Annotated in this window: 93 protein-coding genes, 5 tRNA genes and 6 rRNA genes (2 of these 104 running past the window's edge); 44 read left to right on the top strand and 60 right to left on the bottom strand. The window is 61.1% G+C overall.

What is annotated here, in order from left to right:
* The 3 genes in view from modB to AC3IQ7_RS01200 are tightly spaced (at most 34 nt apart) and all read left to right on the top strand, a layout consistent with a single transcriptional unit that may run on beyond the window.
* Window positions 1-157 carry the final stretch of a molybdate ABC transporter permease subunit gene (modB, locus tag AC3IQ7_RS01210; RefSeq protein ID WP_099377639.1) on the top strand. Its footprint begins 515 nt before the window's first position, so the window shows 157 of its 672 coding nt (coding positions 516-672); its start codon lies beyond the left edge, outside the window; it ends in the stop codon at window positions 155-157.
* Window positions 158-174: 17 nt separating this feature from the next.
* Entirely contained in the window at window positions 175-876 is a 702-nt protein-coding gene (locus AC3IQ7_RS01205; protein ID WP_489208136.1) for a sulfate/molybdate ABC transporter ATP-binding protein, read from the top strand.
* A 34-nt stretch (window positions 877-910) separates the two neighbouring features.
* Window positions 911-1,678, top strand: coding sequence for a TOBE domain-containing protein (locus tag AC3IQ7_RS01200; RefSeq protein WP_322429097.1), 768 nt, complete (start codon window positions 911-913; stop codon window positions 1,676-1,678).
* Between the two features lie 126 nt (window positions 1,679-1,804).
* Here AC3IQ7_RS01200 and AC3IQ7_RS01195 read toward each other — a convergent pair whose 3' ends face one another.
* Window positions 1,805-4,897, bottom strand: coding sequence for a hybrid sensor histidine kinase/response regulator (locus tag AC3IQ7_RS01195; protein WP_489208135.1), 3,093 nt, complete (start codon window positions 4,895-4,897; stop codon window positions 1,805-1,807).
* A 249-nt stretch (window positions 4,898-5,146) separates the two neighbouring features.
* On the opposite strand from AC3IQ7_RS01195, the gene fnr reads away from it, so the two are divergent.
* Window positions 5,147-5,905 carry a fumarate/nitrate reduction transcriptional regulator Fnr gene (fnr, locus tag AC3IQ7_RS01190; protein WP_070257924.1) on the top strand — a complete coding sequence of 253 codons (759 nt, stop codon included), beginning with the start codon at window positions 5,147-5,149 and terminating at the stop codon, window positions 5,903-5,905.
* 3 nt (window positions 5,906-5,908) lie between these two features.
* On the opposite strand, the gene AC3IQ7_RS01185 is transcribed toward fnr, so the two are convergent.
* The 14 genes from AC3IQ7_RS01185 to AC3IQ7_RS01120 all read right to left on the bottom strand — a co-directional run bounded on the left by AC3IQ7_RS01185 (window position 5,909) and on the right by AC3IQ7_RS01120 (window position 21,699).
* Window positions 5,909-6,433: a FixH family protein gene (locus tag AC3IQ7_RS01185; RefSeq protein ID WP_322429051.1), complete on the bottom strand. Its 525-nt coding sequence runs from the start codon at window positions 6,431-6,433 to the stop codon at window positions 5,909-5,911.
* Window positions 6,434-6,535: 102 nt separating this feature from the next.
* On the bottom strand, window positions 6,536-7,918 hold the full coding sequence (ccoG, locus tag AC3IQ7_RS01180) for a cytochrome c oxidase accessory protein CcoG (protein WP_489208134.1): 1,383 nt from the start codon (window positions 7,916-7,918) through the stop codon (window positions 6,536-6,538).
* Between the two features lie 2 nt (window positions 7,919-7,920).
* Window positions 7,921-8,841, bottom strand: a complete 921-nt coding sequence (gene ccoP, locus AC3IQ7_RS01175; protein ID WP_219309924.1) for a cytochrome-c oxidase, cbb3-type subunit III — start codon at window positions 8,839-8,841, stop codon at window positions 7,921-7,923.
* A complete protein-coding gene (locus tag AC3IQ7_RS01170) occupies window positions 8,834-9,037 on the bottom strand; it encodes a cbb3-type cytochrome oxidase subunit 3 (protein ID WP_035823305.1) in 204 nt (67 codons plus the stop codon). The genes ccoP and AC3IQ7_RS01170 overlap by 8 nt, the downstream gene beginning before the upstream one ends.
* A 1-nt stretch (window position 9,038) precedes the next feature.
* Complete coding sequence (gene ccoO / locus AC3IQ7_RS01165; protein ID WP_035823296.1) at window positions 9,039-9,653, bottom strand: cytochrome-c oxidase, cbb3-type subunit II; 615 nt, start codon at window positions 9,651-9,653, stop codon at window positions 9,039-9,041.
* A 15-nt stretch (window positions 9,654-9,668) separates the two neighbouring features.
* On the bottom strand, window positions 9,669-11,096 hold the full coding sequence (gene ccoN, locus AC3IQ7_RS01160) for a cytochrome-c oxidase, cbb3-type subunit I (protein ID WP_035823294.1): 1,428 nt from the start codon (window positions 11,094-11,096) through the stop codon (window positions 9,669-9,671).
* A 241-nt stretch (window positions 11,097-11,337) separates the two neighbouring features.
* Window positions 11,338-11,517: a cbb3-type cytochrome oxidase assembly protein CcoS gene (ccoS, locus tag AC3IQ7_RS01155; RefSeq protein WP_322429047.1), complete on the bottom strand. Its 180-nt coding sequence runs from the start codon at window positions 11,515-11,517 to the stop codon at window positions 11,338-11,340.
* Entirely contained in the window at window positions 11,517-13,943 is a 2,427-nt protein-coding gene (locus AC3IQ7_RS01150) for a heavy metal translocating P-type ATPase (RefSeq protein ID WP_489208133.1), read from the bottom strand. Before AC3IQ7_RS01150 ends, ccoS begins: the two co-directional genes overlap by 1 nt.
* Before the next feature lie 22 nt (window positions 13,944-13,965).
* A complete protein-coding gene (locus AC3IQ7_RS01145) occupies window positions 13,966-14,736 on the bottom strand; it encodes a sulfite exporter TauE/SafE family protein (protein ID WP_489208132.1) in 771 nt (256 codons plus the stop codon).
* Between the two features lie 9 nt (window positions 14,737-14,745).
* Window positions 14,746-16,194 carry an oxygen-independent coproporphyrinogen III oxidase gene (gene hemN, locus AC3IQ7_RS01140; RefSeq protein WP_099377630.1) on the bottom strand — a complete coding sequence of 483 codons (1,449 nt, stop codon included), beginning with the start codon at window positions 16,192-16,194 and terminating at the stop codon, window positions 14,746-14,748.
* Between the two features lie 24 nt (window positions 16,195-16,218).
* Entirely contained in the window at window positions 16,219-17,886 is a 1,668-nt protein-coding gene (locus tag AC3IQ7_RS01135) for a methyl-accepting chemotaxis protein (RefSeq protein WP_099377629.1), read from the bottom strand.
* A 195-nt stretch (window positions 17,887-18,081) separates the two neighbouring features.
* Window positions 18,082-20,190: an EAL domain-containing protein gene (locus AC3IQ7_RS01130; RefSeq protein WP_489208131.1), complete on the bottom strand. Its 2,109-nt coding sequence runs from the start codon at window positions 20,188-20,190 to the stop codon at window positions 18,082-18,084.
* A gap of 45 nt (window positions 20,191-20,235) precedes the next feature.
* Window positions 20,236-20,667: an inner membrane protein YiaA gene (gene yiaA, locus AC3IQ7_RS01125; RefSeq protein WP_322429044.1), complete on the bottom strand. Its 432-nt coding sequence runs from the start codon at window positions 20,665-20,667 to the stop codon at window positions 20,236-20,238.
* A gap of 84 nt (window positions 20,668-20,751) precedes the next feature.
* The gene (locus AC3IQ7_RS01120) at window positions 20,752-21,699 is read right to left on the bottom strand and encodes a DUF808 domain-containing protein (RefSeq protein WP_099377626.1); all 948 of its coding nucleotides are present in this window, start codon (window positions 21,697-21,699) and stop codon (window positions 20,752-20,754) included.
* Between the two features lie 193 nt (window positions 21,700-21,892).
* On the opposite strand from AC3IQ7_RS01120, the gene AC3IQ7_RS01115 reads away from it, so the two are divergent.
* The 3 genes from AC3IQ7_RS01115 (at window position 21,893) to AC3IQ7_RS01105 (ending at window position 24,914) form a co-directional block, all read left to right on the top strand.
* Window positions 21,893-22,534 carry a LysE family transporter gene (locus AC3IQ7_RS01115; RefSeq protein ID WP_489208129.1) on the top strand — a complete coding sequence of 214 codons (642 nt, stop codon included), beginning with the start codon at window positions 21,893-21,895 and terminating at the stop codon, window positions 22,532-22,534.
* Window positions 22,535-22,636: 102 nt separating this feature from the next.
* A complete protein-coding gene (locus AC3IQ7_RS01110; protein ID WP_489208128.1) occupies window positions 22,637-24,301 on the top strand; it encodes a DUF6600 domain-containing protein in 1,665 nt (554 codons plus the stop codon).
* Window positions 24,302-24,617: 316 nt separating this feature from the next.
* A complete protein-coding gene (locus tag AC3IQ7_RS01105) occupies window positions 24,618-24,914 on the top strand; it encodes a DUF493 family protein (RefSeq protein ID WP_099377623.1) in 297 nt (98 codons plus the stop codon).
* On the opposite strand, the gene AC3IQ7_RS01100 is transcribed toward AC3IQ7_RS01105, so the two are convergent.
* Window positions 24,907-26,112, bottom strand: coding sequence for a multidrug effflux MFS transporter (locus tag AC3IQ7_RS01100; protein ID WP_489208127.1), 1,206 nt, complete (start codon window positions 26,110-26,112; stop codon window positions 24,907-24,909). The two genes, AC3IQ7_RS01105 and AC3IQ7_RS01100, sit on opposite strands and share 8 nt — an antisense overlap.
* Window positions 26,113-26,227: 115 nt before the next feature.
* On the opposite strand from AC3IQ7_RS01100, the gene pdxR reads away from it, so the two are divergent.
* The 6 genes from pdxR (at window position 26,228) to AC3IQ7_RS01070 (ending at window position 30,973) form a co-directional block, all read left to right on the top strand.
* Window positions 26,228-27,700, top strand: coding sequence for a MocR-like pyridoxine biosynthesis transcription factor PdxR (pdxR, locus tag AC3IQ7_RS01095; protein ID WP_489208126.1), 1,473 nt, complete (start codon window positions 26,228-26,230; stop codon window positions 27,698-27,700).
* 75 nt (window positions 27,701-27,775) lie between these two features.
* Window positions 27,776-28,480, top strand: coding sequence for a lipoyl(octanoyl) transferase LipB (lipB, locus tag AC3IQ7_RS01090; RefSeq protein WP_035823263.1), 705 nt, complete (start codon window positions 27,776-27,778; stop codon window positions 28,478-28,480).
* A 37-nt stretch (window positions 28,481-28,517) separates the two neighbouring features.
* A complete protein-coding gene (gene lipA / locus AC3IQ7_RS01085; protein WP_034782748.1) occupies window positions 28,518-29,534 on the top strand; it encodes a lipoyl synthase in 1,017 nt (338 codons plus the stop codon).
* A gap of 121 nt (window positions 29,535-29,655) precedes the next feature.
* Entirely contained in the window at window positions 29,656-29,928 is a 273-nt protein-coding gene (locus AC3IQ7_RS01080) for a type II toxin-antitoxin system Phd/YefM family antitoxin (protein ID WP_099377620.1), read from the top strand.
* The gene (locus AC3IQ7_RS01075; RefSeq protein WP_489208124.1) at window positions 29,909-30,214 is read left to right on the top strand and encodes a Txe/YoeB family addiction module toxin; all 306 of its coding nucleotides are present in this window, start codon (window positions 29,909-29,911) and stop codon (window positions 30,212-30,214) included. The genes AC3IQ7_RS01080 and AC3IQ7_RS01075 overlap by 20 nt, the downstream gene beginning before the upstream one ends.
* A gap of 90 nt (window positions 30,215-30,304) precedes the next feature.
* The gene (locus tag AC3IQ7_RS01070) at window positions 30,305-30,973 is read left to right on the top strand and encodes a uracil-DNA glycosylase (RefSeq protein WP_489208123.1); all 669 of its coding nucleotides are present in this window, start codon (window positions 30,305-30,307) and stop codon (window positions 30,971-30,973) included.
* A 61-nt stretch (window positions 30,974-31,034) separates the two neighbouring features.
* On the opposite strand, the gene AC3IQ7_RS01065 is transcribed toward AC3IQ7_RS01070, so the two are convergent.
* The 4 genes from AC3IQ7_RS01065 to AC3IQ7_RS01050 form a co-directional block, all read right to left on the bottom strand.
* Window positions 31,035-33,191, bottom strand: coding sequence for a TonB-dependent receptor (locus AC3IQ7_RS01065; protein ID WP_489208122.1), 2,157 nt, complete (start codon window positions 33,189-33,191; stop codon window positions 31,035-31,037).
* Window positions 33,192-33,281: 90 nt separating this feature from the next.
* Complete coding sequence (locus AC3IQ7_RS01060; RefSeq protein ID WP_489208121.1) at window positions 33,282-33,548, bottom strand: hypothetical protein; 267 nt, start codon at window positions 33,546-33,548, stop codon at window positions 33,282-33,284.
* A 147-nt stretch (window positions 33,549-33,695) separates the two neighbouring features.
* Window positions 33,696-34,517, bottom strand: a complete 822-nt coding sequence (locus AC3IQ7_RS01055; protein WP_489208120.1) for a helix-turn-helix transcriptional regulator — start codon at window positions 34,515-34,517, stop codon at window positions 33,696-33,698.
* Window positions 34,507-35,052, bottom strand: coding sequence for a YbhB/YbcL family Raf kinase inhibitor-like protein (locus tag AC3IQ7_RS01050; protein ID WP_489208119.1), 546 nt, complete (start codon window positions 35,050-35,052; stop codon window positions 34,507-34,509). The genes AC3IQ7_RS01055 and AC3IQ7_RS01050 overlap by 11 nt, the downstream gene beginning before the upstream one ends.
* A gap of 215 nt (window positions 35,053-35,267) precedes the next feature.
* Here AC3IQ7_RS01050 and AC3IQ7_RS01045 point away from each other — a divergent pair, with 215 nt between their 5' ends.
* Together AC3IQ7_RS01045 and AC3IQ7_RS01040 are read left to right on the top strand one after the other, a co-directional pair.
* Window positions 35,268-36,425, top strand: coding sequence for a PepSY-associated TM helix domain-containing protein (locus AC3IQ7_RS01045; RefSeq protein ID WP_489208118.1), 1,158 nt, complete (start codon window positions 35,268-35,270; stop codon window positions 36,423-36,425).
* 84 nt (window positions 36,426-36,509) lie between these two features.
* Window positions 36,510-36,938, top strand: coding sequence for a PaaI family thioesterase (locus tag AC3IQ7_RS01040; protein WP_099377613.1), 429 nt, complete (start codon window positions 36,510-36,512; stop codon window positions 36,936-36,938).
* Here the strand turns inward: AC3IQ7_RS01040 and AC3IQ7_RS01035 are convergent.
* From AC3IQ7_RS01035 to AC3IQ7_RS01005, 7 genes are all read right to left on the bottom strand, one after another.
* On the bottom strand, window positions 36,935-37,630 hold the full coding sequence (locus tag AC3IQ7_RS01035; RefSeq protein ID WP_489208116.1) for an anti-sigma factor: 696 nt from the start codon (window positions 37,628-37,630) through the stop codon (window positions 36,935-36,937). The two genes, AC3IQ7_RS01040 and AC3IQ7_RS01035, sit on opposite strands and share 4 nt — an antisense overlap.
* A complete protein-coding gene (locus AC3IQ7_RS01030; protein ID WP_035823247.1) occupies window positions 37,627-38,217 on the bottom strand; it encodes a sigma-70 family RNA polymerase sigma factor in 591 nt (196 codons plus the stop codon). The genes AC3IQ7_RS01035 and AC3IQ7_RS01030 overlap by 4 nt, the downstream gene beginning before the upstream one ends.
* Window positions 38,218-38,302: 85 nt before the next feature.
* Window positions 38,303-38,824 (bottom strand): peroxiredoxin family protein, encoded by a 522-nt coding sequence (locus AC3IQ7_RS01025; protein WP_489208115.1) that lies wholly within the window; start codon window positions 38,822-38,824, stop codon window positions 38,303-38,305.
* Between the two features lie 82 nt (window positions 38,825-38,906).
* Window positions 38,907-39,593 (bottom strand): BON domain-containing protein, encoded by a 687-nt coding sequence (locus AC3IQ7_RS01020; RefSeq protein WP_051959223.1) that lies wholly within the window; start codon window positions 39,591-39,593, stop codon window positions 38,907-38,909.
* A complete protein-coding gene (locus tag AC3IQ7_RS01015; RefSeq protein WP_034752465.1) occupies window positions 39,586-40,182 on the bottom strand; it encodes a phosphoheptose isomerase in 597 nt (198 codons plus the stop codon). The genes AC3IQ7_RS01020 and AC3IQ7_RS01015 overlap by 8 nt, the downstream gene beginning before the upstream one ends.
* A 57-nt stretch (window positions 40,183-40,239) precedes the next feature.
* A complete protein-coding gene (locus tag AC3IQ7_RS01010) occupies window positions 40,240-40,599 on the bottom strand; it encodes a YraN family protein (protein WP_099377609.1) in 360 nt (119 codons plus the stop codon).
* 9 nt (window positions 40,600-40,608) lie between these two features.
* Window positions 40,609-41,820: a penicillin-binding protein activator gene (locus AC3IQ7_RS01005; RefSeq protein WP_099377608.1), complete on the bottom strand. Its 1,212-nt coding sequence runs from the start codon at window positions 41,818-41,820 to the stop codon at window positions 40,609-40,611.
* 165 nt (window positions 41,821-41,985) lie between these two features.
* Here AC3IQ7_RS01005 and rsmI point away from each other — a divergent pair, with 165 nt between their 5' ends.
* Window positions 41,986-42,894 carry a 16S rRNA (cytidine(1402)-2'-O)-methyltransferase gene (gene rsmI / locus AC3IQ7_RS01000; protein ID WP_034782777.1) on the top strand — a complete coding sequence of 303 codons (909 nt, stop codon included), beginning with the start codon at window positions 41,986-41,988 and terminating at the stop codon, window positions 42,892-42,894.
* Window positions 42,895-42,935: 41 nt separating this feature from the next.
* Here the strand turns inward: rsmI and AC3IQ7_RS00995 are convergent, their stop codons facing one another.
* Window positions 42,936-43,538: a hypothetical protein gene (locus tag AC3IQ7_RS00995; protein ID WP_489208114.1), complete on the bottom strand. Its 603-nt coding sequence runs from the start codon at window positions 43,536-43,538 to the stop codon at window positions 42,936-42,938.
* A gap of 205 nt (window positions 43,539-43,743) precedes the next feature.
* Here AC3IQ7_RS00995 and AC3IQ7_RS00990 point away from each other — a divergent pair.
* Window positions 43,744-43,820: transfer RNA gene (locus AC3IQ7_RS00990), tRNA-Pro, on the top strand.
* 145 nt (window positions 43,821-43,965) lie between these two features.
* Here the strand turns inward: AC3IQ7_RS00990 and AC3IQ7_RS00985 are convergent.
* From AC3IQ7_RS00985 to AC3IQ7_RS00920, 14 genes are all read right to left on the bottom strand, one after another.
* A complete protein-coding gene (locus AC3IQ7_RS00985) occupies window positions 43,966-46,014 on the bottom strand; it encodes an acyltransferase family protein (RefSeq protein WP_489208113.1) in 2,049 nt (682 codons plus the stop codon).
* A 14-nt stretch (window positions 46,015-46,028) separates the two neighbouring features.
* Window positions 46,029-47,108: an SGNH/GDSL hydrolase family protein gene (locus AC3IQ7_RS00980; protein ID WP_489208112.1), complete on the bottom strand. Its 1,080-nt coding sequence runs from the start codon at window positions 47,106-47,108 to the stop codon at window positions 46,029-46,031.
* Window positions 47,109-47,448: 340 nt separating this feature from the next.
* The gene (locus tag AC3IQ7_RS00975) at window positions 47,449-48,369 is read right to left on the bottom strand and encodes a hydroxymethylglutaryl-CoA lyase (RefSeq protein ID WP_099377606.1); all 921 of its coding nucleotides are present in this window, start codon (window positions 48,367-48,369) and stop codon (window positions 47,449-47,451) included.
* A 1-nt stretch (window position 48,370) separates the two neighbouring features.
* Complete coding sequence (locus tag AC3IQ7_RS00970; RefSeq protein WP_489208111.1) at window positions 48,371-49,303, bottom strand: 2-hydroxyacid dehydrogenase; 933 nt, start codon at window positions 49,301-49,303, stop codon at window positions 48,371-48,373.
* 10 nt (window positions 49,304-49,313) lie between these two features.
* Window positions 49,314-51,341 carry an acetyl/propionyl/methylcrotonyl-CoA carboxylase subunit alpha gene (locus AC3IQ7_RS00965; protein ID WP_489208110.1) on the bottom strand — a complete coding sequence of 676 codons (2,028 nt, stop codon included), beginning with the start codon at window positions 51,339-51,341 and terminating at the stop codon, window positions 49,314-49,316.
* Between the two features lie 94 nt (window positions 51,342-51,435).
* Window positions 51,436-52,482, bottom strand: coding sequence for a biotin synthase BioB (gene bioB / locus AC3IQ7_RS00960; RefSeq protein ID WP_489208109.1), 1,047 nt, complete (start codon window positions 52,480-52,482; stop codon window positions 51,436-51,438).
* A gap of 32 nt (window positions 52,483-52,514) precedes the next feature.
* Entirely contained in the window at window positions 52,515-53,306 is a 792-nt protein-coding gene (gene bioD / locus AC3IQ7_RS00955) for a dethiobiotin synthase (RefSeq protein WP_489208108.1), read from the bottom strand.
* A complete protein-coding gene (gene bioF / locus AC3IQ7_RS00950; RefSeq protein ID WP_489208107.1) occupies window positions 53,296-54,492 on the bottom strand; it encodes an 8-amino-7-oxononanoate synthase in 1,197 nt (398 codons plus the stop codon). Before bioF ends, bioD begins: the two co-directional genes overlap by 11 nt.
* Before the next feature lies 1 nt (window position 54,493).
* The gene (gene bioA, locus AC3IQ7_RS00945) at window positions 54,494-55,822 is read right to left on the bottom strand and encodes an adenosylmethionine--8-amino-7-oxononanoate transaminase (RefSeq protein WP_489208106.1); all 1,329 of its coding nucleotides are present in this window, start codon (window positions 55,820-55,822) and stop codon (window positions 54,494-54,496) included.
* A 19-nt stretch (window positions 55,823-55,841) separates the two neighbouring features.
* Window positions 55,842-56,630, bottom strand: coding sequence for an enoyl-CoA hydratase/isomerase family protein (locus AC3IQ7_RS00940; RefSeq protein ID WP_489208105.1), 789 nt, complete (start codon window positions 56,628-56,630; stop codon window positions 55,842-55,844).
* A gap of 13 nt (window positions 56,631-56,643) precedes the next feature.
* On the bottom strand, window positions 56,644-58,266 hold the full coding sequence (locus tag AC3IQ7_RS00935; RefSeq protein WP_489208104.1) for a carboxyl transferase domain-containing protein: 1,623 nt from the start codon (window positions 58,264-58,266) through the stop codon (window positions 56,644-56,646).
* Between the two features lie 40 nt (window positions 58,267-58,306).
* On the bottom strand, window positions 58,307-58,750 hold the full coding sequence (locus AC3IQ7_RS00930) for a YchJ family protein (protein WP_322429020.1): 444 nt from the start codon (window positions 58,748-58,750) through the stop codon (window positions 58,307-58,309).
* An 80-nt stretch (window positions 58,751-58,830) separates the two neighbouring features.
* Window positions 58,831-60,117, bottom strand: coding sequence for a D-amino acid dehydrogenase (locus AC3IQ7_RS00925; protein ID WP_489208103.1), 1,287 nt, complete (start codon window positions 60,115-60,117; stop codon window positions 58,831-58,833).
* Between the two features lie 81 nt (window positions 60,118-60,198).
* Complete coding sequence (locus AC3IQ7_RS00920; RefSeq protein WP_489208102.1) at window positions 60,199-61,515, bottom strand: serine hydrolase domain-containing protein; 1,317 nt, start codon at window positions 61,513-61,515, stop codon at window positions 60,199-60,201.
* Between the two features lie 239 nt (window positions 61,516-61,754).
* On the opposite strand from AC3IQ7_RS00920, the gene AC3IQ7_RS00915 reads away from it, so the two are divergent.
* On the top strand, window positions 61,755-62,495 hold the full coding sequence (locus AC3IQ7_RS00915; protein ID WP_099377594.1) for a GntR family transcriptional regulator: 741 nt from the start codon (window positions 61,755-61,757) through the stop codon (window positions 62,493-62,495).
* Window positions 62,496-62,497: 2 nt separating this feature from the next.
* Here AC3IQ7_RS00915 and AC3IQ7_RS00910 read toward each other — a convergent pair whose 3' ends face one another.
* Together AC3IQ7_RS00910 and AC3IQ7_RS00905 are read right to left on the bottom strand one after the other, a co-directional pair.
* Window positions 62,498-63,631 (bottom strand): nuclear transport factor 2 family protein, encoded by a 1,134-nt coding sequence (locus AC3IQ7_RS00910; protein WP_489208101.1) that lies wholly within the window; start codon window positions 63,629-63,631, stop codon window positions 62,498-62,500.
* A 142-nt stretch (window positions 63,632-63,773) separates the two neighbouring features.
* Window positions 63,774-64,832 carry a helix-turn-helix transcriptional regulator gene (locus AC3IQ7_RS00905; protein ID WP_489208100.1) on the bottom strand — a complete coding sequence of 353 codons (1,059 nt, stop codon included), beginning with the start codon at window positions 64,830-64,832 and terminating at the stop codon, window positions 63,774-63,776.
* 187 nt (window positions 64,833-65,019) lie between these two features.
* On the opposite strand from AC3IQ7_RS00905, the gene AC3IQ7_RS00900 reads away from it, so the two are divergent.
* The 7 genes from AC3IQ7_RS00900 to AC3IQ7_RS00870 all read left to right on the top strand — a co-directional run bounded on the left by AC3IQ7_RS00900 (window position 65,020) and on the right by AC3IQ7_RS00870 (window position 72,479).
* A complete protein-coding gene (locus AC3IQ7_RS00900) occupies window positions 65,020-65,901 on the top strand; it encodes an N-acetylmuramic acid 6-phosphate etherase (protein ID WP_489208098.1) in 882 nt (293 codons plus the stop codon).
* A 45-nt stretch (window positions 65,902-65,946) separates the two neighbouring features.
* Window positions 65,947-67,245 (top strand): MFS transporter, encoded by a 1,299-nt coding sequence (locus AC3IQ7_RS00895; RefSeq protein WP_322429014.1) that lies wholly within the window; start codon window positions 65,947-65,949, stop codon window positions 67,243-67,245.
* A gap of 91 nt (window positions 67,246-67,336) precedes the next feature.
* On the top strand, window positions 67,337-68,998 hold the full coding sequence (locus AC3IQ7_RS00890; protein ID WP_489208097.1) for a glycoside hydrolase family 10-like protein: 1,662 nt from the start codon (window positions 67,337-67,339) through the stop codon (window positions 68,996-68,998).
* A gap of 93 nt (window positions 68,999-69,091) precedes the next feature.
* Entirely contained in the window at window positions 69,092-70,039 is a 948-nt protein-coding gene (locus AC3IQ7_RS00885; RefSeq protein WP_489208096.1) for an N-acetylglucosamine kinase, read from the top strand.
* Window positions 70,040-70,069: 30 nt separating this feature from the next.
* Window positions 70,070-70,879 carry an N-acetylmuramoyl-L-alanine amidase gene (locus AC3IQ7_RS00880; RefSeq protein ID WP_489208095.1) on the top strand — a complete coding sequence of 270 codons (810 nt, stop codon included), beginning with the start codon at window positions 70,070-70,072 and terminating at the stop codon, window positions 70,877-70,879.
* 83 nt (window positions 70,880-70,962) lie between these two features.
* On the top strand, window positions 70,963-71,865 hold the full coding sequence (locus tag AC3IQ7_RS00875; protein WP_099377586.1) for a LysR family transcriptional regulator: 903 nt from the start codon (window positions 70,963-70,965) through the stop codon (window positions 71,863-71,865).
* Window positions 71,865-72,479 carry a M15 family metallopeptidase gene (locus AC3IQ7_RS00870; RefSeq protein ID WP_322429010.1) on the top strand — a complete coding sequence of 205 codons (615 nt, stop codon included), beginning with the start codon at window positions 71,865-71,867 and terminating at the stop codon, window positions 72,477-72,479. Before AC3IQ7_RS00875 ends, AC3IQ7_RS00870 begins: the two co-directional genes overlap by 1 nt.
* Here AC3IQ7_RS00870 and AC3IQ7_RS00865 read toward each other — a convergent pair whose 3' ends face one another.
* Window positions 72,480-73,859 (bottom strand): sodium-dependent transporter, encoded by a 1,380-nt coding sequence (locus AC3IQ7_RS00865; RefSeq protein WP_489208094.1) that lies wholly within the window; start codon window positions 73,857-73,859, stop codon window positions 72,480-72,482.
* Window positions 73,860-74,344: 485 nt separating this feature from the next.
* Here AC3IQ7_RS00865 and AC3IQ7_RS00860 point away from each other — a divergent pair.
* From AC3IQ7_RS00860 to rrf (AC3IQ7_RS00815), 10 genes are all read left to right on the top strand, one after another.
* Window positions 74,345-75,875: ribosomal RNA gene (locus tag AC3IQ7_RS00860) — 16S ribosomal RNA — on the top strand.
* Between the two features lie 79 nt (window positions 75,876-75,954).
* Window positions 75,955-76,031: transfer RNA gene (locus AC3IQ7_RS00855), tRNA-Ile, on the top strand.
* Between the two features lie 26 nt (window positions 76,032-76,057).
* Window positions 76,058-76,133 (top strand) — tRNA-Ala (locus tag AC3IQ7_RS00850).
* Window positions 76,134-76,376: 243 nt separating this feature from the next.
* Window positions 76,377-79,266: ribosomal RNA gene (locus AC3IQ7_RS00845) — 23S ribosomal RNA — on the top strand.
* A 138-nt stretch (window positions 79,267-79,404) separates the two neighbouring features.
* Window positions 79,405-79,517: ribosomal RNA gene (gene rrf, locus AC3IQ7_RS00840) — 5S ribosomal RNA — on the top strand.
* A 669-nt stretch (window positions 79,518-80,186) separates the two neighbouring features.
* A 16S ribosomal RNA gene (locus AC3IQ7_RS00835) occupies window positions 80,187-81,717 on the top strand.
* 98 nt (window positions 81,718-81,815) lie between these two features.
* A tRNA-Ile gene (locus AC3IQ7_RS00830) sits at window positions 81,816-81,892 on the top strand.
* A gap of 19 nt (window positions 81,893-81,911) precedes the next feature.
* Window positions 81,912-81,987 (top strand) — tRNA-Ala (locus AC3IQ7_RS00825).
* Between the two features lie 250 nt (window positions 81,988-82,237).
* Window positions 82,238-85,127 (top strand): 23S ribosomal RNA (locus AC3IQ7_RS00820).
* Window positions 85,128-85,264: 137 nt separating this feature from the next.
* A 5S ribosomal RNA gene (gene rrf, locus AC3IQ7_RS00815) occupies window positions 85,265-85,377 on the top strand.
* The 16S, 23S and 5S rRNA genes sit together here with 4 tRNA genes alongside, the layout of an rRNA operon.
* Before the next feature lie 130 nt (window positions 85,378-85,507).
* On the opposite strand, the gene dacB is transcribed toward rrf (AC3IQ7_RS00815), so the two are convergent.
* Together dacB and AC3IQ7_RS00805 are read right to left on the bottom strand one after the other, a co-directional pair.
* Window positions 85,508-87,010 (bottom strand): D-alanyl-D-alanine carboxypeptidase/D-alanyl-D-alanine endopeptidase, encoded by a 1,503-nt coding sequence (gene dacB / locus AC3IQ7_RS00810; protein WP_489208093.1) that lies wholly within the window; start codon window positions 87,008-87,010, stop codon window positions 85,508-85,510.
* A gap of 8 nt (window positions 87,011-87,018) precedes the next feature.
* Window positions 87,019-88,257 carry a nucleoside recognition domain-containing protein gene (locus tag AC3IQ7_RS00805; protein WP_035823177.1) on the bottom strand — a complete coding sequence of 413 codons (1,239 nt, stop codon included), beginning with the start codon at window positions 88,255-88,257 and terminating at the stop codon, window positions 87,019-87,021.
* 217 nt (window positions 88,258-88,474) lie between these two features.
* Here AC3IQ7_RS00805 and AC3IQ7_RS00800 point away from each other — a divergent pair, with 217 nt between their 5' ends.
* The 4 genes from AC3IQ7_RS00800 to AC3IQ7_RS00785 all read left to right on the top strand — a co-directional run bounded on the left by AC3IQ7_RS00800 (window position 88,475) and on the right by AC3IQ7_RS00785 (window position 95,438).
* Window positions 88,475-90,277, top strand: coding sequence for an ABC transporter substrate-binding protein (locus tag AC3IQ7_RS00800; protein ID WP_489210566.1), 1,803 nt, complete (start codon window positions 88,475-88,477; stop codon window positions 90,275-90,277).
* 220 nt (window positions 90,278-90,497) lie between these two features.
* Complete coding sequence (locus AC3IQ7_RS00795; RefSeq protein WP_489208092.1) at window positions 90,498-93,290, top strand: TonB-dependent receptor; 2,793 nt, start codon at window positions 90,498-90,500, stop codon at window positions 93,288-93,290.
* 89 nt (window positions 93,291-93,379) lie between these two features.
* On the top strand, window positions 93,380-94,459 hold the full coding sequence (locus AC3IQ7_RS00790) for a S66 peptidase family protein (RefSeq protein ID WP_322429310.1): 1,080 nt from the start codon (window positions 93,380-93,382) through the stop codon (window positions 94,457-94,459).
* Window positions 94,460-94,544: 85 nt separating this feature from the next.
* Window positions 94,545-95,438 (top strand): YihY/virulence factor BrkB family protein, encoded by an 894-nt coding sequence (locus AC3IQ7_RS00785; protein WP_489210565.1) that lies wholly within the window; start codon window positions 94,545-94,547, stop codon window positions 95,436-95,438.
* Window positions 95,439-95,832: 394 nt separating this feature from the next.
* Here the strand turns inward: AC3IQ7_RS00785 and AC3IQ7_RS00780 are convergent, their stop codons facing one another.
* The 7 genes from AC3IQ7_RS00780 to AC3IQ7_RS00750 form a co-directional block, all read right to left on the bottom strand.
* Window positions 95,833-96,960, bottom strand: coding sequence for an acyl-CoA dehydrogenase family protein (locus tag AC3IQ7_RS00780; RefSeq protein ID WP_489208090.1), 1,128 nt, complete (start codon window positions 96,958-96,960; stop codon window positions 95,833-95,835).
* Between the two features lie 38 nt (window positions 96,961-96,998).
* Window positions 96,999-97,667 carry an SDR family oxidoreductase gene (locus tag AC3IQ7_RS00775; protein WP_489208089.1) on the bottom strand — a complete coding sequence of 223 codons (669 nt, stop codon included), beginning with the start codon at window positions 97,665-97,667 and terminating at the stop codon, window positions 96,999-97,001.
* Between the two features lie 83 nt (window positions 97,668-97,750).
* The gene (locus tag AC3IQ7_RS00770) at window positions 97,751-98,947 is read right to left on the bottom strand and encodes an acetyl-CoA C-acyltransferase (protein ID WP_489208088.1); all 1,197 of its coding nucleotides are present in this window, start codon (window positions 98,945-98,947) and stop codon (window positions 97,751-97,753) included.
* On the bottom strand, window positions 98,944-100,743 hold the full coding sequence (gene aceK / locus AC3IQ7_RS00765; RefSeq protein WP_489208087.1) for a bifunctional isocitrate dehydrogenase kinase/phosphatase: 1,800 nt from the start codon (window positions 100,741-100,743) through the stop codon (window positions 98,944-98,946). Before aceK ends, AC3IQ7_RS00770 begins: the two co-directional genes overlap by 4 nt.
* Before the next feature lie 53 nt (window positions 100,744-100,796).
* Entirely contained in the window at window positions 100,797-101,981 is a 1,185-nt protein-coding gene (locus tag AC3IQ7_RS00760) for an isovaleryl-CoA dehydrogenase (RefSeq protein WP_070260712.1), read from the bottom strand.
* Between the two features lie 124 nt (window positions 101,982-102,105).
* Entirely contained in the window at window positions 102,106-102,510 is a 405-nt protein-coding gene (locus AC3IQ7_RS00755) for a MerR family transcriptional regulator (RefSeq protein ID WP_099379188.1), read from the bottom strand.
* 174 nt (window positions 102,511-102,684) lie between these two features.
* Window positions 102,685-102,978: a hypothetical protein gene (locus AC3IQ7_RS00750; RefSeq protein ID WP_158301276.1), complete on the bottom strand. Its 294-nt coding sequence runs from the start codon at window positions 102,976-102,978 to the stop codon at window positions 102,685-102,687.
* A gap of 244 nt (window positions 102,979-103,222) precedes the next feature.
* Here AC3IQ7_RS00750 and AC3IQ7_RS00745 point away from each other — a divergent pair, with 244 nt between their 5' ends.
* Complete coding sequence (locus AC3IQ7_RS00745) at window positions 103,223-103,630, top strand: hypothetical protein (protein ID WP_034753756.1); 408 nt, start codon at window positions 103,223-103,225, stop codon at window positions 103,628-103,630.
* A 62-nt stretch (window positions 103,631-103,692) separates the two neighbouring features.
* On the opposite strand, the gene AC3IQ7_RS00740 is transcribed toward AC3IQ7_RS00745, so the two are convergent.
* The 6 genes from AC3IQ7_RS00740 to AC3IQ7_RS00715 form a co-directional block, all read right to left on the bottom strand.
* Window positions 103,693-104,100 carry a hypothetical protein gene (locus AC3IQ7_RS00740; protein ID WP_489210572.1) on the bottom strand — a complete coding sequence of 136 codons (408 nt, stop codon included), beginning with the start codon at window positions 104,098-104,100 and terminating at the stop codon, window positions 103,693-103,695.
* 124 nt (window positions 104,101-104,224) lie between these two features.
* The gene (locus tag AC3IQ7_RS00735; RefSeq protein ID WP_099379189.1) at window positions 104,225-104,839 is read right to left on the bottom strand and encodes a UbiX family flavin prenyltransferase; all 615 of its coding nucleotides are present in this window, start codon (window positions 104,837-104,839) and stop codon (window positions 104,225-104,227) included.
* On the bottom strand, window positions 104,832-105,143 hold the full coding sequence (gene grxD / locus AC3IQ7_RS00730; RefSeq protein ID WP_010402157.1) for a Grx4 family monothiol glutaredoxin: 312 nt from the start codon (window positions 105,141-105,143) through the stop codon (window positions 104,832-104,834). The genes AC3IQ7_RS00735 and grxD overlap by 8 nt, the downstream gene beginning before the upstream one ends.
* Window positions 105,144-105,248: 105 nt before the next feature.
* Window positions 105,249-105,725 (bottom strand): GNAT family N-acetyltransferase, encoded by a 477-nt coding sequence (locus tag AC3IQ7_RS00725; protein WP_489208086.1) that lies wholly within the window; start codon window positions 105,723-105,725, stop codon window positions 105,249-105,251.
* Window positions 105,726-105,729: 4 nt separating this feature from the next.
* Entirely contained in the window at window positions 105,730-108,078 is a 2,349-nt protein-coding gene (locus AC3IQ7_RS00720) for a Tex family protein (protein WP_489208085.1), read from the bottom strand.
* Window positions 108,079-108,172: 94 nt separating this feature from the next.
* On the bottom strand, window positions 108,173-108,538 hold the full coding sequence (locus AC3IQ7_RS00715; RefSeq protein ID WP_158301277.1) for a hypothetical protein: 366 nt from the start codon (window positions 108,536-108,538) through the stop codon (window positions 108,173-108,175).
* Between the two features lie 260 nt (window positions 108,539-108,798).
* Here AC3IQ7_RS00715 and AC3IQ7_RS00710 point away from each other — a divergent pair, with 260 nt between their 5' ends.
* The 4 genes from AC3IQ7_RS00710 to AC3IQ7_RS00695 all read left to right on the top strand — a co-directional run.
* A complete protein-coding gene (locus AC3IQ7_RS00710) occupies window positions 108,799-109,461 on the top strand; it encodes a secretin and TonB N-terminal domain-containing protein (protein ID WP_489208084.1) in 663 nt (220 codons plus the stop codon).
* A gap of 2 nt (window positions 109,462-109,463) precedes the next feature.
* The gene (locus AC3IQ7_RS00705) at window positions 109,464-110,021 is read left to right on the top strand and encodes an RNA polymerase sigma factor (protein ID WP_035823145.1); all 558 of its coding nucleotides are present in this window, start codon (window positions 109,464-109,466) and stop codon (window positions 110,019-110,021) included.
* Window positions 110,014-110,961: a FecR family protein gene (locus tag AC3IQ7_RS00700; protein ID WP_489208083.1), complete on the top strand. Its 948-nt coding sequence runs from the start codon at window positions 110,014-110,016 to the stop codon at window positions 110,959-110,961. The genes AC3IQ7_RS00705 and AC3IQ7_RS00700 overlap by 8 nt, the downstream gene beginning before the upstream one ends.
* A gap of 187 nt (window positions 110,962-111,148) precedes the next feature.
* On the top strand, window positions 111,149-114,644 hold the beginning of the coding sequence (locus AC3IQ7_RS00695; protein WP_489208082.1) for a filamentous hemagglutinin family protein. It continues 10,169 nt past the right edge of the window; only the first 3,496 of its 13,665 coding nucleotides appear in the window; its start codon is at window positions 111,149-111,151; its stop codon lies off the right edge, out of view.

The raw sequence follows: 114,644 nt of genomic DNA, 5'->3' as shown, positions 1-114,644 counted from the left end.
CGGCAAGACGCAGACCCTGTCGGTGGCCGTGTTTGAAGCCGTGCAGGCGGGTCAGGATGAAGTGGCCAATACGCTGGTCCTGATTATCTCTGTTGTCTGCATCGTGGTGCTGTTGTCGGCTGGCCGCCTGGCACCCGGGCGCATCGCGCACAAATGACGCCTATGATGATGCCTATGCAACTCGACCTTGACCTCCGCGCCACCTTGCGCTCCGGCAAACGCCGCTTCGACCTGCAGGTGCAATGCACCTCCAGCAGCCAGCGCATCGCCATGTATGGCCCGTCCGGCGCCGGCAAGAGCATGACCCTGAAAGCCATTGCCGGACTGTTTACACCGGATGCAGGACATATCCGCCTGAACGGGCGCACCCTGTTCGACTCCGCCGCCGGCATCAATTTGCCGCCGCAGCAGCGCAATGTCGCCTATCTGTTCCAGGATTACGCGCTGTTCCCGCACCTGACGGTGCGCCAGAACGTGGGCTTTGGCCTGAGCCGCGGCTGGTTCAATCCGCGCGCGCGCGAAAAATTGCAGAAGGTCGAGCATTGGCTGGACGCATTCCACTTGCAGGAACTGGCGCAGCAGTTCCCCGACGAGTTGTCCGGTGGCCAGCGCCAAAGGGTGGCGCTGGCGAGGGCGCTCGTGGCCGAGCCGGCTGCGCTGCTGCTCGACGAGCCGTTTGCCGCCCTCGATCCGGCCCTGCGTGTCAAAATGCGGCTGGAACTGAGCCAGTGGCAGCAGCGCCTGGACGTACCCATGATCCTGATCACACATGATCCGGAAGATGCGCGCATCCTGGGCGAGCATGTGCTGTACTTGCGCGACGGGCAGATCGATAACAGGGAAGAACACATGACATTGGGTGAACGCATTGGATAAATCAGCGGCCATTGGCCTGCAAGGCTCGGTATGGATGACGGTGGGCGGAGAAAACCTGGGCGGCGCCGGCCGGGTGGAATTGCTGGGTGCCATCGCCGAATGCGGCTCCATCACGCAGGCGGCCAAGCTTGTGAAGATGAGCTACAAGGCGGCCTGGGATGCCATCGACGCGATGAACAACCTGGCTGGCGAACCGCTGGTCGAGCGCCTGACGGGCGGCAAGGGCGGCGGCGGCACGCGGCTGACGCCACGGGGACGCCAGCTGGTCGACAATTTCCGCATCATCGAGCGCGAGCATGCCCGTTACCTGCGCCAGCTGGGCAGCCAGGCGGAAGGCATCGCCGACGACCTTTTACTCATACGGAGAATGGCCATGAAAACCACGGCACGCAATCAATTCCTGGGCAAGGTGGCCGAACTGAAACAGGGCGCCGTCAACGATGAAGTCACGCTGGAATTGCCGGGCGGCCAGCACATCGTGGCCATCGTCACGCAGGGCAGCAGCGCCAGCCTGGGCCTGGTGCCGGGCGCGGAAGCGTTCGCGCTGATCAAGGCTTCGTCGATCATCCTCGTGACGGACAGCCATGGCGCGCGCTTTTCCGCGCGCAACCAGCTGGCCGGGGTGGTGACGCGCGTGCAGACGGGCGCCGTCAACACGGAAGTGGTGCTGGACCTGCCGCGCGGCGGCACGATCGCCGCCATCATCACGAATCAAAGCAGCACCGATCTGGGCATCGAACCGGGCAGCAATGTGACGGCGATGTTCAAGGCGTCCAGCGTGATTCTGGGCGTGCCCGCATAAAACGCCAAAGCAAATCTACTGCGCGTCGCGATTTGCGGCCTGCGATGCTCACCGTGCTCTAGCACGGTTGCGCTTCTTAGGCACAACTCACTGCCGCTCGCTACGGTTTTCTTAGGCGTTTGGGTGCTAATCCTTCAGCCTGGACAACCAATCCGCTGCCGCCGCCAGCGCCAGTTCCAGTTCCTGCGCCGTGTGCGCCAGCAGCGCCGGCACCTCGTCCAGACGGCCCGCATCGATGGCTTCCTCGGTGGCGAAGGCGGCGCGGATCAGGCGTTTCGTGCCCAGGGTGCCGACGGAGCCGCGCACGCTGTGCAGGATGCGCGCCACGTCGCTGTGGCGGCCTGCCTGCAACGCTGTTTCGGCGTCGCGCACGGGTGTCATGCCCTTGTTCAGCGCGTCCTCCACCATGCGCCGCAGCACGCCGCGCCCCTTCGCATCGCGCCCCATCACGCGCATCAGCGGCGCCATGGAAAACACTTCCTCATCGTCGACGCGTGCCGGCTCGGCCGTCTGCACTTGCGGGCGCTTGGGCAGGTGGCGCAGGATGACTTCCATCATCTCTTCCACCACCACGGGCTTGGCGATGAAGTCGCTGATGCCGGCCGTCATGCAGCGCTCGCGCTCGGACGCCAGCACGCCGGCCGTCATGGCGATCACGGGCAGGTTCAGGCGCAGTTCCGTGCGGATGATGTGGGTGGCGCTGAAACCGTCCATGACGGGCATCTGCATGTCCATCAGCACGATGTCGTAGCGCAACGCTTCCGTGCGCAGCCGTTCCACGGCTTGCAAGCCGTCGCCCACCACGTCCAGGGTGGCGCCCATGTGTTCGAGGATGCCGCGCGCCACGGCCTGGTTCAAATGATTGTCTTCCACCAGCAGGAAATGCACGCCGGCCAGTTCCGTGCCCAGCGGCTGGTGCAGCATGCGTGGCTCGCCGCCGTCGTTCTTGGTAATCAGTGCCTGGTGCAGGGCATCGAACAGGCTGGAGCCCGTGATCGGCTTCATCAGCACAACGTCGGCCTCGGCCGCGCTGGAAATTTCCTCCAGGTGGTTGCGGGCGAAGGCGTTGACCATCACCACGATGGGCTGGCGCTGGCCGCTGGCCGCCTGGCGGATGGCCTTGGCTGTGGCCAGGCCGTCCATGACGGGCATGTGCCAGTCGGCCAGCACCACGTCGTATGGTTGCTGCTGCGCCAGGCGTTCGCGGTACAGTTCGATGGCGGCAAAGCCGGAGTCCACTTCGTCGGCCAGCCAGCCCCACGCCTCGATCAGCTTGACGATCAGTTCGCGCGTGGTGCGGTTGTCGTCGGCCACCAGCAGGCGCAGCTGGCCCAGCGCCGGCGTGCGCCGCGTTTCGGCCGGTTGCGCCAGCATCTCGAAGGGCACGCTGAACCAGAAACGGCTGCCCTTGCCTTCGCTGCTGGCGACGGCGATGTCGCCGCCCATCATGTGGATCAGCTGCTTGCTGATGGCCAGGCCCAGGCCCGTGCCGCCGAAGCGCCGCGTGATGCTCTGGTCGCCCTGGGAAAACGCGGAAAACAGCTGTTGTTGCTGCAGTTCCGTCATGCCGATGCCCGTGTCGCGCACTTCGAAGCGCAGCCAGGCGCGGCCGCTCTCGCTCTTGCTCTCGCTCTTGCTCTCGGCCAGGCTGACGGCCACCACCACTTCGCCGCTCTCCGTGAACTTGATGGCGTTGCCGGCGAGGTTGACGAGGATTTGCTGCAGGCGCTGAGCGTCGCCGACGAGGCGCCGCGGTACGTCGGGTTCGACGGCGATGGCCAGTTCCAGTTCCTTTTCGCCCGCATTCATCGTCATCGTCGTGGCCAGGGTATTCATGACTTCGTCGAGGTCGAATTCGACAGGCGACAATTCCATGCGGCGCGCCTCGATCTTCGAATAGTCGAGCACGTCGTTGAGGATACCCAGCAGCGACTGGCCCGCCACGCGCACCATGGTCAGATACTTGCGCTGTTCCGTGTCGAGCCTGGTATTGCCCAGCAAATACACCATGCCCAGCACGGCATTGAGGGGCGTGCGGATTTCATGGCTCATGTTGGCCACGAAATCGCTCTTCGCGCGGTTGGCCGCTTCGGCGCGGTCGCGTTCCTGTTCCAGCTCCGCCGCGCGCGCTTCGAGTTCCTGCTGCAGGCGGTCGCGTTCGCTCATCAGGCCGTTGAACGCTTCCGTCAGTTCGCCGATCTCGTCGCGCTGCCGTACCGGCACGGGGGTGAAGCGGCTGCCGCTGGTGCGCAGGGCCAGCAAGGTGTTGCGCAGGCGCACCAGCGGCGACAGCAGGCGCACGGTGACCCAGCCCAGAACGGCAGCGGCCAGCAGCGAAGCGAGGATGCTCCACAGCACCAGCCGGTACAGCACGCCATCGAACGGTTCGAAGGCATCCTCGACGGGCAGCGAGGCGGCCAGCAGCCAGTTCACGGATTTCAGGCGCTTGAAGCTGTTGACGGCCGTGATGCCCCGGCTGTTGGTGCTGACCATGCTGCCTTCGCCATCTTCCTTCAGCAACTGGGTCGTCGTCAGGTTGGCGTTCGGCTTGCGCGGTTGCAGCAAGCGGCTCGTATCGGGGTGCAGCACATAGCGCGGCACGGCGCCGCGCGTGAGGATGAAATAATAGCCGCTCTTGCCGATCTTTTCCGAGCGCAGGCGGCCCAGCAGGTTGTCCTTGTACAGGCGCAGCACGCCGATCACCACGCCGGCCACCCGGCCATCGGCGGCCAGCACGGGCGCCACCATCTGCACGATGGGCATGCCGCTCGATTTACCAAGCATCGGTTCGGTGATCATGGGCTGGCGCGTGCGCAGGACGGTCTGGAAATACTCGCGCTCGGCAACGTTGATGCCGGCGCGCCCCGCCACTTCCGGCATGTCGGCCACGATGGCGCCCTGCGCGTCGAGCACCAGCACGTCATCGAACAGCACCAGCATCGAGCGGCGCGAATAGTATTCGCGCAATTGGACGGGCCGGGCGATCAATTCCGGCGGCTGTTGCCGGGCCGTCAGGGTGACGATCTGCAGCAGCATGCCCAGCTTGTCGTCGAGCTCGGCAGCGGTGCGGGTGATCAGGGACGATTGCTGGCTCAGCAGTACTCGGGTGAAGTCGTCGCGCATGTGCTGCACCTGGATCATGGTGACCAGCGCGATCATGGCGATCGAGGTCAGGCTGGTGGCCAGCGCGACTTTTGCTTTGATGCCGAGAGGCTTCATGATTTCCTTTTCAGTACCGGGCGGCACAGGCGGCAGATAATGCTGTCAGGAATTTTCCTATCAATACACCAGCTTGGCAAGCGCCACCGCGCAAATTGCCCGCCCCGTACGGGCTTTTGACGATGTTGCCATATAATTAAAGGCTGGACGTCGTTTATTCGCCGAAATTACGGTGAAATTGGCATACGGCAACCCTGTATGCAGCTGTATGCAGTAAACTTGTTGTTGCATTTTCTAAAAGGTACCGACATGACTGAAGCGCTACTCACTCCCACCTTGCCCACCGTGAACGTGGAGGCGTTGCGTGCGCGATGCTCGACCTGCAGCATGCATCAATTGTGCCTGCCGATGGGCCTCGATGTGGGCGACATGGACAGGCTGGACCAGATCATCGGCCGCCGCCGCAAGATCGTGCGCGGCGCCTCGCTGTTCCGCATCGGTGACTCGTTCCAGAACCTGTATGCGATCCGCCTGGGGCACTTCAAGACGTACCAGATCAATCCCGGTGGCGAAGAGCAGGTGACGGGTTTTCAGATGGCGGGCGAACTGCTGGGCATGGATGCCATCAGCGCCGACCGCCACCACTGTAATGCAGTGGCGCTGGAAGACAGCGAAGTGTGTGAAATCCCGTTTTCCAGCCTGGAACAATTGCTGGGCAATATGCCGACCCTGCTGCGCCATTTCCACCGCATGATGAGCCAGGAAATCACGCGCGAGCAAAGCGTGATGCTGTTGCTGGGCAATATGCAGGCGACGCAGCGGTTTGCCGCCTTCATCGTCAACCTGGCGTCGCGCTATGAAGCGCGCGGCTATTCGGGCAGCAATTTCCAGCTGCGCATGTCGCGCGAGGAAATCGGCAACTACCTGGGCCTGACCATCGAGAGCGTCAGCCGCCTGCTATCCAAATTCAAGAAGGAAGGCTGGCTGCGCGTGTCGAACCGCGAGATCGAGATATTGCAGCCGGCCAAGCTGAAGGCCATTACGGCCGGAACCGACATCTGCAAATAAGGCTTACAGCTCTTCGTCCGCATGCAGCGCGATGCTGCGTTGCAGCGGCCAGGTCCAGATGCCGGACAGGCGCCACTCGCGTTTGTCGTTTTCCACCAGCACTTGCCAGCGGCTGCGCTCGAGCATCGGCAGCGCCACGGAAAAATTGCCGGCCGCATCGGGCTGCACCAGCACCTTGATATCCTTTTCCGGCAGGGTCGCATGCGCCAGGTGCAGCTGCAGCGGACCCTGGTAAGCCTTGCCGAAGCTGTGCACGGAACCGGTCAGGCGTGCTTGCGCCACGTCATACGACAGGCTCGTATCCATGGCCAGGTCGCTGGCGATCGTGTCGCGCTTCAAATCCTGGTTGATCGCCTTGCCCTGCTTGTAATAATCGCCCACCACCAGCGCATCGGGCTGCGTAAACGCGATATAGCCCATGAAGCTGCCGACGACCACGGACAGGCCGGGGCCGATCATCAGCAGCCATGGCCAGCGATGCTTGTACCACGGTGCAACGGGGGCTTGCAGTTTCAGACTGTCGGACATGATATTTCTCCTGTTTAATCAGCCAGTCCCCGCATGGGGACCGGCCTTCCTGCAACTTCGTGGCGGCGGCGAGGGCACCCGGTCCCCGTCCGCCTTTCCTTGTTAACGTGGCACGATGAATACCGCGCTTTCACGCACATGCAGCGACGGGTCGTCCAGCGAGTGCAATTCGATCGCAATCTTGTTCGAACCCTTCTCTCCCACGCCGTGCGGCACGCGCAGACGGATCGGCCAACCCAGCGTTTCCGTCGGCTGCAAGGTCACTTCTTCGCGCGTCAGCAAGGTCAGGCCCGGCAAGCCGGAAGCGCTGATCTTGAAATGCTGGGTTTGCTCCGACGTGTTCATGATCTGCAGACGGTAGACGTTTTCAATCATGCCGTCTTCCACTTCGCGTCCCATCGAACCGCGGTCGCGGATCACGTCCATTTTCAGGGGCGTGCGCAGGGCCAGCGACGTACATACGGCGATGATGATCAGGGCCAGGATGGAAGTGTAGATCAGGACGCGCGGGCGCATGGCGCGCTGGCGTATCTGCTTCGAATTGAAGTTGTTTTCCATCGCATGGTCGGTACTGTAGCGTACCAGTCCCCGTGGCCGGTCAACCTTGTCCATCACGCTGTTGCAGGCATCGACGCAAGCGGCGCAACCGATGCATTCATACTGCAGGCCGTTGCGGATATCGATACCGGTCGGACACACCTGCACGCACAGGGTACAGTCGATGCAATCGCCCAGCTTGTCGTTGTTGCCGGCCTTCTTGCTCATGGCGCCGCGTGGTTCGCCGCGCTTGGCATCATAGGTGATGATCAGGGTGTCCTGGTCGAACATGGCGCTCTGGAAGCGCGCGTAGGGGCACATGTATTTGCACACCTGCTCGCGCAGCCAGCCCGCGTTGCCGTAGGTTGCCAGGCTGTAGAACAAGACCCAGAACCATTCCCAGGGACCGAAGTTCAGGGTGGTCACCGACTGCGCCAGTTCCTTGATCGGCGTGAAGTAGCCGACAAAGGTAAAGCCCGTCCACAGGGCGATGGCGCCCCATGTCAGGTGCTTGGCCGTCTTCTTGAACGCCTTGCGCACGGAGGGGCCCTGCTTGTCGAGGGCCATGCGCGCGCTGCGCGTGCCCTCGATGTGGCGTTCGACCCACAGGAAAATTTCCGTGTATACCGTTTGCGGGCAAGAGAACCCGCACCACACCCGCCCGGCAATGGCCGTGACGAGGAACAACAAATACGCACAGATGATCAGCAGGGCCGCCAGATAGATGAAATCCTGGGGCCACAGCACGACGCCGAAAATGTAGAACTTGCGCGTGGTCAAATCGAACAGCAGGGCTTGCCTGCCATTCCAGGTCAACCACGGCAAGCCGTAGAACGCCAGCTGGGTAAGCCATACGCATACCCATCGCCAGGTAGCGTAGCGTCCTTTGGCCTCGCGAGGGTAGATCTGCTCGCGGGCCGCATACATCTTGATGACTTGAGGTTCCATTTTTACTTGGCGGGTGCCTGCGGATTCGACAGGCTCCAGACATACGCCGACAGCACGTGTACCTTGGATTCGCCGAGGAAATCGCTGAAGGCCGGCATGGTGTTGCTGCGTCCCTTGCGTACGGTTTCCATGATGGTGTCGGCGCTGCCGCCGTACAGCCAGGTCTTGTCCGTCAGGTTCGGCGCGCCGAGCATCTGGTTACCCTTGGCATCGGCACCATGACAGGCCATGCAGGCGCCAAACTTGGCCTTGCCCAGCACCGACTTGACGGGATCCGAGGTCGAACCGGACAGGCTCAGCACATAATGGGCCACGTTCTCGACATCCTTTTCGGAGCCCAGGGCGGCGCCCATCGGTGGCATCTGCCCATTGCGGCCGTGCAGGATGGTGGTCTTGATGATGTCGGGTTCGCCGCCATACAGCCAGTCCTTGTCCGTCAGGTTGGGGAAGCCCTTGTTGCCGCGCGCATCCGAACCGTGGCATTGCGCGCAGTAGGTCAGGAACAAACGCTGGCCGATGGCTTGCGCCTGCGGATCGGCGGCCACCGTCTTCAAGTCCTGGCTCAGGTACTTGTTGAACAGGGGACCGTAGTCGGCTTCCGCCTTCTTCAGCTCTTCCTCGTACTGGCCCGTCGATTTCCAGCCCAGGCTGCCGGCATAGGTGCCCAGGCCTGGATACAGGAACAGGTAGGCCAGGGCGAAGACGATGGTGATGTAGAACAACCACATCCACCAGCGCGGCATCGGCGTGTTGAGTTCCTTCAAGTCCTCGTCCCAGACGTGGCCCGTGGTGCCGTCGGCAGGGGCGCCCTCGACCACTTTGATTTTCGACTGCGAGTACAGCAGCACGCCGCAGCCGATGATGCCCAGCAGGGACAGCACGACGATGTAGATATTCCAGAAGCCATTGGTAAAGTCAGCCATGGTGATGCTCCTTCGCCAGGTTCATCTCGGCCTCGGCCGGATAGTCGAGCGCGTCATCGGCGAACGGCAGGCGTGCCGCCGCGTCGAAGTCGCTGTTGCTGCGGCTGAACGTCCACCACAGGATGCCCACGAACGTCGTAAAGGAAACCACCGTCATGACGCTGCTGGCGCTGTCAAACAGGTTTTCGATTGCCATGCTAATTCCTTGTTTTGATTAATGTACCGAGGCCTTGCAGATAGGCGACCAGGGCGTCTTCTTCCGTCTTGTCCTGCAGCTGCGCGGGGCCGGCGGCGATCTCTTCATCGCTGTACGGCTGGCCCAGGCGTTTCAGGGCGCGCATCTTCGGCATGATTTCGTCAGGCACCAGCTTGGTCTTCGCCAGCCAGGGGTAGGACGGCATGTTCGACTCGGGCACCACGTCGCGCGGGTTGTTCAAGTGCGTGCGGTGCCATTCGTCGCTGTAGCGCGCGCCCACGCGGGCCAGGTCGGGCCCCGTGCGCTTGGAACCCCACTGGAACGGATGGTCGTAGACGAATTCGCCAGCGACCGAATAGTGGCCATAGCGTTCCGTTTCCGCGCGCAGCGGACGCACCATCTGCGAGTGGCAGTTGTAGCAGCCTTCGCGCACGTAAATGTCGCGGCCCGCCAGGCGCAGCGGCGAATACGGCTTCAGGCCGGCGACCGGCTCCGTCGTGCTCTTCTGGAAGAACAGGGGAACGATCTCGACGGCGCCGCCGATGCTGATCACTACCGTGACCAGGGCGATCAGCAGCCAGGGGTTTCTCTCAATCCATGCATGTGAAAATTTCATTTGCTTATGCTCCTATCAGGCGTGCGCCGCGTTCAGTTCCGGAATGCGGGCGACGGGGAGTTTGCTGCCGCGCAAGGTCATCCAGGTGTTGTAGCCCATGATGCACATACCCGACAGGTACAGCAGGCCACCGGCCACGCGCACCACGTAGTACGGATACGTCGCTTTCACGCTCTCGACAAAGGTGTAGGTCAGGGTGCCGTCCGGATTGACCGCGCGCCACATCAGACCCTGCATCACGCCGGCGATCCACATGGCGGCGATGTACAGCACGATGCCGATGGTGGCCACCCAGAAGTGCACGTCGACCAGGCGCGTGCTGTGCATCTGCGTGCGGCCCGCCAGGCGTGGCAGCAGATAGTAGATCGAACCCATGGTGATGAAGCCCACCCAGCCCAGAGCGCCCGCATGCACGTGGGCAACGGTCCAGTCGGTGTAGTGCGACAGCGAGTTGATGGTCTTGATCGACATCATCGGACCTTCGAAGGTGGCGATGCCGTAGAACGACAGCGAGACGATCATGAATTTCAGGATCGGATCGGTGCGCAGCTTGTGCCAGGCGCCCGACAGGGTCATGATGCCGTTGATCATGCCGCCCCAGCTTGGTGCCAGCAGGACCAGCGAGAAGACCATGCCGATCGATTGCGTCCAGTCAGGCAATGCCGTGTAGTGCAGGTGATGCGGGCCCGCCCACATGTAGGTGAAGATCAGCGCCCAGAAGTGGACGATCGACAAACGGTACGAGTACACGGGGCGCTCGGCCTGTTTCGGGATGAAGTAGTAAACCATGCCCAGGTAGCCGGCGGTCAGGATGAAACCCACCGCATTATGGCCGTACCACCACTGGATCATGGCGTCCTGCACGCCCGCATACGCGGAATACGACTTGGTGAACGAGGCTGGCATGACGGCGCCATTGACCACGTGCAAAATCGTCACGGCCAGGATGTAGGCACCGAAGAACCAGTTGGCCACGTAGATGTGTTTTACCTTGCGCTTGATCAGGGTGCCGAAGAACACGATGGCGTAGGCGATCCAGACGATGGCGATGAGGATGGCGATAGGCCATTCCAGTTCCGCGTATTCCTTGCCGCGTGTCATGCCCATGGGCAGGGTGACGACGGCGCACAGGATCACCGCTTGCCAGCCCCAGAAGGTGAAGGCGGCCAGTTTGTCGGAAAACAGGCGCACCTGGCAGGTGCGTTGGACAACGTAGTACGAGGTAGCGAACAGGCCGCAGATGCCGAAGGCGAAAATCACCGCATTCGTGTGCAGCGGACGCAAGCGTCCGTATGTCAGCCATGGTATATCGAGGTTCAGGGCAGGCCAGGCCAGCTGAGCGGCGATGATAACGCCAACCAGCATGCCGATGATGCCCCATACCACAGTAGCGACCGCGAATTGCTTCACGATCTTGTAGTTATAGTTCAGCGATTGATCCACAAAGACTCTCCCTGGAATTACTATTTATGATGGTGGCCAGAGAGTAAGTGTTTGACCGCGAAAAAACTTTGATGTGGATCAAAATTCCCCGGATGAAATAAGCGTAGCGAACTGGCATCGAAATAAAGTGATATCTCGATCAAATTCCCGTCAAAAAAGCCATGCAAGATCCCTGCAATCAGGAGGGATGAGGGGCAGACGCGCCGGCATGGCGTGCGGGACGCCAGCCGGGCTGGTGGGGTCAGGGATGCGGTTCGCCGGGCGTCGGCGGCTTGGCCATCGTATCGTCGTCCTGCAACACGCGCAGGCCCGGTCCGACGAGGTCGTCGAACTGGCCGCTGTCGGACGCCGTGAAATACACCCACAGGGCGATGAAGACGACCACGACGCTCAAGGGGATCAGGAGGTAAAGAGCTTCCATTAGACTTTCCGCAGGCGCAGGGCGTTGGCGATGACGACGGCCGAGCTGGCAGCCATGCCGACGCCGGACAGCCAGGGGTTCAAAAAACCCAGCGCGGCGGCCGGGATGGCCGTCAGATTGTACAGGGTTGCCCAAGCGAGGTTTTCGCGGATGATGCGCATGCTGCGCGCCGCCGTTTTCGCCGTGTCGAGCACGGAAACCAGTTGGCTTGACAGCAGCACCGTGTCCGCATGGGCCTGCGCCAGCGCGGCGCCGGAACCCATGGCGAAGGACACGTCGGCGCCGCTCAGCACGGCGGCGTCGTTGATGCCGTCGCCCACCATCGCCACCACGGCGCCCGTGGCCTGCAGTTGCTGCACGAAATCGAGCTTTTCATCGGGCAGGCATTCGCCGCAGGCCGTGTTGATGCCCAGTTCCGTCGCCACGCTTTGCGTCAGCGCTTCCTGGTCGCCACTGAGCAGCACGACTTGCTTGCCGCGCCGGTGGAAATACGCGACCACTTCGCGCGCTTCCGGGCGCAGTGCGTCACTGAGCAGGAAGCGCGTCAGCCAGCGCCCCTGCGTGCCCAGGTACAGCGGCGTCATGCCCTGCATGCCGACGGCCGTATCGCCCAGCGGCGGGCCGGCGATGGCGGCGACAAAGGCCGCATTGCCCAGGCGGTAGCGCACACCATCGACGCTGCCTTCGAGGCCCTGGCCCTGTACTTCCTGCAACTGTTCCGCGTGCGTGCGTGGCTGTTCCTTGGCTGCTGCCAGTATCGCCTGCGCCAGCGGATGGGCGCTGCCCGCTTCCAGCGCGGCGGCCACCTGCAGGCACGCGTCCTCGCCCATGCTGCCGAGTCCCTCGATTTGCCGCAGCACGGGCCGGCCCAGGGTCAGGGTGCCCGTCTTGTCGAAGACGATGTGGGTGGCGCGGTGCAAGGTTTCCAGTACGTGTGGCTGGACGATCAGCACGCCGCGCCGCAACAGGCTGTCGGTGGCGGCCGCCAGCGCCGTCGGTGTGGCCAGAGAAAGCGCACACGGGCACGACACGACCAGCACGGCAATGGCCACGGGCCAGGCTTGGGCTGGGTCATGCCAGCTCCAGAAGGCGAACACGGCGATGGCAAACAGCAGCAGGCCCAGCACGAACCAGGCGGCGACCTTGTCGGCCCACTGCGCGATCTGCGGCTTGCCGCTGCCGGCCCGCTCGATCAGTTTCAATAAATCGGACAGGGTGCTTTCGCGCGCCGGTTTCAATACGCGCAAGATGAGCGCCGCACTGGCGTTGATCGCCCCGCCCGGCACCTGTTCGCCCATTTTCCTGCGCTGCGCCGCGCTTTCGCCCGTCAGCAGCGACAGGTCCAGCGCACTGCTCCCCTCGACGATGACGCTGTCGGCGGCGATCGCCTCGCCCGGTTTCACCAGGATGATGTCACCGACGGCCAGGCTGCCGGCCGGCACCAGGGTGGTGGCGCGGTGGTCCGGGAAGCCCGCCATCAGCGAGGCCGAGGCGGGCAAGGCGTGCTGCAGGCGCTCAAGGGCCGAGGCGGCCTTGCGTCGCGCCTGCAGCTCGAAATAGCGGCTGCACAGCAGCAGGAAGATAAACATCGTGGCCGAGTCGTAATACACCTCGCCGCGGCCCGTAAAGGTCGCCACCACGCTACCGAAGAAGGCTGCCAGGATGCCCAGCGCCACGGGCACGTCCATGCCCAGGGTGTGCGCGCGCAAGCTGGCCCAGGCGCCCTGGAAAAACGGCATGGCGGAGTAGCAGATGGCGGGCAAGGTGAGCAGCAAACTGGCCCAGCGCATCAGGCTGGCCATATTGTCATCCAGGGTGCCATCCTCGGCCAGGTAGGCGGGCGCCACGTACATCATGACCTGCATCATCGACAGACCGGCCACGAACAGCTGGCGGCCCAGGGTCTTGCTGGCCTTTTGCAGGCGCTCGCCATGGCGCACGGCATCATACGGATAGGCCGTGTAGCCGACTTGCCGCACGGCTTGCAGGATGTCGCCCGGTTCGCATTCGGCGCGGCTCCAGCGCACGTACAGGCGCTCCGTGGCGACGTTCAGGCTGGCCGCCTGTACGCCGGGCAGACGCGTCAGCTGGCGCTCGATCAGCCAGACGCAAGCGGCGCAGCGGATGCCTTCGACGGACAGGGTCGCTTCGCAGCTGCTGGCGTCGCGCGCGAATTGCGCGTCATCATTGCTGTACAGGCGCAGCTCGGGCGGCACCATGGTCGCATCAGCCGCGTTGACGGCATATTCGTCGCGGTCGCGGTAGTACGCGCTCTGGCCGATGTCGACGATGGTTTGCGCCACAGCTTCGCAGCCGGGGCAGCACATGGCGCGCGGCACGTCGTCGATGGTGACGTTCCAGCTGGAACCGCTCGGGACGGGCAAGCCGCAATGGAAGCAGGCGGAGGGTTGTAAAACAGCATTCATAGGTTTGTTTTCATGCGTCTTTTCATGGATGGCCCGTGACGCACAGGGCGTCGAGCCAGCCCAGCGACACGCCATGCGCGGCGCGCAGCAGGCCCAGCAGGCCAAAGCCCAGCACCAGCAAGCCGCTGGCGATGCGCACGGGACGGCGCTGCATCTGCGCGCGCAGCCGCGTACCCAGCAAGCCCATGCCCAGCAGGGTGGGCAGGGTGCCCAGGCCGAAGGCGGCCATCGTGGCCGCGCCGTTCAGCGCCGAGCCTTGCAGCATGGCCATCAGCAGCGCGCTGTAGACCATGCCGCACGGCACCCAGCCCCACAGCCCGCCCACGGCCAGCGCTTTTAACGGCGTATCCATCGGCATCAGCGGTTTCAACAGGGGCCGCACGCGGCGCCAGACGACGTTGCCGGCCGCTTCCAGATGCGCCAGGCCGCGCCAGGCATCCATCAGGTACAGGCCCAGGGCGACGAGCATCAGGTTGGCCAGCCAGTAGCCGGCCACTTGCAGTGACGCCAGGTGCAGCATGCCCGCGCCCGCCAGGCTGCCGGCCATGGCGCCGGCCAGCATGTAGCTGAGTATGCGCCCGCCGTTGTAGGCCAGCACGCGCAGCACATTCGTCTGCAAGCTTGTCTGCAATGCCGGGCGCGCCACGGCGATGGCGATCACGGGACGCGTGGGCGCCGCCGCTGCGCCGCCGCCCAGCGACAGGGCGCCGACGATGCCGCCGCACATGCCGATGCAGTGCACGCTGCCGGCCAGACCGACCAGGAACATGGGCACGAGGCTGAGGGCATTCATCGCGCTGCGCTACACCGTTTTCGAGTAGCGCAGCGGCTGCACCGCGTCCGGCGCCGTGTTGGCGCGCGCCAGGGTCAGGTAGCGGTCGAAGACCATGCAGATATTGCGGATCAACAAGCGCCCTTTCGGCGTCACCGTCAGCCAGTCTTCCTCGATGACGAGCAAACCGTCGCGCGCCAGTTCGCGCAGCTTGTCCAGTTCGGCGGCGAAATAGCTGCGGAATTTCACGGGGTGCGCTTGCTCGATGGTGGCGATCGACAATTCGAAATTGCACATCAGCATCTGGATGATGATACGGCGCAATAAATCGTCCGTATCGAGCTTGATGCCGCGCGCGATCGGCAGCACGCCTTCGTCGAGTTTTTCGTAGTATGCGTCCAGCGTCTTTTCATTCTGGCTGTAGACGGCGCCGACGGAACTGATGGCCGATACGCCGCAGGCGATCAGGTCCGCTTCCGCGCGCGTCGAATAGCCCTGGAAGTTGCGGTGCAAGCGTCCCTGGCGCTGCGCCACGGCCAGGTCGTCCGTCGGCTTGGCGAAATGGTCCATGCCGATGTAGACATAGCCGGCGGCCGTCAGGCGCGCGATGCACAGGCCCAGCATGGCCAGCTTGGTGGCGCTGTCGGGCATGTCGGCGTCGAGGATGCGGCGCTGCGGCTTGAACAAATGCGGCATGTGCGCGTAGTGGTACAGGGCGATGCGGTCGGGGCTGGCGTTGATCACCTTGCGCAGGGTTTCCGTCATCGTTTCCAGGTTCTGTTTCGGCAAGCCATAGATCAGGTCGATGCTGATCGAGCGGAAACCCGCGTCGCGCGCCGCCTGCATGATGGCCACCGTTTCCGCTTCCGGCTGGATGCGGTTGACGGCCTTTTGCACGTCGGCATCGAAATCCTGCACGCCCAGGCTGATGCGATTAAAACCTTGCGCGCGCAGCGAAAACACGCGCTCGCGCGAGACGGTGCGCGGGTCGATCTCGATCGAATATTCGCCGTCTTCATCGGAAGCAAACTCGAAATGCTGGCGCAAATGCGCCATCAGTTCATCCATCTGCTTTTCGCTCAGGTAAGTCGGTGTGCCGCCGCCGAAGTGCAATTGCTCGATTTGGTTCATGCCGGCAAACAGCTTGCCCTGCATGGCGATTTCCTGTTTTAAATAGCTGAGATAGGTGGCCGCCTTGCTGCGGTCTTTCGTGATGATCTTGTTGCAGGCGCAGTAGTAGCACAGGGTGTCGCAGAACGGCACGTGCACGTACAGCGACAGCGGACGGCGGCCGCCGCGCATGCGCAGGGCGGCCAGCGCTTCGAGGAAGTTGCCGTAGCCAAATTCCGCATTGAAACGGTCGGCGGTCGGGTAGGACGTGTAGCGGGGGCCGGACTGGCTCATCTTGCCGATGATGACCGGGTCGAATTCGACGACGGCGTCCAGGTCGGCGGAAGCACTGCTGAGTAGTGTAGGCATGATGTGTGTAAAGTCTTGAAAGGTTTAGGCGGCCAGGCGTTTCATGGCGGGTTTGCCGGCGTTCGCGGCGCCTGCAGCGCCCGACTTGCCGCCAGGCATGGCGACGCGGCGCGGTGGCGGCATCTTGCCGAAATTGAACAGGCTTACGGCTTGCGACAGGCTGGCAGCTTCTTCCGCCAGGCGCGTGGCGGCCGCGGCGGCTTCTTCCACCAGGGCCGCGTTCTGCTGCGTCACCTGGTCCATGTGGGCGATGGCCTGGTTGACCTGGTCGACGCCGATGCTCTGTTCGCGCGAAGCGATGGAAATTTCCTGCATGATGGCCGTCACCTGCTTGACGGAGCTGACCACCTGCTCCATGGTGGCGCCGGCGCGGTTCACCTGCAGCATGCCGGCGCCCACTTTGCCGACGGAAATTTCAATGAGTTGCTTGATATCCTTGGCTGCCACGGACGAGCGCTGCGCCAGGTTGCGCACTTCGCCTGCCACGACGGCGAAGCCCCTGCCCTGCTCGCCGGCGCGCGCCGCTTCCACGGCCGCATTCAGGGCCAGGATGTTGGTCTGGAAGGCGATGCCTTCGATCAAGGCGATGATGTCGACGATTTTCTTCGACGAGGTGTTGATCTCGTCCATGGTGGTGATCACTTCGGCAACGATCTCGCCGCCCTGCACGGCCACTTTCGAGGCGGCCACGGCCAGTTCATTTGCTTGCACCGAGTTGTCCGCATTCTGTTTCACGGTCGACGAGAATTCCTCGATGCTCGAGGCCGTCTCTTCCAGGCTGGCGGCCTGCGATTCCGTGCGGCCCGACAGGTCCATATTGCCGACGGCGATTTGCTTGGTGGCCACGGCCATGGTTTCCACGTTGATGCGCACGTCGCGGATGGTGGCGATCAGGTTGCTGTTCATCTGTTGCAGCGCGCGCAGCAATTGCCCCACTTCATCCGTGCTTTCCGTTTCAAAACTGCCCGACAGGTCGCCGGCGGCGATGGCGCGTGCGCCGTTCAGGGCCTTGCCCAGCGGCTTGAGCACGGACATGCGCAAGGTGTACCAGAGGAAAACGTTGATCAGGAAGCCGAACAGGGTGGCGCCGAAGATGGCGTAATTGGTGATCTTGCCGCCGCTGGCGAACAGGCTGATGACGCACACCAGCAATTGCAAACAGTTGACGATGGAGGTGGCGGCCCAGATGCGCAGGTTGAGCGACATGTGCGTCAGGTTATGCAGCAGGTGTGCCAGACCAGGGCGCACGATTTGCCCGTTCTTGATGACGATGTTGCCGCCTTCCTTGTTGCGGATGGCCGCATAGGCTTCTTCGGCTGCCTTGACCTGGTCCTTGTCCGCTTTCACGCGCACGGACATGTAGCCGATGGTCTTGCCCGCTTCGCGGATGGGCGTGACGTTGGCGCGCACCCAGTAAAAATCGCCGTTCTTGCAGCGGTTCTTGACCAGGCCCGTCCATGGCGTGCCGGCCTGGATCGAGGTCCACAGGTCGGCAAACGCTTCGGCCGGCATGTCCGGGTGGCGCACGATGTTCTGGGGCGAACCGAGCAGCTCGGCCTCGCTGAAGCCGCTGACCTGGCTGAAGTAGGGGTTCACATAGACGATATTGCCGTTCATATCCGTTTTCGACACGATGGCCTGATCGTCCAGGACGAGGACTTCACGGTTAGTCACTGGCAAATTTTGTCGCATGGTCGCGGCTTCCTGATCAGTTAAATAGGCAATTGGTGAGTAAGACTTGCACGATTGCAAGAATGGAGATCAGTGTAAGGAGTCGCCTGCGCAAATTTATTGATGTAGATCAAAATCCTCAAGATTGGTCGTGCTTGCACGCATTTAGCGATAGCAATGCGGCATTGCTTTAAAGATACTGATTGCCGCTGGCGGCTAATCCACGCCCGCCGTCAGCGGCCGCAGGTTGCCCACGGCGTAGCCTTGCGCGTAGTCGATGCCCAGTTCGCGGATGACGGCCAGGGTGGCCGCGTCTTCCACGTATTCGGCCACCGTTTTGAGGCCCATCACGTGCCCCACTTCATTGATGGCCTTGACCATGGCGCGGTTGATGGCGTTGGTGGCGATGTCGCGCACGAAAACGCCGTCGATCTTGAGATAGTCGACGGGCAGCGCTTTCAGGTAGCCGAACGAGGAAAAGCCGCTGCCAAAGTCATCGAGCGAGAAGCGGCAGCCCAGGGCCTTGAGCTGGCGCATGAACACTTGCGCCTTGGGCAGGTTGGCGATGACGGCCGTTTCCGTAATTTCAAAGCAGATCTGCTCGGGCGCGATGGCGAACTGCACGAACTGCTCGGTGATGTAATCGTGCAAGCCGGCATCGGCCAGCGACATGCCCGACAGGTTGACGGAATACAGGGCCGGTGCGCGGCGCCGGCTTTCCGCCAGCGCGGCCAAAGGCGGCAGGCTGTCGCGCACGCTCTCGATATGTGCGCAGACGGCACGGATGACCCAGCGGTCGATGGACAGCATCATGTCGTAGCGTTCTGCAGCCGGGATGAAGGCGCCGGGCAGTATCAAATCGCCCTTGCTGTTGCGGATGCGGATCAGCACTTCGTCGTGGTGTTCCTGGCTGTCGTGCAGGTGCACGATGGGCATGGCGTACAGGCGGAAATAATCGTGGGCGAACGCTTCGTTCAGGCGCGAGATCCACAGCATTTCGCCATGCCGCTGGGCCAGCATGACGTCGGACTCCTGGTAGACGTGGATGCGGTTGCGGCCCTGCTCCTTGGCCAGGTAGCAAGCCTGGTCGGCCGCGCTCAGCAGCTCGCTCATGGACTTGCTGTCCTGGCTGATTTCCACCATGCCGATGCTCACGCCCAGCTCGAAGCTGCGGCTATCCCAGGCGAAACGGAAATCGCGGATGGACTGGCGCAGCTGTTCGCCGATGACGCGCGCGTGGTCGAGCGGACAGTGCGGCAGCAGCACGCCCAGTTCGTCGCCGCCCAGGCGCGCCAGGATGTCGCTGTCGCGCATTTGTGCCTGCAGCATCTTCGCCAGCAGCTGCAGCAACACGTCGCCGGCGCCATGGCCGCAGGTATCGTTGATGACCTTGAACTGGTCCAGGTCCAGGTACAGCAGCGCATGCACGTGGCCATCCTGCTTGGCCGTGTGCAGGGCGCCAGCCACCAGGTGCTCGAATTCGCGCCGGTTGATCAGGCCTGTCAGGGTGTCGTGCGTGGCGTGCCACGACAATTGCTGGCTCAGCTTGCGCTCGTGGCTGACGTCGCGGAACACGACGACGGCGCCGAGGATGTCGCCATTGCGCGACCAGATGGGCGCGGCGGACTCTTCCACAGCGATGCGCCGCCCGTCGCGCGTGACCAGCTGCGCGTGCGTGGAAATGCCGATGGCCTGGCGCTGGCGCAAGCATTTGATGGCCACGTGTTCGAGCGGCTCTCCCGTGTGTTCATCGACGAGGTTCAGGGTTTCCCAGATATCCAGGCCCTGGGCCAGCTCGTTGCTCCAGCCCGTCAATTGCTCGGCCACCCGGTTCAGGTAGCGCGTCTTGCCGAACGGATCGGTGGTGATGACGCCATCGCCGATGGAACTGAGCGTCACTTCGGCCAGTTCCTTGCGTTCGGCGATCATCAGTTCGCGCGCCATGTGCTCGGTGATATCCCAAATGATGCCCAGGGTGCGTTCGGGCTGGCCGCCGGCATCCATGAAGATGTGCGCCTTGGCCGCCAGCCAGTGTTCGCTGCCATCGGGCCAGACGACGCGGTATTGCAGGGCGTAGCCGCCGCGCCGGCGCACGCCGTCCTGCAGCACTTTGATCACCTTGTCGCGGTCGCCGGCGTGCACGCAGTCGAGAAATCTGCGGAATGGCTGCGTCAGCGCCCGCTCTTCCAGGCCCAGCAAGGTGGCGCCCTTGGCCGACCAGCTGACCGTGCCGTCGATGACCTCGCCAGCGACGATGCGCGAATCCCAGATCGCCATGTGCGCCGCCTCCAGTGCCATTTGCAAACGTTTCTGCTGGTCGCTCATCATCCTCTCCCGACATGGATACAGGAATAGATGCCCCGCTGGTGTTTAAGTTCCCGGCGCCTCGGCAGAGGTGGCTGGCGCGGCCCGTGCCACGTCGCGCACATTCTTTTGCACTGCCACGGCTGCAAACAGGCTCAGCAGGAATGCCATCGCATAAAACCCTTTCTCGCTATTTTGCAGATTAGCGTTCCACAGGCCCACAGTCAATAACAGCAAGGCCAGCAGCACGGAAATCCAGCACAGGCCAAAGTATATCCCCGTCACGGCGATGCCTTCGTTACGGTCGCGCACGGATTTTTGCAGCGAGATGGCGGCGAACAGGCCATACATGAGGATGGTGAAGTAATAGCCCTTCTCGTTGAGGGCCATGCCGGCGTTCCACAGGCCGGACAGGTAGGTGACGATGCCGATCAGCAATGCCGCCCAGGAGGCGCCGATAAAGGCGCTGCTGGGGCGTGGGGCGGGGGAAGCATGCATAGGGTCTCCATGGGCAGCGGGCGCCGCCGGCATGGCCGGGGCGGCAGGCACGGATGCGCCTGCCGCCCCATCAGACCAGAAAGTCTATTTGCTTGGCTTGATCATGCGCAACAAAGCCGACACGGCCGTGACGCCGGCCAGCACCAGGCCACCGGCGATGAGGCCTGCCACCGCATTGATCAGGCTGGGCGTGACGGCGGCCAGCACGGGGCCGATGCCGGCCACGCCGCCGACGGCGGCTTCCACATGGTGCAGCATGCCGCTGGCCCATGGCCAGCCGTGCGTCAGGATGCCGCCGCCGACCATGAACATGGCCAGGGTGCCCACCACGGACAGAAATTTCATCAGTTTCGGCGCCGCTGACACGAGCATGCGGCCAAAGCCGCGCACGCCATCCATCAGCGCGCCCGCGCCCTTGCGCGCGGCCAGGTAAAAGCCCGCATCATCGAGCTTGACGATACCGGCGACCAGGCCATACACGCCCACCGTCATGAGCAGGGCGATGCCGACGACGACGGCCACCTGCTCGGCGAAGGTGGCCGCGGCCACCGTGCCCAGGGCGATGACGATGATTTCCGCCGACAAGATGAAATCGGTGCGGATGGCGCCCTTGATCTTGTCTTTTTCCAGCGCGACGAGGTCGACCTGCGGGTCGCGCAGCGCCTGCGCCAGCTCGGCCTTGTGGCTGTCGTCCGGGTGCAAATACTTATGCGCGATCTTCTCAAAACCCTCGAAGCACAGGTAGGCGCCTCCTACCATCAAGAGCGGCGTGATGGCCCACGGCGCAAACGCGCTGATGGCCAGCGCGGCGGGCACGAGGATGGCCTTGTTCTTCAGCGAACCGACGGCGACGGCCCACACCACGGGCAGTTCGCGCTCGGCGCGCACGCCGGCCACTTGCTGCGCGTTCAGGGCCAGGTCGTCACCGAGCACGCCGGCCGTCTTCTTGGCGGCCACCTTGGTCATCAGGGAAACGTCATCGAGGATGCTGGCGATGTCGTCGAGCAGGGCCAGCAGGCTGGAGCCGGCCATCTCAGCGCGCTCCCACGGTGGTGGCAGGGAATATTGGAGCGAGGAAAGTGTTGTTTTTCATGATGTTATTCTTGGTTGTACGGCAAGGAACGATGTGGCTAAGGTGTGACTGCGATCTTACCCCAGGGATGGCCGGCAAGGCCGCACTGAGCGGGTTAAAATTGCTCATCACCATCATTTTTATGGAAACCGCATGTCCTTTGCCACCTGGATCACCTTTGTCATCGCCGCCTCCATCATCGCCGTCTCGCCCGGCTCGGGCGCCGTGCTGTCGATGTCGCACGGCCTGTCGTACGGGGTGAAGAAGGCCAGCGCCACGATTCTCGGCCTGCAGCTGGGGCTGCTGGTGGTGCTGGGCATCGCCGGCGCCGGCGTGGGCTCCTTGCTGCTGGCTTCCGAAGTGGCGTTCAATATCGTCAAGACGGTGGGCGCCCTGTACCTGATCTACCTGGGCCTGTCGCAGTGGCGCGCCAAGGTGGCGGTGGCGGGTGAGCTGCACGCCGACGCCGTGGTGCCGCCCACGGGCCGGCGCGTGCTGACGGGCTTTCTCACCAATGTGACGAATCCGAAGGGCATCATTTTCATGGTGGCGGTATTGCCGCAATTCATCAGTCCAACTTCGCCCCTGCTGCCGCAATTGCTGATCCTGGCCGTCACCATGTGCACGATCGACCAGATCGTCATGCACAGTTACGCCTTCCTGGCTTCCTCGATGCAGCGTTTTTTCCGCGATGCCAAGGCCGTGAAAAAGCAGAACCGCTTCTTTGGCGGCTTGCTGATGGCCGTCGGCACGGCATTGTTCTTCGTCAAGCGCGGTGGCCAGGCGGCGTCCTGAGGCAGAGCAAGTTGCAAACATTTGTAAGCCCGCTTGCGATGCCCGCCCAATGCGGATGTAATCGGGCATGTCATCCTTGTAAGTCCTGCCTGGAGCGCTGCCATGCGTCCGATCCTGTCTTTCCCCTTCCTCAATACCGTGTGCGCCGTGTTGCTGTCGTCGGCGTGCTCCCTGGCCCTGGCCGAAGATCCGCCTGCCCGCGTGGGCCGCATTTCCACCGTCGAAGGGCAGGTGCTGGTGCGCGCCGGCGATGGCGAGGCGCAAAATGCCCTGCTGAACTGGCCCGTCACGACGGATAACCGCTTGAGCACCATGCGCGGCGCGCTGGCGGAATTGCGCGTGGGCGCGGCCGCCGTGCGCCTCGATGGCGATTCCGAGCTGGAAGTGAGCGAACTCGATGACGACAGTTTCAAATTGCACCTCAGCTATGGCACGGTCAGCGTGCGCGTGCGCAATCCCGACGCGCTGCGCGGCTTCGAGCTGACCACGGCCCAGGCCCGCGTGATCCTGACCCAGCCGGGCTGGGTGCGCATCGAGGCGGGGCGCCAGCCCGGCACCAGCGTCGTCAGCGTGCTCGACGGGGCGGCCGACGTGGATGGCGCGACGGGCAGCGTGACCTTGCGTGCAGGCAAGCGCGCCGAACTGACGGACGAAGAATTGCGCACGGGCGCCTTGCAGCGGATCGCCTTCGACAATTGGCCCGAAGCCTTGCCCGCCGCCGCGCCGGCCTTGCGCTATGTCACGGACGATACGACAGGGTATGAAGAGCTGGACCGCTACGGCGCCTGGCAGGACGATGCGGAATACGGCCCCCTGTGGCTGCCCAGCACGGTGCCGGCCGGCTGGGCGCCGTACAGCGACGGGCGCTGGACGTGGATCGCGCCATGGGGCTGGACCTGGGTCGACAATGCACCCTGGGGCTATGCGCCCTCGCATTACGGCCGCTGGGTACTGCTGGGCCAGCGCTGGGGCTGGGCGCCGGGCCGCGAGCGCGGCCGCGTGCCTTGGGCGCCGGCCCTGGTGGGCTGGGTTGGCGGCAATCACGGGATGAACCGCGGCCAGCGTCCCGACGTGGGCTGGTTTCCCCTGTCGCCGCACGACCGTTACGTGCCCGGCTACCGCGCCAGCGCGGAGTATGAACGCCGCCTCAACCGCGTGGCCGAGGGGCGCCGTCCCGTGGCTGGTGAGCGCGAACACCGCAACCGCACCATCATGCCGGCGCCCGTGCTGCAAAGCATGCCCTTGAGCACGCCGGCTGCGCCGGCGGGCAACTGGCAGCGCCCTTCCGATGCGTCGCGCGGCGACAGGGAGTTCCGGCGCGATTGGGTCAACCGCCCCGGTCGCCTGCAGACAGACGATGGCCAGACGCACCTGGCGCCGCGTCCCATGCAGCCGAACCGGCCACCCGTGCCGGCACAGCCGCAACAGCCCCTGATGCCGGCGATGCCGGCCTTGCCACCCGTGCAAGACCAGGTGGCGCATCCCGCTTGGCGTGGCGAGCACCGGCCCCGCGCCGAGCGTCCCTTTGATGCGCCGCGCCCGGATCGCGCAGAACGTGGCCCCCGCCGCGAAGTGCTGCAAACGGCACCGCCGCCGTCCATGCCTGCCCCGCCGCCCGTGGCCCAGCCGCGGCCCGCAGCGCCGCCGATGCCGGCTCCAGCCGCGCGCGCCAGGAATCAAGAAAGGGTCAATGACAGGGCCAACGACAGGGCCAATGAGCGCGGCGCTCCCGGCCGCGGTGGCCGGATGCAGGAAATGGAACGCTGAACGGGCCGCTGGCGCTGGCCGCCTGTCCGTCCGGTCATGGATTATCGACGTTCAAGCCGCCAAACCGACAGTTCGTCACATTTCAGCGGTCAAGCCGCGGTGTTTTGTCTACAGTGACGTCATTGCAAGACAGCGCAATGCCTTCACGGCTGACAGCACCGATTTTCCGGCTATTTTGTCCAAACGAAATAGTTTCGCCAGCTTACAAAGCTGGCTTTTTTTTTCCGCGCCCCTGGCGCCATGGCAGCGGGCGCAGGCGCTGCCAAAGTTGGCTACAATACGCCTTTGGCACTGACCGGCACTGATTGGAATTCCCATGCAAACCATCCCTCCCAGCGAACACATCATTCCTCCCAGCGAATCGCTGATCGAATACCCGAGCGACTTTCCCATCAAGATCATGGGCCCGACGCATGTCGACTTCGCGCCGACCATGCTGGAGCTGGTGATCAGCCACGATCCGACCTTCCACGCAGGCCGTATGGAAGAGCGTCCTTCGGGCAAGGGTAATTACACGGGCCTGACCGTCACCGTGCGCGCCATCAGCCGCGAGCAGCTCGACGCCCTGTACATGGCGCTGTCGGGCCACCCGATGGTGAAGATCGTCATGTAAGGCTGGCTGCCGCCACGCTGGCCCGGCTCTTCGTGAGCAGCCAGACGGCGGCAAAGGCGCTACTCGCCACCGCCGTCACCCACAGCAGCGGCTTTTCGCTGCCGTCCGTGATGGCGGCGATGACGGCGCCGCAGGCGGCCGTAATGGCCATCTGCACGAAGAAGAACAGGCCCGAGGCGCTGCCCGCCTGGTCGCCATACGGCTGCAGCACGGCCAGCTGGCAGGCGGGAATGGCCATGCCCACCGACACCATCACCAGCAGCATGGGCGCCACCAGCGACGCCACGTGCTGCGGCGCCAACGTACCGGCCAGCAACAGGCTGGCCGCGCCCGTTACATTCAGCAGCACCGCCACGCCCAGCATATGATCGGCGCCCAGGCGCGGCCCCAGTGCGCGAAACAGGCTCGATCCCGCGATATAGCCGCTGACCGTCAGCGCGAACACCAGCGCATACGCATGCGGCGACAGGTGCATGCCCCTTTGCAGCAGCACGGATGATTCCGCGATGAAGGGGAAATACGTGCAATACACGCAGCCGATGGCCAGCGCATAGCGCAGGAAATACGCGTCGCCCAGCAGGCGGCGGTACAGCGCCAAAGTATTACCTTGTGGCACGACGCTGGCCGGCTTGGTTTCCGGCACCCAGGCGGCGATCAACCCCAGCGAAAGCGCGCCCAGCGCACACAGCACGCCAAACACGGCGCGCCAGCCGAACGCCGCGTCGAGCACGCTGCCGGCCAGCGGCGCCAGGATCGGCGACAAACCCATCACCATCGATATTTTCCCCAGCATGCGTGCCTGCGTGGCGGGATCGAAGCGGTCGCGCACCATGACCCGGCCGATGATGGTGCCGCTGCAGCCGCCGAACGCCTGCAGCACGCGTGCGGCGATCAGCACGTGCACGTCGGAAGTCACGCTGCAAACGATGCTGGCGAGTACATAAATGGCCGTGCCGGCCAGCAGCACGGGACGGCGTCCGTAGCGGTCGGCCAGCGGCCCGCAAGCGAGCATCGAGGCGGCCGAGCCGGCCATGAACAGGCTCAGGGTCAGTTGCAACTGGGCATCGCTGGCATGCAGGGCATCGGCCATGGCCGGCAGCGACGGCAGATAAATGTCGATGCTGATGCGCGACAGGCAGACCAGCAGCAGCACGATGCCGCCCCAGGCCCACAGGGGAAGTGTTGTTCGTTGATTCATGTTTTTCGATATGCAAGAAATGGCAGACGCACCAGAACGGTGAGAGTAGGATGTTTGTGGTGTAATGCGAAGTGCCAGTCATCAGAAAATTCATTGGACCACTTGGACGATTATTATGCCGCGAGGAAAATCACCGCACGCCCTGGACTTGCCTCGTCCCACCAGCTGGCTCGACAAGGAGGGCGTCAACAAGCAGGATGGCGCGTATGAAGCGCTGCGCTCGGCCATCCTGACGAAGATGCTGCCGGCGGGCAGCCGCTTGCCATCCAGCCGCACCCTGGCGGAACGGTGGGAGTTGTCACGCGGCACCATCGAAACCGTGTTCGACCGCCTGCACGCGGAAGCCTACGTGACGCGCGTGCCCGGTTCCGGCACGCGCGTGTGCGCCGTCGTGCCGGAACGCTTCTTGATGGCAGGATTGGCAGATGCCACCCCGGCCGGGCCATTTTCCGAGCCCGTTCCCGTGTCCGATACGGGCGTGCGCGACGGCTTGCCGTTTGTTGCGCGGCGCGCCGACGCCAGCCTGTTTCCCATGGCGGCCTGGTCCAAGTGCGCCACGCGGGCGCTGGCCGCCGCCACGCCGGAGCAGCTGTGCAGCGCCGATCCGGCCGGCCTGCCCCAGCTGCGTCAGCAGATCGCCGATTTCCTCGCCAAGTACCGCGGCATCCGCTGCGACCCGCAAGATATCGTCGTCACGACCGGCATCCGCCACGCAATCGACTTGCTGGCGCGCAGCATTGTGCGCGATGGCGATAAAGTCTGCCTGGAAGAACCCGGCTATCCGGCCGCGCGCGCCCTGTTCGCCCTCGCTGGCGCCGTGCCGGTCGACATTGCCGTTGATGCCGAGGGCATCGATTGCGCCGCCCTGGCCGCGCACGCGGATGCCCGCCTCGCGTATGTGACGCCGGCGCACCAGTCGCCGCTGGGTGTGACCATGTCCGTCACGCGCCGCCTGGCGTTATTGGAGTGGGCGAATGACAGCGGCGCCTGGGTGGTGGAAGACGATTACGACAGCGAATTCAATTACCAGAGCGCGCCGCTGGCGGCCCTGAAGGCGCTGGACCAGTACCAGCGCGTGATTTACTGTGGCAGTTTCAACAAGACGCTGTTTGCCGGCCTGCGCGTGGGTTTCATGGTGCTGCCACCCGCCTTGCGCCCGCCGTTGCTGCGCATGCTGCAGTTGACGGGCAGGTCCGTCGGGGTGACGGAGCAACTGGCGCTGGCCGCCTGGATGGAGGATGGCGCCTTCGTGCGCCATTTGCGTCAGGCGCGGCTGGCCTACAAGGAGCGGCGCGACCTGCTGCTGGCCTGCCTCGAGCAGACGGCCCCCGGCCGCTACACCATTTCCGGCCAGCAGGCGGGCTTTCATTGCGTGCTGTGGCTGCCGCCGGACAGCGACGAGCGGGCGTTTTGCGCGCGCGCCGCGCAAGAGGGGCTGGCGCTGCAGCCGCTCGGTGATTTTTGTCACAGCGCAAAATTGGCGCCGGCCGTGCTGCTCGGCTATACGGCCCTGAATGGGGCCCAGATACGCCATGCTGCACAAAAATTGGGCAGATTGCTGTGGTTGCCAGAGTCCGGCCCGGAATGAAATGGCGGCCTGGCTTATAATCACGGCTTCGCCGCAGCGTCCCCAGGGCGCCGGCAGCTGATTACAGAATCTGTCATGACCACCACCCGCACCGAAACGGCGCTGATCCGCGAGCTGGGCCGCGTCGATTACGAGCCGACCTTTGCCGCCATGCGCGCCTTTACCGACGCGCGCACGACCGACACGCGCGACGAACTGTGGATCGTCGAGCATCCGCCCGTATTTACTTTGGGCCTGGCGGCCGACCGCGGCCATTTGCTGGCCGGCGCCGAGAATGTTCCCGTGGTGCAGACGGACCGGGGCGGCGAAGTGACGTTCCACGGTCCCGGCCAGGTGGTGATTTACCTGCTGATGGACTTGCGCCGCAACAAGCCGGGCGGCAAGCTGTATGCGCGCCAGTTCGTGCATAAAATCGAGCAAGCCATCATCAACGTGCTGGCGGCGTATAATCTCGCTGGCGAGCGCATCGATGGCGCGCCTGGCATCTATATTGCCGGCGGACCAAGCAAGGGTGCGAAGATCGCCGCGCTGGGCTTGAAAGTGCGCGGCAACGGCTGCACCTACCATGGCGTGTCGCTCAACGTGGCGATGGACCTGGCGCCGTTTTCCTGGATTAACCCTTGCGGCTATTCCGGTCTGAAGACGGTGGACATGCGCAGCATGGGCGTTTCGGCGCCGCTGGCAGAAGTGCAGCGGGCCCTGGCCCAGGAATTGACCGTATTACTCGATGTAAGCGAAGTAAACAGCGCCGCAGGCGCGCCTCAGGCAGCGGATGCCTGAGCAAACAAACCAACATGCCCGTCAAGGGCTTGCAGCCATGACTTCTGAGACCATTTCCAGCACCGCCCCCGCCGCTACTGCCGCTCCAGCGTACAACCCGAGCGAAAAGCAAAAAGGCGCCAGCAAGACCTCGCGCATTCCGATCAAGATCATTCCGATCGAGCAAGTCGAGCGCCTGAAAAAGCCGGACTGGATCCGCGTCAAGGCCGCCTCGGCTTCGACCCGTTTCTATGAAATCAAGGACATCCTGCGCGAAAACAAGCTCGTGACCGTGTGCGAGGAAGCCAGCTGCCCGAACATCGGCGAATGCTTCGGCAAGGGCACGGCCACCTTCATGATCATGGGTGACAAGTGCACGCGCCGCTGCCCGTTCTGCGACGTCGGCCATGGCCGTCCTGATCCGCTGGACAAGGAAGAGCCGGCCAACTTGTCGAAAACCATCGCCAAGCTGCGTTTGAACTACGTCGTCATCACCTCCGTCGACCGCGATGACTTGCGCGACGGCGGCGCCGGCCATTTCGTCGAGTGCATCCAGCAAACGCGCGCCCTGTCGCCGAACACCCGCATCGAAGTGCTGGTGCCCGACTTCCGTGGCCGCCTGGAAAAAGCCCTGAACCTGTTCAAGGATGGCTTGCCTGACGTCATGAACCACAACCTGGAAACGGCGCCGCGCCTGTACAAGGAAGCCCGTCCCGGCTCCGACTACATGCACTCGCTGAAACTGCTGAAAGATTTCAAGGCCATGTACCCGGACGTGAAGACCAAGTCCGGCATCATGGTGGGCCTGGGCGAGACGGACGAGGAAATCCTGCAAGTGATGCGCGACATGCGCGAGCATGATATCGACATGCTGACCATCGGCCAATACCTGGCGCCATCGAACAGCCACCTGCCCGTGCGCCGTTACGTGCACCCGGACGTCTTCAAAATGTTCGAGGAAGAAGCGTACAAAATGGGCTTCACCCACGCCGCCGTGGGCGCCATGGTGCGCAGCTCGTACCACGCGGATGAACAGGCGCACAGCGCCGGCGTGGAATCGGCGCTGAATTTCTAAGCACTTGAGTTGTATCAAAAACCGTCCGCTTTAGCCGGGCGGTTTTTTTTGCCTAATTGAGGTGATGTACAACATCCTGTACAATTATTGGCATGTACTTTCAAGGGAGCGGTGGCACGGCATGAATATCCTGACTTTCAGCGAGGCGCGCGCGGGCCTGAAAAGCGTGATGGACGACGTCTGCAATGACCATACCCCCACGGTGATCACGCGCGTGAATGGCGAGCACGTGGTGATGCTGTCCTTGTCGGACTACAACAGTATCGAGGAAACCCTGTATTTGCTGGGCACGGCCAAGAATGCCAGTCGCCTGATGGCGTCCGTGGCGCAGATCAAGGCGGGCAAGGCGCAGCCACGAGAATTATTGGCGCAGCATGAAAAACAGGAAGACTGAGAACAAGCAGCAGGCGCGCAGCGCCGTGCTGGCCTGGACCGATCATGCCTGGGAAGATTATCTGTTCTGGCAAGAGAGCGATCTGAAAATCCTGCAAAAAATCAATGACTTGCTCGATGAATGCCTGGCCGACCCCTTCAAGGGCACGGGCAAGCCGGAACCGCTGAAAGGCGATCTGACGGGTTTCTGGTCGCGCCGCATCGACCGCCAGCACCGGCTCGTGTACCTGCCCGACGCGGGCTGCATCTATGTGGCCGCGTGCCATTATCACTACGACGATAAATAAATTTTGCCTAGCCGTACCGTAACGCGGTACCGGACGTGACGCCGCTATACTGATCGATGATGCTTTAAAAACATGATTGACGGAGGAGCCATGGACGTACGCATCGACGCATCGTGGAAGGCGCGGCTGGAGGGCGAGTTTGCCCAGCCCTACTGGGAACGCCTGGCCGCCTTCGTGAAGCAAGAGTATGCGGCGGGACCGTGTTGTCCTCCCGGTAAACTCATTTTCCGGGCATTCGACCTGACGCCGTTCGGGCAGGTGAAAGTCGTGATCCTGGGGCAAGACCCGTATCACACGCCCGGTGCGGCCATGGGGCTGTGCTTTTCGATTCCCGAAGGCACGCCACCGCAGCCTAGCTTGCAGAACATCTTCAAGGAATTACGCAGCGACGTGGGTATCGAGCGCACGCGCACGGATTTGTCCGATTGGGCCGGGCAAGGCGTGTTCCTGCTCAACAGCGTGCTGACGGTGCGCGCCGGGGCGGCCGGTTCGCACGCGGCCAAGGGATGGGAGAAATTGACGGACAGCGCCATCGGTCACCTGTCCGCCGAGCGAGAACACCTCGTGTTCATCCTGTGGGGCGGCTACGCGCAAGCCAAGCGCACCCTGATCGATCCCGGCAAGCACCTGGTGCTGGCGGCGCCGCACCCGTCTCCCTTGTCGGCCAGCAAAGGTTTCTTTGGCAGCAAGCCATTCAGCCAGGCGAATGCGTATCTGCAGGCGCATGGCCAGGCGCCCATCGCCTGGGGTGATGGTTGATTCCTGACGGCAACCGACAGCGGCAGGCGTTGCTCCCTGCCGCTGTCTTCGCGCGTAACGGTTAAAAGCTGGTTGAGAGGCCTGCATAGAAGCTGCGGCGGGCGCCATACTGCGGTGCCCCCACGCCCACGCCGGAACCGTCGCGCAGCAGGTACGACTTGTCGAACAGGTTGATCAGGGCCAGCCGTCCCTCGACCTTGCCGACCGGCGTGTTTTTCCACGTGTGCGTGAGCGCCGTGTTGACGGTGAAGTAGCCGGGCAAATGGCCGGAATTCGGTGCGCCGCCATCCGGTGTCAAGCGCAAGCCGCTGCCGTAGAGGAAGTCAGCGCTTACTTGCGAATCGCCAAAGTGATAATGGCCGCCGCCCGACAGCGTGTATTTCTGGTCATGATCGAGGTAGACATAGTTCTTGCTGATGTAGTTCAACTCATCGGCGCCAAACAGGGCTTGCCCCGAGTTGATGTTGCGGCCCTGCGCCTTTTGCGTGCTGGCGTTGAGGAACAGGCCCCAGTTTTTCTCACTGTAGATGGCGGACAATTCCAGGCCCTTGGCGTAGCCATCCGCGTAGTTGAACGGCGTCAAGATCAACGCCTGGCCGAACTGGCCTTCATCCAGCAGGTTGTTGATCTTTTTATAGTACACATCGGCCGTCACGGTCAGTTTCGCATTCACCTGGTGGCTGATGCCGACGTCATAGTAGTGCGTGCGCTCGGCCTTGACGTTGTCGGACTGGCCGATTTCCGGCGCATTCGTCGTGTTCGCGTACAGGTCGATGCTGCCTTGCGCGGCCAGTTCCTGCGGCGGCGGCGTGAAGTAGCGTGAATAGCCCGCGTGGAGGGCCGTGCCCGGCGCCAGCTGGTACGCCAGGTTGACGCGCGGGCTCCATTGTTGCTCGCTCGTGTAGGCCGAGACCTTGTCGAAGCGGGCGCCATAGTTCAGGGTCAAAGGCTTGCTGATATGCCATTCATCCTGCAGGTAAACACTGGCCAGGGTGCCCGTCTTGCCGCTGTTGTCCAGCACCGTGATCGGCGTGGTGGAGGTTTGCGCCCCGTCAATACTCGGGAAGACGGCCACCGTGTTGTCGCTCGTCGTCTTCTGGCGCGTGTAGGCCAGGCCCGCGCGCACGGTGTGGTCCGGGTGCAGCTTGTAGCTGATATCGAACTGGGCGCCGGAAGCGCTGTTGGCGCGGCGCGAGTCCGAGGCGACGCCGTTGTAGATCAGGTCGCCGATGGCGTCGGGCGTGAAATGCAGTTCCGAGTACTGGTGGAAGGCCGACACCTGGTAATTGACGTCGCCCAGGCTTTTTTGCAGCGACAGCACGAGGAAGCGATTCACTTCGCGCTGGTTTTCATTCAGCAGCGACGACGGTAACGTGGACGTGCCCGCCTGCGCATCGCTGTGGCCATTCAGGCTGAAAGCGGGCGCCTGGTCCGGATTGTTCGGGATCTGGAAGCGGCCGTTATACGTGCCGAACATGGCGCCCAGGCGGGTGTTGTCATCAAGGAAATACGACAGGCTGCCGAACGATTTGTTCTGGCGCGTCTTGTCGTGCAGGGCGCTGCGCGTGTCTTGCGGGTTTTCCACACCCAGCGAATTGCCCAGGTAGCTGCCGGACAGGTAGTAATTGAATTTGCCGACGCTGCCGAAAAATTCGGCACTCGGCTCCACGTGGTCGTGGCTGCCGACCATGATGCCGATGCGCCCGCCAGGCGTCATGCCGCCCTCTTTCGTTTCAATATCGACGATGCCCGCCGTGCGCAGGCCGAACTGGGCCGGCAAGGCGCCCGTCATGAAATCCGTCTTGTCGATCAGGCGCGTGTCGATCGACTGGCCGAAGCCGGTGATGCTTTCTGGCAATTGCACGCCATTGATGCGGTATTGCACATTGGCATGGTCGTCGCGCACGTGCAGGGCGCCGGAACCCTTCGAATCCTGCGACACGCCCGGCAGGCGCAGCAGCACTTCATTGAACGGCGTGTTGTCGCCTTGGCCCAGCATGTCGACCATGTGGCTGTCGATGCTGTAGATGGTGGTGCCGACTTTCGGCGACAGCTCGATGCGTGCGCTTTTCAGATGGGCGGACGTGACTTCGACCTTTTGCATGTCTTGCGGGGCAGCATCAGTACTGGCTTCGGCAGGCTCGGCGGCGTGGGCGGAAAAACTGAACAGGCTGGCAAGGGCGAGCGACAGCGCGCTCAGGCGTGGTGTGTGTTGCATGATAAACCTCAAAGTGTCAACGCCAGGCGGCCCGGCGCGCATCAATATGCGGCAAGGGGCAGCCTGAAAAGGATAAAAACAGCGTGGGAACTACAGTGAGGCGGCAGGCGGGCCGCGCACGGGCGGCAAAACGAGGGCGGCGACGGGCGCCAGGGGTGCGGGCGCGATGGCCAGCAGGCGGTACGGCAGTAACTGGGCGGGCGGCTCGACGATGGCCGGCGGCACGGCGAGATCGGCCACCTTGTCGATGACGGTGGCGCACAGCGCGCACTCTTCCGCGTCGAGGGTCGTCTTGTGCAGATGCGAGGCGGCCGTCGACAGCAGGAACACGAGGGCCAGCGCAGTGAACAGTGCCACGCACAGCCGCCACGGCGTGCGCGCGAGGGCGGAGGCACCGTGATGAGCAAGCTTGCGGGTGGGCTGGCGGGAAGACATGGGCGCATAGTAGCAAGAAAATCGCTCCGCTGTCAGCGCTTGTTGCAATTCATTTGCGCTAGAGCGAGCTTACAGGGTGGCGCGCAGCTCGCGCGGCGACAAGCCGTAGTGCTGGCGGAAACGGGCCGCGAAGCGCGAGGGCGAGGCGTAGCCGCAGGCGGCCGCGATGTCGCCGATGGGTAAGATGCCGGATTGCAATTCCTGCAAGGCCAGTCCCAGGCGCACGTCTTCCAGGATGGTGCGGAAATGGCGTTGTTCCAGGGCCAGCTGGCGGCGCAGGGTGGACGCGCCCACATGCAGCTGGGCAGCCACCTTGGCCACGCTCCAGTCGGCGGCCGGGTCCAGCAACAGCACTTGCTGCACGCGCGCGGCCAGTGGATCGCGGCGGTCCAGCAGCAAGGGGCCGCAATGGCCGCCCAGGGCCAGGGCCAGCAGCAAGCCTTCCGCCTGGTGCGCCAGCAGCGCGGGCGGTGCGCTACTCGCCAGGCTGGCCATCAGCTGGTCCCAGGCCAGTGCCGCGTGCATGTCGAGCGGCACGCACAGGCTGGCCGTGGCCGCCTGGCGCAGCTGGGCATCGACGAGGCTGCCATGGCGCGCGCGGAAACGGGCGATCAGGGCCGGTGAAAAACTCAGCACTTCAGCCCGGTAGCCTTGCGCGCCGGGTAGGTTGGCCACGCCCAGTTCCTGTCCCGCCGGCATCAGCACCACGTCATGCGCGCCGGCGCGCGCCTGGCGGGCGCCCCATTCCAGCAGCTTGGTGCCCTGCCGCACGCGGCACAGCGCGCTCTGGAAGACGGGCACGCGGCGCAGGGTTTGCGCGCGGCGCGCCTCGATGGTGCCGCGGGCGATGCGCAGCTCGCTCAGGGCCACCGCGTCCATCTCATCGGCCATACAGTCCCGTCAGCTGTGCCTTGCCCAGCGCGTTGGCGTTGAGCATGTAGCCGAGCATGGCGCCGCTGGCGTGCTGGTCCAGTGGCAGCTTGTCCGTTTTCAGCGCCCAGATCGTGATCTGGTAGCGGTGCGCCTTGTCGCCTGGTGGTGGGCAGGCGCCGCCGTAGGCGCTGTCGCCGTAATCGTTGCGTCCTTGCATGGCGCCTGTGGGCAAGGTGGCCGCCGTCGTTCCCGCAGGCAAGGACGTGGTGGACACTGGCAAGTTAAACACGCTCCAGTGCCACCAGCCGCTGCCCGTGGGCGCGTCCGGGTCGTACAGGGTGACGGCGTAGCTGTTGGTGCCGGCCGGGGCATTGCTCCACGACAATTGCGGCGACAGGTTGCCGCCCGTGCAGCCGAAGCCCTGGAACACTTGCGCGGGCGCCAGGGTCTGGCCAGGAGCGATATCGCTGCTCGATACCGTGAAATCGGCGGCCTGGGCGCCCAGGTGCAGAGCGAGACCCAAGGTGGCGGCGAGGAGGCGGGAAGTGGTCATGGTTTTCCTTTCGATCAGTATAGGGGAAAGTGTATGCCGTGCAACAGTTACCCGCGATGCCGATGCGCTCGCTGATGGTGCCGAAACGCTCGTTTTTACCTCATTCCAACGCTGCCATGAGCGTGTTGCTTGGTTTCCCGCTTTCTGACCACGCATGATTTTCACTGCCGGGCTTTCATGCTATCGTTTCGCAGCCCAAATTTCCCAAAGTGTCCATGTCCCCACGCCCGATCCCATGGTTGTTCACCAAGTTGCACCTGTATGCGGGCCTGTGGTTTGGCGCTCTGTTTGTTTTGCTGGGCTTGACGGGGTCCGCCATCGCCTGGATGCCGGAGCTCGACGCGTATCTGAATCCGACCTTGTTGCAGGCGAGCACGCCTGCGCCCGGTCAGGTATTTGAGGTGACGCCGCGCACGGTGCAAGCGGTGGTGGACGCTCTCGCGGCCGATCCCGCCTACGGCAAGCCCTCGCAGCTCAATCCGCCCGCCGATGCGCGCGACGTGTACGTGGCCTCGTACCGCCAGGCTGGCAAACCGTCGGCCTTCAGCCAGGCCATCGTGCGCCAGGTGATGGTCGACCCCTACACCTTGCAAGTCAAAGGCGAGCGCGACTGGGGGCGTTTCGGCCTCACGCGCCCGCTGTTGATGTCGGGCATGTTTCATTTGCACCGCTATCTATTGTCCGGCGAAGTGGGCAAGACCATTACCGGTATCTCGGGCGTGATGCTGCTGCTGATGGCCTTGAGCGGCATCTATCTGTGGTGGCCGCGCCTGCAGTGGACGGCGGTCAAGCGCGCCCTGACGGTGTCGCATGGCGGTTCCTGGCCCCGTTTTCATTACACGTTTCACAAGGCGGCCGGCTTCTTTGCCGCACCGGTGCTGGCCGTGCTTGCCTTTTCCGGCATCTATTTCAATTTGCCGCAATTGATCGTGCCGCTGGTGGAACTCGTGTCGACGGTGCCGGATACGGCAAAATTGAAAAATGTGGGCCAGGATGGCGCCGTGCTTGATGCGGGCCAGGCCATGGCAGCCGCGCAGCTGCTGTATCCGCAGGCGCGCGTGTCGCGCATCGTGCTGCCGGCGAAAACGGATCAGCCGTATGACGTGCGCGTGCGCCAGCCTGGCGAGATCGCCCACGGCGACGGCGCCACGCGCATCACCCTGGACGCGCGCAGCGGCTTGCCCCTGCGCATACGCGATCCCTTGCGGGCGCCGGCCGGCGATGTATTCCTGGGCTGGCAATTCCCCCTGCATTCGGGCCAGGCGTTTGGCGTGGCCGGGCGCGCCTTCATTACCGTCTTCGGTTTGATGCCCTTGCTGTTCCTGCTGACGGGCAGTTTGGTGTGGTGGAAACGGCGGCGTCGCCGGAAATAAGCGGCCGCCAAACCGATGCGGGGAAAGTTGCTATCATCATAGTATTTTCCGGCGTATCCCGGATTCACCCGCACAAGGACCAGCATGAGCAATCCCGAGATTACCGTAGCAATGTTGAATGAACGCGGCACCGGCCGCCTGCCCGGCCACTTGGGCATCGTCATCACGGAAGTGGGCGACGGCCAGCTGACGGCGGAATTGCCCGTGCTGCCGCACTTGCTGGCGCCGAATGGCTACCTGCACGCGGGCAGCGTGGTGACCCTGGCCGACACGGCGTCCGGCTATGGCTGCATCGTCAACCTGCCCGAAGGCGCCAGCAATTTTACGACCATCGAATTGAAATCGAACCACCTGGGCACGGCCCGCGAAGGCACGCTTACCTGCACGGCCAAGGTCGAGCACAAGGGCCGCAACACGCAAGTGTGGGATGCCGTGGTGAAAAGCAAGGAAACGGGCAAGACGATTGCCCTGTTCCGCTGCACGCAGATGATTTTGTATCCCAAACAAGCTTAAATCTTCACCCAGTTACCCTTGTAGAGAATCGGTCCCGTCGGTCCGTTCGGATCCGGCGAACCGCCTTTCGGTTCCAGGGTAACGGCCAGCAAGGCCACGTCGCTGCCGATGGCGCGCTGGGACAGGGCCAGTTTCACATTGCCCTTGTCGGCGAGCAAGCCGAGGGAGCGCGGGTTGCCGCTCTTCGGCACGGCCCACAATTCCAGGTCGCGGTCAGCAGGCACGGGCGCGTTGCCCACCATGCGCACCTCGAGCGCGCCGTGGCGGCTGTCGGCCGTCAGCAGCAGGGCCGTTTGCGCCTTCTCGTCCGTCAGGCTGGCCACATAGCTGATCTGCGGCGCGTCCATCACGCGCGTGGCCACGACGATCACCAGCAGCGCGGCGATGGCGCTCGACGCCATGCCCAGACCACGCCAGAACGACAGCGAATCGCGGAACACAGACCAGCCGCCCTGCGGCTTCAGGTGCAGGCGCTGCTCGATCTGCTGCCACACGCGCTTGGGCGGGGCCACGGGTGTGGCGAATTCGGCCATCGGTTCCAGGCGCTGGCGCCATTCGGCCGTGATATTGCGCAAATCGGCGTCATTGTGCAGCCAGCCTTCGAAACGCCGCCGCGCGCCCCCTTTCAGCGTGCCCAGCACGTATTCGGACGCCAGTTTCTGGCGCAGCACGTCATTGCCGCGGATATTCATGATGCCTCCCGTTTCGCCAGGCACGTGCGCAGCCGTTCCAGGCTGCGGCGTATCCACGTCTTCACGGTGCCGATCGGCAGCGACATCTGCTGCGCCACTTCGCTGTGCGACAGGTCATGATAGAAGGCCAGGGCGACCACCTGCCGGTGCAGCCCTTCCAGGGCCGACATGCAAAACGCCAGCGCCTTGGCGTCACCGCTCAGTTGCAGTGACTCGATCGGCGTGGCCTGGGGGTCTCGGAGTGCATTCATGACTTCGCTATCAAACTGTTCGGCATCGATTTCCACGGTATCGTCGCTGCGCCGCAGCACATCGAACGCCTTGTTGCGCACGATGGTGGCCATCCAGGTCATCGGCGCCGCCAGATGGCTCTGGTAAGTGGCGGCGTTGTTCCAGATGGCGACGAACCCCTCTTGCAAGGCTTCTTCAGCGAGCTCTTGCTTATGCAATATACGCAGCGCGAAGCCAAACAGTTTCGATGAGGTGGAGTTATATAGCTGACGGAACGCGGTGGCGTCCTTGTTGCCGGCGGCGAGCAGCCAGGTTTTGAGTTGCTGCGGGTCGAGCGATTGAGCGGCTAGGGACACGGCTGGCCTTCACAAGGTGAACGGGATCACGCAAGGGAAGGTTATAACAGATTGACAACGCTTGGCAACAGGGTTTTGTACCGTGCTATCCCGCGATGGCCGATTCCAGCAGCTTGTGCAGTTCGGCGAATTCCGGCTTGCCCACGTAGCGCTTGAGGATCTTGCCCTGCTTGTCGAGCACGAAGGTGGTGGGCGTGAGGGCCACGTCGCCGTAGGCCTTGGCCGCTTCGCCCGTCACGTCGAGCGCCACCTTGAACGGCAGCTGGCGCGTTTCGGCGAAGTTCAGCACGTAGTTGGCCGGATCGTACTTCATGGCCACGGCCACGAATTCCAGTCCCTGCCCCTTGTACTTGTTGTAGGTATCGACCATCTCCGGCATTTCCGCCACGCAGGTGGTGCACGAGGTGGCCCAGAAATTGACCATCACGACCTTGCCGCGCAAGCTGGCCGACGTGATTTTCTCGCCATGGATGCCGTGGAAGGTCACGTCCGGCGCGCTTTGCTTGTCATTCAGCGACAGATAGCCGGCTGCCGCCACGCCCGCCACGAAGACGGCGATCAGGGCTGGCTTGACCCAGGACTTGCTTGCGGATGGCGTAGTTGACATGGTTTTCATTTGAAAAGCGCGACGATGCGGCCATTATATCCGTATCGCCGCATCAAAGCCGTAGGTCAAACGGAGGAGGCGCTTACTGCTGCACCGTGTCGCTGACGGTGTTCGTCGTGCGCTGCTGCGGCGGGTCGGGCTGCAATTGCTTCAGTTCCGCTTCCGAAATGTAGTCGAACAGCTTGACCACTTTCTGCACGCCGCCCACGCCGCGCGCCACGTCGGCCGCGACCGTGCCTTCGCGCTGGGTGACTCTGCCCATCAGGAAGACGGTGGCGTTTTCCGTGACGACCTTGAACGAGGCCGCCGAGATGGTTTTCATGTCGACCAGGCTGGCCTTGACCTTGGTGGTGATCAGCGCGTCGTTCGAGCGCGAGGTGTAGCTGGCCGGACCGGCGATGATCAATTCATTGGCCACCGATTCCACGCCCTCGATATTGCGCACTTCGCGCTCGACGGCATTTTTCATCGCTTCGTCGCGCACTTCGCCCGTCAGCAGGACGCGGCGGTTGAAGCTGGTGACGTTGACGTGGCCCACGTCGCCGGTGATGGAGGGGATGCGCGACTCGCCTTTCAGGGCGATCGACTTGTCTTCGGTCTGGGCGCCCAGGGTGCGGCGGTCCGCTGCGGCAACGCCGCCCATCACCGCGCCGCCGACCATCAGTTCGATGCAGCCGGTGAGCGAGGTGAGCATGGCGCCGCACAGCAGTGCGGTGGCCAGCGGGCGTTGTACGCGTTTCCAGCCTGGGCCAGTACCGAATTTAGTCATTCACGTCTCCTCCGAATAGAGCGACATCGATGCCGTCGCAGATGCAATGTATGGTGGTCAGGTGGACTTCCTGGATGCGCGCCGTGCGCTCGGCCGGTACGCAGATATGCACGTCGGCGTCCGTCAGCATCTTGCCGATGGCGCCGCCGTCCTTGCCCGTCAGCGCCACGACGCGCATTTCGCGCTCGAGCGCCGCTTCCACGGCTGCCATCACGTTGGCCGAATTGCCCGACGTGGAGATGGCCAGCAGGATGTCGCCGGCCTGGCCGAAGGCCTGCACCTGCTTCGAGAAAATCTCGCGGTAGCTGTAGTCGTTCGCCACGGCCGTCAGGATCGACGTATCCGTCGTCAGCGCCAGGGCCGGCAGCGGAAAGCGCTCGCGTTCGAAGCGCCCGACCAGCTCGGCTGCGAAATGCTGGCAGTCGGCGGCGGAACCGCCGTTGCCGCAGGCGAGGATCTTGTTGCCGTTGGACAATGCATAAAACATCAGGTCGATCGCCTGCGCAATCGGTTGCGCCAGTACGGTGGCGGCCTGGATCTTGAGTTCGGCACTTTCGTGGAAGTGCGAGAGGATGCGTTGATTATTCATAGTCTGCCGATTATAGTGCAGGCGCGCGGCATGGCGGACAAGCACTGTTAAAAATGCTTACATATCGAGGATGTTCTTCAGCCAGCTGATGCGTCCGCCATCGATGGCCAGCGCGTCGAAGCGGCATGGCGGCAGCGTTTTCTGCCCCAGCAGCCAGGTTTGCGCGGCCACCACCATGCGCCGCTGCTTGGCTGGCGTGATGCTGGCCAGGGCGCCGCCGAAGGTTGTACTGCTGCGTAGCCGTACTTCGACGAAGACGACCGAAGCGCCATCGCGCATGATCAGGTCGAGTTCCCCACCCTTGCACAAATAGTTGCGTTGCAGCAGTACCAAGCCTTGCAGCAGCAGATACGCGAGCGCATCGTCTTCCCCTTGCCGTCCCCGTGCCTGTTTATTCTGGAAAGGCAGGGGTGGCATGGCATGTCCTTATTGGGCCGGCGGCACAGAGACAGGCGTGGGCGCGGCCGGCGGCCAGGTGCCCAGCACGCCCTGCTGGTAGGTGGCGGCTTGCTCCGTGCGTTCGAACACGCTTTGATTCTCCTCAAAGCGCACGGCCAGGCGGCCCGTCACGCCATCGAGGGTAAATGGCGCGTTCGGCCGCAGCGCCACTTCGCGCGCCACGCGGAAGGCATCGATGCCCAGCGCGTACAGGCGTTCCATGTCGGCCGTCAGCCGGCGTTCGGCTGGCTGCTCGGGCTGTGGATACACCATCACTTGCGGATGGTCGCGCTGGACTTGCCATGGCAAGTCCAGCAGGCGCGCACCGTCGAGCTCGGGGCCGCTGGCGCCGCGTCCCGTGCCGGGATTCAAGGATGAGGTGCCATACAGGGGCAAATCGCTGCCGATGGCCACGCGCAGCTGGCGCGCCTGGTCGGCGTCGAGCGCGGCAAACAGCAGGCCCGGCGGCGTGGCGGCCAGGCGCGCGCGCAGCTGCACCAGCTCGGCATCGCTCAGGTAGCCATTCGTTGCCGTCAAGTCCATCGTTTCGATCTTGCCGCCCTGGCGCAGCCATTCCTGCTTGAAGGCGGCGCTGATGCGGCGCTGCGAGGGCGAACCGGCCGACAGGACCAGCGCACTGGCGCCAGGCTGTTCGCTGGCGGCCCAGGCGGCGACCTGGCGCGCTTCCGCCTCGATCGACAGGCCCATCACCAGCAACTTGGCCGGCAGGCGCGCTTCGCCGCGGTTGTCCGGGTGGTTCAGGGCGATCGTGGGTTTACGCACCAGATCGCTGTTCGCCACGGCCGTCACGGCCGAGCGCGACAAAGGTCCCACGACGATGTCCTGTTCTTCTTGCGCTTGCGCAAACTTGTTCAGGACGTCGCTGCTGCCGTCGCCCGTATCGATCACCGTCACTTCAAAGCCGCTGCGGTCGCGCTCGTACGCGGCCATGAAGCCGGCGCGCAGCAGTTCGGCGGCCGGTCCCAGCGAAGCCGAGCGCAGCGGCAGCAGCAGGCCGATGTGGTGGACATTGCCGTCGGACGGCGCCGGCGCCGTAGCGGCCGGCATGTCCTGCGGCGTGCCCGTCGCTGGCTTGCTTGTGATGGGCGCCAGCGGCGCGCCGCTGCCGTCGTACGCGGTAATATCGGGCACGGCCACGGCAAACGTCACCGGTTCGGGCGCGGGCGGCTTGGGCGGCACGAGCGGTGGCAGCGGCTTCGGTGGCGGCAGCGCCCTTGTGTTAGATTCAATAGGCGCGCACAATTGCCCGGGCGCGTCGCAAGGCGTGCTGCAAGCGCTCAGCATGCCGGTCGCGGCACAAACAAGCAGTAACTTCACACTATTAGCAAGCATTTAACCTCCAAAATGACCGTACAAGAAATCAGTTCCATCGCCAGCCTGCCCATCATGACAGAGGCGGCGCATCAGGTCTATCCTATCGCAACATTGTATATAGTGGCCACGCCGATCGGCAATGTGACCGATATCAGCCTGCGCGCGCTGCATCTGCTGAGCCTTGCCGATGCCGTCGCCTGTGAAGATACGCGCAACACGGCGCACCTGCTGACGCGCTTTGGCCTGAACAAGCCTTTGATTGCGGCGCATCAACATAATGAACGCGAAGTGGCGCAGACCCTGATCGCCCGCCTGCACGCCGGCGAGCGCATTGCGCTGGTGTCCGACGCCGGCACGCCTGCCGTTTCCGACCCCGGCGCGCGCATCGTCGACGCCGTGCGCGCGGCCGGCTTGCGCGTGCTGCCCCTGCCCGGCCCGTCGGCGGCGATCACCGCCATTTCCGCCAGCGGCTTGTTGAATGACCAGTTTTACTTTGTCGGTTTCCTGCCAGCCAAGGCCAAGCAGCGCGAAAACATGCTGCACAGCTTGCGCGGCGTGACGGCGACGATGGTGTTTTATGAAGCGCCGCACCGCATCCTCGATTGCGCCACGGCCCTGGTGGAAGCGTTCGAGCCGACGCGCCAGGTGGTGTTCGCGCGCGAACTGACGAAACTGTTCGAAGAAATCCACCGCTGTCCCCTGTCCGAGGCGGAGGCGTGGATACGCGCCGATGCACACCGCGAAAAGGGCGAATTTGTCGTCCTGCTGGAAGGCGCGACGGAAGCGCAGGACGCGGAAGACGTGGAAGCCGAGCGCATCTTGAACATCTTGCTGGCCGAATGCAGCGTCAAGCAGGCGGCGAACTTGACGGCGCAAATCACGGGGCGCAAGAAAAACGCCCTGTATGAGCGGGCGTTGCAGTTGAAGGGGCAGGAATAATTTGATTGCGGCCTGTCCCAAATAGGTCGGTTGTTAAATTGTCACCACTTGCAGCCGCTATCCTTCTTGTCGAGCAACATCAGCACGGGCGCCAGCAAGCCCGCGCCTGAATAGGCGGTGCGGCAATCGCCGCGCTTGCCTTGTGCGATATCGCGCGCCAGCTGGGTTTGCGTTTGCAGCGGCTTGTCGGGGATTTGCCCCACGGCCGTGCCCGCCTTGGCGGGATCGCGCTCGCCCGCCATCTTGCGCGCCGTCTTCCTGGCCGCGTCCATGTCGAATTTCGGTGTTTCCGGGGTTTCTTGCCTGAATGTATCGGCACTGGCCACCGGCGTGCCCGGTGATGCCGGGACGACCGTGATGGCTTGCGGGCTGGATGCTGGCGGTGTGGTCGCCGCCGGTGTTTCCCGGGCAGTGGCGAGTTTTGGCTTGCTGATGGGCTTGGGTTCGCGTTTCGGTTTGACGACTTCGACGGGCGGCGGGGGAGGTTTGGCGGCAAGCGGACGTATCCACACGGCGATCGATTCCACGCGCGGGGCCGTGTCCATCCGCGCGGCCGGCTGCACATGGCGCCACAGAGTGATCAAGGCGCCATGCAGCAGCAAGGACACGGCGATGCCCAGCACGATACCGCGGCGGCTCGGCATGGGCCGGCCGCCGTCGCTTCTTTCTATCCTGAACTCCATTGCCGTCGTCGCCTTCATGTCTGATCGGGAAAACTTGCCAAGCCAGTGTCGCACACTTCAATCGTTTTGAAAAATACATGGGTTCCAGTGCCGCCCGTAAATAATTTACATAGAGTTTCACCTGACCCTTGACCGAAGTCGATACGGCCTGTATTATCTTGGTCTTCGGAGTGTGGCGCAGCCCGGTAGCGCACCTGGTTTGGGACCAGGGGGTCCAAGGTTCGAATCCTTGTACTCCGACCAAATTTGTAGAAAAAAACCCAAGAGTTCAGGCTCTTGGGTTTTTTTTCGTCTGTACGCATCGACTTGAAACAGGGGGCATGCAGTCTGCCCTGCGTGTGGAAATTGCATGGCCCTCCCCTTGAGGCAGGGCCATGCAGCAGGTGGTTTATTTCTTCAGTATTCCCGGCGCGTTGTGCTCCGCCCACGCAGCAAATATTTTCCCGAGTTCCCCACTACCAAAAATCGAGAGGTGATGATATTCGTCTCGATAAAGCGGCATGCCATCCTTAATCATCGAACATTTCTTTCCATCGCAGAAAAGCTGGTTCTGGTCGAAAAATTTGACGGCGGGATGCTTGGCCGTTATCGCTGCAATCAGCGGCGCAAAAGACGTGCGAAGTTTTTCAGCTGCTTCCACAGGCATTTCGCAATTCTTTTGTGGCGCCTTCAGTGGACGTGCAAAACACGCCTTGATATCGTAATCGAGCCTGAAATGCGGGTGGAAGATGATGATTTTCTTATTGTGGGACTCATACGTGGAAACAAGTTTTTCCAGATTGGCAATATATTCCTCATTCGGCGTATAGCTCAAACCGTCAATAATGACATATTCGATGGACTCATTTTTGCTGACAATTCTCTCGATGAGTTCAAGTTGGCGTGCCGGACCATCACCGATGCATGGCGTTTTATTTCCCGGAATCGCTGGTCCTTCAGATCCGCGTGCGAGATCACAATCGCCAATGGAGAGGATGCTATTTTTATTCAGGACGGGATGGTCGACAAAGCCAGAATAAATTTGATTTGCATAGCTGTTCCCGATCAGCAGGACTGTCGGTGCTGCTTCACTGCTTGCCATGCAGAACCAGTAGCTGTAGTTGTCCGCATCTTTGAACGGATATTTGTCCAGGCAGATTTTATTCTGCGTATATTTCCATATAGGCCCGACGAACTGGGAGTTGATACGTTCGGCAGAGCGGATATTGGGGCGAAATGACAGGCCGTCACGATGATAGGTGACATACCCTGCGATGCCGACGAGCGCCATCAGTACAAGCAGAATGGGTGTTTTGAATGCATTGTCGCCACTGCGCAAAGGGCGTTCAATTACGCGGTATGTCAGCCATGCGAGAACGACCGAGACAGCAACTGCTGCAATGCGGATCTGCGGTGCGGGTTCCTGACTTTCGATAATGCGCGCAAAGGTGAGCAATGGCCAATGCCAGAGATACAATGGAAAACTGATTAGTCCAATCCAGACGAACAGACGGCTTGCCAAAATAGTACGGTTGAACCATGCGGCCGATCCGGCCGAAATGATCAGCACTGCACCAGTGGTGGGGAGCAGTGCCCACCAGCCAGGAAAGGCGCTTTTGCTCGTAGTAAAGCAGAAACCTGCCAGCAACAGCATGGCTCCAAGAATGGACTGGACATCGCGTAAGGTGGTGCCAGGAGGCGTGACGCTTGGTGCGTAGATGATTTTCCCGAGCAGTGGCTGCAAGTGACGCGTCAGCTTTGTCGGCCATTTGCCTGGGTGGAGGGTTACATAGGCCAGTATGCAGCCGGCAAGTAGCTCCCAGGAGCGAGCGGCTGGAAGATAAAAAGTGGAGACTGGATCGCTGGCGATATGTTCGATATTCCAGACCAATGAGACGGAGAAAAACAGTATGGTAAGCGTGAGCAAGTTCAGGCGAACTTTCCAGGCTGCCCATAAGATCAGTGGCCAGAAGATATAGAATTGTTCTTCAATGCCCAAGGACCAAAGATGCAGCAACGGTTTGATTTCTGCTGTGGTATCGAAATAGCCACTTTCATCCCATAATAAGAAATTACTGATGAACCCCGCACCTCCTGCGATATGTTTGCCAAGTTGCTTGTACTCGTCGGCAAATAATATATACCAGCCTGCCACGTAGCTGCTGATCAGAACTAATAATAAGGCAGGAAATATTCGCTTCACGCGGCGTGCGTAAAATTCAGTGAAGCTGAATCGGTTATTTTCCAAATTGGAAATAATGATTGTTGAAATCAAGAATCCGGATATGACAAAGAAAATGTCGACGCCGACGAATCCACCCCTGATCAGTGACGGAAACGCGTGATACAGCACCACCGATAAAACGGCAATTGCACGTAGTCCATCAATATCTGGGCGGTATTTTGGATGAGTAAGGTGTAACTCTGCAGGAGATACTTGTTCAGTATTTTTTTTCATTATTTCAGTGATAATTATCTGCCTCGAATTACATCGGCAACAACTTGAGCGTATGCCACATGCATCCAGTCACCCGGATGATTCACACCATTGCTGGTAATATCGTAGTAGTTCTTCTTTGATAAAATATCTTTGCTTAGCGTGGTCATATCCGCCAGTGCTACATTCTTTGTATTCCTGGTTATCCGGATCATGGCTTTTCGATAGTCAAAAAGAAGAGACGTGTTCATGGGTTTCCAATCCGGATTACCCAGGAAACTGGAAACCAGGATGAATTCTGTTTTTGGATTTTTTTCACGAATCGACTTGATCATCATACGCAGAAAGAATTCGAATTTTTCTGGTGGGACGTTTCCGGTGGCATCGTTCATCCCATAGGCAAGAACCACCAGATCACTTGCGCTGGTATTGATCTTGGTTTCGACATTGTCGATGCCATTTTGCGACGACCAACCGCCGACGGATTTGTTGCGCCAATAGAATTTTCCATCACCATCGTTGGACAGCATTGCACCGACGAGGTCGACCCAGCCCGGTTGAAATGGCGCTTCATTGGTGGTGCCTGTTGCATTGGAGCCATCGGTAATGCTATCGCCGTAAAAGGTAACAAACTGTGGTTTTCGCAAAGAGACGCGTTCTGCGGATGCCGGCACCGAGCCGATTTTTTTAGGTTTTTTGCCAAGTACGCCAGCCAGGTAAGTCACGGCAATCTGGTGACGTTGATAGGTCTGGTCTATGCGTAGCGGCTGCCCGTTCTTCGTAACGGATTGAAATATTTCCGGAACATTCGGCAACTTGGCAAATTGGTAGTTCTGGTGACTTGCTATCTTGGAACCCTCAGGAATAATCAAATCCCCATCCTGTGCATGGAAGTCAGTGCCTCGTGTAAAAGCCTGGTTTGTTTGACGATTGCTGACCACCAAAATAGCGTCAGGTTGACGCCAAAGTTTGATTGGTTTGCCATCGACTAGCACAGGTTCGTCAAATACAACGGCGCTATCCCATACGGGTTGATTTAAATGAAAGGCAGTTACCATTTCTGTAGAGCAAGCGGTAGTGGTGCAATTTTGAAACTGTGAAAGATCGATGGGCATATGCGTTCTGGAATATAGTTGCTATTTTGTAAGTTGTCGGATTATTGCAGGTGGGGGTAGGACGGTCAATTAAAAACGGACGTCGTGGCGGCGATAGGCGCGGTATTCTGCACAGTGTTTTTCCGTGTTAAATTTTCTGTGCGCGTCACCCTCACTCCCCTGAATTTCAGGCAGGAGCGAGGATTTTCAGCCATTGACTTGCTAAGCGGAATCGTCAACCAGATGCTGGCTGTCCGATGGTATTTCCAGGAACCGGTAGATACCACTGCGCATGGAAATACGGGGGATAAGGGGACGCATTCCCTTGCTGCAATGTGGTGCCGTCAGGCCATGCAGATGATCAGCCGGCGCGTTTCGCCGCGATGGCATTGCCCGCTCGGCTAGATCCCTTGCGTCCCAGCTGCTGCGAGATGAACTGCCCCGCGTCCACCACCAGGTCCAGGTCGATGCCGGTGGCAATCCCCAGCCCTTGCATCATGTACAGCACGTCTTCGGTGGCCACGTTGCCGGTGGCGCCCTTGGCGTAGGGGCAGCCGCCCAGGCCCGAGACGGACGAGTGATAGATTGCGATGCCCGTTTCCAGGCTGGCGTAGATATTCGCCAGCGCCTGGCCGTAGGTGTCGTGGAAGTGGCCGGACAGGCCGCCCACGTGGAAAGCCGCGATGGCGCGCTGCATCACCGCTTGCGTCTTGCGCGGCGTGGCCACGCCGATGGTGTCGGCGATGTCGATTTCGTCGCAACCGAGGTCGCGCATGCGGCCCACCACGTCGGCCACGGCGTCCAGCGGCACGTCGCCCTGGTAGGGGCAGCCGAAGGCGCAGCTGATGCTGCCGCGCAGGCGCAGGCCGTGTTCCTTGGCCGCCTTGGCCACGCCTTCGAAGCGGGCGATTGATTCGGCGATTGAGCAGTTGATGTTCTTTTGCGAGAATGCCTCCGACGCGGAGCCGAAGATCACCACTTCATCGGCCTTCGCCGCCAGCGCGGCATCGAAACCCTGCATGTTCGGCGTCAGTGCCGAATAAATCGTGCCAGCGCGGCGCGCGATTTTGTCCATCACTTCCGCGCTGGTGGCCATCTGCGGCACCCATTTCGGCGACACGAACGACGCCGCCTCGATGTTGGCGAAGCCGGCCAGGGTCAGGCGGTCGACCAGCTCGATCTTGACGGCGGCGCTGATGGTTTCCTTCTCGTTTTGCAGGCCGTCGCGCGGACCCACTTCGACGATCTTGACCTGCTTGGGCAAACTGGCTTGAGCATTCATTTCAATATCCTTGCAAACGGTTGACGATGCCGGCGACAGAGTCTCCGGCTTGCAGGCGGCGCATCTTGGCGGCGATCTGCGCCACGCTTTCGCGGCGCAGGGTGGCGGCCGAAATATGCGGCGTGATGGTGATGCGGGGTTCTTGCCAGAACGGGTGCTGCTGCGGCAGCGGCTCGTTGCGGAACACGTCGAGGGTCGCCCCGGCGATATGCCCGGAACGGATCAGGGTCAATAAATCCGGTTCGGCCAGATGCGCGCCGCGCGCCACGTTGATGACGTAGGCACCCGGCAGCAGCATCGACAGGCGCGCGCGGTCGAGCAGGTTATGCGTGTCCGGCGTGAGCGGCAGCATGCACACCAGCACGCGCGTGCCGCGCAAGAATGCTTCCAGCCCCTCCTCGCCCGCAAAGCATTCGACGCCATCGACGTGCTTGTGGCTGCGGCTCCAGCCGCGCAGCGGGAATTCAAATTGCGCCAGCGCTTGCAGCACGCGGGTGCCCAGCACCCCGATGCCCAGCACACCGACGGGGAAATCCGCCTTGTCGAAGGCAGGCAGCGGCTGCCAGGTGCCGGCGCGGCCCTGCGCCTCGTAGTCGTCGAAGCGGCGGAAGTGGCGCAGCACGGCGTGGCTCACATATTCGGCCATCTGCACGCCCATGCCCGCGTCGTCCAGACGCACCAGCGGCACCTGGGCGGGCAGCGCCTCGCCGAATTTCAACAGAGCGTCGACGCCGGCGCCCGTGTTGAAGATGGCCTTGACGTTGGCCAGCTCGGGCAGCATGGCCGCCGGCGGCTGCCATACGACGGCGTAGTCGCATGGCGCGAGCGCTTCGCCTTCGCGCCAGAAGATAATGTCGGCCTCGGGCAGCAAGTCGCGGAAGTCGCTGATCCACGCTGCTTCCTTGCCATCCGCACGTTGTAAAAGGATGCGCATCGTGGCTGCCTTATGCGGCAGCCTTGAAGGCCAGCAGCGGCGCGCCGTCGGCCACCTGGTCGCCGACGGCATACAGCACGTCTTCCACCAGGCCGTCGTGCGGCGCGGCGATCGTGTGCTCCATCTTCATCGCTTCCATGATGACCAACGGCTCGCCCTTCTTGACGTCCTGGCCTTTGTTCACCAGCACGGCGACGACCTTGCCCGGCATCGGCGCCGTAAGGCGGCCGCCTTCTGCTTCCACTTCGCCTGCATGCGCCATCGGGTCGCTGTAATGCAGGGTATGGTGCAAGCCGCTGGTAAACACGTGGAACTGTTCGCCGTCGCGCAGCACCGTGCCGTGCACGGCACGTTCACCGAGTTTGATGTGCAGCTCGTTGCCTTGGTGCGCCGTCAGGCTCAAGGGCTGGCCGTTGAACAGCCAGCCATCCGTCTTGTAGGCAACGCGCGCGGTATAGGCCTTGCTGTCGCTGGCCAGCGTGAATTCGTCGGCAAATGCCAGGCTGCGTCCCAGGGTGCTGTTCAAGCGCCAACCCAGGGCATTGCCCCACGGGTCGGCGCGCTGCAGCGATTGCGCTTCGGCGGCCGCTTTTTCTTCCAGCAGCAGGGCGACGGACGCCAGCGCCAGGGCTGTGTCGGGCGCCGCCTGCAGGGCGGGGAACAGCGTGTCGTGATTGCGCTCGATCAAACCCGTATCGAGGTCGGCGCTGGCAAACGCCTGGCCTTCGACCAGGCGTTTCAAAAAGGCGATATTGCTGGCCAGTCCCACGATCTGGTAGTCGGCCAGCGCCTGCGCCATGCGTGCCAGCGCTTCGCGGCGGTCCGCGCCCCAGACGATCAGCTTGGCGATCATCGGGTCGTAGAATGGTGAAATCGCATCGCCCTCGCGCACGCCCGAATCGATGCGCACGGCGGCCGGAACCAGCGTGCCACCCAGTTCGAACGTGACGGCCGATGGCGACTGCATGTGGCGCAGGGTGCCGATCGACGGCAGGAAGCCCTTCTCCGGATTTTCCGCATAGATGCGCGCCTCGATGGCGTGGCCGTGGATCGCCAGGTCGCTCTGTTTTTTCGGCAGCGGCTCGCCAAAGGCGACGCGCAACTGCCATTCCACCAGGTCGGTGCCAGTGATCATTTCCGTCACCGGATGCTCGACCTGCAGGCGCGTATTCATTTCCATGAAGTAGAACGAACCATCCTGGTTGGCGATGAATTCGACCGTGCCCGCACCGACATAGCCAACAGCCTTGGCAGCGGCGACGGCCGCTTCGCCCATGGCCGCGCGGCGGTCAAGCGGCATACCCGGTGCCGGCGCTTCTTCCAGCACCTTTTGATGGCGGCGCTGCACCGAGCAGTCGCGCTCGAACAGGTAGATGCAGTTGCCCAGGGTGTCGGCGAACACCTGGATTTCGATATGCCGCGGACGCGACAGGTATTTTTCGGCCAGCACCTTGTCGTCGCCGAAAGAGCTGATCGCTTCGCGCTTGCACGAGGCCAGTGCCGCCTTGAAGTCGGCGCTGTTGTCGATGACGCGCATGCCCTTGCCGCCGCCGCCGGCCGACGCCTTCAGCAGCACGGGGTAGCCGATCTTGTCGGCTTGGCCGTGCAGGAAATCCGCATCCTGTTCTTCGCCGTGGTAGCCGGGCACCAGCGGCACATTTGCTTTTTCCATCAGCGACTTGGCGGCCGACTTGGAGCCCATGGCGCGCATGGCGGACGCCGGCGGGCCGATGAAGACCAGGCCCGCAGTGGCGCAGGCGTCGGCGAAGTCGGCGTTCTCGGAGAGGAAGCCATAGCCGGGGTGGATCGCCTGCGCCCCTGTCGCCAGCGCCACGGCGATGATCTTGTCGCCGCACAGATAGCTTTCCTTGGCCGGCGCGGGGCCGATCAGCACCGCTTCGTCGCACACGGCGACGTGCTTGGCGTTGGCATCCGCTTCCGAATACACGGCGACGGTCTGGATGCCCATGCGGCGCGCGGTAGCGGCGACACGGCAAGCGATTTCGCCGCGGTTGGCGATCAGGATTTTAGTGAACATGGTCTCTCTCTTTGCAGCTCGTGGCTGGAAGTTTTTTATCTGAGGTGTCGCTGGGAGGAATGCGCCCTGGTGGAGCGCATTCCGATGGGCTGGATCAGCAGCCGCACTTCTCTTTCTGTACCGAGTCGAGCATGGCGCCGCGCGTCTGCAAGCCCAGCTTACCGAGCAAGATGCGGTCGTCTTCCGCTTCCGGGTTGTCGGTGGTGAGCAGCTTGTCGCCGTAGAAGATGGAGTTGGCGCCAGCCAGGAAGCACATGGCTTGCACGGCTTCGCCCATCTGGCGGCGGCCCGCCGACAAACGCACGCGCGCTTTCGGCATGGTGATGCGTGCGACGGCAATCGTGCGCACGAATTCGAATGGATCCAGCGCTTCCAGTCCAAACAAAGGCGTGCCTTCCACCTGCACCAGGTGGTTCACAGGCACCGATTCCGGATACGGATTCAAATTGGCCAGCTGGGCGATCAGGCCCGCGCGTTGCAAGCGCGTTTCACCCATGCCGACGATGCCGCCGCAGCACACTTTCAAGCCCGCTTCGCGCACGCGGCCCAAAGTATCGAGGCGGTCCTGGTATTCGCGCGTCGAGATGACGTTGTCGTAAAACTCGGGCGCCGTATCGAGGTTATGGTTGTAGAAGTCCAGGCCCGCGTTTTTCAGGCGGTCCGCTTGTCCTTCTTCCAGCATGCCCAAAGTAGCGCATGTTTCCAGGCCCAGCGCCTTGACCTTGCTCACCATCTCTTCGACTTTTTCCATGTCGCGGTCCTTCGGGCCGCGCCAGGCGGCGCCCATGCAGAAGCGCGTGGCGCCGTTGGCTTTTGCCTGGCGGGCCGCGTCGAGCACCGTGTCGATGTCGAGGATTTTTTTCGCTTCCACGCCCGTGTCGTAGCGGGCCGCTTGCGGGCAGTAGCCGCAGTCCTCCTCGCAGCCGCCCGTCTTGATCGATAGCAGGGTCGCCAGTTCCACATCGCCATCGGGGAAGTTGATGCGGTGGGTTTGCTGGGCCTTGAACATCAGGTCATTGAAAGGCAGGTCAAACAGGGCCAGCACATCGGCGATGGGCCAGGTGGCCGCTTCCGGCAGGGTGATGCGCGCCGCAGGACGGTGCAGTTCGACGGTTTTTGCTGCTTCTTGGACTAAAGACATGGTGATTCCTTCGTTTCTATTTTTTAGCTACATTAAGTGTTGGGATGCTGCGCCGGCCAGTTCGGCAAGCCGGTGAAATCGAGATACGCCGCTGCCGCTTGCGCGCCCGGTTGCGCCAGGCGCGGTACCTTGCCCAGCAGTGGCGCCGGGATGCGCTCGATCAGCGCATCGATATTTTCGTCGAGGAAGCGCATTTCCACTTCCAGGGTGTTGGCCACCCAGCCGATCACCGTCAAGCCGCGCGCTTCGATGGCTTCCAGCGTCAGCAAGGCCTGGCTGATGCAGCCCAGGCGCATGCCGACCACGAGGATCACGGGCAAATCGAGCTGCTGCGCCAGGTCGGCCGAATCGAAACCGGGCGACAGCGGCACGCGGAAACCGCCCACGCCTTCGACCACCACGGCGTCCGAGGCGGCGGCGATTTCCAGGTAGGCGGCCAGGATCGGCACCGATTCGATGCTCACGCCTTCGAGCGCGGCGGCGATATGCGGCGCCGCCGGCTCCTTCAGCATGTAGGGTGTCGTCAGGCTGCGCAGCATGGTGACGTTGCCGGCGGCGATCAGGCTGTCGGCGTCTTCATTATGCAGTTCGCCGTCGCGCATCTCGGCGCCGGCGGCGACCGGCTTCATGCCGCAGGCACGCACGCCGCGCGCAACGAGCGCGTGCAGCAGGGCCGACGACGTCAAGGTCTTGCCGATTTCCGTGTCGGTGCCGGTGACGAAACAGGCAAAGCGCGAGGGCAGGCCGGCAGTGGCCGGCGCCGGCTGCGCGGCCGGCGCCAGGTCCGCCAGCACTTCCGCCACGATAGGATCATCAAGGCTCATGGCGATTCCTTTCCAGGGTGTTGACTGCGTTGATCAATTGGGCCACCTCCTGCGCCGTGTGGCCGGCTGACAGAGTCACGCGCAGGCGCGCCGACCCGGCTGGCACGGTGGGCGGGCGGATAGCGCCGACCCACAGGCCTTGCTGGTAAAGGTGGGCGGCGATGTCCAGCATGTCGGCATTCTCGCCAATGATGACGGGCTGGATGGCGGTCACGGACGGCAAGGCTTGCCAGTGCTGCAGCTGCAAGCCCTCGTTCCATTGCGCCACCAGCGCGGCCAGGTGCATGCGACGTTGTTTTCCTTCGTCCCCGGCGATGATGTCCAGGCTGGCCAGGAGCGCATGCGCGAGCGCGGGCGCGGCGGCCGTCGTGAAGATGTAGGGGCGCGCCTTCTGGATCAGGGTGTCGATCACGGCTTCGTGCGCGCAAACAAAGGCGCCGCCCACGCCGGCCGACTTGCCCAGGGTGCCCACGTATACGAGGTAGGGCGAATGCAGGTCGAAGTGTTCCAGCGCGCCGCGGCCATTGGTTCCCAGCGCGCCGAAGCCGTGCGCGTCGTCAACCACCAGCCAGGCGCCGTATTGTTCGCACAGGGCCAGCAGCGCGGGCAGCGGCGCCAGGTCGCCATCCATGCTGAAGACGCTGTCGGTGACGACGATTTTCGTTTGTGCCGTGCTGGCCGCCATCAGGGCCGCCAGGGCATCGAGGTCGGCATGCGGATACACGCGCGTTTTCACGCGCGCCAGGCGCGTGCCATCGATCAGCGAGGCGTGATTCAGCGCTTCCGAAAAAATCTCGGTGTCCGCATCGCCCGCCGACAGGGCGGTCAGCACGGCCAGGTTGGCCATGTAGCCGGTGCAAAAATACAGGGCGCGCGCCTGTTCCAAGTTGGCGCCCACGAAATCTGCCAGGCGCTCTTCCAGCTGCGCGTGGGCGCGGCTATGGCCGCTGATCAGGTGCGAAGCGCCGCTGCCTGCGCCATACAGGTCGGCGCCCTCTTTCAGCGCGGCGACGATGCGCGGATGCGACGCCAGGCCCAGGTAGTCATTGCTGCAAAAGGCCAGCATGGCGCGGCCATCGACCGTCAGGCGCGGTGCGCACGGCGTGTCGACGGTGCGGCGGCGGCGGATCAGGCTGCGCTCTTCCAGCCCCTGCAACTGCTGCTTCAAGCGCGCGATCAGTTCCATCTCAGGCTCCGATCACTTTGTTGAAGACGGCCAGCGTCTGCTGGCCCAGGCCCGCGATTTCGGCGTCGTCGAGGATGTACGGCGGCATCAGGTAGACGGTGGAGCCGATGGGGCGCATCAGCAGTTCATGTTCCAGCGCCGTGCTGAAGAAACGGCGCGAAAAGTCGGGCGCCGCATCGACGGCGTCAAACGCCCAGATCATGCCCTGCTGGCGGAAGTGTTTTACGCGCTCGTGCTGCGCCAGCGGCGCCAGGGCGCGCGTGATTTTTTCGGCGCGCACCCGGTTGGCCGCCAGCACATCGTCTTCCTCGAAGATCGACAAGGTCGCCAGCGCCGCGCGGCAGGCCAGCGGATTGCCCGTGTACGAGTGCGAATGCAAAAAGCCGCGGCGCACGTCGGTGCTGTAGAAGGCTTGATAGATATCTTCGCGCGTCATCACCAGCGATAACGGCAAATAACCGCCGCTGATGCCTTTCGACAGGCAGACGAAATCGGGCCAGATGCCGGCCTGTTCGCACGCGAAGAAGGTGCCCGTGCGGCCGCAGCCGACGGCGATTTCATCGAGGATCAAATGGACTTGATAACGGTCGCACAGGGCGCGCACCAAGGACAGGTACAGCGGGTCGTGCATGGCCATGCCGGTGGCGCACTGTACCAGCGGCTCGATGATGATGGCGGCGATTTTGTCCGCTTTTTCCTGGAACAGCTGTTCCACTTCAAAGGCGGCGCGGCGCGCCACATCTTCAGCGGTTTCGGCTTCCTGCGTCTGGCGGAAGTCGGGCGACATCACCGTTTGCGTGGCACGCAGCAGGGGGCCATAGGCATCCTTGAACAGCGCGACGTCGGTGACGGCCAGGGCGCCGATGGTTTCGCCGTGGTAGCTGCCCTTCAGGCAGACGAATTCCTGTTTTTCACTCTTGCCGCTGTTGCGCCAGGCGTGAAAACTCATTTTCAGGGCGATTTCCACGGCCGACGCCCCGTCGGATGCGTAAAAGCTGTGGCCAAGCACGCCGCCGGTGAGCGCAGAGAGCTTTTCCGACAGTTCGATCACCGGTTCATGCGTGAAGCCGGCCAGCATCGCGTGTTCCAGGCGGTCCAGCTGGTCCTTGAGTTCCGCATTGATGCGCGGATTCGCATGGCCGAACAGGTTCACCCACCAGGAGCTGATGGCGTCCAGGTAGCGTCGGCCTTCGTGGTCGTACAGCCAGGCGCCGCGGCCATGGCTGACGGGGATGAGCGGTACAGTCTCGTGGTGCTGCATTTGCGTGCACGGATGCCACACGCTGCGCAGACTGCGTTCGACCCAGCCCGATTGTTTTTCTGCTTTCAAAACTGCTCCAATGATATTGCTAGCCCATGAGCCAGCTCGGCTTGCGCTTGTCGAGGAACGATTGCACGCCTTCGCGGCCCTGCTCCGAGGCGCGGATCTGCGCGATGCGCTCGGCGGTGTCCGCCAGCAGCGCATCGTTGACCGGCTGGCCAACGATCTCGCGCACCAGCGTTTTCGCTTGCGCCACCGCGTGCGGGCTGTTGCCCGTCAGCGCTTTCAGCACCTCCGCCGTTTTCGCGTCCAGCGCGCTTGCCTCGACTACCTCGTGGGCAAAGCCGACGCGTAGCGCTTCCTGGGCGGAGAATCGCTCCGCGGTCAGGAAATAGCGGCGTGCCGCGTTTTCGCCCATGGCCTTGATGACATACGGTGAAATAGTGGCCGGGATCAGTCCCAGCCGCACTTCGCTCAGGCAGAAATGCACGTCTTCCGCAACCAGAATGATATCGCATGCGGCGACGAGGCCCATGCCGCCCGCATAGCAGTCGCCCTGGACCTTCGCCACCACGGGTTTCGGACACAGGTAAATCGTGCGCAGCATCTGCGCCAGCTGCAGCGCGTCGGCCTGGTTTTCGGCATGCGTGTAGCCTGCCATCTTCTTCATCCAGTTCAGGTCCGCACCGGCGCAAAAGGCCGCGCCATTCGCCGCCAGCACGATGGCGCGCACCATGTCGCTGCGCCCAAGGCCCTCGAAGGCGCGCGCCAGTTCGGCGATCGTCGTCTCGTTGAAGGCATTGCGCAGGTCGGGACGATTCAGGGTCACGGTGGCGACATTGCCCTCGATGACCAGCTTTAAGGTTTCAAATTCCATGGTCTTCTCCCCCTTACATGCGGAATACGCCGAACTTCGTGTCCGGGATTTCCGCGTTCAAGGCGGCGGACAGGCCCAGGCCCAGCACCATGCGGGTGTCGGCCGGGTCGATCACGCCATCATCCCACAGGCGCGCGGTGGCGTAATACGGGTGGCCCTGGTGTTCGTATTGGTCCTTGATCGGCTGCTTGAAGGCGGCTTCCTCGTCCGCGCTCCATGCGCCGCCCTTGCCTTCGATGCCGTCGCGCTTGACGGTGGCCAGCACGGAAGCGGCCTGGTCGCCGCCCATGACGGAAATGCGCGCATTCGGCCACATCCACATGAACCGTGGTGAAAACGCGCGGCCGCACATGCCGTAGTTGCCGGCGCCGAAGCTGCCGCCGATGATGACGGTGAATTTCGGCACGGCGGCCGTGGCCACGGCGGTCACCATCTTGGCGCCATTGCGGGCAATGCCTTCGTTTTCGTACTTGCGGCCCACCATGAAGCCCGTGATATTTTGCAGGAAGACGAGCGGGATCTTGCGCTGGCAGCACAATTCGATGAAATGCGTGCCTTTCAGGGCCGATTCGGAGAACAAGATGCCGTTATTGGCGATGATGCCGACTTTTACGCCATAGATGTGCACAAAGCCGCAGATCAGGGTGGTGCCGTAGCGGGCCTTGAATTCGTCGAAATCGCTGCCGTCGACGATGCGCGCGATCACTTCACGTACGTCGAACGGCTTGCGCGTATCGACGGGGATGACGCCGTACAGTTCCTGCGTCGGGTATTTCGGCTCGACGGATGCGCGCAAGTCCATCTGCTGCGGTTTTTTACGGTTCAGGTTCGAGACGATGGTGCGCGCCAGCGACAGCGCATGCAGATCGTTTTGCGCCAGGTGGTCGACCACGCCGGACAAGCGCGTATGCACGTCGCCGCCGCCCAGGTCTTCCGCCGTCACCACTTCACCTGTCGCCGCTTTCACCAGCGGCGGGCCGCCGAGGAAAATCGTGCCCTGCTCCTTGACGATGATCGATTCATCGCTCATGGCCGGCACGTAGGCGCCGCCGGCCGTGCAAGAACCCATCACGACAGCGATTTGCGGGATGCCCTTGGCCGACAGATTCGCCTGGTTGTAGAAGATGCGGCCGAAATGGTCGCGGTCGGGGAAGACGTCGTCCTGGTTCGGCAGGTTGGCGCCGCCCGAGTCGACCAGGTAGATGCACGGCAGGTTGTTCTGGTCGGCGATTTCCTGGGCGCGCAAGTGCTTTTTGACCGTCATCGGGTAATACGTGCCACCCTTGACGGTAGCGTCGTTACACACGATGACGCATTCCTGGCCCGAGACCCTGCCGATGCCGGTGATGATGCCGGCGGCGGGCGCCGCATCGACGCCTTTGGCGTCCTGGTACATGGCGTAGGCCGCCATCTGGGAAAACTCGAGGAAGGGCGTGCCGGGATCGAGCAGCATCTGCACGCGGTCGCGCGGCAGCAGTTTTCCGCGCGCCAGGTGCTTGGCGGCCGCCGCCTCGCCGCCGCCGGCCGCGATCTTTTCCACTTTGTCGCGCAAATCGTCGACGATGGCTTGCATGGCCGCGGCATTGGCCTTGAAATCTTCACTGCGCGGATTGAGTTTGCTTTCGATGTGCGGCATTGCGGTTCCTTTTTATGATCGCCCGGTCTCTCGGGTCGCGCTATTCGGGAAAACTGCCGTCGAGATAAAACCAGCGCATGCCACGGTCACCGGCTTCGCGCACGAAGCGACTCACTTCATGCAGGCGGTGCGCGCGGCCGTTGACCTTGTAGCGGGCTACGAATTCCACGCTATCGCGGTGTATCTCTTCGGCTTGATCTGCTGATACTGCTTTACGTTGACGTAAACGTAAAGCAGATTTTACCTCAAGTCCCAGCCAGTGGACTTTTTCTTCTTCGGCAAATAAAGCGTCGGCGGGACGGGTGCTGGCGTGCCAGGTGGCAAGCAGATACGGCTCGTCGCGCAAGGTGAACGCCGTGTAGCGCGAACGCATCAGGGCTTCGGCCGTGGGCGGCAAGGCGTCGCCCGCGATATACGGGCCGCAGCAACTGGCGTAGGAGGCGCCGCCACAGGGGCAGGCGGCAGATGTCGAGGGTGTGGGCATGCGCTGACGGATAGGGGAACAGGAAAGTTCCGCAATTATCCGTCATATCGGCAGCGGCGCGTGCGCGCCGCCTTGGCCGGCTATTTTTTCGGACTGAGGAAGTCCAGCGCGAACGGCGGCGCCTTGCCGGCCATGAGGTCGGCCAGGATGCGCGCCGTGCCGGCGGCAAAGGTGAAGCCCAGCGGGCCATGCCCCACGTTGAGCCACAAGTTCGCATATTTGCTGGCACCCACCAGCGGCGCGCTGTTCGGCGTGGCGGGACGCAAACCGGCCCAGGCCGTGGCCTGGTCGTAATCGGCGCCGTGCGGCATGGCTTCGCGCGCCAGCCGCGTCAGGCCGGCGATGCGGTTCCAGTCGATGCTGTTGTCGGCGCCCACCATGTCGACCATGGCGGCCACGCGCAGGTCGCCGCCAATGCGCGCATACAGCACCTTGCGCTCAAAATCTGTGATGCTGATCTCGGGCGCCCGGTCTTGCGCGCGGATGGGCGCCGTCAGGCTGTAGCCTTTCAGCGGGTACAGGGGCAGGTAAATGCCCGCCGTGGCGGCCAGGTCGCGGCTCTGGATGCCGGCCGCCAGCACATAGTGATCTGCCTGCAATAGGCCCAGGCTGGTGTCGGCGCCCGTGATCCTGCCCTTGTGCGTGACGAGGCGGCGCGCCTCGCCTTTTAATATGAGCGAACAATTCGGGTGCTGCAGCAGGCGCGCTTCCAGGGCCAGGCAAAAGGCGTGGCAATCGGCCACCGCCTCGCCTTGCGTAAAGATGCCGCCTGCCAATGAATTCTGCAGGGCGGCCAGCGCCGGTTCGCGCTGTACCGCCTCCGTCGGCGACAGGACGAGGCGCGCTTCTTCCGATTCGGGCCGCGCCACGGCCCGTTGAAAGATGGCGGGCGAACGGTAGACGATGAGTTTGCCTGCATCGCGCCAGGCGTACGCTTCGGGCGGCACGGTCAGTTCCAGCTGCGCCATGCCGGCGCGGCTCAGTTCGCCTAATTCCAGCAGCTTGGCCGTCGTGCGGGCGTTGCTGGCGGCATTGCAATTGCGCAGGAAACTGGCCATCCAGCGCCATTGGCGCCAGTCGGCCTCGGGACGGAAGCGCAGCGGACCATCTTTCTGCAGCAGCCATTGCAGGGCCTTGAAGGGTACGCCCGCGTCCGCCAGGGGCGCCACATAACGATAGCTGAGCTGGCCGCCATTGCGGTAGCTGGCGGCGATCGCCACCTGTTCATTACGTTCCAGTACCGTGACCTTGTAGCCGGCCTCGGCCAGCCACCAGGCCGATGTCAGACCGACGACGCCGCCGCCGATGATGATGACTTGTTGCTGCATGTTGCCTCGCTGCGTTGCGCTCCCATGGTGCGGAAGCATTCGGGAAGAGCTTAGAGGCTGGCCGCCAAGGCAGCCAATGAAACATCATGGTGCAGCCATAACTTTCAGGAATGCACCATTTCAATGCACGGACTGATTGTTATCTATCGCACCACGGTAGAGCGCGGTGAGTATCAATTCCTCGCTGCGTCCCATGGCGGAATAGGCGCCAGGATAATGTTCGGGATCGCTGCCCGTGCCGCCCACCAGCATCACCATGCCGTTCCTGTTCTTGAAATCGAGCACGAAGGCGGAGACGAGGCCATACGCGTCGCCCAGGTGTCCCACGGCCGTGAAACTGGCGCCCTCGACCAGGCCGTTGCCCTGCCCCGCCACTGCATCGAACTGCTGGTTGCCCAGGCCCCAGGCGCGGTACAGGCCCCGCTCGCTGTCGCCATTGTGGGCATCGGGTGCCAGTTGCCATTGGCGGCCAAACATCAGCGCGATGCTGGCCGGTTGCAGCAGTTGTTGATTCTGGTAGCGGCCGCCGTCGAGCAGCATTTGCATGACCTTGCCCAGTCCCGCGGCGGAAATGCGCAAGCCGCCCGTGGGACTGAAGACGGTGGCATTGCTGCCGACCACATAGCTGGCCATGCCGGCCGGTGGATGTGTGTAAAAATCGTCGGCCTGGGCGATCCACGGCCCTTGCGGCTGCCAGGTTTCCGTCTCCAGCGTGCGCTTGCGGTACAGGGTGGCCGTATTGGCGACCTCTTCCGCCGGAAAGGCCGCCGGGTTGTAGCCGCCGCGCACATCGAGGGGATCGAGCAGCAGACGCCGCATCAGCAAGTCGAAGCGCTCGCCCGTGACTTTTTCCATCACCGTGCCGATCACGCCCCAGTTCAGGTTGGAATACATAAAGTAGCGGCCCGGCGCCGCGGCCGCATCCCACATCGTATCGCCGCCGGCCGTAAACACGTCGCGCAGGCTGCGTTCCGGCCCCCAGGCATAGCCGCCCGCATCGCGCAGCGAGGAAGTGTGGCTGAGCAGGCTGCGCAGGGTGACGGCTTGCTGGGGAAAGTGCGGGTTGCGCAGGGAAAAGCCCAGATAGATGCCCACGTCCTGGTCCAGGCTCAGCTTGCCCTGCTCGACCAGCCGCATCAGGCCCACGGTGGTCATCATCTTTGATACGGAAGCGATGCGGAACAGGGTGGCCGGCGTCACGGGCAAGCTGTCCGCCGGCGTGGCGCCGATATGCCGGTAGCCAAATTGTTGCTGATACGACACCTTGCCCTGGCGGATGGCCAGCACGGACAGGCTGGCCAGCGGGTGGGCCGCATCATCGACGATGGCGGCCAGCGTGGCATCGAGCGCGCGCTGATGGTCCTTGCCGCCGCCGTGCGGGGCGGCCAGCGCGCTCCAGGTCGTGCCCAGCAGCAGCAAGCCCAGTAAGCCCGTCATTTTATTGTGCATGTTTCCCTGTTTTGCGATGTGGTGGAGGCGCCACCAGCATAGGGCGGGATGGTTGACTACGCTAATGAAAATTGCTTATTTATCTATAATGCAAAGCTATACGTACGGTAAAACATTGTTTTTTTAAGTGTATAACCGTTATTTATGGTCATTTTCCATTTATTCATGGGTGGACGGGCTACGCGCAAGCGCCATCGCTATTACACTAGGAGGACAAGGAGAACTGTATGAGCCAGACCAGCGTAGAACTCAAGGTCGATTTAAATGACAATTCGCCTTTATATATGCAGATCGCCCGCAAGCTGAGCGATGACGTACGCAACGGCCGCTACCAGGTAGACCAGGCCCTGCCATCTGAACGTACCCTGTCCGAACTGCTTGACGTATCGCGCGTGACTGCCCGCAAGGCCATCGACCAGCTCGTCGAGCAAGGTCTCGTCGTGCGCCGCCGCGGTTCGGGCAACTATATTGCCCCGCGCATCGAGCAGCCGCTGTCGAACCTGTCGAGCTTTTCCGAGCAGCTGCAGCAGCGCGGCTACCGCCCCGGCTCGCGCTGGCTCAAGCGCGAAGTCGTCATCGCCAGCAGCGATGAACAGCTGAGCCTGGGCTTGGCGCAGAATACGAAAGTGGCGCGCCTCGAGCGCCTGCGCCTGGCTGACGACGTCGTGATGGCGTATGAAGTGAGCGTGCTGCCCTTCAGCGTGGTGCCGGACCCGGCCGCCATGGGTGACTCGCTGTATGAATACTTGAGCAGCATCAAGAAGTCCCCCGTGCGCGCCTTGCAGCACATCCGCGCCATGAATGCGACGGATGTGCTGGCCAAGCAACTGGGCATCCCCGATGGCCAGGCCGTGCTGTTCATCACGCGCATCGCCTACCTGGAGTCGGGCGAAGCGGTGGAACTGACGCATTCGTATTGCCGCAGCGATCATTACGATTTTGTGGCGGAAATGCGCCGCGCTCCATAAATCTACTGTTCGAGCAGGCGGATCATGGATTCCGCCACGCCGACGGACGACTCCCAGCTCATGCCGGTCACCAGCCGGCCATCGACCTCGACGTGACTCTTGCCATTGGCGCCGTGCCTGAAAATGCCGCCATGGCGCTTGATGCTGGCTTCCGCCGAAAAGGGATAGGCCTTGTATACCGGCGATTCCTTGTTGAGATACGCATCGGGGAACGAGGTGAGCGTCTTGCCCTGGATCAGGAAAGTACCGTCACTGAGCTTCAGGTTCTTGATGCCCTCGGTGCCATGGCAGATGGCCGCGATCACCCCGCCTTGTTGTTCGTAGATACGCAAGGCGATGTCCTGCAGCGGCTTGTTTTCCGGGATGCCGACGATGGCCGCGCCGCCGCCGACGAAAGCCATGCCCGCGTACTCGTCTGCCTTGACCTCGGCGACGGGCCTGGTATGGGCCAGTGCCCACATGAAATCACTGTCGTACAGGTACTTCTTGAGCAGCGCGTCCGACGTGACGATCATTTCCAGGGGAATGGCGCCCCCCTCGGGACTGACGAAGTCGACCGCGTACCCTGCTTTGCGAAAGGCATCATAGGTATAGGCCAGTTCGGGGAAATTATTGCCTGCATTAATTTTTGTGCCCGGATATTGATGCACATTCGACACCACCAGCAGCACCTTGCGTGCGTGGCGCGGAGCTGCTGGCTCGCGATGGGCCGACTTGCTGATGATCTTCCAGTTGCCGGCGATCTTTTTCAAAAGAAAGACATCCACGTAACGGACCCCTTGCTGGGGAATGTGGATCTCGGCCTTGGCGGTGGCCACCTTGCCGCTGACATCCACTTTGATCAGCCGTCCGTGGCGCCCATTGAATTGCCCTTTTTTCTCCTCGCTAAAGAGTTTGGCGTATTCCGGACCGCTCAACTCCCATTCGGTATCGTTTTTGCCGTCGAGGTAAAGGCGGGAATTCGCTTGGAAGGCCTGGTTGATTTCGTCCTGTACGTTGAAGCTGGTGCCATGCAGATACAAGCCCACGGTTTCCCGGACGGCATTTTCGTCCTGGTCTGCGGTTGCGGCGGTGCCGACGGCGGTGATGCTTAGCAAGCAACAGGCGAGTACCGTTCGCAATAAAAACTGAATCATGACTTTACCCTGAATGAAGAACTGCGTTTATCGGAGCAACGACTATTGCAGATCGTTGTTGGTCGATAAGTTATCGAAATGCAGGGGAATTGATGTCGCCAAACAGGATTTCAGACTCCGGAATGGCGATTCCGGAGTGGTTTTACGCGGAAATGGCCCTGGTCGCCTGGCTGGATTGGGCGCGGAAGCTGGCGGGTGTTTGCCCAGCAACTTTCTTGAAGGTCGAGTAGAAGGTGGAACTGGAATTGAACCCGCAGCGCTCGGCAACGATATCCATGTTCAGTTGCGGTTCGTCCGTCAATACCTGTTTCGCTTCGGCGATACGGTATTCGTTGACGTAGGTAGTGAAGCTCTTGCTCAGCTTGTCATTGAGCACCTGCGATACCTGCGCCTGCGTGCATCCCGCCCGCTTGGCCAGTTGGGCCAGGGTCAGGTTCGGATTCAGATAGGATTGTTGCCCGCTCATTTGTTGTTCCAGCGCAGCGAGCACGACAAGCCCATCTTCGTGCGTCAGGCGGCTATGCTGGTATTTCTGCCTCAGATCGGCAGGCGTCGAGGTTTCTTTTCTCAGCAGAAAGACCATGACCGCCACATGCAGCGAGAAGGTGAACGACAAGGCGCCGACAATATAGGACGTGAACGGCGTGCTCGCGTACGCCGCCAGCATGACACCGCTGCCGGCAAAGACGCTCAGCAGGAGCACGCTGCTGGTCGCCATCCGCTGTCCGTCGTTCAGCCATGCATGGCGGCTTTGCCAGAGCAAGCTGGCGGCCGCCAGCAGGTAGCCTAGCCAGAACACATGAATGGCATGACTCGACAGGTCCCACACGGAACGATATGCGGAATACGGAAAGGCAACGCCTATGCCAATGATCAGGAAGGACAGGCCGAGATGCCAGCGCCATTGCTGGCTGGCAGGCAGTTGCGCGCGCCCGGCGATGAAAGAGTGCACATAGAGATAGGTCAGGGGACCGATCAGCAGGCAAGCCGACAGGCCCAGCTGGCGGAATTCGATGGCGATCGCCGGGTTGAAGTAGAGGAAGGCGGATTTGGCGGTGCGCACCCCGACGGCAAGCAGCAATGCACCGAGCATGCAGTCGGCCAGGCAGCGAGGCCGACGGCTGAAAAAATAGACGGCCAGGAAAATGCCGTTGATGGCGCCCAGGGCGCTAAACAGGAACAGCAATTGGCGAGCGATCATGGGGCTTGTCGTGGATGTTGGCGTCGAACGGAAGTATAGACACAAACGGGGGCGTATCGAAGTACAAGTAGTACGCCACGCTCCTGCGCCAGCCATAAACGCCCGTTATGCCCGTGCGCCATCCTTTCATGGTTGATCTCGCCCGTTGGTATTAAACTGGTTTCACGTTCAACCATGTTCTGAAATCATGTTGAAAACTGAAACCCCGAGCCGGCGGCATCCGGACCTGGACTTGTATCCGGTGGAGCAACTGGTGGCGGCGCTGGTCGATGACCAGTTCTGGGCCGTCGAAGCCGTGCGGCTGGCGTCGCCCGACATCGCTGCCGCCATCACGGCCGCCCTGCCCCGCATCGCGGCCGGCGGACGCCTGCTGTACGTGGGCGCGGGCACGTCCGGCCGCTTGGGCGTGCTCGACAGCGTTGAATTGAATCCTACGTTTTCCTGGCCGCCCGAGCGGGCCGTCGCCATCCTGGCCGGCGGCGCGGGCGCGATGTTTACGGCAGTCGAAGGGGCCGAAGATGATTTATCGCAAGGTGAGAAGGATTTGCTGGCCCTGCAGCCGCAGGTCAATGATGTGGTGATCCTGCTGGCCGCCTCCGGTGCCACGCCGTATGTGCTGGGCGCCTTGCTGGCCGCGCGCAAGGTGGGCGCCTTGACGATAGGCATCGCCAACAATGTGGATGCCCCCGTGGCACACGAGGCGCAATGCGGTATCGTGCTCGACACGGGTATGGAAGTCATTTCTGGCAGCACCCGTCTGAAGGCGGGCACGGCGCAAAAAATCACCCTGAATACGATTTCCAGCGCGCTGATGGTGGGTTTGCACAAGACTTACGGAAACTTGATGGTAGACTTGAAGCCGACCAACGCCAAGCTGATCTGGCGGGCTGTGCGTCTGACCATGCATGCCACCGGTGCCAGCGAAGTGCAGGCCAGGACCGTGCTGGAGCAATGCCAATTTCACGTCAAGGTGGCGATTGTTGCCTTGATCAAAAAAATCAACACAAACCAGGCACAGGCATTGTTGGCCGGCGCGGACGGCAGTGTGCGGGCGGCACTGGCGGCGTGATCCGATGGCGCGGCATTCTTCTGTCTGGGAGACAAAGAAGGATGTATGGAGCTAGTGAAACAAACCGCCCCGGTGCGCACGAACAAGCCGTGGCTGTGGATCCCTTCCCTGTATTTCGGCCAGGGCATTCCCTATGTAGTGGTCATGACCTTGTCCGTGATCATGTACAAGAATTATGGTTTCAGCAATACGGATATCGCGCTGTATACCAGCTGGTTGTACTTGCCCTGGGTCATCAAGCCCCTGTGGTCGCCCTTTATCGACATGTACCGCACCAAGCGCTTCTGGATCGTCGGCTTGCAGCTGGTGATCGGCGCCGCGCTGGCGCTGGTGGCCCTGACGACGTCCTTGCCCCACTTTTTCCAGATCAGCCTGGCCATCTTCTGGCTGATGGCCTTCAGTTCCGCCACGCATGACATCGCCGCCGACGGCTTTTACATGCTGGGACTGGAAGAGCACCAGCAGGCGGCCTTTGTCGGCGTACGCAGCACTTTCTATCGCCTGGCGATGATCGCGGGCCAGGGCGGCCTCGTGTATCTGGCCGGCTATCTGACGCATGCGACGGGCAATGTGCAACTGGCCTGGTCCGTCGTGTTCGCCATTCTGGCAGGACTGTTCATCGCCCTCTTCCTGTACCACTATTTTGTCTTGCCCAAGCCGAAGGATGACCGCCCCAGCATCCAGGGCGCCGGTGTTTCTCCGTTGCAGGAATTCGTCGCCACCTTTGCTTCGTTCTTCAAGAAGAAGGATATTTTCGTCATCCTGGGCTTTTTGCTGCTGTTCCGCCTCGGCGAAGCGCAACTGTTGAAGCTGGCGGCACCCTTCCTGCTAGACCCTGTCGCCAAGGGCGGCCTGGGCCTGAGCACGGAACAGGTGGGCCTCGTTTACGGCACTATCGGCGTGATCGCCCTGACGCTGGGCGGCTTGCTGGGCGGATTCATCATTTCCCGCTTCGGCTTGAAACGCTGTTTATGGATCATGGTGCTGTCCGTCCACTTGCCCGACCTGGTCTTTGTTTACCTGGCCAGCGCCTTGCCCAGCAGCATCTATGTGATCGCCGGGGGTATTGCGCTGGAGCAATTTGGCTATGGCTTCGGTTTCGCTTCGTACATGTTGTACATGATCATGGTCTCCGATGGCGCGCATAAAACGGCCCATTACGCCATTTGCACGGGCTTCATGGCCCTGGGCATGATGTTGCCGGGCATGGCCAGCGGCTGGATACAGCAAATGCTCGGCTACCAGCACTTCTTCATCTGGGTTTGCATCGCCACCATTCCTGCTTTCATCATGGCCGCGCTGGTCAAGATCGATCCGGAATTCGGCAAGAAGGCCGAGGCCTGATTCTTTTGAACCGTGCGCCCGCAAGGATGGCGGGCGCACAGTAAAATGCCCGCACCGATAGACCTGCGCTTTACCACTGCAAGGAATTGTTTTGTTGTCTACTTTCAAAAAATGCCTGGGCGCCAGCGCCGGCGTATTGGCCGCGCTGGCCACCGCCACTTTGCTCAGCAGCTGTACCAGCACCAAGCTGCCGTCCGCAGTGACGCTGGGCGAAGCGGGTTTGCCGGCCGTGTCGCCCGTGCAGCACATCACGGGCGAAGTGCCGCCGCCCGCGCCGCGCGAGTTCCGCGCCGCCTGGGTGTCGACGGTCGCCAATATCGACTGGCCCAGCCGCAGCAATTTGCCTGTCGCTAAGCAGCAAGCTGAGGCGATCGCCATTCTCGACCGCGCCAAGTCCTTGAATCTGAACGCGATTGTGCTGCAGGTGCGGCCCAGCGCCGACACGATTTATCCGTCGCAACTGGAACCGTGGTCGGAATACCTGACCGGCAAGCAAGGCCAACCGCCATTGCCGATGTATGACCCGCTGGCCTTCTGGGTAGCGCAGGCGCATGCGCGCGGCCTGGAATTGCACGCCTGGTTCAATCCCTACCGTGCCCGTCACGCGACGGCCAAGTCGCCGCTGGCGCGCGACAGTTTCGCTTCCACCAACCCGGCGTCCGTCAAGCAATACGGCCGCTACCTGTGGATGGATCCGGGCGACGCCGCCGCTTCCAAGCACACGACGGATGTGGTGCTCGACGTGGTGCGCCGCTACGATATCGATGGCGTGCACATCGACGATTACTTTTATCCATACCCGATCGATGCGCCTGGCGCCGGTGCCGGTGCGGAAACAGCCGCACTGGACGCGGGCAATGGCGGCGCCAAGCGCGAATTGCCTTTCCCCGATGAACCGTCCTGGCAGCAATATCTGCTGGCTGGCGGCCAGCTGGATCGCCCTTCCTGGCGCCGCCAGAACGTCAACCAGCTGATCGAAGCCTTGTATACAGGCATCCACCGCGAAAAGAGCTGGGTGCGTTTTGGCATCAGCCCCTTCGGCATCGGTCGTCCGGACCGCCGCCCTGCCGGCATCGTCGGCTTCAGCCAGTACGATAAATTGTATGCGGATGCGGAATTGTGGCTGGCCAAGGGCTGGCTCGATTACCTGTCGCCGCAGTTGTACTGGCCCGTGGCGCAGGCGCCGCAAGCGTTTGGCGTGCTGCTCGACTACTGGCTGGCGCAAAACCCGTATGGCCGCCACGTGTGGCCAGGCCTGTACACGAGCCGCATCGACAATTCCGCCAAATCCTTTACGCCGCAAGAGATCATCAAGCAGATCGAAGTGACGCGCACGCGGCCCGGCGCGAATGGACAAGTGCATTTCAGCATGGTGCCCCTGATGCAGAACCGCAAGGGTGTCAGCGAGCAACTCAAGGCGACCGTGTATCAAAGCCCTGCGCTGATTCCCGCCACACCGTGGCTGGGCAAGGAAGCACCGGGCACGCCTGTGCTGGCCCTGCGCCGCGATTCCACCAGCCTGAATGTCAAGTTGACGTCGGGCGGCGGCAAACCCGTGGCGCAATACGCCGTCTGGGCCCGCTATGGCGAAGACTGGCGCTTCACGGTCGTCACGGGCGTGCAGGGCGAACTGACCCTGGTCGACGATGCCACCGGTAAAGTCAACGCGGTGGTGGTCAGCGCCGTGGACCGTCTCGGCAATGAAAGCCCCCGCGTCACCGTGCGCGAACCGTTTACGGCCCCCGCCAAGTAACTTTGCCGGCTCACCGGCAATCCATAACCTGCAGGCATGAAACATGCGCAAGCTTTCATGCCTGCAAGCTCCGCTTGGCTTTACACTCATGCCATGATTTCCTTCCCTGCAATTAATACTGACACTGCCGTGCTCGGGCTGGGCATCGACGCGGGCGGCACGCAGACGCGCTGGGCGCTGGCCACCGCCGATGGCGCCATCGTGGCCGACGGGGCCGTGGAAGGCTTGTCTGCCTTGCAAATGAGCAGCGATGCGGGCCGCGCAGCCGTGCACGCCACGTTTGCGAAACTGTCTCAGGCTGTGCTGGCCGTCGGCCAACCGCGTGCCGTGGTGGCGGGCTTGACTGGCTTTGGCGGCGATGATGTGGCGCTGGCGTACATGCTGGCGGAGTTGCTGGCGCTGGAAGCCGTTGATGTCCGCTTGGGCAACGATATCGACATTGCCTATCGCGACAGTTTTGAACCAGGCGAAGGTTATCTGGTCTACGCTGGCACGGGTTCGATTGCCGCCTGGATCGATGCGGATGGCGTGTTTCACCGCGCAGGCGGGCGCGGCGTGTTGCTCGACGATGGCGGCGGCGGTTACTGGATCGCGCGCGAAGCCTTGCGCCACATCTGGCGCCGCGAAGACGAGGCGCCCGGCAGCTGGCAAGGGTCTCCCATGGCCGGGGCCGTATTTGCGCAACTGGGCGGCAGCGACTGGTCATTGTCGCGCGCCTTTATGTATGGTCAGGACCGGGGCGCCATCGGCCGGCTGGCGCTGGCCGTGGCCGCCAGTGCGGATACCGACCCGCTGGCGCTGGACATCTTGCAGCGCGCGGGACAGGAACTGGCGCGTCTGGCGCTGGCCCTGACGACGCGCTACGGTCCCCGTCCCGTGGTGCTGGCGGGCCGCGCGGCGCAGTTGCACCCGGCCATTGCGGTTGCCATGCGCGCTGCTTTGCCGGTATCGTTGATGATGGAGCAAAAAGTTGCTCGTGCGCATGAGGCTGCGGCCAAGCTGGCAGCCCGGGCAGCCAGCCAGCGTACTGGCAAGAACTGACTATTTTATTAACCCGAACATGGATATTTCATGAAAAAAATCGCCCTCGCCCTGCTGGTGGCCCTGCTCTCCGCCTGTACCACGCCCGCGCCGCACCTCGACCATAGCCTGACGGCGCGCAGCCAGAGCCCGCGCGTGAAATTCATCGTCATCCATTACACGGTCAGCGACCTGCCCCGCTCGATCAAGATCCTGACGGAACAAGTGGTCAGCAGCCATTATTTGCTGACGGACACGGACAAGCCGAAGTTTTACGTGCTGGTCGACGAATCGCGTCAGGCCAATCACGCGGGTGTGAGTAACTGGAAGACTTATACACAGTTGAATGTCAGCTCGATCGGCATCGAGATCGTCAATCCCGGCTACAAGGACACGCCGGAAGGCCGCCTCTGGTATCCCTTCCCGCAGGCGCAGATCGATGAGCTGATTCCGCTGCTGAAAGATATACAGGCCCGTTACAACATCGCACCGGAAAATATCCTCGGTCATAACGAAATCGCCCCGCAGCGCAAGCAGGATCCGGGTCCGCTGTTCCCATGGCGCCAGCTGGCCGATGCGGGCCTGATCGTCTGGCCCGATGCGAACCGCGTGGCCGCGCAGCGAATCATTTTTGAGCAGCAAGTGCCGGATGCCGTCTGGTTCCAGAAAAAGCTGGCCCAGCACGGCTATGCGACGCCGAATACGGGTGTGTTTGATGAAGCGACGCGCAATGTGCTGATCGCCTTCCAGATGAAATACCGCAACACCTTGTTCGACGGCACGCCTGATGGCGAAACGGCGGCCCTGTTGGAAGTGCTGACGACGCCAGCCCCAGCGGCCCCAGCTGTTGTTGCAAAGTAGCATGGCCGTTCCAGCCCATGACTTTTTCTTATATGCTGAACGTTGACGGCCCAGGCGGCCACGGCAAGGTAAAGGAATAGCTCATGCGGCTGCGTCATATCGAAGTGTTTCACGCCATCATGCAAGTTGGCACCATCAGCGGCGCCGCCCAGGTGCTGCATATCTCGCAACCGGCCGTAACCAAGGTCTTGCAGCATTGCGAGTTGCAACTCGGCATGCCGCTGTTCGAGCGCGTACGGGGCAAGTTGTACCCGAAGCCCGAGGCGCACCGCTTGTTTGTCGAGACGGAAAAGCTCAACCGCGACTTATTGGGTATCCGCCGCCTGGCGGCCAGCCTGAAGGGCCACGCGGTGGAAACCATCCGTTTGGTTTCCACGCCGACGATTGCCATCAGCGTCTTGCCGTTTGCCATGACGGAGTGGCGGCGCGACTTTCCCCACACGCGTTGCCAGTTGGCTACACACCACACGGGCGAGATCGTCAATACCTTACGCCTCGGTGAAGCGGACCTGGCCGTGTCGCTGCAAGACCCGCGCCATCCGGGCATCGTGGCCGAACCGATCGCGCAGGGCGTCATGACGGTGATCGCCCCGGCCGGTACCTGGCGCGCGGCCGATTGCGGCACGCCCTTGACGGCGCATGGCCTGAATGGCGAGCTGATCGGCCATGCTGACAACGATCCACTGGGCGAACTGGTCGTTGCCGCCTGCGAAGCGCAGGATATCCACCCCGTGTTTTCCACCGTGGTGCAGACTTATCAAATCGCGCGTTCTCTGGTGGAAGCGGGCGCCGGCATGGCCGTGGTCGACCCGTTTACGGCCGCGTCCGGCTCGCCCGAGCGGCTGCAGCGCCGTCCTTGGGCGCCCACGATCCCCATCCAACTGTATTTATTGACGGCGAGCCACTCGCCGCTGTCGCATGGCGCGCGGCGCCTGGCCGATAGCATCGGCGTGGCGGCGCGTAATTGCCTGGAAAGAGGAGTCTGATGTCTGTTGCAAGTTTGCAATTGGAAGCGGTGAGCAGCGATCCGCAATTTCGCCACCTGAGCAGCATCGCCGGCATCGCCGTTGACTTGCGCTATGCCACGCCCGACAATTTCGTCGGCCGCGACTTATACAGCCCCATCGATTGCGCCTGGTTGCACCGCGACGCGGCCGCAGCACTGGAACAGGCCGTGGCCTGGCTGGCCGCGCGGCGGCCCGATCATCATCTATTGGTGCTCGATGCCCTGCGTCCGCAGCGGGTGCAGCAGCAACTGTGGGACGCGCTGCAGGGAACGGAGTTGCTCGGCTACATCGCCGAGCCGTCGCGCGGCTCGATCCATTCGTTCGGCATGGCGCTCGACATCACCATCGTCGGCCCGGACGGGCAGGAACTGGACATGGGCACGGGGTTTGACGACTTGAGTGAGCGCTCGCACCCGGCGCTGGAGCTGATTTTGCTGGAAAAGGGAGAAATTACGCAGCAGCACGTGGAACATCGCCGATTGTTGCGCGACGCCATGTTCCAGGCGGGCTTTTTCGGCATCAACAGCGAATGGTGGCATTTTGATTGCGGCGACCGGGTGCTGGTGCGCCAGACCTACACCCGGGTACTCTGATTAGAAGGCCTTCAGGCCTTTCAGCATCACGATCAGGATCAATACGGGCGAGACAAAGCGCAGCAGGAACAGCAGCACATGCGCCAGTTTTCTGTTCTGCAGCTGGCCGTGATTGCTGATCGCATCGATGAAATGCTGCTTGCCCCAGGCCCAGCCGGTAAACAAGGCAATCGCGATCCCGCCAACCGGAAGGAAGATATTCGACGAGACGAAGTCGAACAGATCAAACATATTCAAATTAAACAGCTTGAAGTCTGCCAGGGTGCTGTTACTCAGCGCGCAGACGGAACCGAGCACTGCCAGCAGCAGCATGGTCACGACGGTAGCCCTGGTGCGGGTCCAGCCAAAGCGTTCATGGAAAATCACTACGGGCACTTCCATCAGGGACAGCATCGCCCCGGTAGCGGCGACGGCGGCCAGGATGAAGAACACCACCATCAGCGCTTGTCCCATGGGAATTTGCGAGAACACGGCGGGAATCGTGATGAACACCAGCGACGGTCCCGCGCTGGGGGCGAAACCAAATGTGAACACGGCGGGGAAGATGGCGATGCCGGCCAGCATGGAGACGCCGAGGTCGGCCGCCATCACGCGCAGGGTTGTCACGGGGATATTCTGGTCGTCGCGGAAATAGCTGCCGTAGGTCATCATCGTGCCCATGCCAACGGACAATTTAAAGAAGGCCAGGCCCATGGCCGTCAGCACGACGGAGGCTGTCAGCTTGGAAAAATCAGGACGGAACAGAAAAGCCAGTCCTTCGGCCGCTTTGTCGAGCGACAGGCTGACCGCGCACAGCAGGAGCAGCAGCAGGAACAGCAGCGGCATGAGTTTCTTGGCGATCGCCTCGATGCCCTTGGTCACGCCCAGCATCAAGATGCCGCCGATAAACAGCAGCACGCCCCATTGCCAGAATAGCGATTGCAGGGGATTGCTGATCAGCGAAGCGAAGGCCGCTTCCGTCACGCGCTTGTCGCTGCTGAGGATGGAGCCATCGATGGCCTTGGCGATATACGCAAACACCCAGCCGACCACTTCCGAGTAGAACGCGACGATCAGGAAGGCGGCCACCATGCCGATCACGCCGACCAGCCACCAGGGTTTGCCCTTTGGTGCCAGCTTTTCCATGGTGGAAATGGGATTGACCTTGGCGCGGCGCCCCAAGGTGATTTCCGCGATCATCACGGGCAGTCCCACTAATAAGGTAGCGAGCAGATAGATGAGCAGGAAGCCGGCGCCACCGTTGGCGCCCGTCAGGTAGGGGAACTTCCAGATGTTGCCGAGACCGACTGCGGAACCGAGGGTGGCGGCGAGCACGCCGAAGCCAGTGGTAAAGCCAGCCCGTTTCAGGGTCAGGCCTGATCCTTGAGCTTGTTGTTTCATGGTGAATCTTCTATGTATGGACGCGGATTTGCGCTGAGGGGGCGAAATTGTAGCAGTTGGCCGCAAATACCCCGGAAAAGCCTTGCTACTACGGGGGCGCTTTGCTATAGTTCGCCTCCCCAATGAGACGCAGTCAAATGCGGCAGTTGAGGATCACCGGAAACGGCGATGTAGCAAAAAGAAGGAGTTGACGGACGTAGCGAAATGCTTCATACTCTTCCTTCTTCGCAGCTGACAAACACAACGCTTTGTCGATAGCGCGAAAGCAGTAACCGAATACAGTTCTTTAACAATTAACAGTCGATAAGTGTGGGCATTTGATGTAAGTGCAGCGTCAATCTTCGGATTGGCGTCTAACTTAAAATATATCAAATGTTCACAAGAAATAATGAAATAGGATACTTCTTCGGAAGTAGCCTGTCAGTTTTTTGAGTGAGCGACCCGTCGCAAGACGGTGCCAATAAAATGGCAAAGTAACAGAGATTAAACTGAAGAGTTTGATCCTGGCTCAGATTGAACGCTGGCGGCATGCCTTACACATGCAAGTCGAACGGCAGCACGGAGCTTGCTCTGGTGGCGAGTGGCGAACGGGTGAGTAATATATCGGAACGTACCCTAGAGTGGGGGATAACGTAGCGAAAGTTACGCTAATACCGCATACGATCTAAGGATGAAAGTGGGGGATCGCAAGACCTCATGCTCGTGGAGCGGCCGATATCTGATTAGCTAGTTGGTAGGGTAAAAGCCTACCAAGGCATCGATCAGTAGCTGGTCTGAGAGGACGACCAGCCACACTGGAACTGAGACACGGTCCAGACTCCTACGGGAGGCAGCAGTGGGGAATTTTGGACAATGGGCGAAAGCCTGATCCAGCAATGCCGCGTGAGTGAAGAAGGCCTTCGGGTTGTAAAGCTCTTTTGTCAGGGAAGAAACGGTGAGAGCTAATATCTCTTGCTAATGACGGTACCTGAAGAATAAGCACCGGCTAACTACGTGCCAGCAGCCGCGGTAATACGTAGGGTGCAAGCGTTAATCGGAATTACTGGGCGTAAAGCGTGCGCAGGCGGTTTTGTAAGTCTGATGTGAAATCCCCGGGCTCAACCTGGGAATTGCATTGGAGACTGCAAGGCTAGAATCTGGCAGAGGGGGGTAGAATTCCACGTGTAGCAGTGAAATGCGTAGATATGTGGAGGAACACCGATGGCGAAGGCAGCCCCCTGGGTCAAGATTGACGCTCATGCACGAAAGCGTGGGGAGCAAACAGGATTAGATACCCTGGTAGTCCACGCCCTAAACGATGTCTACTAGTTGTCGGGTCTTAATTGACTTGGTAACGCAGCTAACGCGTGAAGTAGACCGCCTGGGGAGTACGGTCGCAAGATTAAAACTCAAAGGAATTGACGGGGACCCGCACAAGCGGTGGATGATGTGGATTAATTCGATGCAACGCGAAAAACCTTACCTACCCTTGACATGGCTGGAATCCCCGAGAGATTGGGGAGTGCTCGAAAGAGAACCAGTACACAGGTGCTGCATGGCTGTCGTCAGCTCGTGTCGTGAGATGTTGGGTTAAGTCCCGCAACGAGCGCAACCCTTGTCATTAGTTGCTACGAAAGGGCACTCTAATGAGACTGCCGGTGACAAACCGGAGGAAGGTGGGGATGACGTCAAGTCCTCATGGCCCTTATGGGTAGGGCTTCACACGTCATACAATGGTACATACAGAGCGCCGCCAACCCGCGAGGGGGAGCTAATCGCAGAAAGTGTATCGTAGTCCGGATTGTAGTCTGCAACTCGACTGCATGAAGTTGGAATCGCTAGTAATCGCGGATCAGCATGTCGCGGTGAATACGTTCCCGGGTCTTGTACACACCGCCCGTCACACCATGGGAGCGGGTTTTACCAGAAGTAGGTAGCTTAACCGCAAGGAGGGCGCTTACCACGGTAGGATTCGTGACTGGGGTGAAGTCGTAACAAGGTAGCCGTATCGGAAGGTGCGGCTGGATCACCTCCTTTCTAGAGTTTGCACGAATCAGAAATGATTCACGCATCAAATGTTCACACTTATCGGCTGTTAATATAAAGAACAGCATTTGGGGCTGTAGCTCAGCTGGTTAGAGCACCGTGTTGATAACGCGGGGGTCGTTGGTTCGAGTCCAACCAGCCCTACCAGTTTCTGTAGTCTGGAAATACCCATAGGGGGATTAGCTCAGCTGGGAGAGCACCTGCTTTGCAAGCAGGGGGTCGTCGGTTCGATCCCGTCATCCTCCACCAAAAGTTCAAACGTAAATCAGTGTTGAATTCAACACCGGGATTTAGGTTTGGTCTTTTCGAGATCAAGTGCTGTATGTTCTTTAACAATCTGGAAGAAGTAAAGATTATTTATTGATCGGTTTGCCGTAAAAAGCGAATCGATGGGTAATGATTGTATGTATCAACAAACAAGCAATAACGTTGTACTTTCTTATCCCTGTAGCGCTCTTTCATTATGCAAATGATGAGAGGCTAACGTTATAGGGACAAGCGAATAAGTGCACATGGTGGATGCCTTGGCGATTACAGGCGATGAAGGACGTAGTAGCTTGCGATAAGCTGCGGGGAGTGAGCAAACACACTTTGATCCGCAGATTTCCGAATGGGGCAACCCACCCTTTTAGGGTATTGCATACTGAATACATAGGTATGCAAGGCGAACGCGGCGAACTGAAACATCTAAGTAGCTGCAGGAAAAGAAATCAACCGAGATTCCCAAAGTAGCGGCGAGCGAAATGGGAAGAGCCTGTACGTGATAGTCGGACCGATAACAGAATCCTCTGGAAATAGGAGCCATAGTGGGTGATAGCCCCGTATGTGAAATCGGACCGGTGATACTAAGCGTACGACAAGTAGGGCGGGACACGTGACATCCTGTCTGAATATGGGGGGACCATCCTCCAAGGCTAAATACTCGTAATCGACCGATAGTGAACCAGTACCGTGAGGGAAAGGCGAAAAGAACCCCGGAAGGGGAGTGAAATAGATCCTGAAACCGTGTGCATACAAACAGTAGGAGCGGACTTGTTCCGTGACTGCGTACCTTTTGTATAATGGGTCAGCGACTTACATTCAGTGGCAAGGTTAACCATATAGGGAAGCCGTAGAGAAATCGAGTCCGAATAGGGCGATCAGTCGCTGGGTGTAGACCCGAAACCAAGTGATCTACTCATGGCCAGGATGAAGGTGCGGTAACACGCCCTGGAGGTCCGAACCCACTAATGTTGAAAAATTAGGGGATGAGCTGTGGGTAGGGGTGAAAGGCTAAACAAACTTGGAAATAGCTGGTTCTCTCCGAAAACTATTTAGGTAGTGCCTCAAGTATCACCATCGGGGGTAGAGCACTGTTATGGCTAGGGGGTCATTGCGACTTACCAAACCATTGCAAACTCCGAATACCGATGAGTGCGAGCTTGGGAGACAGACGTCGGGTGCTAACGTCCGGCGTCAAGAGGGAAACAACCCAGACCGCCAGCTAAGGTCCCAAAGATTGGCTAAGTGGAAAACGAAGTGGGAAGGCTAAAACAGTCAGGATGTTGGCTTAGAAGCAGCCATCATTTAAAGAAAGCGTAATAGCTCACTGATCGAGTCGTCCTGCGCGGAAGATGTAACGGGGCTAAGCCAGTCACCGAAGCTGCGGATATTGTTCTGTGATTTATCACAGATATATATGGTAGGAGAGCGTTCTGTAAGCCTGCGAAGGTGTCTTGTAAAGGATGCTGGAGGTATCAGAAGTGCGAATGCTGACATGAGTAGCGATAATGGGGGTGAAAAGCCTCCACGCCGTAAGCCCAAGGTTTCCTGTTCAACGTTCATCGGAGCAGGGTGAGTCGGCCCCTAAGGCGAGGCAGAGATGCGTAGCTGATGGGAAGCAGGTTAATATTCCTGCACCGTCGTATGATGCGATGGGGGGACGGATCGCGGAAGGTTGTCCAACTGTTGGAATAGTTGGTTTTTGGCTCATAGAAGGCGCTTAGGCAAATCCGGGCGCGGAATTCAAGGGGTTGAGACGAGTGCACTTGTGCACGAAGCAATCGGAAGTGGTTCCAAGAAAAGCCTCTAAGCTTCAGTCATACGAGACCGTACCGCAAACCGACACAGGTGGGCGAGATGAGTATTCTAAGGCGCTTGAGAGAACTCGGGAGAAGGAACTCGGCAAATTGGTACCGTAACTTCGGGAAAAGGTACGCCCCGGTAGCTTGACCACTTTACTGTGGAAGGGTGAAAGGGTTGCAATAAACTGGTGGCTGCGACTGTTTAATAAAAACACAGCACTCTGCAAACACGAAAGTGGACGTATAGGGTGTGACGCCTGCCCGGTGCTGGAAGATTAAATGATGGGGTGCAAGCTCTTGATTGAAGTCCCAGTAAACGGCGGCCGTAACTATAACGGTCCTAAGGTAGCGAAATTCCTTGTCGGGTAAGTTCCGACCTGCACGAATGGCGTAACGATGGCCACACTGTCTCCTCCCGAGACTCAGCGAAGTTGAAATGTTTGTGATGATGCAATCTACCCGCGGCTAGACGGAAAGACCCCATGAACCTTTACTGTAGCTTTGCATTGGACTTTGAACCAATCTGTGTAGGATAGGTGGGAGGCTTTGAAGCGGGGACGCTAGTTCTCGTGGAGCCAACCTTGAAATACCACCCTGGTTTGTTTGAGGTTCTAACCTTGGTCCGTTATCCGGATCGGGGACAGTGCATGGTAGGCAGTTTGACTGGGGCGGTCTCCTCCTAAAGTGTAACGGAGGAGTTCGAAGGTACGCTAGATACGGTCGGACATCGTGTTGATAGTGCAATGGCATAAGCGTGCTTAACTGCGAGACTGACAAGTCGAGCAGGTACGAAAGTAGGACATAGTGATCCGGTGGTTCTGTATGGAAGGGCCATCGCTCAACGGATAAAAGGTACTCTGGGGATAACAGGCTGATTCCTCCCAAGAGTTCATATCGACGGGGGAGTTTGGCACCTCGATGTCGGCTCATCACATCCTGGGGCTGTAGCCGGTCCCAAGGGTATGGCTGTTCGCCATTTAAAGTGGTACGTGAGCTGGGTTTAAAACGTCGTGAGACAGTTTGGTCCCTATCTGCCGTGGGCGTTGGAAATTTGAAGGGGGCTGCTCCTAGTACGAGAGGACCGGAGTGGACGAACCTCTGGTGTACCGGTTGTCACGCCAGTGGCATTGCCGGGTAGCTAAGTTCGGAAGAGATAACCGCTGAAAGCATCTAAGCGGGAAACTTGCCTTGAGATGAGATTTCCCAGAGCCTTGAGCTCTTTGAAGGGTCGTTCGAGACCAGGACGTTGATAGGCTGGGTGTGGAAGTGCAGTAATGCATTAAGCTAACCAGTACTAATTGCCCGTACGGCTTGTCCCTATAACCTTAGCAGGTACAGAGGATAAGACGGTACAACGTTGCGTGTGTGTTGATACTACCAGTCATTACCCCAATCTTTGCTTCTTCCAGATTCAGGCTTTGTCGCTCCACAGAGGACAAATGCCAGTACAAGTTATGCCTGATGACCATAGCAAGTTGGTCCCACCCCTTCCCATCCCGAACAGGACCGTGAAACAACTTTGCGCCGATGATAGTGCTGCAACCAGTGTGAAAGTAGGTTATCGTCAGGCTTGTTATTCGCAGTAGAGAAAAACCCGATCAGCAATGGTCGGGTTTTTTTTCGTCTGCTGGTTTTGTTTGGCGTTGGCGCAGCTGCTTGGCCGGCACCACCAGGTACAGATGTAATGAATATGTCCTCTAATAGACAAGCACAAGCGGGCAGCAGGGCATTCTGAATGGTCTTACCTGGTCAATTTGATAGCGATAGGCCATTGAATAATAAATTTCACACTTTCTTAGAATAAACCTTGCTGCCTGCGTATAGCTTTGCTATAGTTCGCCTCCCCAATGAGACGCTGCAGTTTGCGAAACAACGGGATCACTGGAAACGGTGAGGGTAGTAAAAAAGAAGGTTGACGGACGTAGCGAAATGCTTCATACTCTTTCTTCTTCGCAGCTGACAAACACAACGCTTTGTCGATGGCGCGAAAACAGTAACCGAATACAGTTCTTTAACAATTAACAGTCGATAAGTGTGGGCATTTGATGTAAGTGCAGCGTCAATCTTCGGATTGGCGTCTAACTTAAAATATATCAAATGTTCACAAGAAATAATGAAATAGGATACTTCTTCGGAAGTAGCCTGTCAGTTTTTTGAGTGAGCAAATCTTTTGCAATGCAAAAGATTTGGATGGTAGTGATACTGTCCGACCTGTCAGAAATGACATTAAACAGAGATTAAACTGAAGAGTTTGATCCTGGCTCAGATTGAACGCTGGCGGCATGCCTTACACATGCAAGTCGAACGGCAGCACGGAGCTTGCTCTGGTGGCGAGTGGCGAACGGGTGAGTAATATATCGGAACGTACCCTAGAGTGGGGGATAACGTAGCGAAAGTTACGCTAATACCGCATACGATCTAAGGATGAAAGTGGGGGATCGCAAGACCTCATGCTCGTGGAGCGGCCGATATCTGATTAGCTAGTTGGTAGGGTAAAAGCCTACCAAGGCATCGATCAGTAGCTGGTCTGAGAGGACGACCAGCCACACTGGAACTGAGACACGGTCCAGACTCCTACGGGAGGCAGCAGTGGGGAATTTTGGACAATGGGCGAAAGCCTGATCCAGCAATGCCGCGTGAGTGAAGAAGGCCTTCGGGTTGTAAAGCTCTTTTGTCAGGGAAGAAACGGTGAGGGCTAATATCTCTTGCTAATGACGGTACCTGAAGAATAAGCACCGGCTAACTACGTGCCAGCAGCCGCGGTAATACGTAGGGTGCAAGCGTTAATCGGAATTACTGGGCGTAAAGCGTGCGCAGGCGGTTTTGTAAGTCTGATGTGAAATCCCCGGGCTCAACCTGGGAATTGCATTGGAGACTGCAAGGCTAGAATCTGGCAGAGGGGGGTAGAATTCCACGTGTAGCAGTGAAATGCGTAGATATGTGGAGGAACACCGATGGCGAAGGCAGCCCCCTGGGTCAAGATTGACGCTCATGCACGAAAGCGTGGGGAGCAAACAGGATTAGATACCCTGGTAGTCCACGCCCTAAACGATGTCTACTAGTTGTCGGGTCTTAATTGACTTGGTAACGCAGCTAACGCGTGAAGTAGACCGCCTGGGGAGTACGGTCGCAAGATTAAAACTCAAAGGAATTGACGGGGACCCGCACAAGCGGTGGATGATGTGGATTAATTCGATGCAACGCGAAAAACCTTACCTACCCTTGACATGGCTGGAATCCCCGAGAGATTGGGGAGTGCTCGAAAGAGAGCCAGTACACAGGTGCTGCATGGCTGTCGTCAGCTCGTGTCGTGAGATGTTGGGTTAAGTCCCGCAACGAGCGCAACCCTTGTCATTAGTTGCTACGAAAGGGCACTCTAATGAGACTGCCGGTGACAAACCGGAGGAAGGTGGGGATGACGTCAAGTCCTCATGGCCCTTATGGGTAGGGCTTCACACGTCATACAATGGTACATACAGAGCGCCGCCAACCCGCGAGGGGGAGCTAATCGCAGAAAGTGTATCGTAGTCCGGATTGTAGTCTGCAACTCGACTGCATGAAGTTGGAATCGCTAGTAATCGCGGATCAGCATGTCGCGGTGAATACGTTCCCGGGTCTTGTACACACCGCCCGTCACACCATGGGAGCGGGTTTTACCAGAAGTAGGTAGCTTAACCGTAAGGAGGGCGCTTACCACGGTAGGATTCGTGACTGGGGTGAAGTCGTAACAAGGTAGCCGTATCGGAAGGTGCGGCTGGATCACCTCCTTTCTAGAGTTTGCACGAATCAGAAATGATTCACGCATCAAATGTTCACACTTATCGGCTGTTTAATTAAGAAGAAACAGTAGTCGTAGTAGTTCCGCGTTGGGGCTGTAGCTCAGCTGGTTAGAGCACCGTGTTGATAACGCGGGGGTCGTTGGTTCGAGTCCAACCAGCCCTACCAGATAATTAGTAAAATCTCAGGGGGATTAGCTCAGCTGGGAGAGCACCTGCTTTGCAAGCAGGGGGTCGTCGGTTCGATCCCGTCATCCTCCACCAAAGTTTTACTCGAAAGCGCAAACGTAAGCCAGTCAACAAGACTTGGGTTTAGGTTTGATCTTTTAGCGATCAAAGCTGTTTCGTTCTTTAACAATCTGGAAGAAGTAAAGATTATTTATTGATCGGTTTGCCGTAAAAAGCGAATCGATGGGTAATGATTGTATGTATCAACAAACAAGCAACAACGTTGTACTTTCTTATCCCTGTAGCGCTCTTTGATTATTTAGGTAATCAGAGGCTAACGTTATAGGGACAAGCGAATAAGTGCACATGGTGGATGCCTTGGCGATTACAGGCGATGAAGGACGTAGTAGCTTGCGATAAGCTGCGGGGAGTGAGCAAACACACTTTGATCCGCAGATTTCCGAATGGGGCAACCCACCCTTTTAGGGTATTGCATACTGAATACATAGGTATGCAAGGCGAACGCGGCGAACTGAAACATCTAAGTAGCTGCAGGAAAAGAAATCAACCGAGATTCCCAAAGTAGCGGCGAGCGAAATGGGAAGAGCCTGTACGTGATAGTCGGACTGATAGAAGAATCCTCTGGAAATAGGAACCGTAGCGGGTGATAGTCCCGTATTCGAAATCAGACCGGTGGTACTAAGCGTACGACAAGTAGGGCGGGACACGTGACATCCTGTCTGAATATGGGGGGACCATCCTCCAAGGCTAAATACTCGTAATCGACCGATAGTGAACCAGTACCGTGAGGGAAAGGCGAAAAGAACCCCGGAAGGGGAGTGAAATAGATCCTGAAACCGTGTGCATACAAACAGTAGGAGCGGACTTGTTCCGTGACTGCGTACCTTTTGTATAATGGGTCAGCGACTTACATTCAGTGGCAAGGTTAACCGCATAGGGAAGCCGTAGAGAAATCGAGTCCGAATAGGGCGATCAGTCGCTGGGTGTAGACCCGAAACCAAGTGATCTACTCATGGCCAGGATGAAGGTGCGGTAACACGCCCTGGAGGTCCGAACCCACTAATGTTGAAAAATTAGGGGATGAGCTGTGGGTAGGGGTGAAAGGCTAAACAAACTTGGAAATAGCTGGTTCTCTCCGAAAACTATTTAGGTAGTGCCTCAAGTATCACCATCGGGGGTAGAGCACTGTTATGGCTAGGGGGTCATTGCGACTTACCAAACCATTGCAAACTCCGAATACCGATGAGTGCGAGCTTGGGAGACAGACGTCGGGTGCTAACGTCCGGCGTCAAGAGGGAAACAACCCAGACCGCCAGCTAAGGTCCCAAAGATTGGCTAAGTGGAAAACGAAGTGGGAAGGCTAAAACAGTCAGGATGTTGGCTTAGAAGCAGCCATCATTTAAAGAAAGCGTAATAGCTCACTGATCGAGTCGTCCTGCGCGGAAGATGTAACGGGGCTAAGCCAGTCACCGAAGCTGCGGATATTGTTCTGTGATTTATCACAGATATATATGGTAGGAGAGCGTTCTGTAAGCCTGCGAAGGTGTCTTGTAAAGGATGCTGGAGGTATCAGAAGTGCGAATGCTGACATGAGTAGCGATAATGGGGGTGAAAAGCCTCCACGCCGTAAGCCCAAGGTTTCCTGTTCAACGTTCATCGGAGCAGGGTGAGTCGGCCCCTAAGGCGAGGCAGAGATGCGTAGCTGATGGGAAGCAGGTTAATATTCCTGCACCGTCGTATGATGCGATGGGGGGACGGATCGCGGAAGGTTGTCCAACTGTTGGAATAGTTGGTTTTTGGCTCATAGAAGGCGCTTAGGCAAATCCGGGCGCGGAATTCAAGGGGTTGAGACGAGTGCACTTGTGCACGAAGCAATCGGAAGTGGTTCCAAGAAAAGCCTCTAAGCTTCAGTCATACGAGACCGTACCGCAAACCGACACAGGTGGGCGAGATGAGTATTCTAAGGCGCTTGAGAGAACTCGGGAGAAGGAACTCGGCAAATTGGTACCGTAACTTCGGGAAAAGGTACGCCCCGGTAGCTTGACCACTTTACTGTGGAAGGGTGAAAGGGTTGCAATAAACTGGTGGCTGCGACTGTTTAATAAAAACACAGCACTCTGCAAACACGAAAGTGGACGTATAGGGTGTGACGCCTGCCCGGTGCTGGAAGATTAAATGATGGGGTGCAAGCTCTTGATTGAAGTCCCAGTAAACGGCGGCCGTAACTATAACGGTCCTAAGGTAGCGAAATTCCTTGTCGGGTAAGTTCCGACCTGCACGAATGGCGTAACGATGGCCACACTGTCTCCTCCCGAGACTCAGCGAAGTTGAAATGTTTGTGATGATGCAATCTACCCGCGGCTAGACGGAAAGACCCCATGAACCTTTACTGTAGCTTTGCATTGGACTTTGAACCAATCTGTGTAGGATAGGTGGGAGGCTTTGAAGCGGGGACGCTAGTTCTCGTGGAGCCAACCTTGAAATACCACCCTGGTTTGTTTGAGGTTCTAACCTTGGTCCGTTATCCGGATCGGGGACAGTGCATGGTAGGCAGTTTGACTGGGGCGGTCTCCTCCTAAAGTGTAACGGAGGAGTTCGAAGGTACGCTAGATACGGTCGGACATCGTGTTGATAGTGCAATGGCATAAGCGTGCTTAACTGCGAGACTGACAAGTCGAGCAGGTACGAAAGTAGGACATAGTGATCCGGTGGTTCTGTATGGAAGGGCCATCGCTCAACGGATAAAAGGTACTCTGGGGATAACAGGCTGATTCCTCCCAAGAGTTCATATCGACGGGGGAGTTTGGCACCTCGATGTCGGCTCATCACATCCTGGGGCTGTAGCCGGTCCCAAGGGTATGGCTGTTCGCCATTTAAAGTGGTACGTGAGCTGGGTTTAAAACGTCGTGAGACAGTTTGGTCCCTATCTGCCGTGGGCGTTGGAAATTTGAAGGGGGCTGCTCCTAGTACGAGAGGACCGGAGTGGACGAACCTCTGGTGTACCGGTTGTCACGCCAGTGGCATTGCCGGGTAGCTAAGTTCGGAAGAGATAACCGCTGAAAGCATCTAAGCGGGAAACTTGCCTTGAGATGAGATTTCCCAGAGCCTTGAGCTCTTTGAAGGGTCGTTCGAGACCAGGACGTTGATAGGCTGGGTGTGGAAGTGCAGTAATGCATTAAGCTAACCAGTACTAATTGCCCGTACGGCTTGTCCCTATAACCTTAGCAGGTACAGAGGATAAGACGGTACAACGTTGCGTGTGTGTTGATACTACCAGTCATTACCCCAATCTTTGCTTCTTCCAGATTCAGGCTTTGTGCTCCATTGAGGACAAACGCCAGTACAAGTTATGCCTGATGACCATAGCAAGTTGGTCCCACCCCTTCCCATCCCGAACAGGACCGTGAAACAACTTTGCGCCGATGATAGTGCTGCAACCAGTGTGAAAGTAGGTTATCGTCAGGCTTGTTATTCGCAGTAGAGAAAAACCCGATCAGCAATGGTCGGGTTTTTTTTCGTCTGGTGGTTTGTCTTGTCAGGCAGACAGGCGAAAAAAAGCAGCGCTGTGCGCTGCCTTTCTACCTTTACTTCCTTTTTATTGGCCAGCCACCATCGGCGTGACGCCGCTCCTGGCCACCCACTCGATCAGCGCATCGACGGCCGCGCGGCCGTTGCCATTACCCACCAGGTCGCTATTGATCATGGCGACCACCACACATAGCTGGTTGTTGGCGTCGGGAACGTAGCCGGCGATGGCGACCACATTCTTTAACGTTCCCGTCTTGATGCGGGCGCGCGCGGCGGCCGGACTGTTCAACAGGCGCTTGCGCATGGTGCCATCGAGCGCCACGATGGGCAGGCTGGACTGGAACTCGGGCGCCCACGGACTTTGCTGCATCGCCTGCAAGACGCCAGCCATTTGCGCTGGCGTAATGCGCCCTGTGCGCGACAAACCGGAACCGTTGTCGACCAGCATGCCCTGGGTGTCGATATGGTGTCGCTGGAACCATTCCTGGATGACTAGCCGCGCGCGCGTGGCCGTGTCTTCCGGCGCCGCCATGGCCACGGGGCGACTGCCCAGCCAGCCATCGCTTTGCAAGCTGCCCAGGCTCAGGAACAGGGTGCGGGCCAGGGTGTTATCCGATGTCTTGTTGATATCGCGCAAGACTTCCGGCAAGGCGCGCGCCACATGGTCGGCCAGCATGCGCGTACCGACCGGTTCGGCCGTCGGCGGCAAGCCAGTTGCCGGCGCTTCGCGCACCGTGCCCGTGATCGTGCCGCCCAGGCGTTTCCAGGTGGCGCGGAACAAGCGGTCCGCATAATCGTTGCGATCAAGCACATTGATGCTGGTGGCCTTGCTGCAATTTTGCGGGAAGGTGCCGTGCAAGATCACCTGCAGCTTGCCGCTCGCATCGCGCCGGTATTCGGGCGGGCGCCAGCCATCTTCCCATCTGGCGCAACTGCCCTTGACCAGTTTCATGTCGCTCGTGATGCTGACGTTCTCGAGCGGCGGCTGCATCTGGAAGTTCAATTGCCGTTCCGTCGCACTGATGTTGATATCGATCAGATTGGTGTTCAGTAATAAGGCATCGGGAATGACGTTGTAGCGGAATTCGGCCGATTCATCGAACGGCGCTGCGCCGATATCGGGCCGGGCCGGCTGGAACAACTGGCGGTCGAGGATCAGGTCGCCCTTGATTTTCACGATGCCCTGGTTGCGCAGGGTTTGCAGCATGTGCGCCAGCACGTCCGCATTGAAATCCGTGTCGGCGCCGCCGCGCAGGATCAAGTCGCCCTTCAGCACGCCATTGATGACGTCGGCGCTGGTGCGCAACTCCGTGCGGCCGCGGAAGATGGGGCCCAGTTGCTCCAGGCCCACGGCCGTCGTCACCAGCTTCATGGTGGAGGCCGGTTGCATGCTGCGCTCGGCGCCATGCGACAGCACGGTGGTGTTGCCGCGCAAGACGATGGCGCCCATGGCGTCTTCGGGGATATTCGCGCTGCGCAGCAGCAGGCTGACGGATTCGGGCAATTGCGCGTGGGCAGTCGACAGGCCAAGACCCGCCAACAGCGCAGCCATCAGAACAGGACGTAACATGGTGCTCCTTAGTGGAAAAAGACGTAGGCGACAAAGACGGCCGTGATCACGCCGGCCAGATCGGCGATCAGGCCTGCCGTGATCGCATAGCGCGTCTTGCGGATGCCGACAGAACCGAAGTACAGGGCCACGATATAGAAGGTGGTGTCGGCCGAGCCCTGGAAGACGCAGGCCAGGCGGCCGACGAAGGAGTCGACGCCGTAGGTATTCATGGCGTCGATCATCATGGCTTTCGAGCCGGAGCCGCTGAGCGGCTTCATCATGGCCGTCGGCAGGGCCGGCACGAAGTCCGTATTGATGCCCAGGTTGGCGAAGAACCAGTTCATGCCGCTCATCAGGAAATTGAACACGCCCGCGTTGCGGATCACGCTGATGGCCACCAGCATGCCGACCAGGTAGGGAATCACGGTAATTGACGTCTGGATGCCGCCTTTCGCCCCCTCGATGAAGGCGTCATACACGTTCACCTTCTTGCGCAGGGCGCCGATGATGAAAATGGCGATGACGCTGATCAACACCAGGTTGCTGACCACCTTGGAGACCAGCTCGATTTCCTGCTTCGTCAGGTATTGCGTGAAGTACCAGATCATGGCGACGATGGCGCTCGTCATGCCGCCCATCCAGCCCAGCACGACCCGGTTGAGCAAGTTGATGCGTTGCTTGATGGACACCGTAATGATGCCGACCACGGTGGCCACATAGGTGGCGATCATGCAGGGGATAAAGATGTCGGATGGGTCGGCCGCGCCGAGGATGGAGCGCTGCGCCATGATGGCCAGTGGAATCAGGGTCAGGCCCGAGGTGTGCAGCACCAGAAACATGATTTGCGCATTCGTCGCCTCTTCCTTGTTCGGATTCAAGGTTTGCAGGCTTTCCATGGCTTTGAGACCGAACGGCGTGGCCGCATTGTCCAGGCCCAGCAGGTTGGCCGAGAAATTCATCACCATGTGGCCCGTCGCGGGATGGTCTTTCGGAATTTCCGGGAAGATACGCGAAAAGAACGGTGCGATGACTTTCGCCAGCCAGCCGACGATGCCCGCCTTTTCACCGATGTTCATGATGCCGAGCCACAAGGTCATCACGCCGGCCAGCGGCAGGGCGATATCCATCACGCCCATGCGCGCCGTCTCGAAGGTGCCGTCGATGATGCGTTTGAAGATATCGGTATCGCCGAGAAACAGCCACTGCAGCACTGCGGCCAGGAAGCCAACGAGGAAAAAGCCGGACCAGATGTAATTAAGTGCCATATGCGATCAGTTCTGTGTGTCGGGAGTGAAAAATGTCTGCAAACAAAGTATAGGGGCAGCCCGATACGAGTTGATGAAAGAATGCAGCAATCGCATGCCAAAAAGTTATAAGCTGGCAGCCTGTTTTCATTGGCGCCCCGTCGCTTGCCCGCGTAGTGTGGGGCATGCCTGTTGCTTACCGCTGTTCCTTACCTTTGTCTGCACTGGATCACTGATGATGTTTTTACGCAAAACCGCCTGCGCCGCCGGACTGGCCTTGTTGACGCTGTTCACTGTAGCTGCCCACGCCGCCACCGATGCCCGCGCGAATAAAACCTTGCACTTGTTTTTGAGTACCAGCGAGACGGGCCTGGACCCGGCCGTGGCGTCCGACCTGGCCAGCCTGAACTTGATGGAAAACATCTTCGATCCGCTGCTGCGCTATGACTACCTGGCGCGCCCGGTGCAGTTGCAGGGCAATACGGCGCGCGGCTTGCCCACCGTGGAAGATGGCGGACGCACGTATATTTTTCACTTGCAGCCAGGTATCTTCTTTACGCCCGATCCCGCCTTCAAGGGCCAGCCGCGCGAAGTGACGGCGCAGGATTATGTCTACAGCCTGACACGGCTGTATGACCCCACCCTGAAGTCGCCGTGGCTGTTCTTGCTGGAAGACAAGCTGGTGGGCGATGCGGCCCTGAAAACAAAATTCAGCTACGACACGCCGATCGCCGGCTTGCAGGCGCTGGACAAATACACCCTGCGCATCCGCCTGAACGGCGTCGACCCGAACTTCCTGTTTTACCTGGCCATGCCGGCGACAGCGGTGGTGGCGCGCGAAGTGGCTGAAGCGTACCCGGCGGCAGGACAGATCGGTAATCACCCCGTGGGCACGGGGCCGTTCCTCGTGAAGGAGTGGAAGCGCAGCGACAAGATCGTGCTGCAGGCCAATCCGACTTTCCGTCCCACCGTGTTCCATACGGAAACCAAGGCGCTGGCCGCCTTGCCGCCGGACGCGCGCGCCATCGCCACCGCACTGGAAGGCCAGCGTCTGCCCCTGGTCGGGCGCATCGAGGTGCGCATCGTTGAGGAATATCAATCGCGCATGCTGGGATTCTTGAAAGGCGAATTTGATTACTTGGAGCAAGTGCCCGAATCGATGACGGACATGGTGCTGGAAAATGGCGCGCTGAAGCCGGCGCTGGCCGCCAAGGGCTTGCAACTGACGCGCTTTCCCGTGCTGCAGACATATTACATGTGGATGAATATGGACGACCCCGTGCTGGGCGGCACGAGCAAGGACAAGCTGGCCCTGCGGCGCGCCATCGCCCTCAGCTACAACAGCCGCGAAGACATCGCGTTATTAAAAAAGGGGCTGGCCTTGCCGGCGCAATCGCCGCTGCCGCCGAATGTGCTCGGCTACGACAAGCAGTACCGCAGCCCCGTCGGCTACGATCCCGTGCTGGCGCGCGCCTTGCTGGAGCGCTTCGGCTACAAGGCAGGGCCCGATGGCTTCCGCACCCAGCCGGATGGCACGCCCCTGGTCTTGACCATGCATACGGAACCGAGCACGGTGGGACGCTTGCGCGATGAATTGTGGCGCCGCAACCTGAATGCCATCGGCGTGCGCGTGGAGTTTAAAAGCGACAAGAAGACGGAAATCATCAAGGCCTCGCGCCTGGGCAAGGTGCAGATGTTCGAGACCAACTGGATCGCCGACTTCCCCGATGGCGATAACTTTATGCAATTGTTGTACGGCGGCAACGTTGGCCGCGCCAACTATGCCCGCTTCAACTTGCCCGATTACAATAAACGCTATGAGGAGGCGCGCCTGCTATCCGATACGCCGCGCCGACGCAGTCTGTACTTCGACCTGTTTCAGCTGATCCACGCTTACACGCCGTGGGTGTTGCTGACGCATCCCATCTCTGCCGACCTGCAGCAACCGTGGCTAAAAAACTACAGGCGCCACCCCGTGGAATTCACGTCCTGGCGCTATCTGGACGTCGATATGCACAAGGGTAGCCCCGCAGGCAAGTGACCATGTCGCTGAAAAGGGCATTCATTCCAAAAAGTTATGGTTAGGAAAGCATTTTTCATTGGCTGGGGCCGGATGCATCGCGCTACTCTGAAAATGAAAACAAATAAAGTCATGCGCAAATGTCATAAAAAAATGTACTGCGAGACAGACAGTTGCGACGTGAAAAAAACAGCCTGACTTGAGAACTCAAGTTTCGATTGCCCAAATAAAGGAGAGACCCGTGAAATTGAAGAAGCTAGCGCAATTGGTGGCATTGATGGGGGTGGTGGGGCCAGTGATGGCACAGGAAGCGGCGGCGCCAGCAATGCAACGGGTCGAAGTCACGGGCAGCAGTATCAAACGCGTCGCCAAGGAAGGCGCGCTGCCGGTGCAAGTCATTTCGTTTGAACAGATCGAAAAGCAGGGCATCACGACAACCGAGCAACTGGTGCGCACCCTGTCGGCAAACGGCACGGGCGCCGATAACATGACTTCGGGCAATAACGTCTTTGGCGCCGATGCCGACCGTGTCAGCGGCGGCGCTTCGTTCGCCTCGCTGCGCGGCCTGGGACCGTCGAGCACCCTGGTGCTGTTGAACGGCCGCCGCATCGCCACGCACGGCGCCAGCGGCAAGTCGGTCGACCTGAACTCCATTCCGCTGGGCGCGATTTCGCGCGTGGAAATCCTCAAGGATGGCGCCTCGGCCATCTACGGCACGGATGCCATCGGCGGCGTGATCAATTTCATTCTGAAAACCAATTACAGCGGCGTGGAAGCGTCCGTTTCCACCAACGATACGCAGGCAGGCGGCGGCGCCACGCGCCGCGCTTCGCTGCTGGCCGGCACGGGCTCGCTGGAAAGCGATCGCTATAACATCATGGCCAGCCTGACTGTCGACAAGGCGCAGCGCCTGAACGGCAGCGACCGCTCCTTCGTCAACGGCTACCAGCCGGGCCGTGGCTTGTCGCCCGATACCACGGGCACGCCGTTTGCCAACCAAATGTCGGGGCCGGGCACGGCACTGCAAATCCCCAATCCTGATCCGAAAAAACCAGGGACGTTTATTGGCGGTTACACCTTGCCTGGCGACCCGACGGTGTATCTGCAAGCCAACCCCCTGAGCTTCCAGGGCAAGTGCGACAGCATCGCGGGCATGTCGCAGTACCAGACGGCACTGTGGAAAGACGTGACCTCACCACGCGGCACCACGCATTCGTGTGCGTATGACTACGGCGCCGACTATGTGCTGCAATTCCCTGTCGAACGGGCCAATCTGTTGTCGCGCGGCACCTTCCAGCTGGCGCCCGACCACCGCATGTTTGTTGAAGTGCTCGGTTCGCGCACCAAGGCCACGGCCATTTTGACGCCGATGCAGGTGCAGGCGACCGTTGCCAACAAGAATTTGTACCCGGTCGGCGGCGCGTATTACCAGGACCTGTCGGCCTACATCCCCACGTTTGACAATACCCAGCCGATTGCCTACAAATGGCGCGCCAATGAGATCGGTAACCGCACGCAGGAAAACACGACCGACAATGCCCGCGTGCTGGTGGGCTTTGAAGGCAACTTCGGCAAGTGGGATTACAAGGCGGGCATTTCGCGCGCCGAAAGCAGCACCAAGACCAAGCTGACGGATGGCTATTCCTACACGGACAAGCTGTACGCGGCATTGGCCAGCGGCATCATCAATCCATGGGTGGGCGCCGGCCAGAGCCAGACGGAAGCGGCCAAGCAATTGATCGAATCGACCAAGTTCCGGGGCGACTTCCAGCATGGCAAGACGACTCTGACGCAGATCGACGGTTCCGTTTCGGGCGAGCTGTTCCAGCTGCCGGCCGGTGCGCTGGCCGTGGCGGCCGGTTTTGATTTGCGCCGCGAAGGTTACAGCTTCGGGCAAGACGTCGACGCCATCCAGATCCTGCTGGCGCCAGGCAATGCCGCATTGAAAGATGCCAGCCGTACCGTCAAGGCCGTGTATGCCGAATTGCTGGTGCCGGTCACGAAGGACCTGGAAATGCAGCTGGCCGTCCGCCGTGACGATTACAGCCTGGTGGGCGCGACGACGAATCCGAAAGTGGCCTTCCGCTACCAGCCGACCGATTTCCTGCTGTTCCGTGGTTCGGCCAGCAAGGGTTTCCTCGCGCCAAGCTTCCAGCAACTGTATTCCGGTTCGCTGAGCCAGGAATTGCCGAACGGCGTGATCGATCAGGAAGGCTGCGCCAAGCATCCGGGCGTGACCGAATACTGCGCCATCGACCGCCTCGACTACAAGACGGGCGGCAATGTCAACCTGAAGCCGGAAACGTCGAAGCAGGGCAGCGTCGGTTTTGTCATCGAACCATTCAAGGGCTATTCGGCCTCGTTCGACTACTGGGCCATCAATACCAAGGATCGCATCCTGAACCGCACGCCGCAAATCGTGCTGACCAACTACCAGGCGCTGAACCAGTACATCCACCGCAATCCGGACGGTACCATCGAGTACGTGCAGGCGGGCTGGATCAATGCGGCAGGCAGCCGCGTGCGTGGCCTGGACGTGGGCTTGCGTGGCGAAGGCAAGGTCCGGGACGCGAAATGGACGGCGACCCTGGACGGCACGTATATGGACAGCTTCAAGTTTGCGGAATATCAAGGCCAGGAATACCAGGAACTGGTCGGCAAATTCTATACGCGCGATCTGTACCTGCGCTGGAAACACAACGCCAGCTTCGGCGTGTCGCGCGGCGATTGGAGCGGCTTGCTGATCCAGAGTTTTGCTTCCGGCTACAAGGATCAGGTGCCGAATGGCGGCAAGGGCGCGCCGCCGCCGGGCTTCAAGCCGGATGTGTCCAGCTACACCACGTATAACTTGTCGGGCACGTACACAGGCTTCAAAAATACGACGATTACCGTGGGCATCCAGAACCTGTTCGACCGCGATCCGCCTTTCACTGCGCACAACGTGGATGAAGTGGTGGGCGCCGGCTGGGACCCGCGCGTGGCCGATCCACGCGGCCGTTCGCTGTCGTTCCAGCTGAAGTACAAGTTCATGTAAGGCGGCCATGCCGGCGGTGATCCCGCTGGCATGCTAACCTCGTGCGGCGGCGCCTGGCGTCGCCGTTTTTTATTTCAGGAAAGGGCCGCATGTCCAGTCAGACCAATCTCAGCCGGCGCCGCTTCGGCGGCTTGCTGGCCGCCAGCTTCGGGGCGGCAGGCACACCGGCGTGGGCGGCGGCCACGCAAGGGAAGGGCAAACGCATGCAACAGCCACACGCATTGATCAAACCGGCGCGCCTGCGCGACGGCGACCTGGTCGCCATCATCGCACCGGGCGGCTTTACGGATGAGGAGTCCATTGCCAAGGCCCAGCGCAATATCGAATCGCTGGGACTGCGTTCCAGCCTGGGCGCGAATATTCGCGCCGTGCACGGCAACTATGCGGGCACGGTGCAGCAGCGCCTGGACGACCTGCACGCCGCGTTCCGCGACCCGGAAGTCAAGGCCATCTGGGCCATCCGCGGTGGCTCCGGCTGCATTTCGCTGCTGGCGCTGCTCGATTACGCCTTGATCCAGCGTAACCCGAAAGTGCTGATCGGCTATTCCGACATCACGGCCCTGCACCTGGCCATCGGCCGCCAGACGGGCCTGGTGACGTTCCACGGTCCCGTGGCCTCGTCCACGTTTTCCGACTACACGGTGACGCAGCTGCGCAACGTGCTGATGACACCGCAAGACAGCTACACGATCCCGATGGCGCTGGACAACCACCGCCGCGCGCAGACGCAGCCGAACTTCGCCATCCGCACCGTGCATGGCGGCCAGGCGACGGGACGCTTGACGGGCGGCAACCTGTGCCTGGTCAGCGCGCTGGCCGGCACGCCGTATGCGGCCGATTTCCGCGAGCACATCCTTTTCCTCGAAGAAATCAATGAAGTGCCTTACCGCATCGACCGCATGCTGTGTCAGCTCGACCTGTCCGTGGGGTTTTCCAAGGCGGCGGCGCTGATGCTGGGCATTTTCGAGCATTGCGAGGCGGCCGAGGGCGACACGGCGCTGACCCTGAATGACACCCTGGACCAGCATCTGCAGCCATTGACGGTGCCGGCCGTCAGCGGCTATTCGTTTGGCCACATTCGCCACCAGTTCACGATACCGATGGGCATCCTTGCCACTCTGGATGCGGACCGGCAAACCTTGACCTTGTTGGAGCCGGCCGTCTGCTAGCGCACGGTGCAGCAGGGTGATTGTCAGTATGCTAGTGTGATAAGGCGTGGCACGATGCCGCGCCGCCTTCTTCACCGCACCCGATATGATCAACCGCCACGCCAGTACCTACATCCTCAGCCACCCGCTGGCCTTCGTGCTGCAGGTGCTGAAGGCTTTTCGCGCCAACCAGGGCTTGCTGCTGGCGGGCGCCGTCGCGTATTACTCGCTGCTGTCCATCGTGCCCCTGCTGATGCTGGTGGTGGTGGCCCTGTCGCACGTGATCGCGCAGGATGAATTGCTGCAAACCATAGGTCATTACCTGGAATGGCTGGTGCCGGGGCAATCGAAGGCCATCGTGGCCGAGGTCGCGCATTTCCTCAACAATCGGGGCGTGATCGGCTGGCTGTTGCTGTTGACCATGCTGTTTTTCAGCTCGCTGGCGTTTACCGTGCTGGAAAACGCCATGAGCGTGATCTTTATTCACCGCGTGGCCATCCGCCGCCGCCATTTCCTCATTTCCGCCGTGCTGCCGTATTGCTACATCCTGTGCCTGGGCGTGGGGATCTTGCTGATCACCCTGGTGGCGGGCGGCCTGCAAGTGATGGGTGAGGAAAGCGTGCGCTTCCTGCGCCACGACTGGGGCCTGGAAGGCGTGTCCGGCGTGTTGCTGTATCTGCTGGGGCTGGCGGGCGAAATCCTCGTGCTCAGTTCGATTTACCTGGTCATGCCGGTGGGACGATTATCGATTACGCATGCGCTGATCGGCGGCGTGACGGCGGCCTTGCTGTGGGAAATCGCCCGTCACGTGCTGGTCTGGTATTTCTCCACCTTGTCGCAGGTCAATGTTGTGTATGGTTCGATGACGACAGCCATCGTCGTCATGTTCAGCCTGGAAATCGGCGCCACTTTGCTGCTGCTGGGCGCGCAAGTGATTTCCGAGTACGAAAGGGTGGCGCGTGGCGGGCAAGAGGACAAGCCGCTGGCGCTAAGGACTTGATTTTAAATATTTATTGCACCGCACAAAAAATCTGTGATATACTCCGTTCAGTGATTGAGATTTGGCAGCAAATCATCTCACCATCCAGTTTCAGCGCGGCGACCGACAGGTGTAATGTCGATGGCGTGACAGTGCGAAGAAATGGATTTTGTAATTCCGGATACGATGGTCGATTTACACTTGGAGTCACCATGCAGATAGCATGGGAGTCCGAAAATCAGGAGGCACTTTGCAGATAGCACTGGCGTCCATGACACGATTAAAGCATTGGTAATACATTGGAACGAAGCCCGCGCTAGCGGGCTTTTTTTTCGTCTGGTGGGCGCGTTTATAAACCTACTGCGCAGCCCGCTACGGTTTCTAAAAGCGCTGAGACCGCTACTTCTAGATATTTTTACAAGGCTCTGGCGATAAGAATTTTCTGAATATCGCTGGTCCCCTCGTAAATCTGGCACACGCGCACGTCGCGGTAGATGCGCTCGACGGGGAAATCGGACACATAACCGTAGCCGCCGTGCACCTGGATGGCGTCCGAGCACACTTTTTCCGCCATTTCCGACGCAAACAGCTTGGCCATGGCCGCTTCCTTCAGGCACGGCAAGCCCGCATCTTTCATCGATGCTGCGTGGCGGATCAGCTGGCGCGCTGCTTCGATCTGCGTGGCCATGTCGGCCAGGCGGAATTGCACGGCCTGGTGTTCATAGATGGGTTTGCCGAAGCTTTCGCGCTCGCGTGCGTACTGCAGGGCCGCTTCATACGCGGCGCGCGCCATGCCCACGGCTTGCGACGCGATGCCGATGCGTCCGCCTTCCAGGCCGGACAGGGCGATCTTGTAGCCTTGTCCTTCTTCGCCGATTAAATTTTCCGCCGGGATGCGGCAATTGTCGAACAGGATTTGCGCCGTGTCCGACGAATGCTGGCCCATTTTCTGTTCCAGTCCCGCCACGATGTAGCCTGGCGTGTTCGTCGGTACCCAGAAGGCGCTGATGCCACGCTTGCCGGCCGCCTTGTCGGTGACGGCCATGACGATGGCCACGTCCGCATACTTGCCGCTGGTAATGAACTGCTTGGTGCCGTTGAGTACGTATTCATTGCCGTCGAGCGTGGCCGTCGTGCGCAGGGCCGAGGCGTCGCTGCCCGTGTGCGGTTCCGTCAGGCAAAACGCGCCAAGCATCGTGCCTTGCGCCAGCGGGCGCAGCCATTGTTCCTTTTGCGCGTCGTTGGCATACATCATGGCGATGCTGCACACGGGGCAATTATTCACGGAAATGATGGTCGACGTGCCGCCATCACCGGCGGCAATTTCTTCCAGCACCAGGGCCAGCGACACGTAATCGAGGCCGGCGCCACCGAGCGCTTCCGGCACGGCCACGCCAAAGGCGCCCAGCGCGGCCAGTTCCTGCAATTCTTCTTTCGGGAAATGATGGTCCTTGTCCCAGCGGGCCGCGTTGGGGGCCAGGCGCTCGCGCGAAAAACTGCGCAGCGCTTCCTGGATCATTGATTGTTCTTCATTGAGTATCATGGGACGTCGTCTCGTATTTTTTATAGTGGATGCGGGAATTACCAGGCGATCGGCTTGCCATCGTAGTTGCGGAACACGGCCTTGTCCGTGGCCGGCAGGCTGGCCAGGGTGGCGCGGATGCCGGCAGCGCTTTGCTCGGGTGAAATATCGGCGCCAGCGCCGCCCATGTCCGTGCGCACCCAGCCCGGGTGGAAGGCGACGCAGCTGGCGCCTTGCGGGCCATGCACGAGAGCCGTGTCGATCAGCACGGAATTCAGGGCCGCCTTGCTGGCGCGGTACAGCGAACCGCTGGGGTTGCTCCGTTCGCTCAGGGAGCCCATGTGCGAGGACAGCACGGCCAGTTTGCCTTTGGCATTCGCCACCAGCGGCGCCAGGAGCGGCAGCAGCCGCATGGCCGCCAGCACGTTCGTGTGCATGACGGCATCGAAATCTTCTTGCGTGGGGCTACCGTCGTGACGGGGGCCGTACACGCCCGCGTTGAGAATGGCCACGTCGAGCTTTTCATCGTCGAGCTTCCAGCCCAGGCCGGCACAGCCTTCCACATCCGTCACGTCGAGCTGGTGCGCTTCCGCGCCCAGTTGCGCGAGGGCGTCGCAAGCGTCTTGCGTGCGCGCCGTGGCAATCACCCGCCAGCCATCGTGGCGGTATTGGCGGACGATTTCGTGGCCGATGCCGCGCGAGGCGCCGATGATCAATGCGGTAGGCATGTCTTTTCTCCCTGGGTGAAATCAATGAAAAGGCGCGCAGCGAACGTGACCACGCCGCGCGCGCCTGTCGTCAACAGCGCAGCTTATACCAGTTCGATCGCCATCGCCGTCGCTTCGCCGCCGCCGATGCACAGCGCTGCCACGCCGCGCTTGCCGCCGGTTTTCTTCAGGGCGCCCAGCAGGGTGACGATGATGCGCGCGCCCGAGGCGCCGATCGGGTGGCCCAGCGCGCACGCGCCGCCGTGGATGTTGATCTTGCTGTGCGGAATGTCGAGATCGTGCATGGCGGCCATCGGCACGGCGGCGAACGCTTCATTGATCTCGAACAAGTCGACATTGCTGCTGCTCCAGCCCGTCTTGGCGTACAGCTTCTTGATGGCGCCGATGGGCGCCGTGGTGAATTCGTTCGGCGCCTGCGCGTGCGTGGCGTGGCCGTGGATTTTCGCGATGACGGTGCAACCGAGTTTTTTCGCCGTCGATTCGCGCATCAGCACGAGGGCGGCCGCGCCATCGTTGATCGACGACGACGAGGCGGCCGTGATGGTGCCATCCTTCTTGAACGCCGCTTTCAAGGTCGGGATTTTTTCCAGGCGGGCCTTTTGCGGGCCTTCATCGATGCTGACGATGGTGTCGCCGCCGCGGCCGGAAACGGTCACGGGCACGATTTCCCATTCGAAACTGCCATCTTTGGTGGCTGCTTGCGCGCGTTTCACGGATTCGATGGCAAACGCATCCTGCGCTTCGCGCGTGAACTGGTACTGGCTGGCGCACTCTTCGGCAAACGTGCCCATCGAGCGGGCATTGCCCTTTTCATCGCGGCTGTAGGCGTCTTCCAGACCATCCATCATCATGTGGTCATAGATCATGCCGTGGCCGATGCGGTAGCCGCCGCGCGCCTTCGGTACCAGGTAGGGGGCGTTGGTCATCGATTCCATGCCGCCCGCCACCACCACGTCGGCGCTGCCGGCCAGCAAGGTGTCATGCGCGAACATGGTCGTCTGCATGGCCGAGCCGCACATTTTCGACAGGGTCACGGCACCCGTGGAATCGGGCAAGCCGGCCTTGCGCAAGGCCTGGCGCGCGGGCGCCTGGCCTTGGCCAGCCATCAGGCAATTGCCGAAATACACGTGTTCAACGGCATCCGGCGCCACGCCGGCCCGTTCGACGGCGGCGCGGATGGCCACGGCGCCCAGGTCGCTGGCGGTGACGTTGGCAAAGTCGCCCTGGAAGGCCCCCATGGGGGTGCGCGCGGCACCGACGATTACGACTGGATCATTCATGTTGGATCTCCGGTTAAAGGTGGGGATGGTGACTGCATACAAAAACGCAGGTGCTGCGGATAAGGGAAGACGTCCTCGATATGGCCGTCTTCGATGCGCTGCTTGCGCGCCTGCCAATATTGCGCCGTCAGCAGGTCGGCATGGTGCTGCATGAAATAGCGGCGGATGCGGGGATTGCCCAGCAGGAAGGTGCCGAATTGTTCGGGAAATACATCGTGCTTGCCGATGGGATACCACGGTTCGGCCGACATTTCTTCTTCCTCCGTGCGGGCTTGCGGGATGACGCGGAACTGGCAATCGGTGATGTACTCGATTTCATCGTAATCGTAAAAAACGACACGCTGATGACGGGTCACGCCAAAGTTTTTATACAGCATGTCGCCGGGAAAAATATTCGCCGCCACCAATTCCTTGATGGCGTTGCCGTACTCGACGATGGCGTGTTCGACCAGGTCATCGCGGCCTTCCTTCTCGGCATTGCTCAGCCACATGTTCAGCGGCACCATGCGCCGCTCGATGTACAGGTGGCGGATGATGATCTGCTCGTGGTCTTCTTCGATCAGCGAAGGGGCGAACTGTTTCAACTCGGCCAGCAGTTCTTCGGCAAAACGGGCGCGGGGAAAGGCCACGTTGGAATACTCGAGCGTGTCGGCCATGCGCCCCACCCGGTCGTGGTGTTTCACCAGCAAATACTTTTGCTGGACTTGCGCGCGCGTGGTTTCCTTGGGGGGCGGAAAGAAATCCTTGATGACCTTGAAGACATACGGAAACGAGGGCAGGGCAAACACCAGCATCACCAGGCCACGGATGCCGGGCGCGCTTTCAAAGTGGTCCGACGAATGTTTCAGGTGCTGCAGGTAGTCGCGGTAAAACAAGGTCTTGCCCTGTTTCTGCAAGCCCAATATCGTATAGATTTCGCTGCGCGGTTTGCGCGGCAGCAAACTGCGCAGGAATTGCACATAGGCCGACGGCACTTCCATATCGACCAGGAAATACGCGCGCGTAAATGAAAACAGCACGGCGATCTGCTGCTGCTCGAACAGCACCGTGTCGAGCACAAGCTTGCCGTGACGGTTGTGCAGGATCGGCACGACAAACGGGTATTCGCGGTTGCCGTTGATGCCCTTGCCGACCAGATAGGCGCCCTTGTTGCGGTAAAACAAGCTGGTCAGGACCTGGATCTGGTGGTTCGGTTCGAGCCGGTCGCCGCCGAACAGCTGTTGCAGCCGCGCTTCCACTTGGGCCACGTCACGCTCGAGGTTGGCAAAGGCGCAGTTCAGCTGGAAGTTGCTCACCATGCGCGTCAAGGTGTGGCGCAAGCCATCCTTGCCCGGGTAATACACGCGGTAGGTGGGGGCCGGATCTTGCGTTTCGATGTATTCCGTGGAAACGACGGGACGCACGAAAATATAGTCGTTATTGAAATATGTGCGGTGCAGGATGTTGCAGCAGACGGAATTGAAGAAGGTTTCCGCCAGTTCCGGCTGCTTGTGCTCCGTCAGCATGCCGATGTAATGCAACTTCAGTTCGCGCCACACTTCATCGCTCAACTCCGACTCTTCGTACTCATCTTCGAGCATCTGCACGCATTCCTGCACACGCTTGTCATAAAAGTCGATGCGTTCGCGGGCCGCCGTCTGCGCCGCGGCCCAGGCGCCTTGCTCGAAATACTGCTTGGCTTGCCGGCTGGTTTCGCGGAACAAACGGTAATGCTTGTCGAAGCCGTCGCGGATGGTGCGCGCGATATCGAATGCAATCTGGGAAGAGAGCAATTTGGGGAAGGCAATGTGCGTCATAGTTGTGCTCGCATGAATGGCTCATCACCCAGTCGATCGTCGCGCGCCCGTGCTTACTTGGTTTCCGCAAACAGTTCGCGGCCTATCAGCATGCGGCGGATTTCGCTGGTCCCGGCGCCGATTTCATACAGCTTGGCATCGCGCCACAGACGGCCGGCCGGATACTCGTTGATGTAGCCGTTGCCGCCCAGGGCCTGGATCGCTTCGCCCGCCATCCAGGTCGCTTTCTCTGCACTATACAGAATGGCGCCGGCCGCATCCTTGCGCAACTGGCGCACGGCTTCCGGCGTGGTGGCGCGGTCGCAGGCCTGACCCACGGCGTAGACATAGGCCTTGCACGCCATCATGGTCGAATACATATCGGCCAGCTTACCTTGCATCAATTGGAATTCGCCGATGGGCTGGCCGAATTGCTTGCGGTCATGCACGTAAGGCACGACCAGGTCCATGCAGGCCTGCATGATGCCCAGCGGGCCGCCGGACAGCACGGTGCGCTCGAAATCGAGGCCCGACATCAGCACGTTGACGCCCTTGCCCAGGCCGCCCAGCACGTTTTCGGCCGGCACTTCGCAATCCTGGAACACCAGTTCGCCCGTGTGCGAACCGCGCATGCCCAGCTTGTCGAGCTTTTGCGCGATGGAGAAGCCCTTGAAATTCTTTTCGATCAGGAACGCCGTCATGCCGCGCGGACCCGCTTCCAGGTCGTTTTTCGCGTACACCACCAGCACGTCCGCGTCGGGGCCGTTGGTGATCCACATCTTGGTGCCGTTCAAGACCCAGCGGTCGCCCTTGAAGTCGGCGCGCAGCTTCATGCTGACGACGTCCGAGCCCGCGTTCGGCTCCGACATGGCCAGGGCGCCGATGTGCTCGCCCGTGATCAGTTTCGGCAAGTACTTGGCTTTTTGCTCGGCCGTGCCGTTGCGCTTGATCTGGTTCACGCACAGGTTCGAGTGGGCGCCGTAGGACAGGCCGACGGAAGCCGAGGCGCGCGAGATCTCTTCCATGGCGATGATGTGCGCCAGGTAACCCATGCCGGCGCCGCCGTACTCTTCGCTGACGGTGATGCCGAGCAAGCCCATGTCGCCCATTTTGCGCCACAGGTCCATGGGGAACTGGTCCGTGCGGTCGATTTCGGCCGCGCGCGGCGCGATTTCGGCGGCGGCGAATTGTTGGATCGCTTCGCGCAGGGAGGCGATGTCGTCGCCGTGGTCAAAGGTCAAGCCTGGGAGATGGAGCATGTCGTCCTCGTCGTCGTTATAAGTGTGGCGGTCATGGATGCCGGGTCAGTGAAGCTATGATACTCAGTTGTGACGTTTACGTAAACGTCAACCGATGCACGGCAGCGGTCTGCTGCTCGCGCCTTTAGTTTGTTTGCGCCTTATCAAGGTTCGAGTCCGCCAGCATGCGCGCGCAAGCGTCTTCATGCGCGCTGATTTCCGCCAGCGCCATTTCGATATCGATGCGCTGCTGTTCCAAGGTCTGCCGGTGCTGCGCCAGCACGCCCAGGAAGCGGTCCATCTGCGCGCGCGTGTCCTTCGGCGATTCGTACATGTCGACCAGGCTCTTGATTTCCGACAGCGCCAGGCCCAGGCGCTTGCCGCGCAGGGTCAGCTTCAGGCGGGTGCGGTCGCGCGGCGTGTAGACGCGGCTGCGCCCGCCGGCACCTTCGCGTTTCGGACTGAGCAAGCCCTGGTCTTCATAGAAGCGGATGGCGCGCGCCGTGATGTCGAATTCCCGCGCCAGTTCGGTAATGGTATAGGTCGTCATGGGTGCGGGCGGTATCGGTTGCATGGGTGGTCGGTCACTGGATGGGTGCTGCGAGGCAATGGATGGCAAAGTGCCGTTTACGTCAACGTCAATACTATTGTAGCGTGCCCTGCCCGTGCTGCAACAAAGAAAAAAGAGAGGCTGGACAGGGAAATTTGGCGAATAAGGCAACAGTTACTGAAAATAAATTGATTCTTCTTGCGCAAACGCGCTTAAGATCGAGAGTTGGTGGCCAAGATGACACCAAAAAGAGCTTTCCTGGCATAACAGCGACATTCTTTTCGCTGCGATGGCAGTAAAATTTTCAGGCGCAGATTCTTTCCAGCCGGCACGATCAAAAAACAACGTTTCACTATGAGCACGCTGTTTGTATCGTTTCCATGTTGGAAACAAAATGGCCCTTCTGAAAACTTTGTCTATAAGAAATTGTATGACATGGGCATTGCGCGCATCGGTAGAGGAGGGCATTATCCGATACCGTACGTTGTAATGCCAAACCGAGGCTTTGAATCGTGCTGCAGTGCGAAAATCAAGGCTAGCCGCGAATTTGACCCGAAGCCACGCAGAATCGCAAGAGAAAATTCGGCCCACTTTTTGACTTGAAAAGCTCGGCCGGAGTGTTAATTGTTAATTGATACTCTTTTCAAATGTAACAATCTGTATGGTCATTCAAGAAACTGACTTTCATGTTACAACATGAAATAGTACACCTATGAATTCTTCTAACGAACGCGAAAGCTTCAGCCAGCGACTTCAGTTGGCTCTCAAAAACGCCCATTATTCTCCAGACAGCCCGACCAGACTGGCCCGGGAATTCAATATCCGTTTCGACGGGCGCCCGATTACCGTGCATGCAGCTAGGAAATGGTTAGTAGGTGAAGCAATTCCGACGCAAGAGAAATTGCGCATGATTGCCCAATGGTTGGGCGTTCCGGCGGAATGGTTGCGTTTTGGCGGCCCGGAAAGCGCCACGCCGAATGGTGAAGCGGGCAGCGCTTTGTCGCGTTTTGAGTCCGCCGATGTGAAATTAATTGCCGATTTGCAAAGATTAGATGAACATCATCGTCAAATCGCGCGAGAATTTATTCGCATGCTGGTAAGAGTCAACTACCAAAAGTAAGCATTCAGGCCCTCCCCGGCCGGCACCGTCCGCTTTTCGCTGACGGTGCTCCCCCTGTCCTTTTATTTGCGCAAGGTCATACTGGAGACATGATTTTGCCGCACAATAAGACCTCGCATGTTGCGCTGCAGCGGAATTATTTGACAATAATCCCGCACGCAGCGGCGCAGCGGCCAATACCAGCGCATAATCACATCAGAAGCAGCCAGTTCATCCACTACGGAGCCGAGCATTTGAGCCGTCTTATGAAAAGTAACTACAGCAATACCGCGCAGCTGAAGGACTTGATGACCGTGCCCCCCATGACTGCCGCGCAACATGCGGAAGTGATGCGCAAACGGATCGCCCACCGCAGGATGGTTGAAGAAGCCAGGGATTTGAAGCAGGCAAGTGCCACGCAGTTCGACAAGAGATGAGGGATGCCTGACCAAAGCTACTGCGCGTCGCGCTTTGCGGCCGGCGATGCTCACCAGCTCGGCGCCCCCGTACTAAAGCACGGTTGCGCTTCTTGGCCACAAGGGGGCGCCGAGCCTCGCTGCCGCTCGCTACGCTTTTGTCAGGCATCGTGACGCCAGAGTTACATCGTGACGCCAACTAGAGGATAGGGGTGTCGCTTGCAGACTTGAGACCATTCCACCGCGGCGCCAGGCTGTGCTCGATGCCGAGCAGGTCGATGACGCGCGCCACCGTATGGTCGACCATTTCCGCGATGCTTTGCGGGTGGTGGTAGAAGCTCGGTAAGGGCGGGAAGATGATGCCGCCCATTTCGGTCACGGCTGTCATATTGCGCAGGTGCGCCAAGTTGAACGGCGTTTCGCGCACCATCAAAATCAGGCGGCGGCGCTCCTTGAGCACCACGTCGGCTGCCCGCGTGATCAAATTATCCGACAGGCCATGCGCCACGGCCGCCAGGGTCCTCATCGAGCACGGTGCGACGACCATGCCATCCGATTGAAACGAGCCGCTGGCGATAGAGGCGCCGATGTCGCGCAGCTTGTGCACCACGTGCGCCTGCGCTTCGATGTCCTTGCGCCCCACGCCCGTTTCCTGGTGCAGGGTCAGTACGGCCGCATCCGACAAGACCAGATGCGTCTCGACGCCGGGGATGGCGCCGAGTAATTGCAGCAGCCGCAAGCCATACACGGCGCCCGTGGCGCCCGTGATGGCCACGACGATACGGCGCGGCCGCTGCGTTTGGCTATCAGGCATCCAGCAGGGACTTCAGTTCGCCCGATTCAAACATTTCATTCATGATATCGGAACCACCGATGAACTCGCCTTTGACATACAGCTGCGGAATGGTTGGCCAGTTCGAGTAATCCTTGATGCCCTGGCGCACTTCCGGGTCATCCAGCACGTTGACGGTGGCGATGTTTTCCACGCCGCACGCCTTCAGGATCTGAATGGCGCGGCCGGAAAAGCCGCACTGCGGGAACTGGGCCGTGCCCTTCATGAACAGCACGACTGGCGTGCTCGTCACGGTTTCTTTGATCCAGGTTTGTACGTCGCTCATAGCTGCCTCTGATGGGTAAATAAATAGATGCCGTCATTTTATAAGAAAACGACGGCACGGGTATGCGCTCAAGTCATAAATTGGGCAAGTCAGCCACGTTGGGGCTTATAAGGTCTTGCCCAGGCAGGTCGATTGTGCCGCGCTCACGTATTTGCCCCAAGCAATGACTGGTGCATAGCCGTGTTTGGCATAAAACGCCACGGCGCGGGTATTCGCCACGCGGGTGGACAGGTGCAGAGCCTGGTAGCCGTGCCGGCGCGCCTGCGCCTCCACATGGGCCAGCAGGGCCGCGCCCACGCCCAAGCCACCCTGGCCGGGGCGCGCATACATGCGCTTGAGTTCGCCTATGGCGCTGTCCGGCTCGCCCAGCGGCCGCAGGGCGGCGCAGCCCAGCAGTTCTCCAGCCGCATCGCGGGCCAGATAAAAACCGCCGCGCGGCGTTGCCGCCTCGACATCGAAGGAAGAACGGCCGCTGTCGCCATTGATGCGCAGCAATGCTACCGACAATTCGTCGAGCAGCAGCTGCGCCTCCACGCTGGCGGCGTCCACCGCCAGGATGACGAGGTCATGCCTGGCGGCCATGGACTTAGCCGCGCAGCTTGGCGAACGCGGCGGCCATGCTGCCGGCCGGCTCGGGCGCGTTGCGCGATTGCGACTGGTGCTGCGCCATGCTGCGGCGGTCGTTGCGGTCGCCCTTTTGCTCCGGCTTGCTGCCCGCCTGCGGCGCACTGTCCGTCAAACGCATGGTCAGCGCGATGCGCTTGCGCTTTTCATCGACTTCCAGCACCTTGACGCGCACGACCTGGCCAGCTTTCACCACCGTGTGCGGATCTTTGACAAAGGTGTTCGACAGGGCCGAGATGTGCACAAGGCCATCCTGGTGAACGCCGATATCGACGAAGGCGCCAAAGGCGGCCACGTTGGTGACCACGCCCTCGAGTATCATGTCCGGGCGCAAGTCGCGGATCTCTTCCACGCCTTCCTTGAAGGTGGCGGTGGTGAATTCAGGACGCGGATCGCGGCCCGGCTTTTCCAGTTCCTTCAAGATGTCGGAAATGGTCGGCACGCCGAACGTTTCATCCGCATATTTTGCCGGGCTGAGGGTTTTCAGCAGGGCCGTTTCGCCGATGACGGCCTTGATATCCTTCTTGATATCGGCCAGGATCTTTTCCACCAGCGGGTACGATTCCGGGTGGACAGCCGAGGCGTCCAGCGGATTGTCGCCGCCCATCACGCGCAAAAAGCCGGCTGCCTGTTCGTACGTCTTTTCGCCCAGGCGCGGCACGGCTTTCAAGGCCGCGCGCGAGGTGAACGCGCCCTTCATGTCGCGGTAGGTGACGATGCTTTGCGCCACGCTGGCCGACAGGCCGGACACGCGCGCCAGCAGGGGAGCGGACGCCGTATTGACGTCCACGCCGACGGCGTTCACGCAATCTTCCACCACGGCATCGAGCGAGCGGGCCAGCTGGCTTTGACTCACGTCATGCTGGTACTGGCCCACGCCGATCGATTTCGGGTCAATTTTCACCAGTTCGGCCAGCGGGTCTTGCAGACGGCGCGCGATGGAGACGGCGCCGCGCAGGGACACGTCCATGTCCGGCAATTCTTTCGACGCGAATTCGGACGCCGAATACACCGACGCGCCCGCTTCCGAGACAACGATCTTCGTCATCTTCGCTTCCGGGTGCTGCTTGATCAGGTCCTGCGCCAGTTTGTCCGTTTCGCGCGAGGCGGTGCCGTTGCCGATGGAAATGAGCGACACATTGTGCTTGGCGGCCAGGCGGCCCAGCGTATGCAGCGAACCATCCCAGTCGTTCTTCGGCTGGTGCGGGTAGATCACGGCCGTGTCGACCACTTTACCGGTGGCGTCAACCACGGCCACTTTCACGCCCGTGCGCAAGCCAGGATCGAGGCCCATGGTGGCGCGCTGGCCGGCCGGCGCGGCCAGCAGCAGCGCTTTCAAATTGGTGGCGAAGACGTTGATGGCGTCGAGTTCCGAGCGTTCGCGCAACGCGCCCATCAGTTCCGTTTCCAGGTGCATGAAGCTTTTCACGCGCCAGGTCCAGCGCGCCGTGTCCGCCAGCCATTTGTCGGCCGGGCGGCCTTGTTGCTTGATGCCGAAGCGGGCGGCGATGCGGCCTTCGCACGGGTTATGCGGCGCATCCCATTTCGGTTTTTCCGCTTCCGTGTCCAGGCGCAGAGTGACGTCGAGGATACCCTCGCGGCGGCCGCGCAGCAGCGCCAGCGCGCGGTGCGAGGGGACTGTGGAAATGGTTTCCGAGTATGCGAAATAATCGGCGAATTTTTCGCCTTCGTCCTGCTTGCCTTCCACCACTTTCGATTCGACGATGCCGTGTTCCTGCACGTATTCGCGCAAGGTTTGCAGCAGGGTCGCGTCTTCGGCGAAGCGCTCCATCAAAATCTGACGCGCGCCGTCGAGGGCCGCCTTGGTGTCCGCCACGCCAGGATTATTCCCGTCGGCACTGGTAAACGCGTCGCGCAGGAACTTGCCCGCTTCCATTTCCGGCGTCAGTTCCGGATTGTCCAGCAAGCCGTCGGCCAGCGGCATCAGGCCCGCTTCGATGGCGATCTGCGCCTTCGTGCGGCGCTTCTGTTTGTACGGCAAGTACAAATCTTCGAGGCGCGTTTTGTCTTCCGCGTGCATGACGGCGTCCAGCAGCTCGGGCGTCATCTTGTTCTGTTCCGTGATCGAGGCCACGATGGCGGCGCGCCGCTCTTCCAGCTCGCGCAGGTAGCGCAAGCGCTCTTCGAGCAGGCGCAGCTGGATATCGTCGAGGCCGCCGGTCGCTTCCTTGCGGTAACGGGCGATGAAGGGCACGGTGGCGCCTTCGTCGAGCAGTTCGATGGCGGCGGCAACCTGCACCGGTTTGGCGGCAAGTTCAAGGGCAAGACGTTGTTCGATAGTGGGCAGCATGGTTGTTTCCAGAGCGATCAAGCCTGGAATGATACGCAATCGGCGCGATTGCGCAATCTTGACAGCGCAAATGGACTGTGCGTTGACAACAAGGTCAGCGGGCCGGCAGCAGCGGGCTGGCGGGCACGGGAGTTGGCGGCCTCTGCGGTACAACGGATTTGCCAAAGGCATTGCCCATGCGGTGTTCGAGGGCAGCGCGGTTGTACAGGCCCAGCTGGTTCGACGGGCGCTGCATGACTGCTTCCGCACCGGACAGGGCAGGCGGCGGCCGGTTCATGGTGTTGCTATTAGGCAATAATTTTTCATTCAAGCAAGACATCGATGGCGCCCGTTGGCCATTGGCTTCCACTTCCACGCAAGCCTTCTGCGGCGCGGCGGCCTTCACGACGACGGTGTGCTCGTCCGCCTGCGCAGGCAGGGCGGCGCAGGCCAGCAGCAACAGTGAGAACAGGCGTGCCATGGCGGCCTCCGGAGCGGTGGATGAGGCGTTCAGCATAGCAAGGCCATGTGTCGCGGCGATGACACAGGCGGGGATGCGGGCTGGCGCCATGTCATGCAGTTGTCATTTTATGAAGCTACCATCTTGCCATTCTGCAGACAACATTGCAGTCAAGACACTTCATGAGCAGGATTTTTCGTTGCTTCCCCTGGAAAATGACACTAAGCCACCGCCGCGCCGCAAGGGGCAATGCCCTGTCCGCCTGCTTGCTGATGACATTGATGACCTTGATGACATTCGTGCGGCCGGCTGCGGGCGCGGACGGTGCTGACGCCGGCGCGCACGCACCCCTGCGCTTCGACTTGCCCGCCCAGCCGCTCGATGCGGCCCTGGTGGCGTTTGGCGAAGTGACCGGGTATTCCGTGCTCGTCAGCAGCCAGCTGGCGGCCGGCAGGGTGGCAGCGCCCGTGCGCGGTGATTACACGCCGGCCGAAGCGCTGCAGCGCCTGCTGGCAGGCACCCAGCTGGGCGCGCGCTTCAGCGGCAGCAATGCGTTTACCTTGCTGCCGCTGGCCGACGCGCCCGTGGCGCCGGCGTCTGTGCCGGCCGAAGTGACCCCCGCCAGCGCACCATTGCAAGGCTATGCGGCCATCCTGCAGCGTTCGCTCACGCGCGCCCTGTGCCGCTTGCATCCGGAAGCCTTTGGCCGCTACCGCCTGGCGTTCCAGCTGTGGCTTGACGAGCGGGGCAAGGTGCGCGCCGTGCATGTGCTGGAACCAAGTGGCGTGGAACAGCGCGACCGCGCCGTGCTGCAGCGCCTGCGCAGCCTGCTGATCGATGGCGCGCCGCCGGCGGGCTTGCCGCAGCCGCTGACGATTTTACTGACGCCACGGCCCGATCCCGATGCCGATTGCGCGCCCTACCTCGTGGCCGGAGCGCCCTGAGCATGCCGGAACTGCTCAAAACCACCTTGCGCAAGCTGTTCCTGGAACGCTACGGACAGTTTCGCCGCCATCTGCAGCGCCGCCTCGGTTCGGAAGACCTGGCCAATGACGCGCTGCATGAAACGTATTTGCGGGTGGAACGGATGAACGCGCCCGAAGCGATCAGCTACCCGTCCGCCTACCTGATGCGCATCGCCATCAACATTGCGGAAGATCAACGCCGCGACAATGCGCGCCTGCTCAGCTTGCCCGATATCGACGATCTGTACGAGATGGCCGACGAGCTGGCAGACCCGGCGCGCACCTTCAGCGCGCGCGCCGAACTGGAAGAGCTGGAACGGGCCTTGCAGGAGTTGCCGAAACGCCGGCGCGCCATCGTCATCGCCGCCCGCGTCGACCAGTTGCCGCACCGCGACATCGCCGAGCGCTTCGGCATTTCCGCCCGCACGGTGGAGAAGGAATTGCGCGCCGGTCTCGAACATTGCTGCGAGCGCATGGGACGCGATTTCATCCAGCGCTTCGGTCCCGGCGCGGGAAAAACGTCTAAACATCATGACTGAACAAGCGGAAGACGACATGGGTGTCATCCAGAAGGAAGCGCAGGCGTGGGTCGTGCGCCTGGCCTCGGGCCAGGTCAGCGAGCGCGACGCGCAAGTGTTTCGCCACTGGTGCGCGCGCAGCCGCAAGCATGCCAACGCGTTTGCCGAGGCGCGCGCCGTGTGGGGCGCCATGGCGCCGGCCGCGCGCGCCGTCAAGCGGGCGCAGGCGCCTGTGAATACGGCGCGGCGCGCCTGGCTCGGTGGCGCCGTGGCTGCCTCGCTGGGCTTGCTGGTATTGCGCCCGCCGACGGACCTGTGGCCGGCCGTGGCGGGCCTCGGTGCCGACTATGCCACCGGCACGGGCGAGCAGCGCGAAGTGGCGTTTGAAGACGGCGTGCTGGTGCAGATGAATACGCAGACGCGCCTCGATGCGGCGCCGCTGCAGGATGGCGCCGCGGCGCTGGTGCTGCTGGCGGGCGAAGCGGAATTCCAGGCCGGCTTGCGCGGCGCGGCGCGGGTGCGCGTGCAGGCGGGCGACGGCACCGTGTCGGCCGGCAGCGCGCGCTTCAATATCCGGTTATTCGGCCAGGAAGTATGCGTAACGTGCCTGGCGGGCCGCTTGCGCGTGGCGCAGGCCGGCAACGACGCGGAACTGGCGGCCGGCCAGCAACTGCGTTACCGGCCCGAGCATTTCGGCATCGCCCGCACGGTGGCAAAAAGCGACGTCAGCGCGTGGCGCCACCGGCTGCTGGTTTTTAAACAAAGCACCCTGGCCGAGGTGGTGGACGAGGTGAACCGCTACCGTCCCGGCAAGCTGATCCTCAATGGCGACGCCTTGAAACTGACGCGCGTGCAAGCGAGCTTTTCGCTCGACCGCCTCGATGACGTGATTGCCCTGATCCAGGACGCGTATGGCGCGCGCGTGACGCGACTGCCGGGCGGCATCGTGCTGTTCGGCTGAGCCCCGCCTTGGCGCGCCGAGGTGCTCAGCCAATTATGACATTTTCATGACCTTTTGCAGTCCCGGACCTTGTTCCCTGTCAATGCTGCTGGAAGCCGCGAATCAGTGCCTGCCGCCCGCCACCGTGCGTGCCGCGCGCCGCCTCGCGATATCGGTCAGCAACGGAACATGAAAAGGGAATGTCGCCATGCAGCGAAGCAAGTCGGTCACGAAACACGCATCCTCCTCCGCCATGGCGGGCAGCCACAACGGGCGTCCGGTGCGCTTGAAACCGCTGGCGCTGGCCATCGCCATGCTGCTGCAGGCGGGCGGCGCGCAGGCGCAGCAGCCGTTCAGCGGCGCCTGGTTCGCGGGCAAGGGCGCGCAGCAGGGCACGGCCGCTGCCACGGGCCGCTTGCCGAATGGCCAGCCGGCCACATCGCTGAACAATCCTTTGCTGCAGCAGCAAAAAGCCGAAGGCAAGCTGCAGCAATCGCTGAACAACCTCTTGCTGGCCGCGCGCGGCATCGCCGCCGAACAGGCGGTACAGGCGGCCGCGCGCCAGGCGGCGCTGGCTGCCGGCGGTGCGCCCGATGGCCTGGTCAAGGGCGGCTTGCAAGTCGACAGCAACAGCCTGACGGCGGGCTGGCTCAATGCCCAGGGACCCGTGCAGACCCAGGCCGACGGCAAGACCGTCGTGAAGGTCGCGCAGACGGATGACAAGGCGATACTGAACTGGGAAAGTTTTAACGTCGGCAAAAACACCACCTTGCAATTCGACCAGAAATCGAACTGGTCCGTATTGAACCGGGTCAACGATCCGCTGGCGCGCCCCAGCCAGATCCAGGGCCAGATCAAGGCCGACGGCACGGTGATGATCGTCAACCGCAATGGCATCGTATTTACGGGAAGCAGCCAGGTCGATACGCGCAACCTGGCGGCGGCCGCCATGGGCATGAGCGACAGCCAGTTCAAGAGCGGCCTGTACGGCAAGGCGCAGGGTGCTGGCGCCGTGCCGACCTTCGCGAATGATTTATTGCTGGGCCAGAATACCTTTACGCATGGCAAGGCCGAGGCCGACGTCGTCGTCGCCGCCGGCGCGCGCATCGACACGCGCAAGCCGCAAACGGTGACGGAAGGCGGCGGCTATGTGCTGCTGGCCGGCCGCAGCGTCGACAATGCGGGCGCCATCACCACGCCGAATGGCCAGACCACCCTGGCCGCCGGCGACGCCATCGTCGTGCGCCCGGGCCAGGGCACGGACAAGAACCAGTATTCGAGCACGCGCGGCAATGAAGTCGAGATGCTGCGCACGGCCGGCAGCAGCGCCGGCGCCGTCGTCAACCGCGGCTTGATCCAGTCGGCCGGCGGCGACATCACGCTGAGCGGCAACACGCTGCGCCAGGACGGCATGCTGCTGTCGAGCACCTCCGTCAACGGACGCGGCGCCATCCACCTGTCGGCGGCGGGCGAGGACGCCAAGGTCACCATGGGACGCGGCAGCGTCAGCGCCATTTTTATCGACGACAACAGCGCCACGGCGCTCGACGTACAGCGCGATACCTTGCTGAAAGACACGGGCAAGGGCACGGACACGCCGCTGGACCGGCGCGACCAGTCGCTGGTGCGCATCGTTTCGGCCGGCAACGTGGAATTCGAAGGCGATTCGCTGACCCTGGCCACGGGCGGCCAGGTGCTGGTCGACGCGGCCCGCCGCAGCCACGTGGCGCGCGACGCCGCCATCGACGTATCCGGCGCCGTCGGCGTGAAAGTCGACATGAGCAGCAACAATGTGCTGATCAATGTGCAGGGCAACGAACAGCGCGACGCACCGGGCAGCCGCGACGCGAAATACCTGAACAACAGCGACGTGTGGGTCGACCGCCGCGATCTGGTGCTGGTGCCGGCCGGCACCAATGGCTACGCCACGGACCGCTGGTACACGGCCGGCGGCCTGCTGGAAGTGAGCGGCTACCTCAATACCAGTGGCCACGGCATCGGCGAGTGGGCGGCCCAGGGCGGCACCGTCGGCTTTGGCGGCGGCGAAGTGGTGACGCAGGCCGGTTCGCGCATCAACATCGCCGGCGGCTCGCTGGACGTGCAGACGGGCATGGTCAAGCAGACGTGGCTGAAGGGCGCCGATGGCGCGATGTACAAGCTCAGCACTGCACCCGGCGACAATCTGTACACGGGCTTGTACCGCGGCTATGAAAGCACGCATGCGCGCTGGGGCGCGAACACGACGGAGACGTACGCGAATGCCTTGATCGGCCCGCGCGAACGCCTGGAAAACGGCTACACGGTGGGCCGCGACGCTGGCCGCCTGATCGTTTCCACGGGCGCGGCCGTGCTGGAAGGCGATATCGACACGTCCGTGTTCCAGGGCGAGCGCCAGCAGCGCAAGCGCGATGACGGCATGGATAGCTACAAGCAGGCGCAGACGTCGGCCGCGCGCGCCGGTCAATTGATCGTCGGCAAAATGACGCCCGTCTTCGATACGAAGGCGGGCCAGCTGCGCGACAGCCCGCAAGCCGTGCTGGAAAAAGTCGAGATCGGCAAGGTGGCGCCCGTCGCCGATGGCCAGTTGCTCACTGAAGCCTTGCCGGCCGCGCGCAGCAAGACCCTGCAGCTCGATGCGGACTGGCTCAATGGCCTGGAACTGGGCGCCCTGAATATCTACGCCTACGACAAGCTCGACGTCAACGCGGACGTGCGCGTGGCCGATGGCGGCGACGTCGCCCTGCACGCCACCGACGTGGCCATCAAGGCGAACGTCAGCGCGCGCGGCGGCAGCATCGCCGCCGGTGACATCATCTCGCGCTACCTGGCGAATGCGGGCGCGGTATGGGTCGAAGGCAAGCTGGTGCCGGACAACCGTCCCACGGGAACGGCCGGCGTGCGCGTGGCGCCCGGCGTGCGTCTCGATGCGCGCGGCCTGTGGAGCAACCTGGAACTCGATCCGGGCGCGGTCGCCGGCTTGCCGTATGTGAATGGCGGCAAGGTCACCTTGAAAAGCTCGGGCGGCGTTGAGCTGACCGGCGGCAGCGTCATCGACGTCTCGTCCGGCGCGGCCCTGATGAGCAATGGCAGCTTGCAGGGCGGGCGCGGCGGCGACATCACCCTGGCGGTCGATCTGCCGACGGAGAAAGCGCCGACGGGCGCCATGCTCAAGCTCGACGGCGAGTTGCGCGGCCATGGCGTGAAAGGCGGCGGACGCCTTGTGATCGACAGCGGCGCGGCCGTCAGCATCGGCGGCAAGCTGCAGGGTGGCGACGTGTTGCCAGGTGGCAGCAGCGCCCCCATCGGCCTGCGCCTGGCCGATGAATTCCTGATCGCCAAGGGCGAGAAGATCCCCTTCGATTTTGCACTCAGTACCAGCCTGATCAAGCCGGGACAGGCCTTGAGCAAACCCGTGACGGTGGACGTGTCGGCGCAGAAACCGCTGGTGCTGGGAGCCGACCTGCTGGTGCCGCCGGGCGCCTATGTCACCACCGCCAGCGGCGCGTCTGTCTACCAGGGTTCCATTGCGCCCGCCGGCAGCGTGCTGACTGCCATCAATAGCCTGCCTGCCGGCTTCGTGGTCTCGGCGGCGGTCTTTCCAAACGGCTTGCCGATCCAGCCGGTGATGACGCAGTATGCGGCCGGCAGCATCGCCGCCGACGACGTGCGCGCGCCGCGCGGCATGCTGCTGCCGGCCGGCACGG

The organism is Janthinobacterium sp. GL_088 (genome assembly GCF_057837845.1).
Note: the sequence above shows the minus strand (reverse complement) of the source record. Positions and strands in the feature narration are given on the sequence as shown.

What these genes read in the sequence shown, in the direction of transcription:
- AC3IQ7_RS00925 (WP_489208103.1), bottom strand. Translation starts at nt 60,117, where the DNA reads ATGCTTCCGCACCATGGGAGCGCAACGCAGCGAGGCAACATGCAGCAA.
- AC3IQ7_RS01050 (WP_489208119.1), bottom strand. Translation starts at nt 35,052, where the DNA reads ATGACCACTTCCCGCCTCCTCGCCGCCACCTTGGGTCTCGCTCTGCAC.
- dacB (WP_489208093.1), bottom strand. Translation starts at nt 87,010, where the DNA reads ATGTTACGTCCTGTTCTGATGGCTGCGCTGTTGGCGGGTCTTGGCCTG.
- AC3IQ7_RS00995 (WP_489208114.1), bottom strand. Translation starts at nt 43,538, where the DNA reads ATGCCGAGCCGCCGCGGTATCGTGCTGGGCATCGCCGTGTCCTTGCTG.
- AC3IQ7_RS01045 (WP_489208118.1), top strand. Translation starts at nt 35,268, where the DNA reads ATGTCCCCACGCCCGATCCCATGGTTGTTCACCAAGTTGCACCTGTAT.
- AC3IQ7_RS00705 (WP_035823145.1), top strand. Translation starts at nt 109,464, where the DNA reads ATGCCGGAACTGCTCAAAACCACCTTGCGCAAGCTGTTCCTGGAACGC.
- AC3IQ7_RS00755 (WP_099379188.1), bottom strand. Translation starts at nt 102,510, where the DNA reads ATGACGACCTATACCATTACCGAACTGGCGCGGGAATTCGACATCACG.
- AC3IQ7_RS00715 (WP_158301277.1), bottom strand. Translation starts at nt 108,538, where the DNA reads ATGGCACGCCTGTTCTCACTGTTGCTGCTGGCCTGCGCCGCCCTGCCT.
- hemN (WP_099377630.1), bottom strand. Translation starts at nt 16,194, where the DNA reads ATGCCTACACTACTCAGCAGTGCTTCCGCCGACCTGGACGCCGTCGTC.
- AC3IQ7_RS00940 (WP_489208105.1), bottom strand. Translation starts at nt 56,630, where the DNA reads ATGGAATTTGAAACCTTAAAGCTGGTCATCGAGGGCAATGTCGCCACC.
- ccoO (WP_035823296.1), bottom strand. Translation starts at nt 9,653, where the DNA reads ATGAAATTTTCACATGCATGGATTGAGAGAAACCCCTGGCTGCTGATC.
- AC3IQ7_RS00915 (WP_099377594.1), top strand. Translation starts at nt 61,755, where the DNA reads ATGAGCCAGACCAGCGTAGAACTCAAGGTCGATTTAAATGACAATTCG.
- AC3IQ7_RS00870 (WP_322429010.1), top strand. Translation starts at nt 71,865, where the DNA reads ATGTCTGTTGCAAGTTTGCAATTGGAAGCGGTGAGCAGCGATCCGCAA.
- bioB (WP_489208109.1), bottom strand. Translation starts at nt 52,482, where the DNA reads ATGTCTTTAGTCCAAGAAGCAGCAAAAACCGTCGAACTGCACCGTCCT.
- AC3IQ7_RS01070 (WP_489208123.1), top strand. Translation starts at nt 30,305, where the DNA reads ATGGACGTACGCATCGACGCATCGTGGAAGGCGCGGCTGGAGGGCGAG.
- AC3IQ7_RS00700 (WP_489208083.1), top strand. Translation starts at nt 110,014, where the DNA reads ATGACTGAACAAGCGGAAGACGACATGGGTGTCATCCAGAAGGAAGCG.
- AC3IQ7_RS00985 (WP_489208113.1), bottom strand. Translation starts at nt 46,014, where the DNA reads ATGAAAAAAAATACTGAACAAGTATCTCCTGCAGAGTTACACCTTACT.
- AC3IQ7_RS01065 (WP_489208122.1), bottom strand. Translation starts at nt 33,191, where the DNA reads ATGCAACACACACCACGCCTGAGCGCGCTGTCGCTCGCCCTTGCCAGC.
- yiaA (WP_322429044.1), bottom strand. Translation starts at nt 20,667, where the DNA reads ATGCATGCTTCCCCCGCCCCACGCCCCAGCAGCGCCTTTATCGGCGCC.
- AC3IQ7_RS00910 (WP_489208101.1), bottom strand. Translation starts at nt 63,631, where the DNA reads ATGATTCAGTTTTTATTGCGAACGGTACTCGCCTGTTGCTTGCTAAGC.
- lipB (WP_035823263.1), top strand. Translation starts at nt 27,776, where the DNA reads ATGACCACCACCCGCACCGAAACGGCGCTGATCCGCGAGCTGGGCCGC.
- AC3IQ7_RS00800 (WP_489210566.1), top strand. Translation starts at nt 88,475, where the DNA reads ATGTTTTTACGCAAAACCGCCTGCGCCGCCGGACTGGCCTTGTTGACG.
- ccoS (WP_322429047.1), bottom strand. Translation starts at nt 11,517, where the DNA reads ATGGAAGCTCTTTACCTCCTGATCCCCTTGAGCGTCGTGGTCGTCTTC.
- AC3IQ7_RS01100 (WP_489208127.1), bottom strand. Translation starts at nt 26,112, where the DNA reads ATGAATCAACGAACAACACTTCCCCTGTGGGCCTGGGGCGGCATCGTG.
- AC3IQ7_RS01080 (WP_099377620.1), top strand. Translation starts at nt 29,656, where the DNA reads ATGAATATCCTGACTTTCAGCGAGGCGCGCGCGGGCCTGAAAAGCGTG.
- AC3IQ7_RS00770 (WP_489208088.1), bottom strand. Translation starts at nt 98,947, where the DNA reads ATGAATGATCCAGTCGTAATCGTCGGTGCCGCGCGCACCCCCATGGGG.
- lipA (WP_034782748.1), top strand. Translation starts at nt 28,518, where the DNA reads ATGACTTCTGAGACCATTTCCAGCACCGCCCCCGCCGCTACTGCCGCT.
- AC3IQ7_RS00970 (WP_489208111.1), bottom strand. Translation starts at nt 49,303, where the DNA reads ATGCGCATCCTTTTACAACGTGCGGATGGCAAGGAAGCAGCGTGGATC.
- AC3IQ7_RS01025 (WP_489208115.1), bottom strand. Translation starts at nt 38,824, where the DNA reads ATGTCAACTACGCCATCCGCAAGCAAGTCCTGGGTCAAGCCAGCCCTG.
- AC3IQ7_RS00965 (WP_489208110.1), bottom strand. Translation starts at nt 51,341, where the DNA reads ATGTTCACTAAAATCCTGATCGCCAACCGCGGCGAAATCGCTTGCCGT.
- AC3IQ7_RS00805 (WP_035823177.1), bottom strand. Translation starts at nt 88,257, where the DNA reads ATGGCACTTAATTACATCTGGTCCGGCTTTTTCCTCGTTGGCTTCCTG.
- AC3IQ7_RS00725 (WP_489208086.1), bottom strand. Translation starts at nt 105,725, where the DNA reads ATGGCCGCCAGGCATGACCTCGTCATCCTGGCGGTGGACGCCGCCAGC.
- grxD (WP_010402157.1), bottom strand. Translation starts at nt 105,143, where the DNA reads ATGAGCGACGTACAAACCTGGATCAAAGAAACCGTGACGAGCACGCCA.
- fnr (WP_070257924.1), top strand. Translation starts at nt 5,147, where the DNA reads ATGACTGAAGCGCTACTCACTCCCACCTTGCCCACCGTGAACGTGGAG.
- ccoG (WP_489208134.1), bottom strand. Translation starts at nt 7,918, where the DNA reads ATGGAACCTCAAGTCATCAAGATGTATGCGGCCCGCGAGCAGATCTAC.
- AC3IQ7_RS01110 (WP_489208128.1), top strand. Translation starts at nt 22,637, where the DNA reads ATGCGTCCGATCCTGTCTTTCCCCTTCCTCAATACCGTGTGCGCCGTG.
- AC3IQ7_RS00790 (WP_322429310.1), top strand. Translation starts at nt 93,380, where the DNA reads ATGTCCAGTCAGACCAATCTCAGCCGGCGCCGCTTCGGCGGCTTGCTG.
- AC3IQ7_RS00750 (WP_158301276.1), bottom strand. Translation starts at nt 102,978, where the DNA reads ATGCCCTCCTCTACCGATGCGCGCAATGCCCATGTCATACAATTTCTT.
- AC3IQ7_RS00905 (WP_489208100.1), bottom strand. Translation starts at nt 64,832, where the DNA reads ATGATCGCTCGCCAATTGCTGTTCCTGTTTAGCGCCCTGGGCGCCATC.
- AC3IQ7_RS00775 (WP_489208089.1), bottom strand. Translation starts at nt 97,667, where the DNA reads ATGCCTACCGCATTGATCATCGGCGCCTCGCGCGGCATCGGCCACGAA.
- AC3IQ7_RS00980 (WP_489208112.1), bottom strand. Translation starts at nt 47,108, where the DNA reads ATGCCCATCGATCTTTCACAGTTTCAAAATTGCACCACTACCGCTTGC.
- AC3IQ7_RS01040 (WP_099377613.1), top strand. Translation starts at nt 36,510, where the DNA reads ATGAGCAATCCCGAGATTACCGTAGCAATGTTGAATGAACGCGGCACC.
- AC3IQ7_RS00785 (WP_489210565.1), top strand. Translation starts at nt 94,545, where the DNA reads ATGATCAACCGCCACGCCAGTACCTACATCCTCAGCCACCCGCTGGCC.
- AC3IQ7_RS01130 (WP_489208131.1), bottom strand. Translation starts at nt 20,190, where the DNA reads ATGAGCGACCAGCAGAAACGTTTGCAAATGGCACTGGAGGCGGCGCAC.
- AC3IQ7_RS01115 (WP_489208129.1), top strand. Translation starts at nt 21,893, where the DNA reads ATGTCCTTTGCCACCTGGATCACCTTTGTCATCGCCGCCTCCATCATC.
- AC3IQ7_RS00865 (WP_489208094.1), bottom strand. Translation starts at nt 73,859, where the DNA reads ATGAAACAACAAGCTCAAGGATCAGGCCTGACCCTGAAACGGGCTGGC.
- AC3IQ7_RS00735 (WP_099379189.1), bottom strand. Translation starts at nt 104,839, where the DNA reads ATGCCTGATAGCCAAACGCAGCGGCCGCGCCGTATCGTCGTGGCCATC.
- AC3IQ7_RS01035 (WP_489208116.1), bottom strand. Translation starts at nt 37,630, where the DNA reads ATGAATATCCGCGGCAATGACGTGCTGCGCCAGAAACTGGCGTCCGAA.
- pdxR (WP_489208126.1), top strand. Translation starts at nt 26,228, where the DNA reads ATGCCGCGAGGAAAATCACCGCACGCCCTGGACTTGCCTCGTCCCACC.
- AC3IQ7_RS00710 (WP_489208084.1), top strand. Translation starts at nt 108,799, where the DNA reads ATGACCTTGATGACATTCGTGCGGCCGGCTGCGGGCGCGGACGGTGCT.
- AC3IQ7_RS01185 (WP_322429051.1), bottom strand. Translation starts at nt 6,433, where the DNA reads ATGTCCGACAGTCTGAAACTGCAAGCCCCCGTTGCACCGTGGTACAAG.
- ccoP (WP_219309924.1), bottom strand. Translation starts at nt 8,841, where the DNA reads ATGGCTGACTTTACCAATGGCTTCTGGAATATCTACATCGTCGTGCTG.
- AC3IQ7_RS00920 (WP_489208102.1), bottom strand. Translation starts at nt 61,515, where the DNA reads ATGACGGGCTTACTGGGCTTGCTGCTGCTGGGCACGACCTGGAGCGCG.
- AC3IQ7_RS01105 (WP_099377623.1), top strand. Translation starts at nt 24,618, where the DNA reads ATGCAAACCATCCCTCCCAGCGAACACATCATTCCTCCCAGCGAATCG.
- AC3IQ7_RS00900 (WP_489208098.1), top strand. Translation starts at nt 65,020, where the DNA reads ATGTTGAAAACTGAAACCCCGAGCCGGCGGCATCCGGACCTGGACTTG.
- AC3IQ7_RS01145 (WP_489208132.1), bottom strand. Translation starts at nt 14,736, where the DNA reads ATGAATGCCCTCAGCCTCGTGCCCATGTTCCTGGTCGGTCTGGCCGGC.
- AC3IQ7_RS00760 (WP_070260712.1), bottom strand. Translation starts at nt 101,981, where the DNA reads ATGCTCCATCTCCCAGGCTTGACCTTTGACCACGGCGACGACATCGCC.
- AC3IQ7_RS01200 (WP_322429097.1), top strand. Translation starts at nt 911, where the DNA reads ATGACGGTGGGCGGAGAAAACCTGGGCGGCGCCGGCCGGGTGGAATTG.
- bioF (WP_489208107.1), bottom strand. Translation starts at nt 54,492, where the DNA reads ATGGAACTGATCGCGCGCTTGAAGCAGCAGTTGCAGGGGCTGGAAGAG.
- AC3IQ7_RS01195 (WP_489208135.1), bottom strand. Translation starts at nt 4,897, where the DNA reads ATGAAGCCTCTCGGCATCAAAGCAAAAGTCGCGCTGGCCACCAGCCTG.
- AC3IQ7_RS00720 (WP_489208085.1), bottom strand. Translation starts at nt 108,078, where the DNA reads ATGCTGCCCACTATCGAACAACGTCTTGCCCTTGAACTTGCCGCCAAA.
- AC3IQ7_RS01120 (WP_099377626.1), bottom strand. Translation starts at nt 21,699, where the DNA reads ATGGCCGGCTCCAGCCTGCTGGCCCTGCTCGACGACATCGCCAGCATC.
- AC3IQ7_RS00895 (WP_322429014.1), top strand. Translation starts at nt 65,947, where the DNA reads ATGGAGCTAGTGAAACAAACCGCCCCGGTGCGCACGAACAAGCCGTGG.
- AC3IQ7_RS01150 (WP_489208133.1), bottom strand. Translation starts at nt 13,943, where the DNA reads ATGAATGCTGTTTTACAACCCTCCGCCTGCTTCCATTGCGGCTTGCCC.
- AC3IQ7_RS01020 (WP_051959223.1), bottom strand. Translation starts at nt 39,593, where the DNA reads ATGACTAAATTCGGTACTGGCCCAGGCTGGAAACGCGTACAACGCCCG.
- AC3IQ7_RS01075 (WP_489208124.1), top strand. Translation starts at nt 29,909, where the DNA reads ATGAAAAACAGGAAGACTGAGAACAAGCAGCAGGCGCGCAGCGCCGTG.
- AC3IQ7_RS01135 (WP_099377629.1), bottom strand. Translation starts at nt 17,886, where the DNA reads ATGCGACAAAATTTGCCAGTGACTAACCGTGAAGTCCTCGTCCTGGAC.
- rsmI (WP_034782777.1), top strand. Translation starts at nt 41,986, where the DNA reads ATGACCGTACAAGAAATCAGTTCCATCGCCAGCCTGCCCATCATGACA.
- AC3IQ7_RS00780 (WP_489208090.1), bottom strand. Translation starts at nt 96,960, where the DNA reads ATGATACTCAATGAAGAACAATCAATGATCCAGGAAGCGCTGCGCAGT.
- AC3IQ7_RS01010 (WP_099377609.1), bottom strand. Translation starts at nt 40,599, where the DNA reads ATGCCACCCCTGCCTTTCCAGAATAAACAGGCACGGGGACGGCAAGGG.
- AC3IQ7_RS00930 (WP_322429020.1), bottom strand. Translation starts at nt 58,750, where the DNA reads ATGCCCACACCCTCGACATCTGCCGCCTGCCCCTGTGGCGGCGCCTCC.
- AC3IQ7_RS01015 (WP_034752465.1), bottom strand. Translation starts at nt 40,182, where the DNA reads ATGAATAATCAACGCATCCTCTCGCACTTCCACGAAAGTGCCGAACTC.
- AC3IQ7_RS00885 (WP_489208096.1), top strand. Translation starts at nt 69,092, where the DNA reads ATGATTTCCTTCCCTGCAATTAATACTGACACTGCCGTGCTCGGGCTG.
- AC3IQ7_RS00880 (WP_489208095.1), top strand. Translation starts at nt 70,070, where the DNA reads ATGAAAAAAATCGCCCTCGCCCTGCTGGTGGCCCTGCTCTCCGCCTGT.
- AC3IQ7_RS00975 (WP_099377606.1), bottom strand. Translation starts at nt 48,369, where the DNA reads ATGAATGCTCAAGCCAGTTTGCCCAAGCAGGTCAAGATCGTCGAAGTG.
- AC3IQ7_RS01055 (WP_489208120.1), bottom strand. Translation starts at nt 34,517, where the DNA reads ATGGCCGATGAGATGGACGCGGTGGCCCTGAGCGAGCTGCGCATCGCC.
- AC3IQ7_RS00875 (WP_099377586.1), top strand. Translation starts at nt 70,963, where the DNA reads ATGCGGCTGCGTCATATCGAAGTGTTTCACGCCATCATGCAAGTTGGC.
- bioD (WP_489208108.1), bottom strand. Translation starts at nt 53,306, where the DNA reads ATGAGCCTTGATGATCCTATCGTGGCGGAAGTGCTGGCGGACCTGGCG.
- AC3IQ7_RS01205 (WP_489208136.1), top strand. Translation starts at nt 175, where the DNA reads ATGCAACTCGACCTTGACCTCCGCGCCACCTTGCGCTCCGGCAAACGC.
- aceK (WP_489208087.1), bottom strand. Translation starts at nt 100,743, where the DNA reads ATGACGCACATTGCCTTCCCCAAATTGCTCTCTTCCCAGATTGCATTC.
- AC3IQ7_RS00745 (WP_034753756.1), top strand. Translation starts at nt 103,223, where the DNA reads ATGAATTCTTCTAACGAACGCGAAAGCTTCAGCCAGCGACTTCAGTTG.
- AC3IQ7_RS01170 (WP_035823305.1), bottom strand. Translation starts at nt 9,037, where the DNA reads ATGGCAATCGAAAACCTGTTTGACAGCGCCAGCAGCGTCATGACGGTG.
- AC3IQ7_RS00935 (WP_489208104.1), bottom strand. Translation starts at nt 58,266, where the DNA reads ATGCCGCACATCGAAAGCAAACTCAATCCGCGCAGTGAAGATTTCAAG.